Here is a 108,195-nt window from a genome sequence, read left to right on the forward strand (position 1 = left end):
GGGCGCCTTTGCAGCATCAGTGATCGCGCCGCTTTGACAGGTAGTCCTCGGTCGTGCGCACGCGGGGGCGTTCCTTGGTTGCGAACGGGTTGTCCGTGGCCTGAAACTGCGCGTTCACGCGGCAATCATCGCACATCTGGATGGTCCGTATTTTGTCGCTGCCCGCAAACATCGCATGGTCCTGCAGCTTTTCGGTGATCCGGTCGATGGTGGATTTCACCCCGAACAAGGAACCGCATTCGATGCAGGCAAAGGGTTCTTCCTCGTTCAGGATCTGCTGGGTCAGCGCGGTCTCTGTCAGGTCCAGCCGGGGCGCAAGGCTTAGCGCGTCCTCGGGGCACACGGTGACGCAGAGGCCGCATTGCAGGCAGGCATCCTCCTGAAACCGCAGCTGCGGCAGATCCGGGTTGTCGCCAAGCGCACCTGAAGGGCAGAGCGATACGCAGGACAGGCAAAGCGTGCAGGCATCCGTATCCACAACGACAGCACCGTAAGGCGCGCCCTCTGGCAGGGGGAGCGTCTCTGCGTCCGGATGCAAGGCGCGCGCGGCCTGCCGGGTGATCTGGCGGCGCGTACCCAGCGGGCGCACAGGCTGGGCAATCGGTTCAGGGGCGCTTTCGGCATATAGCGCATCTGACAATGCGTCGGGATCGGTCAGGTCCAGAATGCGGATGCGATCCTCGCCTGCAATGACCGCTGCGAGCGTGATCTGGGCATTCAATGCTTCCAGTTCCGCGCCGGGTCCGGGCAGCAGGCTGACCGAGGCGAAACCGGCAGCAAGGGCCGCGACCGCTTCGGCATGGCCAAAGGCGCCGATGGCGGACACTTCCATCGGAACCACATCGGCAGGCAAGCCACGCCCATAGCGGGCGGCGAGGCGGATCATCTCGGCCCCGTGGGCGTCATGCACCAGCAACCGGGGGGCTGCGCCCCCTGCGGCCAGATAGGCCTGCGCCAGCGTCTGCACCCGGCGGAATGCCTCTGCCACGGGTGGCGCATCATAGCTGATCGCGCCGGACGGGCAGACCGCCGAACAGGCCCCACACCCGGCGCAGATCATCGGATCAACGCTCACATGGTCCCCATCCGGCGCAATCGCGCCCGTCGGGCAAATGTCGAGACACCGCGTGCAGCCGGTCTGTTCGGCCCGCGAATGCGCGCAAAGCAAGGGCTCTGTCTGGACGTAAAGCGGCTTTTCAAACGTCCCCACCAGATGCGACGCCGCAAGGACAGCCGCAGCGACGGAAGGGGGGTGGTCCGGATCGGCGCGAAGATACCCTTCGCGCTTTTCATGGGCCGGAAAGAGCGCAGGCCCGCCCGATAGATCCAGGATCACATCGCATCGCGACACCCCGCCATCGCGCGGCTCGGTCAGGGTCAACTCGCCGCGCCCGCCGGGTTCCACCTGTTGCAGCGCGTCGATCACCACCTCGAACTGGCCCAGGGCACCCTTCGCGCGCCGCAGCTGTCCGGCAATCACGTCATAGGCGCGCGTGTCCGGTACTTCGCGGGCTTCCTGCAGCAGAACCGTTACACCCAGAAGCGGGCTGAGTTGCTCTGCCGCTTGCAGGGCCGCTTCGGCGGGGCCCACGATCAGGCAAAGCCCTTCGGAAATCACGTCCATCGTCTTTTCGGGGACGGCTGGCAGCATGGCCTCGGCCACAAGCGCGGACAATTTGGGTAGCGTGGAGGCGGCATCAGCCGTCCATCCTGCCCGGTCCCGCAGGTCCAGAAGGGCGGGCGGTTCCACACCCAGCTCTGCTGCCAGAGCCTCGAAAACACGCGACTCCTGGGTGCAGCAAAAAATCACATCTGGTTCGTTCAGGGCAGCTGCGGCACGGTCGATCTGGCGCGTGCACAGGGCCGTACAGGGTGCGCGCACGGCTTGCCCCGTGGCGTCGGCCAAAGCCTTGTGGTCGATGGTCTGACTTCCCAGACAATCGCAGGTTATCAATGTCTTGGCCAAGTTGGAGCCTCCCCGTCAGGGCCTGTTCGGACACCGTGTCCCACCCTTTTCGCGCCCGAAGCCTAGACTTGTTTTGCGCCGCCCGACAACCGGAAACGCACGTCGATGCACCTTTGCGATGGCACATGTCATACCCGCGATCCACCATTGAGTCGGACGCGCGCGGCGCTCTGCAAAATCAGAGAAAAACAATCAGATTAGACAATTCGACCGCCGATTCACTGACTGGCCCTCAAAGCGGTTCATTTTGACCAAGCAGAGGGCAATCTTGATCAAATTTCGAAAAAACCGGTTTGCACAACCAGAGTGCTGGCGCATGCTGCTGGCAAGGGGAGGCGTGTACGCTTGATCTACAATTCGAAGATGTATCGGGCCATGCCGATCGGGGTCGTGCTGCGCAAGGCGCCAGGCGTTACGCGCTGGGCGGATTGGTGTTGGCGTGCGAGCGCGGTGCTGCCCGGCGCGGGGCCTGCCGACTGGCGCGAGTTGCGTCGCGAAGGCGAGGCCGTCGAATATCATGCCGCCACCGTCACGCTGGAGTTGCACGGCGCCGAGACCGAAGCCTATTTGCACGGGCTTGGTTCGGCCGTCCCCAGCGTTTACGTGATCATGCGCGAGGGCGAAGGCGACGCCCCGCTGGACGTGGCATTGGTCACGGCTTCCCCCTACGAGGCGCAGGATTATACCGACAGTGCCGAAGAAATCGTCGAGAAGGTGCCGATGCCGCCCGGGCTGGTCGCCTGGGTGCATGATTTCGTGGACGAGTTCCATCAGGACGAAGAGTTCGTCAAGCGCAAGCGCGGCAAGACACGGGTTGATCTGGTGCAGGACGGGATCGGAGATCCGCGTATCGGCAAGCCCTCCGATATCTACGCCTCACCGGCACTGAAACGCAGGCGGATGCTATGAGCGATTTCTGGACCCGTCGCAAAGCTGCCGTTCAGGCAGAGGAACGTGCCGAACAGGCCGCGCATGCCGAGGCTGCTGTCAAGGCGCGCGAGGCCGAGCTTGCCGAGCGCCCTGACGAAGACCTTTTGGCCGAGGCGGGTCTGCCCGACCCTGACACGGTTATCGACAGCGCGCAGGTGCGGGAGTTCTTGCAAAGCAGCCTGCCGGACCGGTTGAAAAACCGTGCGCTGCGGCGCCTGTGGCGGATGGACCCGGTCCTGGCCAATGTCGACGGGCTGGTTGATTACGGCGAGGATTATACCGACGCCGCCATGGCCGTGGCCAACGTCAAGACCGCCTACAGGGTGGGCAGCGGCTTTGCCAAGGTTGTCGAGACCGGGGCCGAGATCATCGCGAAGATCGAGGATGAGCCGGACGCCGCCGACGGTGCCGGGCTGGTGGCAGAGGAAAGCTCTGACACGCAGGTCGATGCCGGGCCTGCCCTAACAGATCTTACCGATCCCGCCGAAACGACTGAAACCGTTCTGCAGGAAAGCCAGCAGGTCGCGCCGACCGGCCGCCGCATGGCCTTTTCCTTCGACGCAGGTTCATCATGACCGAGGACGCAATGACGGCAACGCCAGACACCATAGCCATCGCTGACGAAGACCGCCTGCGCGCGGATCTTTACAACTACCTTGGCCTTATCCTTGCACGTCCGCCGGATGCCGGGCTGCTCGCGCAGACTGCTGGATTGTCCGGCGACGAAAGCGATCTTGGTCAGGCGATCACGACGCTGGCAAAACTGGCGAAGCTGACCCGCGCCACGACGGTTGAAAGCGAATATAACCGCCTGTTCATCGGCCTGGGCCGGGGAGAGCTGTTGCCTTACGCCAGCTATTACCTGACCGGGTTCCTGAACGAAAAGCCGCTCGCGCTCTTGCGGCAGGACATGGCCGCCCGCGGGCTGGCCCGCGCTGACAACGTGTTCGAGCCCGAGGACAACATCTCCAGCCTGATGGAGATGATGGGCGCGATGATTGTTGGGCGCTTCGGCCCTCCTGCTGATCTTGCCGCGCAGAAAAGCTTTTTCAACAAGCATATCGCGCCTTGGGCGGGGCATTTCTTTGCGGATCTGGAAGGGGCGAAGAACTCTGTCTTCTATGCGCCGGTCGGCTCCGTGGGGCGGATATTCGTCTCGATCGAGGCCGATGCCTTTCGGATGAGCGGGACCTGATCCCGCACAGATCTACACCTCTGCGAGGATATCGCGGAACAAGAGTGGCGGGCGACCGCCAGAACCAGTGAGAAGGAGCTCACGATGAAGAGGAAACCAGAGGAGGCAACCAGCCGCCGCGATTTCCTGAAGCTGGCCGGGACCACGGCGCCGATTGCGGCGGTGGCGGTTGCGACCGGTGCGACGCAGGCCGAGGCCGCCGAGCCCGACCTTGCATCGGAAAAGATGCAGGATACCGCGCATACGCGTGCCTATTACGCTTCGGCGAAGTTCTGAAAACTGGCCGCCGCCCGCTGATGCCGGGCGGAGGTAGAGATGACCCGAAGCGACTGGTTGCGTGACGCCCGACTGCCGAAGGTCAAATTGGAGTGCCAAGCAAGCAAGGCCGAAGGCCACGCACGCAAGGGAGAGAAACATGCTTAGGAAAAAGACCAACGGGGTTGCGCGACGCCCCCAGCGGACAAGTATCCTGTCTGACATCGCGGAGAAATCCGTGGATCGCCGTGCATTTCTGCGCGGCTCCGGTCTGGCGATCGGGGGGCTGACGGCCATCGCGGCCACCGGCGGGACGGTCACACAGGCCAATGCGCAATCCGCCGTTCGCGGCGCGGTTGACCTGCGCAAATCCGTTTGCACGCATTGTTCGGTCGGCTGTACCGTCATTGCCGAAGTGTCGGACGGCGTCTGGATCGGGCAGGAGCCCGGCTGGGACAGCCCGTTCAACCTTGGGGCCCATTGTGCCAAGGGCGCATCGGTCCGCGAGCACGCGCATGGCGAGCGCCGCCTGAAATACCCGATGAAAAAAGAGGGTGGGGAGTGGAAGCGCATCAGCTGGGAACAGGCGATCAACGAGATCGGCGACCAGATGCTGAGCATTCGCGATGAATCCGGCCCTGACAGTGTCTACTGGCTGGGCAGCGCGAAACATTCGAACGAACAGGCTTATCTCTTCCGCAAGTTCGCGGCCTATTGGGGCACGAACAACGTCGATCACCAGGCGCGGATCTGTCACTCCACCACTGTTGCGGGTGTTGCGAATACATGGGGCTACGGCGCCATGACCAACAGCTACAACGACATTCACAAATCCAAGGCGATCTTCATTATCGGCGGCAACCCTGCCGAGGCGCATCCCGTCTCGCTGCTGCATGTGCTGAAGGCCAAGGAAGAGAACAACGCGCCCCTGATCGTGTGCGACCCTCGCTTCACCCGGACAGCGGCCCATGCGGATGAATATGTCCGTTTCCGCCCCGGCAGCGACGTGGCCCTCGTCTGGGGCCTTTTGTGGCACATCTTCGAGAACGGTTGGGAGGACAAAGAGTTCATCCGCACCCGTGTCTGGGGCATGGACCAGATCCGCGAAGAGGTGGCCAAGTGGACGCCAGAAGAGGTCGAGCGCGTCACCGGTGCGCCCGGCAGCCAATTGCGCCGCGTGGCGCAGACCCTTGCGAACAACCGTCCCGGCACCGTGATCTGGTGCATGGGGGGCACGCAGCACACCAACGGCAACAACAACACCCGTGCATATTGCATCCTGCAGCTGGCCTTGGGGAACATGGGGACCGCCGGGGGCGGCACCAACATCTTCCGCGGCCACGACAATGTGCAGGGCGCGACCGACCTTGGTGTTCTGGCTGATACGCTGCCGGGGTATTACGGCCTTTCGGCCGGGTCCTGGGCCCATTGGGCGCGCGTCTGGGAGGAAGATCTGGACTGGCTCAAAGACCGTTTTGCCATGATGAAAGGCAAGGACGGCAAGGACAAGGCCATGATGAACCTAACGGGGATTCCGGTCAGCCGCTGGATCGACGGGGTGCTGGAGGACAAGGAGAATATCGACCAGCCCGACAACACCCGCGCGATGGTGCTTTGGGGGCATGCGCCGAATTCGCAGACCCGCATGACCGAGATGAAGACGGCGATGGAAAAGCTCGACCTGCTGGTCGTGGTGGACCCTTACCCGACCGTCTCTGCCGTGCTGCATGACCGGACGGATGGCACCTATCTTCTGCCGGCTGCGACCCAGTTCGAAACGCGTGGCTCTGTCACCGCATCGAACCGGTCGCTGCAATGGCGCGAAAAGATCATGGAGCCGCTGTTCGAAAGCCTGCCGGACCATGTGATCCTTACGAAGTTCGCGAAGAAGTTCGGCTTTGCCGATCGCATGCTTCGCAACATTTCCATGGATGGCGAGGACGAACCCAATGTCGAGGACCTGACACGGGAATTCAATCGCGGCATGTGGACCGTTGGCTATACCGGCCAGTCGCCAGAGCGGCTCAAGCTGCATATGGCCAACCAGCACACGTTCGACCGGACAACTCTTCGGGCGGTTGGTGGACCGGCAGATGGGGATTATTACGGGTTGCCATGGCCCTGCTGGGGCACGCCCGAGATGAACCATCCGGGCACGGCCAACCTTTACGACATGTCGCTGCCGGTGGCCGAGGGTGGCCTGACCTTCCGCGCGCGTTTCGGCGTCGAGCGGGATGGCGACAACCTGCTGGCGGACGGGGTCTACAGCGTCGGATCGGAAATTCAGGATGGCTATCCCGAATTCACCATGAAGATGCTGACGGATCTTGGCTGGGATGGCGATCTGACGGCAGAGGAGCGTGCGGTGATCGAATCCGTCGCAGGCTATCAGCCGGTCGAGACGGCCGATGACGGCGAGCAGGAGGTTGGCGAGACATCGCAGACCGGCGAGCGGCCTTCGGACTATACCGAGAAGGTCGGCGGCGTGAACTGGAAGACCGACCTGTCGGGCGGGATCCAGCGCGTGGCGATCGCCCATGGCTGCGCACCCTTTGGCAATGCCAAGGCGCGTGCCGTGGTCTGGACCTTCCCCGATCCGGTCCCCGTTCATCGCGAGCCGCTTTACACCAACCGGCGCGATCTGGTGGCGGATTATCCGACCTATGAGGACCGTCATTTCTGGCGGGTGCCGACGCTTTACGCGTCCATCCAGAAGAACGACTTCAGCCAGGATTACCCGATCATCCTCACCTCCGGCCGGTTGGTCGAGTATGAGGGCGGCGGGGACGAAACCCGATCCAACCCATGGCTGGCCGAGCTGCAGCAGGACATGTTCATCGAGATCAACCCCCGTGACGCCAACAATCTGGGCGTACGCGACGGGGCTCAGGTCTGGGTCGAAGGTCCCGAAGGCGGCAAGGTCAAGGTGATGGCAATGGTAACCCAGCGGGTGGGCGAAGGCGTGGCCTTCATGCCCTTCCACTTCGGCGGCCATTTCCAGGGCGAGGACCAGCGGTCGAAATACCCCGATGGGGCCGATCCGATCGTGCTGGGTGAATCGACCAATACCGCCCAGACCTATGGCTATGACAGCGTCACGCAGATGCAGGAGACCAAAGCGACTCTCTGCAAGATCATGCCGGCGTAAGGAGGAAAAAGTATGGCTAGAGCAAAGTTTCTCTGCGATGCCGAGCGATGCATCGAATGCAACGCCTGCGTCACCGCGTGTAAGAACGAACACGAGGTGCCCTGGGGGATCAACCGCCGACGCGTGGTGACGATCCAGGACGGCCAGCCCGGCGAGCGGTCGATCTCGGTCGCATGCATGCACTGTTCGGATGCACCCTGCATGGCGGTCTGCCCGGTGGATTGTTTCTACCAGAACGACGAAGGCGTCGTCCTGCATTCCAAGGATCTGTGCATCGGCTGCGGCTATTGCTTCTACGCGTGCCCGTTTGGTGCGCCGCAATACCCGCAGGCGGGCAATTTCGGATCCCGTGGCAAGATGGACAAATGCACCTTCTGTGCAGGTGGTCCGGAGGAAAACAACTCCACCGCCGAGTTCGCCAAATACGGGCGCAACCGGATCGCCGAAGGCAAGCTGCCGATCTGCGCCGAGATGTGTTCCACCAAGGCCCTTCTGGCGGGGGATGGCGACATTGTGTCGGCGATCTACCGCGAGCGGGTCGTGGCGCGCGGCTTTGGTTCCGGCGCCTGGGGTTGGGGCACCGCCTACGATCAGAAAGGCGGCTGAAGCCGTCCGGGTCCGGCGGGGTGATCCTTTGCCGGGCCAACCTGCAGGGATATTGGTCGCTTGACTTTTGGTCCATGTGGGACAGGTGAAGAAGACGGGAGCGAGGGGTCAGCCCCTCGTCTTCCCACGCGCATTTTTGAAAAATGAAGAAGGGCGGGGCCGATGATCTGGCGACCGCCCGAGTGGTTGCGAGCCCGGAAAGGTGAACCATGTTGCGTCGCTTGATGACCGTTCTGATGCTGGTTTTGCTGGCGGCCCCCGTCGGGGTGGCCGCGCAAGAGTCAGACACGCCCCAGATTGATCGCTCTGCCACCGGCGGGGCGCAGACGCTGGAGGATATCCTGCGTCGCCAGAAGGGCGAGAAGGTGGATGACACGTTCCGCCGCGAAGCGATTGGCGGGGATGCCGTGTCGGCGCCGGGGCTTGGCCCTCTTGGGGGTGCGTCCGATCCCGAGTTGTGGCGCGCGCTGCGCTACAACGAAGTCGATGTCACAACCTCGACCCGTGGCGAATTGGGCAAGGTGCTTGTTCAGGATGGCGGGATGCGCTGGTACGAATTCCGGCAAGGCCCGCTGGTGACCTATGGTGGCTGGCTGCTGCTCGGGACAATTGCCGTGCTCGCGGTGTTCTATCTGCTGCGCGGGCGCGTCCGCATCGATGGCGAGAAAGCCGGCCGCACCGTCACGCGCTTTCAGGCGTTCGAACGGTTTTCGCACTGGCTCCTCGCGGGCTCTTTTGTTCTGCTGGGGATCACCGGGCTTCTGACATTGATGGGGCGGATGTTCATCGCGCCCTATCTGGGGCGGGAGGCGAACGCGGCCCTGCTGACGGTGTCCAAGCTGATCCACAACAATGTCTCATGGGCGTTCATGCTGGGGCTGATCCTCGTCTTCGTGCTGTGGGTCTGGCACAATATCCCGAACCGGACCGATCTTGTCTGGCTGTCTCAGGCGGGCGGCATCATCGGGAAAAAGCACCCGCCCGCGAAAAAGTTCAACGCCGGGCAGAAGCTGATCTTCTGGTCGGTGATCGTTCTGGGGGCGTCGCTGTCTGTTTCCGGGCTTTCGCTGCTCTTCCCGTTCGAGATGCCGCTATTTGCAAAGACCTTTGGCTTTCTCAATGATCTGGGCGCACCGGGCTGGGTCGGGTTTGATCCTTTGCCCACCGCACTGGCCCCGCAGGAAGAGATGCAGCTGGCGCAGCTTTGGCATGCGATCATTGCTTTCGTCATGATGGCGATCATCCTCGGGCATATCTATATCGGCACGCTGGGGATGGAGGGCGCGTTCGATGCCATGGGATCGGGCGAGGTTGACGAGGCCTGGGCGCATCAGCACCACTCCATCTGGCTGGAAGAGGTCAAAGCGAAAGAGCAGACCGCCACGCCGAAAGATGGCATGCCGGCGGAGTAGCCAAATGGGGCGCGCGTTGATCCTTGCCGCCTGCCTTGCCGCAGCCCCGGCATCGGCGCAGGACTTCACCACGCTGAAGGGCCATGGCGGGCCTGTCATGGGCATCGCCGTTGACACGGGCGGCCGGGTTGCGACTGCCAGCTTTGACAATTCGATCGGCATCTGGGAGGGCGCCTCGCCTGCCTGGCTGGAAGGGCATGACGCGGCAGTGAACGTGGTGAAGTTCCGTAGCGACGGGTTTCTGGTGTCTGGCGGCGATGATTTCACCGTACGCGTTTGGCCCGCAGGTAGCGTGAACCGCGTGCTGGGCGAACATCGGGGCAAGGTCACGGATATTTCCATTTCAACTGAGGCCGGGCTTGTGGCCAGTGCCTCATGGGACGGCACTATCGGGCTGTTGCCATTGGATGCGAATTGGGCGTGGGCCCTTTATCCGCCGCTCGACGAACCTGACCCACGCTTTCTGAAAGCGTCCGGTGCGGTGAATGCAGTGGGATTTCACGGGCCGGATGTGCTTTACGCCGCTACGGCTACCGGCGAGGTGGTGAGATACGACCTTGCGCGTGACGCCGCTCTGCCCGTCGCCCGGCATGGGTTCGGGGTCAACGAGCTGATCGTGACCGATGACTGGATCGCCTACGGCGCGGTGGATGGAGGAACCCGGATCATCGACCATCAGGGTGCAGAGATCGCTGATTTCACGCTCGACCGGCGCCCGATCCTGTCGATGGCCTACCATGGCGACACGCATCAGCTCGCCGTTGGTGACGGGCATGGCTACATCATGATGGTAGACACCGCCGATTGGCGGATCGTCCGAGATTTTCGGGCGACGCGCGAAGGACCCGTTTGGGCACTGGCGTTTTCTTCTGACGGGACGACGATCTATGCCGGGGGGCTGGATGACGTGGCTTTTGGCTGGCCGGTCGATACTCTGGATGCCTATGATCCGGGTATTTCCGGCCAGCGCAGTTTCCTTCGCGCGCCCGAAGAGATGAGCAATGGCGAGAGGCAGTTCATGCGCAAATGCTCGATCTGCCACGCGCTGGAGGGCAGCGCCTCGCGCAAGGCCGGGCCGAGCCTGCATGGGCTTTTCGGGCGTCCGGCAGGAACCGTGCCGGGCTATCGCTATTCGGACACGCTCCGCATGTCTGATATCGTCTGGGATGAAACCACGGTGGATGCGCTGTTCGATCAGGGGCCAGACCACTATATTCCCGGCAGCAAGATGCCGATGCAGGTCATTGCAGGCAAGGATGACCGGGCCGATCTGATCGGCTTTCTGAAACAGGCGACGCGGGAAAACCACGAAAATGAGGAGTAGGGCAAAATGAAATCCATGCTGGCAGCCTTTATGGCCATCGCCCTGATCGGGGTGGGCGCCCATTTTTCATTGCATGCATTGGAGTTTTCCGCGCAGGAGGTCTATTCCGGGCCTGCCGTCCGGGTTGACTGACGGCATCGGAAAACGGCGGGCAGAATGACAACATCCGACGAGTATGGCGGGCCTCTATCGGGCGCATCGATCCTTGTGATCGATGATGAACCGGGGATGCGCAATTTCCTGAAGAAGATCCTTGAACCGCGCGTGAAACGGGTGGAGCAAGCGGCCTCTTCGGCGGAGGCGACGCAAAAACTGGACGAAGCGCATTTCGATCTGGTGATTGTCGACAACATCATGCCAGGCATGACCGGGCTGGAATGGGTGACGGAACAGCAGCGGCTGGGATTCTTCGCCGATACGATCCTGATGACGGCCTATGCCGACCTTGAAACCGCAATTGCGGCGCTGCGGGCAGGGGTCAGTGACTTCGTGCTCAAACCCTTTCGAGCCAATCAGATCCTTGGCGCCGTGGCGCGCACGCTGGATCGCAAATATCTGCGGCGGGACAACACGCTCTTGCGGCGGGAATTGCTGTCAGATGCGGGGCACGGTCAGCTGTTGGGCAAGTCCGAAGCGTTGAGCGCGGTGCGCGCGCTTCTGCACAAGCTGGCGCCCTTGCCGACGCCGGTGCTGTTCACGGGGGCCAGCGGCACGGGCAAGGAGCTGGCGGCGCGGCATTTGCACAAGCTGTCGGACCGCGCGGAAAAGCCGTTTGTGGCGGTGAATTGCGCGGCAATCGCCCCTGACCGGATCGCGGCAGAGCTGTTCGGCGTGGTCGAGGAAAACGACCGGCTGCGCCCGGGCCTGCTATTGCTGGCCGATGGCGGCACCCTGTTCCTTGACGAGGTGGCGCAGATGCCCGAGCAGTTGCAAGCTGCGCTACTTCGCGTGCTGGAGGATCAGCGCGTTCGCCCAGTGGGCGCCGAACGAGAGCTGATGCTGAACCTGCGCTTTCTGTTCGCCACGAATGCCGATCTGGAACAGGCGGTGGCCGACGGCCGGTTCCGCGCCGATCTCTATCACCGGATCAACGTGCTGGAGGTCGCCTTGCCGCCCTTGCGCGACCGGTCCGAGGACATCGTGGAGCTTGCGGCGCTGTTTCTGGATCAGTTCGCGGTCACGCTGGGGATGTCGGGGCTCGAGCTCAACGACGAAACCCTGCTGAAAATGCGGCGCTATGACTGGCCGGGCAATGTGCGCGAGCTCAAGAACCTGATCGAACGGTCGGTGATCCTTGGCGCGTTCCCCGAGGAATTTGCGGGCGGCGGGTCGATCACCGGGGCGCAGGCGATCGAGAATCTGGAACTGGTCACCCAGCGCCACATCCTGCATGTGCTGGACCTGTGCAAGGGCAACCGGGCAGAGGCCGCGCGCCGTCTTGGCGTGTCGCGCAAGACCGTTGACCGCAAGGTCGCGTCCTGGGGTGGCTGAGCTTAAAGGGTGTAGTAATCGCGATACCAGCGCGCGAACCGGTCCAGCCCTTCGCGGAACCCGGTTTGCGGACGGTAGCCTGTCAGCGTGTGCAGCAGCGATGCATCTGCCCAAGTCGCGGGCACATCGCCCTTCTGCATTTCCATGTAGTTGCGCTTTGCCTTGACGCCCAGGCTGTCCTCCAGCGCCTCGATGAAATCCAGCAGGCGGACCTTGTCGGAATTGCCGATATTGACGACTCGGTAGGGTGCGACCGGCGACAGGCTGTCGCCTTCGGGCACCACACCATCCTCGGGCAGCTCGGGCACTGCGTCGATCAGCAGGCGAATGGCACGGACCAGATCCTCGACATAGGTGAAGTCGCGATACATGTCGCCCTGGTTGTAGATGTCGATGGCGTCGCCCTTCAGCATCGCATTGGCGAATTTGAAATAGGCCATGTCGGGCCGCCCCCACGGGCCGTAGACGGTGAAGAACCGGAACATCGTCGTGGGCAGGTTCCACAGATGCGCATAGGAATGGCCCATCGCCTCTGTTGCCTTCTTGGTGGCGGCGTAGATCGTCATCGGCGTGTCGGCCTTGTCCGTCTCGCGGAAGGGCATTTCGGTATTGGCCCCATAGACCGAACTGGTGGAGGCCATCAGTAGGTGGTCGACCTCGTGGCGACGCGCGGCCTCCATCACGTTGAACGTGCCGGTCACGTTGGCATCGACATAGGCGCGCGGGTTTTCAAGGCTGTAGCGCACCCCCGCCTGCGCGGCCAGATGCACGATCACATCGGGGCGGAAGTCATCAGCAGCCTTGTCGAAGGCGGCCACGTCTTCCAGCATCGCCTCGGTCATCGAAAACCTGTCCGATTGCAGCAGCATGGCGTTTCGGCGTTGCTTCAGCCCGATGTCGTAATAGTCGGTCATCCCGTCATAGCCGTGCACCGTGAAGCCTTCGGCCAGCAGAAGCTGCGCGAGGTGAAAGCCGATGAACCCTGCGGTTCCGGTGATCAGGATGCGGCGCATGTCAGGTCTCCACGGTCTGTTACGTCCGGCCTGTCAGTGGGCCGGGCCTTTCCGCGTGTCTGCCAGAGGATGGGCGCGGTGTCGACGCCAGACTGCCAGAGCGCGCGCAGTTTCCTGTGCCGACCGATCTGATGCAGCACCCTTTTCACCCGTTCGGCGGCGCGATAGGCTTTGGCGTCGTTGCCCTTGCCAAAGGATCCCCCGGATGAAACCGATCCGCTCTTTTCTGTTTGTTCCGGCCAACAAGGAACGCATGATCGACAAGGCCGCCGATGCCGGGGCCGATGCGATCATTCTGGATCTTGAAGACAGCGTTCCACCCGACGAAAAGGCCGAGGCGCGCGCGCTGGTGGCGGGCAAGATCGAAGCTCTGGCCGCAAAGGGGCAGCGGGTCTGGGTCAGGGTGAACAAGTCCGCGCATCTTTACGACTATGATGATCTGATGGCCGTGGTGCGGCCGGGGCTGGAGGGCATCGTTGTGTCCAAGCCCTGGGGGCCGGAGGATGTGCATACTGCCGCCTGCATGGTGGCCGAGGCAGAAGCCCGCAACAATCTGGAGGTCGGGTCAGTGCGCCTGATCCCGATCCTTGAAACCGCGCGGTCGATGCAGCTGTGTTTCGAGATAGCCGAACATCCGCGCGTGGCAGGCATTGTTGGCTGCACGGCAAAGAATGCCGATGTGGCCCGCGCGCTTGGGTTCATCTGGACGCCGCAGGGGCGCGAGACGGACTACCTGAAATCCCGCGTGGTGATGGCGGCGCGCGCTGCCGGCAAGCTGCCCATCGGCGGGCTGTGGCAGCAGGTCAAGGATCTGGAGGGGCTGGACAGCTTCACCCGGTACGACCGTCAGCTCGGCATGGCGGGCGATCTGATCCTGCACCCGTCCAATGTGGAGATCGTGAACCGCGTCTTTACCCCCACGGCTGACGAGGTCGCCTATTACCGTGGCATGGTCGAGGCGCTGGATGCCGCGCAGGCGGCGGGGCGCGCCTCTGTCATGTATGACGGCGAACATATCGACATCGCCCATGTAAAGACGGCCCGTGACATCATCGCCCTTGCCGAAGGCTTCTCGTCGGGCGGGTAACTCAGGCCGAGGCTGCCGGGGATTTCAGCTGCAAGCCGGAGCGTTTGCACTGCGCCACCAGAACCTCGTTCTGATTGTAGGCGCGGTGGATGAAGGTCACGATGCCCGCATTGGGCCGCGATTTGCTTTCGCGCAGCTCTGCCACTTCGGTCTCGATCCGCAGCGTGTCACCATGAAAGACCGGCGCGGGAAAGCGCACCTCGTCCCAGCCAAGATTGGCAATGGCGGTTCCAAGCGTGGTGTCGCCGACAGAAACGCCCACCATCAGGCCAAGCGTGAACCCGCTATTGACGAGCCGCTGGCCGAATTCCGTCTCTTCGCGGCAGTATTCTTCGTCCAGATGCAGGCGCGCGGGGTTATGCGTCATGGCGCAGAACATCACGTTGTCGGTTTCGGTGATGGTCCGGCGCAGCTCGTGTTTGAACACCTGCCCGACCTCCAGCTCGTCGAAAAATAGCCCTGCCATCTCACTCCTCCTCGCGTGCCATGCTGCCCTGATCGGCTTTGCATGGCCATTTGTAGGCAGCAACCCGAGTGTCTTTCAACACAAAGCGTTTGGCCGTGGCACGGGCGCAGCCGAACTGGACGCGACTGACTTTCAGCTGCATTTGCAAGACGATCGTTCAGACGGCCAGCGGCCGCGAGCCAGTGCGGGCCGGAAAGGTTCAGGCCCGCACTCCCCGGAACACACTTGTCACCAGGAAAATCAGGGCCGCAAAGCAGACAATCGAAGGCCCGGCTGGCGTGTCCAGAACATAGGCGGCGCGCAAACCGGCGACGGCCGACCCGCTGCCGATCAGCGCCGCGATCAAGGCCATCTCCTCGGGTGTGCGCGACAGTGGCCGCGCGGCGGCGGCCGGAATGATCAGCATCGCCGCGATCAACAGCACCCCGACAACCTTGATCGCCACGGCAACCGTGACGGCGAGCGCGAGGGTCAGGACAAGCTGCTCGCGACGGGGGTCCATACCGCCCGCATAGGCAAGCTCTTCGCTAAGCGTGGAGGTCAGAAGTGCCGACCAGCGCCACGCGATCAGCCCGATGACCAGCGCTGCCCCTCCCCAGATCACGGCCAGATCCCCGCGCGACACGGCCAGAATGTCACCAAAGAGATAGGCCATCAGGTCAATCCGGATGCCCGACAGGAAAGAGACAGCCACCAGCCCGAATGCAAGGGCGGAATGGGCCAGAACGCCCAGCAGCGTATCCATCGCGTATCCGCGGCCTGTCAGCAGTGTGACGGTCAGCGCCATGGCCAGCGCAACTGCCACCGCCCCGGCAAAGATTGAGACGTTCAACGCCAGGGACAGGGCGATCCCAAGGATGGCGGCATGGGCGGTTGCGTCCCCGAAATAGGCCATGCGCCGCCAGACGACGAAGCTGCCCAGGGGCGCGGCTGCACAGGCCACGCCGACCCCGGCCAGCGTTGCGCGGATCATGAAATCGTCCAGCATCATTCAGCGGCCTCGGTCTTGGTCGGGTGCGGGTGGTCATGCCCATGGTCGTGCCCGTGATCATGGCCGCAGCTTTCATCATGCGCGTGATCATGGTCGTGGCGGTAAAGCGCAAGCGCACCGCCCGTGCCGGACCCGAAGAGCGCGCGGTATTCCGGCGCAGTCGAAACGATTTCGGGCGTGCCTTCACAGCAGACATGCCCGTTAAGGCATATCACCCGGTCAGACGCGCTCATCACCACGTGCAATTCGTGGCTGATCATCAGGATGGCACATCCGGTTTCTTTGCGCACATCTTCGATCTGGCGATAGAAGGCTGCGGAACCGGGTTGATCAAGCCCTTGGGTCGCCTCGTCCAGAAGCAGAATTTCCGGCTCATTGACCAGCGCACGCGCCAGCAGGACGCGTTGCATCTGGCCACCTGACAACCCGGACATCTGGCGGCCCGACAAATCCGGCACACCTGCCCGTGTCAGCGCGCGCGCGCAGGCGCTGCGGGATTTGCCGCCCGGCAGGCGCAGGAACCGTGCCACCGTGATCGGAAGGGTCGGATCGATATGGAGTTTTTGCGGCACGTAACCGATGCGCAGACCCGGCTTGTGGATGACCCGCCCGGAGGTGGGCCGCACCGCGCCGATCAACGAACGCAGCAGCGTGGTCTTGCCAGAGCCGTTCGGGCCAACAATGGTCACGATTTCTCCGGGCTCGACTGTCAGCGACACATGCGCCAGCACCGTGTCAGCGCCATAAGCGACGCTGATGTCTTCAACTGTGACCAGGCTCATGAAGGGGTCTGCCCTGCGCAGGACGGGCACAGGCCGACCGCCTCGACCATGGTTCGTTCAATCTGAAACCCGGCAGCGCGGGCTGCATCCCCGAGTGTGCCGCGCGCGGGGGCCGATTGGGTTTCCGCGACCGAATCGCAGGCCCTGCAGATCATGAAGGCGGGCGAATGGGTGGCGCCGGGATGGGCGCAGGCCACGAAGGCGTTCAGCCGTTCGATCTTGTGCGCGAACCCGTTGGCGACAAGGAATTCCAGCGCACGATAGGCAACAGGCGGTTGCGATCCAAAACCGGCGTCGCGCAGCAGGTCAAGCATCTCGTAGGCGCCAAGTGCGCGATGTTCCTGCAGCAGGATTTCCAATGCCTTGCGCCGGACCGGCGTGAAACGAAGCCCGTTGCTTGCACAATGCGCCTCGGCTGCGGCCACGGCGCTATTGATGCACCCCGCATGGTCATGCTCATCAAACCCGACCGTATCAGGCTGCTGATCATGCCCTGTCTCGGACCTACTTGTCATGTTATTACATTTCCTGTATCCGGCATGTAACGTTATAAGATCACATGGAGTCGGAAATGTCCAGAAATCTCGCGCCCTTGTCACTCGCAGCCTCGCTGCTGGCCGGGATGGCCGTGGCGGACGCCCCGAATGTGGCCGTCGACATCGCTCCGGTGCATTCGCTTGTCACGCGCGTCATGGGGGATCTGGGAGAGCCGTCGCTGATCGTGGCGCCCGGTGCCAGCCCGCATGAATATAGTCTGCGCCCGTCAGAAGCCGCAGCCCTTCAGAACGCGGATCTGGTATTTTGGGTCGGCCACGATCTGACCCCTTGGCTGGAGGATGCCGTCGACACGCTGGCCAGCGATGCAACGGTTGTGGAGCTGATCGAGGCTGACGGCACCACGGAGCTGCCCGTACGTGAAGGCGCGCTGTTTGATGCGCACGAACATGGCGACGCGGAGCGTGATGGTGAGAGCCACGCGGGCCATGATGAAGACCACGACTCCGCTCACGAAGAAGACGAACATGCAGGGCATGACCACGGTGGCCACGACCCGCATGCCTGGCTGTCTGTGGAAAACGGGGCGGCCTGGCTGAACGCCATCGCTGCCGCACTTTCGGCCGATGATCCCGACAATGCCGGCACCTATTATGCAAATGCCGCAGCGGGGCGCGAGGAGTTGGCCGCACTGCGCTCCGAGATCAACGGAATTCTGGATCCGGTGCGCGGGCGCAAATTCGTGGTCTTTCATGACGCCTATCAATATTTCGAGCTGGATTTCGACTTTCCCGCATCCGGCGCGATATCGGTCTCGGACGCCACCGATCCCAGCCCGGCCCGCATCGCCGAAATCCAGCACCGTATCGCGGATCAGGGCGTGACCTGCATCATGTCAGAGCCGCAATTCAATCCGGGGATCGTGGCTGCGGTCATGGATGGCTCCGACGCGCGGACCGGGGTGATGGATCCGCTGGGATCTGATCTTGAACCGGGGGCGGCTCTGTACCCGCAGCTGCTGCGCAACCTCGCCACGTCGCTGGCGGACTGCCTTTAACAGCCTGCCTGTCCCCGCTGCCGATTGCGGCGGGGATGGTGGGACCTGCACGGGTAGCTGAACGTGATGTAATAACATAAGCGCACGTCTCCTGCATCCCCCACAACACCCGCCCGCTTTGCACATTGTCGCGCAATTGCGGCCAACCAAGCCTTCGAAACACAGGACTCCAGCACATGACGAAACTCACCCTCAGGGCGGCCTTGGCCCTGACCTGCCTTTCGATGCCGATGCTTGCACAAGCGGATGAGACGCTAGATGTCGTTGCGCAATTCGAGATCCAAGCGCCAGAACCGTCAACGAGCGGGTATATTTTTACACGCATGGGCGTGGCCGAGACGTTGGTGAACGCGCATTCCGATGGAACGCTGACCCCCGGTCTGGCCACGTCGTGGGAGGTGTCGGAAGACGGGCTTACATGGGCTTTTGCCTTGCGCGACGGTGTGCTTTTCCACGACGGTACCAAGATGACGGCCGATACGGTCGTCAATGCGCTTGAAATCGCGCGCGCCAAACCGGGACCCTTGCAAACGCTACCGATCACCGGCATCGCGGCAAGTGAGGGCACGGTGACCGTCACCCTGTCCGAACCGTTTGCAGCGCTTCCCGCCTTTCTTGCGGAGTTCCGGTCTCAGATACTGTCGCCGGGTTCTTTTGCGCCGGATGGCACGGGGGTGAAGATCATAGGCACCGGCCCTTACCGGATCACCGCGATAGAGCCACCGCTCAGCCTTGATGCGTCGGCATTCGCAGATTACTGGGGCGCGGCGCCGCATATCGCCGATGTCAGCTATACCGGTGTCAGCCGGGTCGAAACGCGGGCGCTCATGGCGGAATCCGGCGAAGCAGAATTTGTCTTCGGGCTTGACCCCGCCAGCGTGTCGCGCCTGAACATGCTGGACACGGTCGAGGTGCTGTCGGTCGCCATCCCGCGCACGTTGTTGATCAAGGTGAACGCAGGTCACCCGTTTCTGAACGAACGCGATGCGCGCCGCGCCCTGAGCCTCGCCATCGACCGGACGGGCATTGCCAAGGCGGTGCTGCGCTATCCCGAAGGCGCTGGCCAGCTTTTCCCGCCCTCGGTTGCGGGCTGGCATGACGATACGCTTGCGCCTTTGGGCCAAGATGTCGAAGCGGCCAAGACCCTGCTTCGCAATCTGGGATGGGCCGCGGGCAGCGACGGTATCCTCAGGCGCGATGGCGCACGTTTCGAACTGACGCTGACGACCTACCCGGACCGGCCGGAGCTGCCGCTTGTGGCCGCCGTTTTGGAGCAGCAGTTCCGCGCCATTGGCGTCGATTTGGCGATCAACACCACCAATTCCTCCGAAATTCCCGCCGGACACCAGAATGGCACGCTTGAACTGGGCCTGATCGCCCGCAACTTCTCGCTCATCCCCGACCCGATTGGCACTGTCCTGTCCGACTATGTCGGCAATGGCGACTGGGGCGCGATGAACTGGCAGAACGAGGGGTTCACGGCGCTGGTGCGTGGCCTTGCTCGTGGCGAAGGTGGCGATGCTGAACGCGCCCAGGCGGCAGGTATCCTGCAAGCCGAGCTGCCGATCATTCCGATCGCCTGGTATCAGCAAACGCTGGCCGTTTCCGACAAGGTCACAGGCGCCACGATCGACCCGTTCGAAAGAAGCTTTGGCCTTCAGACGATGCGGTGGGCGGAATGAGCGCAATCGTCTCGCGACTGGTGCAGGCGCTCATGGTGGCGATCCTGATCGGGACCGCGACATTCGTCATGATGCGCAGCCTGCCCGGTGATGCGGCCTGGAGGATCGCCGCCGGGCGCTATGGCTATGACAATGTCGATGCCGCCGCCGCCGATGCGGTGCGCGCAGAGCTTGGCCTTGATGGTCCCGCGCACATGGCACTGCTGCAGTGGCTGGGCGATCTGGTCCGGTTGGATTTCGGTAATTCTCTGGTGACCGGCCAGCCGGTTGTGGACGAAATCGCCCACCAGCTTGGCGCCTCGGCGTCGTTGGCGCTGGTGGCCGTCCTTCTGTCTTTGGTGATCGGGCCTCCCTTGGGCATCCTCGCAGGGCTCCGACCCGGCGGAAGACTTGACCGCGCCCTGCTGGTTACATCGACCGGGATCAAGGCCGTGCCGCAATTCCTCGTGGCGCTTGTGCTGATCGTCATCCTTGCGGTGCAACTCCGCTGGTTGCCAGCTGCGGGTCACGGCGCGGCGCGTCATTTCATCCTTCCCTCCCTTACACTTGCGCTTGGACTTGCAGCGGTGAACGCGCGCATTGCCAGGGATGCGATGGCGCGGATCGCCGACATGCCGTTCTGGCGGTTCGCCCAATGGAAGGGGCTGTCAGAGCGGCAAACCTTGTTGCGCCACGGGTTGCGCAACGTTTCGGTGCCGCTCATCACCTATCTGGGCCTGCAATTCGTGACGCTTGTCGAAGGGGTCATCATTGTTGAATCGGTTTTTGGCTGGCCCGGCATCGGGCATGCGCTGGTGCATGCCATCTTTTCAAGGGACGTGCCGATGGTGCAGGGCACCGCGCTGGTGCTTGGTCTTGGATTTGTCCTCGTCAATGCGGCGATCGACCTTGCAATCCGGCATCTGGACCCGAGAACGGCGGCATGAGCGTCCTTGATCTTTCGGCTGCACCGCAACCGCCGCTGTCAGCCACCCGCAGGGTCGGCGTGGTCCTGATCGCGCTGGTCGCTGCCCTGTCCCTGCTTGGCCCGCTGATCGTGCAGGGCGATCCTTACGCGCAATCCCTGATGAAGGCCCTGGCCGGGCCCGATGCTGCTGCGCCTTTGGGCTATGACCATCTTGGGCGGTCGGTGTTTCACCGGCTGGCCTACGCGTTGCGCCTGTCACCCGTGATTGCCCTTGCCGCAGTGATGACAGCTGGCGCGGCGGGGCTGGCCTTGGGCACGCTTTCGGCCGCCAAGGGTGGCTGGATCGACAGGTGCCTTGTGATGTTGGCGGATGCGCTGCTCGCCCTGCCGGGCCTGCTACTTATCCTCATGGTGCTGGCGATGGTGCCGGGAACGGCACTCGGCTTCTGGGCGGGGCTGTCGCTGGTGCTTTGGGTCGAGTTCTTTCGATTGACCCGTGCCGCCACGCGCGAAACGCTGGCCTCGCCGGCGGTGCAGGCGTCACGGCTTCTGGGGTTCGGCGCGGCCTATGTCTTTCGGGTCCACATCTGGCCCGAGATCGCGCCGATGATGCTGACCGCCGCCGCCTTCGGAACAGCCACGGCGATCATGGCCATCGCCGCGCTTGGCTTCGTGCATGTGGGCATGCGTGCGCCGACGCCCGAACTGGGGCTGATGATGGTGGAACTGCTGCCCTATTGGCGCGAGGCTCCGCTGGCGCTTCTGGCGCCCGTTCTTGCCACGTTTGCCCTGCTGCTGGGCCTTACCCTTCTGGCCGGGAGCCGCAAGACATGAGCCTGCTGCAAGCCGATGACATCACAGTTCGCGATGGAACCACGACCCTGCTGGCGCCGGTATCGCTGCGTCTTGACCCCGGGGAGCCGTTGGTCGTTCTGGGCGAAACCGGGTCAGGCAAGAGCCTTCTGGCGCAGGCGCTGATGGGCACGTTGCCACTGGGACTTGAGGCAAAGGGACAAGTCACCATCGGCGCGCAAGTCCTGAATAGCGGTGCGCCGGATCAGTTCCGGGGGCTGTGGGGGCGCGAAATCAGCGTGCTGCCGCAAGAGCCGTGGTTGTCGCTTGATCCGTTGATGCGGGCGCAGGCGCAGATCGCCGAGGGGCATTGTCTGGTGCGTGGCCTTCCGCCGCGCGAGGCGCGCATCCGCGCCGCATCCGATCTGTCAGAGCTTGGACTTGCCGATGCCGCGGCGCGGTATCCGCATGAGCTGTCGGGCGGAATGGCGCAGCGCGTGGCCATTGCTGCCGCGCGGGCCGGCGGTGCACGCATCGTGATCGCGGACGAGCCGACCAAGGGGCTGGATGCCGCGCGACGGGACGAGGTCGCCAATCTGTTGCTGAACGAGATGGGGCAATCCGGCGGATTGCTGATCATCACCCATGACCTTGCGCTGGCAGAGCGGATCGGCGGTCAGCTGATCGTTCTGCGCGCGGGCGAGGTTGTCGAACGCGGTGCTACCCGGGCGGTCTTTGCCGCGCCCGGCCAGAGCTACACGCGGGACCTTCTCGCGGCCAACCCTGAGAACTGGACCGGCAAGGCGGCTGCGGCACCGGCCGGAACTGCGGTGATCAGCTCCCGCAACCTTTCGCTTGCAAGGGGCCGTCGTACCCTGTTCCGGGACGTGTCTCTGGATATCGCGGCGGGGCAGGTCTTTGGCGTCACGGGCCCGTCCGGATGCGGCAAATCCTCGCTTGGCGATACGCTCCTCGGGGTGATCCCGCCTTTGCAGGGGCAGGTCCAGCGCCAACCCGGCTTGCATCCGTTCGCGTTCCAAAAGCTCTACCAAGACCCTGTCGCGGCCTTTCCCCCCAGACGCACCATTGGCGAAACGCTGATGGATGTCGTGAAGATGACGCGCAGCGATCCGCGCGATGTCGACAGGTTGTTGGACGGTCTCGGCCTGCAACCCGATCTGCTGGCGCGCAGGCCCGGTGCCGTGTCGGGCGGCGAATTGCAGCGGCTGTCATTGCTGCGGGTCCTGCTGCGCAGACCGGCCTTCATCTTCGCTGATGAGCCAACGTCGCGTCTGGACCCCATCACGCAGGCCAGGGTGATCAAGCTGCTGACCAACGCTACCGAAAGCGATGGCATCGCCCTGATGCTGGTCAGCCACGATCAGGCGTTGATCCGCAACACCGCGGACGCGGTCCTGCCGTTGACGCCGCCATGCGACCCGGCCCGCGCCGCAGCGAAAAAACGTGTCGCAATCGCGTTGCAGTAACCACCTAAACCACGATCAAATGAAGCCGAAAGGAATCACCATGAGAATTTCCAACCTCGCACTGTTGGCCACGGTCGCAGCGACTCCGCTGCTTGCGCAGGAAACCCGTGAAATGGACGCCCACGTTCACGGCGTCAGCACGTTGGAGCTGGCGGTCGAGGGCGGGACCCTTGAAGTGAACCTGACATCCCCCGGCATGGATATCGTGGGGTTTGAATATCAGGCGAGCACCGATGCCGACAAGGCCGCGGTCGAGGCGGCCCTCCGCAAGATGCTGGTGCCAGAGAATATCGTCGCGCTGCCCGAAGCAGCAGAGTGTCGCCTGACCGAAGTGCTCGCCCATCTTCATGGTGGCGACCACGACGAAGGGCACATGGACGATCATGCAGACCACGACGCGCATGCCGACGACGAGGATCATGACCATGACGAGCATGCCGAAGGCGAGGTTCACGATCACGAAGACCACGCCGACGGCGAAGACGACGATCACGCAGCAGAACACAGCGAGTTTCACGCGCGCTATATCTTTGCCTGCGAACATGCAGACGAGCTGAGCAAGATTGGCTTGCCCTTCTTTTCACAGTTCGGGAACGCGCAGGAGATTGAAGCCCAGTTCGTCACCGATGCGGGTGCTGGCGCGGCAGAGATCGGCCGCGACACCGCTGAGCTGAGCCTGAACTGAACATGACGGACCCCGCGCTGGCGCTGACCGATGTCACCTTTGCCTGGCCAGGGCAGGACGGGTTTTCCCTGTCTTGTCCGAATTTTCGGATGGCCGTCGGCGAAAGCGTCCTATTGCTGGGTGCCAGCGGATCGGGAAAGTCGACCCTTCTGTCGCTGGTTTGCGGGATAGCAACAGCAACATCCGGGCGCGTCAGTATCGGGGCCACGGATATTGGCACGCTGGGGGCAGGGGCGCGGGATCGGTTTCGGGCCGAACAGATCGGCGTGATCTTTCAGCAGTTCAACCTGCTGCCCTATGCCCGCGTCCTTGACAATATATTGCTGCCCTTGCGCTTTGCCCCGAAGCGCAAAGCCCGCATCGGCGCGCCCGCGCAGGAGGCTGCACGGCTCTGCGCGGCGCTTGGCCTGCCGGACGGGGTACTGACAAAACAGGCCGGGCGGCTAAGCGTCGGCCAACAGCAACGCGTGGCGGTCGCCCGCGCACTGATTGGTGCGCCACCGCTTATTGTGGCGGATGAACCCACCTCGGCCCTTGATGCCGCAACGCAGGACAGCTTTCTGCGGTTGCTTTTTGAGCAGGCCGAACAGGCGCGATCATCGCTCTTGATGGTCAGCCATGACGAACGGCTTGGCCAGCGCTTTGACCGGGTGATCCGGCTGGAAGAGATCGTGACAACACGAAGGGCGGCGGCATGATCCTGCGTCTGGCGATGCAATCCCTTATGGCGCGGGCGCTGACGGTCGGCATGACCGTGCTGGCCATCGCATTGTCGGTCGCGCTTTTCCTCGGGGTCGAGAAGATACGCACCAGCGCGCGGGCAAGCTTTGCCGACACGATTTCGGGCACTGACCTGATCGTGGGGGCGCGGTCCGGCTCGGTCCAGCTTTTGCTGTATTCGGTGTTCCGCATCGGCAATGCGACCAACAATGTCACATGGGAAAGCTACCGCGATATCGCAGCCCGGCCCGAAGTGGATTGGATCGTGCCGATTTCGCTGGGCGACAGCCACCGGCAATTCCGCGTCATGGGGACCACGCCTGCATTCTTCGAGCATTACAAATTCCGGGGCGGGCGATCGCTGGAAATTTCTGCAGGTCACGGGCTGGACGATCTTTACGATACTGTCATCGGTGCGGATGTGGCCGCAACGCTTGGCTATTCCGTAGGTGATCCGATTGTCGTGTTGCACGGGCTGGCATCCTTCACGGCGCATGACGATCAACCCTTCCGCGTCGCGGGCATCGTGGCCAAGACGGGGACGCCGGTTGACCGGACCGTCATCGTCAGCCTCGAGGCTATCGAGGCCATCCATGTGGATTGGCAAAGCGGGGCGAAATCCGGCCAGACCACCCCGGTGGAGGTCATCCGGTCCATGGAACTGGAGCCAACCGCGATCACCGCAGCCCTTGTCGGCGTGCAGTCACGATTGCAGATCTTTGGCCTGCAACGCTGGATCAACGAATATCCCGAAGAACCGCTGCTTGCGGTCCTGCCGGGGGTCGCATTGCAGGAGCTCTGGCAGATTGTCGGCGTGGCCGAAACCGCGCTGATCGGCGTTTCGGCGATGGTGGTGGTGACCGCGCTGGTCGGCATGATGGCGATGATCTTTTCAAGCCTCAACGAACGGCGCCGCGAGATGGCAATCTGGCGTGCGATGGGCGCGCGCCCGTCCACCATCCTGGGCCTTCTGGTGATCGAAGCGATGCTGATGGCGGCAGTGGGGTCCGTGCTTGGGCTTGCGTTGCTGTATCTGGGGCTTGCCATAGGCCAGCCCTGGGTCGATGCGGCCTTCGGGATCTGGCTGCCAATCGATCCGCCCACGGTGCGCGAGCTTTGGGTTCTCGCAATCGTGATCGGCGCTGCGGCGCTGGCAAGCCTTCTGCCGGCAATTCGGGCCTATCGGCTGTCGCTGGCCGATGGCATGATGGTGAGGATATGATGAACCACCTTACACTGACCCGCCGCCGTTTCGGCCTTCTTGCTGCTTCCGGGCTGGTTGCGCCTGCGCCCGCCCTTGCCAGCAGCGTCCGCGAGATCACCTGGGATGACCTGATCCCGCCGGGTGTGCCTTACTCCGAGATCGTCGGCGAAGGCGATGTGGACGAGGTCAACGATTCCTGGAACCCGATCTTTGACGAAAACGGATCGAAGCTGAATCTCGATCTGGACGGCAAGGCCATCAAGATGCCCGGCTATATCATCCCGCTTGAAAGCGGGTCGGCCGGTGTGACCGAGTTCGTGCTTGTGCCCTATGTCGGTGCCTGCATCCATGTGCCGCCGCCGCCGCCGAACCAACTCGTTTTCGTCACATCGTCGGTGCCCTGGCCAAGTGACCAGCTTTGGGATGCCATCTGGGTCACGGGGACCTTGTCGGCAAAAATGCAGTCCACATCTCTGGGCGAGATCGGTTACGAACTGGCGGCAAGCGCCATCGAGATCTACGAGTGGTAAAAATGGATAACACACGTCGAAACCTGTGTTTTGGTTTGGCAGGTCTGGTCGGGCTGAGCGCGACAGGGCTTCGCGCCGAAGAGATCGTCGATCTGGAGTGGCGAGACCTAGTCCCCAAGGACGAGCCGCATGTTCCCCCGGTTATTCAGGGCCTGCTGCCGCATGACGAAAGCACGATGGCCAGCAGCCAGCCGCCATCGGCAGGGGTCAGGACGGACTGGAACGGCCGCACCGTGCGCCTGTCCGGCTATATAATACCACTGGATTTCAAGGGTACGGGCGTGACGGCATTCATGCTGGTGCCTTATGTCGGCGCCTGCGTTCACGTCCCGCCACCACCTGCAAACCAACTCGTGATGGTAACGACGGAACGGCCCTTCGAATCGGATGGCCTGTTCACGGCGGTCACTGTCACGGGCATGTTCGGGACTGCGTCCACATCGACCCAGCTGGCCGATATCGGATACGCCCTGTCCGCCGATAAGGTCGTGCCCTACGGCGCCTGACTGAGGTCAGGCGCTTTGGTCAGGCGGTGGCTTTGGCGAATTTCGCGCGGACCTGACGGAATGTCAGCAAGCGCCGTGTCTCTTCATCCCACAGATGCATACGTGCGTTCGACAGGCTTTCGCGGATCGTCATGCGGTTGCCCTCTGCCAGCTCTGCATGGTCGCGAAGAACCTCGGGGAGGCGGTAGAACGGGATGCGGCTGTAAAGGTGGTGCACATGGTGGATGCCGATATTGGCGCTCAGCCATTGCAGCGCGGTCGGCAGCACGTAGTGAGAGCTTCCATGCAGCGCGGCATCATGCAGCTGCCAATCCTCGTCATTGTCCCAATGCGCAGTTTCGAACTGATGCTGAACATAGAACAGCCAGACGCCCGCCGTGGCGGCCAGAAGGGTCGAGGGCAGAAAGATCAGCAGGATCGGCATCAGGCCACCGAAATACCCGATCAGCCCCAAGCCCAGAAGGATGCCCGCATTGTTGCCCATGGCGCTGAGCCAGAAGCGGGCGCGGCCCATCAGGCCAAGCGGCACGCGGTTCTGCACGAGGAACAGATAGCCCGGCCCCAATCCGAACAGCACGACGGGATGGCGGTAAAGACGGTACATCAGCCGGTGAAACGGCGTCAGCGCGCTGTATTCCGCAACGGTCATCGTGTGGATGTCGCCCATCCCGCGCCGACCCAGATTGCCGGAGGTGCTGTGGTGAACCGAATGGGTATGCCGCCAGACGCCGTAAGGGGTCAGGGTCAGCACGCCGATCACACGGCCCAACCAATCGCTCATCGACCGGTTCTTGAAAAACGCGCCATGGCCGCAATCATGCTGAATGGCGAAGAGACGCAGCAAAAAGCCCGCATTGATGACAGAGATCGCGAGCGTCAGCCAATAGCTGATCCCAAGCGACCACCAGGCCAGCGCCCATAGCAGAAGGAAGGGGCCGAGTGTGACAGCGAGCTCGAACAGGCTGCGCGTTGTGTCAGGCTCCCGGTAGCCCGAGAGGATCTTGACCCATTCGCGGGCAGGCCGCTCTGCGGATTGCTGCCGGGTCTCTTCTGTTTTGTCGAACATGCGCCTGTTTTTCTTATGGTTGTCGAGTGCTGTCATAGACGAATAGCGCGTAAACGCAAATGACGCTTTCGGGACAGGGCAAACAAATCCGGTGCGGCCTGGCCGTTTGCCCGGATTTCCGTGGGTCAGCTTTCGGCGCGCCGGGCCCGTTTGCGGGGAGGTCCCGCGCCTACGCGCCGGATTTCGGGCCGCTTCAGCCTTTCAGCACGGACAGGAACCTGTCGATCTCTTCTTCGGGCAGGGACCAGTCACAGACCAGCCGTGCAGTCAGCACCTCTGCGGGGTTGTCACCATGCTCTGCCCCGTCCCAAAGGTGGTAGACAGCGCCAGCCGCGCGAAGCCGCTCATGCGCGGCGCGGCTGAACCGTGCAAAGACCATGTTGGCTGCGGGCTCGTAGGCGAAACCTGCACCACAATCCCGCAAACCGTCCACAAGCCGTGCCGCGCGGTCGTTCGCAGCCTTCGCAAGCTTCAGCCAGAGGTCATCGCGAAGATAGGCTGCCATCTGGGCCGACAGGTAGCGATGCTTGGAAAAGAGGTGCCCGCCGCGTTTGCGCCGATACTCGAATTCCTGTGCGCGGGCGGGATCGAACAGCACCACGGCCTCGGCCCCCATCAGCCCGTTCTTCGTACCGCCGAAGGACAGAACATCGACGCCTGCCTTCCACGACATCTCGGCAGGGGAGCATCCGAGGGTGCCCACCGCATTGGCAAAGCGCGCACCATCCAGATGCACCGGCAGGCCAAAGCCTTTCGCGATGCCGCACAGCTCCTGAAGCGAGGGCAGATCATAGATCGTGCCGCATTCGGTGACCGAGGTCAGCGACAGGCAGCCCCGTTGCGGCCCGTGGACGCCGCGCGTCTCTTCCGCCTCAATGGCCTTGCGCAGTGCACCCGCAGTGATCCGGTCACCATCGCCCACCAGTGTCAGCTTGGCGCCACCGGTGTAGAATTCCGGCGCATTGCACTCGTCCTGATGGATATGCGCCAACGGCCCGCAAAAGATCGTCTGCCAAGGCTGTGTTACCGTCGCCAGCCCCAGCACATTCGCGGCCGTGCCCGTCGCGACAAGATAGACAGCGGCCTGCGGTGCCTCGAACAGGTCGCGGATGCGCTGCTCGACCTCGGTGGTCAGCGGGTCGGCGCCATAGCCCATGGCATAGCCCGCATTGGCCTCGGCCAGGGCATCCAGAATCTCTTGCGGCACGGGGCCGGAATTGTCTGATGCGAAATACATCCCCTAGATCGGCTCCTCGATGATGTGATCTTCCCAGTCGTCCTCGTCGATCTCGAATTCCGGGACCGTCCGGTTCTGCATCGACACGCCTGCATCATGGACGGTCTGCGGATCGCCCGAGATCAGCGGGTGCCAGTCGTAAAGCGGCTTGCCCTCCCACAGCAGCCTGTAGGCGCAGGTTCGCGGCATCCAGTAAGCGTGGCTGTCGATATTGTCGGGGCGCAGCACGATGCATTCGGGCACGAATTGATGGCGGATGGGGTAGTTGCTGCACCGGCAGGTGCCGTCGTCGAACAGGCGGCAAGCCACATTCGTCAGCTCGACCTCGCCGGTGTCTTCATCCTCAAGCTTGTTGAGGCAGCATTTGCCGCAACCGTCGCACAGTGCTTCCCATTCCGCGGTGGTAAACTGCCGCAAGGGTTTGTCTTCCCAGAACCGGGGTGCAAAGCCGGTGCGCTCTATGGGGTCCTTCGTCTTCGTCATGCCTCTGCCAGGATTTCGCGTGCGCGTTTGCAATCGCGGTCCATCTGCGCGATCAGCGCATCAAGGCTTTCGAATTTCTCTTCGCCGCGCAGATAGTCGACCAGACCGATGGACAGTGTCGCGCCATAGAGATCGCCGGAGAAATCAAAGATGAAGGTCTCGAGATTCGGCTTTTCGCCGTTGAACATCGGGCGCACCCCGATAGAGGCGGCGCCGTGATACAGCCCCGCATGAGGGCCATCCACAATATCGACCAAAACGGCATAGACGCCAAATTTCGGCGGATGCAGCCCGTCGATGGACATGTTGGCCGTGGGGTAGCCCAGGACCCGGCCGCGCTGTTCGCCACCAATCACCTGCCCCTCGATCCGGTGCCAGTGGCCCAGCTGGGCGGCGGCATCGCGGGGGCGGCCTTCGGAAAGCGCCTGACGGATCGCGGTAGAGGACACCTGTCCGCCCGTCCCTTCGAGAAGTTTCGCAACTGTCACGCCGAACCCCATCTCGCGCCCGAAGCGCTGCAAATCCTCGACATTTCCGGACCGTCCCTTGCCAAAACAGAAATCGGACCCCACGACCACGTGCTGAAGGCCCAGACCGTCACGGATGACCCGTGACGCGAATTCCTCGGGCGACAGCGATGCGAGCGCCGCGTTGAAATTCAGCTCGTAGAGCCGCTCCACCCCCAGCTTTTCCAGCCGAGAGGTCCGGGCGGTCCGCCGCATCAGCCGAAAGGGGGGGCTTTGGGGCGCGAAATACTCGCGCGGATGTGGCTCGAATGTCAGCACGCCCAAAGGGGCATCGGGTGCCGCGTCCCGCGCCATGCGGATCACCGCCTGATGGCCCAGGTGCACGCCGTCGAAATTGCCGATTGCAACGCTGGCGCCGCGATCGTCAGGGGCAACATACTGATAGTCGCGGATGATCCTCATGCGCTTGGCCTACCCGGCCAGCGCGCGGGGTTCAAGCGCGAGATGCATGATTGCGGATCCTGTAGCAGTCTACGCCCCGGCCAACCGGTCCGGGGCGGGATGTTTTACCCGGTTCAGTCGAACTTGCGCGACGGGGCCAGCACGACGGCTTCGCCGATCAGAACCTTCTTGCCGTCAACCGCGCAATGGCAATCAAGGGTCACGCGGCGCTTGGCATGGTCGATACCGGCCACCTTCACCTCTGCATAGACCATGTCGCCGGGGCGCACGGGGGCCAGGAATTTCAGGGTCTGACCCATGTAGACGGTGCCGTGACCCGGCAGTTGCTCGCCAATGACGGCAGAGATCAGACCCGCCGTCAGCATGCCATGTGCGATGCGCCCCTCAAAGATCGTGTCCTGGGCATAGTCATCGTCGAGATGCACGGGGTTACGGTCGGTCGACACCTCGGCAAAAAGCTCGATATCGCGGTCGGTCACCTCTTTGCGCAGATGGCGGGTCATCCCCATCTCGATGTCTTCGATGCAGATGGTCCCGCGAGGCAAGTTGTCGAACATCCGACCCTCCATGGCAAATGGCCTTGTAATTTTCGGACGAATGTTCGCCCTGTTCTGCAACTTTATTACTTCGCGGCTGCAGAAAATCAAGCCCTTTTAAGGTCAGCGTAGCTGCCCTATCGCATAGGTCGGAGAGACCATTTCCTTTTGTAGATAGGCCTTTAGGGCAGATTCATCGGGTTGATGGGACGTTTTGGTTTCTTGCGCGGCCAACCCGCCCGTAATGAAGAGCGAATCGATATCCTCGCCCATTGCGCCCTGAATATCCGTCAGAACGCCATCACCGACGGCCAGAATGCGATTGTCAGCAACACCCCGGCCAATCTCGGCCAGCCTGAGCCGCGCAAGGTCGTAGATCGGAGGGTAGGGTTTGCCGAAGTAAAGGCTTTCGCCACCCATTTCCGTGTAAAGTTTGGCCAGAGCCCCCGCGCACCATTCACGCTGGTCGCCACGGTCGACGATGATATCGGGGTTGGCGCACAGCAGGGGCAGGCCGCGGACCTTCGCCTTCAGGAAATACGGGCGCATGACCTCGGGGTCGGCATGCGGGTCGAAGGGGCCGCAGCAGATGATGCCCTCGGCCTCGTCCAGTTCTACCTGCGTGATATCGACCGGATCCTCGACCAGGTGAAGCGGCTCAAAGAAAGTCAGGTCATGGGGCTGGCCGACGAACCAGACCTTGTTGCCGACAGCCCCGCGAAACATCGCCGCCCGCGCGGAATCGCCCGAGGTTGCGATGGTGTCATAGGCATCTTTCGGCACGCCGAATTTCTCCAGCTGCTTGGCAACCTCGTCGCGCGCACGCGGCGCATTGGTCAAAAGTACAACGGCACCGCCGCGCTGCCGGTAGCCTTGCAACGCCGCAACGGCCGCTGGCATCGCCTTGACGCCATCATGGACGCAGCCCCAAAGGTCCACGAACATCGCGTCATAGGTGTCGGAAATCTCGGAAAGTGCGGATATCAGGTTTGTCATCGACGGGACCTTTCGGTGAACACGGAATTTCCTTCGATCTATGCCGTAGCAGAGCAGGATTGGCTACACCGTTGCGGCGCAAGCCACCGATCAGGGCGCTTGCCCAAGCGGCGGCGCAGCTTTCAGGTTAAGACATGCCGCCGCCCCGACACCGGGACCGGGGGCAGCGCATACGCCACGCAAAAGGGCGCCCGAAGGCGCCCCTTGTAAGCCTGTGTCAGCCTGTGAAGTCTCAGACCTTGAGGTTGGGGATGATCTGCTTCTTGCGGCTCATCACGCCGGGGAGAACGACCATGTCACCGTCAACCGACGCGTCAAAGCTCTTCTCGGCCACGGTCTTGACCAGATCGTTGGGAACCAGCAGCGTTGCTTCCTCGTTCAGGATGTCCACAACGAACAGCAGCACTTGGTCAACGCCATCTTCCTTGGCAACATCCGTCATCGTGGCCATCAGGCTGTCCTTGCGAGACAAGACTTGCCCAGGCGCTGTGGTTTCCAGAACCGAAACGCGGAACTTGGTGTCGCCAACGCCGTATTCCTTGGAATCCATCCGCAGAAGCTCTGCATCCGAGAACGCGCTGACGTCGGATTTTGCGGCGAACATTTCGGCGGCGTAGTCGGGAATGCTGACGCCCAGCTGCTCTGCCAGTGTCTCGGCCACGGCGCGGTCATGGTCGGTCGTGGTGGGCGAGCGGAATTCCAGCGTGTCGGACAGGATGCAGCTTAGCGCCGCGCCCTTGATGGCGTCGGGCATCTTCGCCGCGTCCCTGCCCATCAGGTCGACCATGATCGTGGCGGTGCAGGCCAGCGGGCGCACGGTGATGTCGATCGGACCCTTGGTTTCCAGCCCGCCAACCAGCTTGTGGTGGTCGATGATGCCAACGATATCGGCAGCGTTGATGCCTGCGGGCAGTTCGGCCGGGTTGTTGGTGTCCACGATCACGACAGGCGTGTCTTCGGCAACGTCCGAGATGATCTCGGGCTTGTCGAGGTTCCAGCGCTCCAGCATGAAGGCGGCCTCGGTGTTGGGTTCACCCAGCAGCTTGGGGGCCGCAGCTTCGCCCTTCACCTCGTTCAGGTACCAGGCCCAGATGATGGGCGATCCGGTTGAGTCGGTATCGGGAGACTTGTGGCCGAAAACCAGCGTGGTCATGTGATGTGTCCTCTTGATGTCCGAAGGCAATTTGCGCGCCTTATAGGCAAGGGGGCACCGCTTGTCACCCATCCGCAGAGGGGTGCGACATTGCAAAGCGGCACGGGCCCGCCCGCGCGCGACGGGCGGCGAGGGGGCAGCCCCTCGCGCTCTGTGGTGTATTCAGGCCTGCACGAACCGGGCCGGGGTCAAAGCGTCTGGTCGTATTCGCCCACATCCGGTTCGGTGCGGATGACCGCATCGATATCCCTGAAGATCGCGCGCAGATCGTCCTCGCTCTCGGTGCTTTCGCAGACCACGACAAGGTTGGGCGTGTTGGAACTGGCCCGCACGAGCGCCCAGTTTCCGCCTTCCAGCAGGACGCGCGCGCCGTTGACCGTGACCATGCCGGTAATCTTGTGGCCGCCAAGCGTCGCACCTGCCTGCTCCATCTCCTCAAGTCGCGCGACGATGCGGGCGAGGATATCCCGTTTCTGGGTGTCGGACGCGTAGGGGGACATCGTGGGCGACGTCCATGTCCGGGGCAGGGCGCGGCGCAGGTCCGAAAGCGAGTTTTCGGGATGGCGATCCATCAGCTTGCAGATTTCCACCGCCACGCGCAGGCCGCAGTCATAGCCGCGGCCCAAAGGCTCTGCCAGAAAGTAGTGGCCCGATTTTTCAAACCCCGCGAGCGCGCCCAGCTCTTTCACACGGCGTTTCATGTGGCTGTGGCCGGTCTTCCAATATTCCGCGCGCGCGCCGTTTGCCGTCAGAACCGGGTCCGATGCGAAAAGACCGGTGGATTTCACATCCGCCACGAAGATCGCGCCGGGATGGATGGCCGACAGATCGCGCGCAAGGATCACACCCATCTTGTCAGCGAAGATCTCTTCGCCCTCATCATCGACGACGCCGCAGCGGTCACCATCCCCATCAAAGCCAAGCGCCAGATCGGCACCGCTTTCCTTGAGGCAGGCCGTCATGTCGTGGAGCATCTCCATCGATTCCGGGTTGGGGTTGTAATGGGGAAACGTGTAATCCAGCGGGCAGTGGCGCTCGACGACTTCGGCGCCGATGCGGCGCAGCAGATCGGGCGCGAAGGCCCCCGCCGTGCCGTTGCCGGTGGCGCAGACCACGCGCAGCGGGCGGCTAAGGCGAAAATCGCCCACCAGATCGTCAAGATAGGCCTCGCGCACGCCGTCGACCAATTCCCACGCGCCGCCGGGCGCAGGCTCGCCGCGGCCTTCCATCACGATGTCGCGCAGCTCTGCCATCTCGTCGGGTCCGTGGGTCAGGGGGCGTTCGAACCCCATTTTCACCCCGGTCCAGCCATTGGGATTGTGGGAGGCGGTCACCATCGCCACAGCAGGCGCGTCCAGATGGAACTGCGCGAAATAGGCCATGGGCGACACGGCGGGACCGATATCCTTGACGGTGATCCCGGCCTGCATCAGCCCGATCATCAGCGCGTTCTTCACGTCCAGCGAATAGGCGCGATAGTCGTTGCCCACCGCGATGACGGGCGGGATGCCCCGTTTGCGCATCTGCGTGCCAAGGCCCAGCCCCAGCGCGGTCATTCCCGGCAGGTTGATCTCTTCGGGATATTTCCAGCGCGCGTCATATTCGCGAAAGCCCGTCGGGGCGATCATCGGTTTCAGGAGAAAGTCCCAGGTGTTGGGGGTCACGTCGTGCAAAGGTTTCATCTAATCGCTTTCCGGGTGAATGCGGCCCGCGCACGGGCGGGCCGGTGGTTAGGCGGTGATCTGTTCGCGCAGGATAGAGGCGGTGAGCGCAATCATCAGGTAGAGCCCCCCGAACATCAGGAAGGCCAGCGCCGTGTTCTCGAACTTGCGGGGATAGCTTGGGTCCTCTGACGCGACGGGTTCGACACTGGTGGTCAGATAGCGCGCCTGACTGTTCGCATCGCGGCGCGAGGTTTCCAGCGTGACGAAGGCCGATTGCATCACCTCGTTGGCGGCGGCAAGATCGGCCTGGGCCAGCTGGATCTGCACGGCGAGCTCTGCCAGAGAATTCTCCCCCGAGACCGTTTGCGTCATCTGCGCATTCAGATCGCCCAGCAAGGCGTCAAGCCTGCGAATGTCGCTTTCCACCCCGTCTACCCGGCTTCGGTTGGGGCGGGCATTGTCCAGAAGGGCCTGTAGCTCCAGCCGTTTTTCCTGCAACTGCACCTCGACATTGTTGATCTGGCCGCGCAGTGCGGCGATCCGTCCTTCCGGATCAAGGACCTGTCCTTCGTTTTGCAGCCGGACAAGACGTTCCTGCGCCTCGCGCCGTTCGGTCTGCGCACTTTCAACGGCCTTCTCCGCCTCCTCAACAGCGTTGGAACGTTTGCGCAGGGAAAGGTTGTCCACCCGTTCTTCGGCATAGGCGATCAGCGCCTTGCTGAACCGCGCACTGACAACGGGATCGGCGGCGATCACCTCCATCCGGATGACGCCCTCGGTCGGGTCATACCCGATCTCGATATTGCGCTTGTAGACCTTGTAGGCCTGCTCGTTCGAGGGGTCTTCCTCCAGCCGTTGGATCGGGTCGATGCTTTCGTCGCTGAAATGGGACTTGAACCCTTCATCGCGGTCCAGCCGCAACATCGCATCCTTGGATTGCAGGTAGGATTGCACCGCGATCGCATCCTGATTGGTGGCAAATTGTGTCCCGCTGAAGAAGCTGGAGCCGCCGCCGCCACCATCGGATTTCAGGATCAGGAATTCGGATTTCGTCGAATACATGGGCGTGGCGATACTGTAGAAATAATATCCCACAAGGAGCGTCGGCAGCAGCACGAAAAAGGCAAGGCGCGTCAGCAGAAGGGCAGTGCGCCGCCGCCGCCGCTTGGCAAGGTCGCGCTGGATCTTGACGATCTCGCGGGCCCGCCGTTCGGCCGGGCTTACCTCTGTCGAAGGCAGGGTCGTGCGCTTGTCAGGCATAGTCTGCGGCAACTGCACGCGCGCTTCGGTTTCATCCTCGTCGGTTTGGGGAACAGCCACGCCGGTGCCTGTCTCCTCCTGCGACGTCTCGGGGCCTGCCATGACCAGCGCAAGCGTATTGACGCGCGAAAACGGATCGATCCCCTTGAGGCGCAGCATGCGCACCGCGTCAATATCGGTTTGCGGTGCCAGACCGTGTTTTTGCGCCAGTCGCCGCGCCATGCGAAGCTGCCTGCCAGTCAGGCCTTCCTGCTGGATTTCCTCCAGATCGGTCGGACCAAGAGGGTTTTCCGCCTGATCGGTCGCAACATCTGCCGCCGCGGCCTCCTCTGCAGCCGCCTGCGCCTCCGGGGCTTCGCCGTTGGAGGGAGCGCGCCGCTGGATGCGGTATTTTCTAGCCTTGGGTTTCGTAGTCATAAAGCTGCTTCGCCTCTTCCAAGGTTTCAAACATATGCAACTGACCGTCCATCAGAACGGCGGCCTTGCGGGCGAATTTCTCCAGCACTCTGGGCTGGTGAGAAACGATGATGATGGTCGTTGTGCGCAACCGCTCTTGCAGCAGGTCACCTGCCTTGCGGTTGAACTCTGCATCGGTGGAATTCGGCATTCCTTCGTCGATCAGGTAGATGTCGAAATCCAGCGCCAGCATCAGTGCGAAGGTGAACCGGGCCCGCATGCCCGACGAATAGGTGCCAAGCGGTTGGTCGAAATATTCGTCCAGCCCGCAAAGCCAGCGGCAGAAGGATTCCACATAATCGGGGTCCAGCCCGTAAAGCCGCGCAATATAGCGCGAATTCTCCATCGCGGAATGCTTGCCCACGACACCGCCCATGAAGCCAAGCGGAAAGGACACCCGGCAATTGCGATGTATTTCGCCCTCGTCCGGTTTCTCCAGCCCTGCCATCATCTTGATCAGGGTCGTCTTGCCGGTTCCGTTGGGCGCAAGAATACCAAGGCTTTCGCCCAGCGGAACCTGGAACGAAACCCTGTCGAGGATCACCTTGCGTTGCGTGCCCGTCCAGAAGGACTTGCTCACATTGTTGAATTCCAGCATCGCGTGCTCCAGCGCTGTTGCGCTTTGCCAGTCCGGCGTCAGCCCATATAGCACGACTCTCGTCTTTGCACCGGCGGGATTATGACAACTTGGTTGATCAATTGGCAACTATTTGCCCGGTTGGTTCAAGCAAGGAAACAGCAAAACCGGCGCGGATGGCGCCGGTTTCGGGTTTTTCCCCACAAAACGGGGATTTTGACACCGTGTTCAGGCCCATGATGGGCCTTGCCGGTGCGAAGTGGGCAATGCCTGCGCGGCTCAGACGTCGATGACGACCTTGCCGATGGCCTTGCCGCTGGCAAGCCGCGCATAGGCGTCACCAACCTCTTCAAGACCGAATTTCGGCTCGTCGAGGATGGGCTTCAGCTTGCCTGCGTCCACCAAACCGGCCAGCTCTGCCAAGATAGCGCCGTGCACGTCGCGGTTATGGTTGTGCAGCATGGGGATCAGCATGAAGATCACATGCAGCGACGCGCCCTTGAAATGCGCGGGCGACATGTCAATCTCCAGCAGCGAAACGGTGGTCGAGATCTGACCGTTCAGCGCCACCGCTTCGAAGGAGTTTGTCAGGTTCGCACCGCCGACCGCGTCAAAGATCGCGTCGAACCCTTTGCCACCTGTATGCGCGTCAACGTAATCCGCAACTTTCTCGGCCATGAAATCAATCGGTGTGGCGCCAAGATCTTTGATCAGCGTCAACTGCGCGTCGCCCGTCCCGGTCGCATAGACATCTGCGCCAAGCGCCTTGGCCAGTTGGATCGCAACGTGACCGACACCGCCCGCACCGCCGTGGACCAGCAATTTCTGACCGGCCCCCACCTGCGCACGTTGCAGGCCCTCATGGGCCGTAATCCCCACCAGCGGGAGCGCCGCCGCCTCGCGCATGGAGATCGAGGCAGGCTTCTTCGCGATCAGCCGCGCATCCGCCAGCATGTATTCGGCCAAAGCGCCCTGAAGATCGGCAAGCCCGCCTGCGCAGCCATAGACCTCGTCACCGACGGCATAGTCGGTCACACCTTCGCCAACCTCTTCGATGACACCGGCGAAATCCATGCCCAGAACGGCAGGCAGGGCGGGCGACAGCGGCAGGTCCGATCCGATATTCTTGATCATCGTGTCGATCGTGTTCACGCTGGTCGCGGCGATACGGATAACCACATGGCCGGGGGTGACGGCGGGCCGGGCAGTGTCTGCGACGGTGAATTCGGCCTCGGGTCCGTAAGCGGTGAGGGTCATGGCTTTCATGGCAAGCTCCTGTTGCGAAATCTGATATCGCCTTAAGTAACTTACTTTCGGATCGCGTAAATCGGTGCATATCGAAGTACAGTATACGCGTTTTGCATATAATCTGCCCACAGCCTGAAAGACGAGCGGATGGTGGTCCCGCAGAACCTGCGGCGATCAATTCCCGGTGCCTTCGGGATGACAAGGGTCCGTTCCAGCAGCAGAAAGACACGCGTATTTTCGCAGCAAGCGCGGGCCGTCAGCAATGTCGGCGCGTTCAGGGCAAAACCGGTTCAAATCCACCCGGCTTCGCGTCTACCCTGACCGGATGAAGGAATCAGCAAAACGCTTTCCAAACCCGCCGCTCGCAGGGCCGGCAGGAGCGGGTCAGGCATGACAGCCCGAAGTGATCCTTCCTTGGGCGACCGCATTCGCGCCTGCAGGATTTGTGCCGAACGGTTTGCTGCCACGCCCACCCGGCACAAGCCCCGCCCGATCGTCTGGTTCCAGCCCGGCGTGCGTATCCTTGTGGCGGGGCAGGCACCGGGCAAACGTGTGTACGAGGACGGCCGTCCGTTCTTTGACAGGTCAGGCGACAGGCTGCGCGACTGGATGGGCATCGACCCGCCCACCTTCTACGACACCGACCGGATCGGCGTCTTGCCCACGGCCTTCTGCTGGCCGGGATATGACGCCAAGGGCGCGGACCTGCCGCCGCCGTCCATCTGCTGGGAGACGTGGCACGCACAGGTGTTGGAAGAGATCGGACCCGTCAGGCTGACATTGGTCATCGGTGGCCACGCGATCAGGCGGCATCTGGGCGCAAAAGCCCCCATGACAGAGGTCGTCCAGGGCTGGCGCGCGCATGCGCCTGCGGTCTTTCCGCTGCCCCACCCGTCATGGCGCAACAATGCGTGGCTCCGGCGCAATCCGTGGTTCGAAACCGAGCTGTTGCCGGATCTGAAAGCGGCCGTCTCTCAGGCGCTCAGCTGATACGCCCCCGCCGCGCCGCGCGACCATATGCCGACGCCGCCTGACTTGCCGCCAGCCGTTCCGCGCCATATTGCATGTCAGACTGCGATGGCGGGCGGTGCAATCCCACGCGTCGCGCCCCGGACGGATGAGGATTTCGATGACCGACGCCACAAGGCTGGACACGGCCCATGACGCAATGCAGGCCGCGCCGGAGGATGATACGCTCCGGCTGCGCTTCTTCGAGGAACTGGCCTCGACAGAGTTGTTCCTGCTGTTGACGGAAGAGGCGCGGGAAGACTCTGTCTCACCCGAGGTCTTTGAAATTTCGGACAATTCCTTCGTGCTCGTCTTTGACAGAGAGGATCGTCTGGCAGGGTTTGTCGGCAAGCCCGCGCCCTATGCCGCCCTGCCGGGGCGCGCCATAGCAGGTCTGCTGGCGGGACAGAATATCGGGCTTGGGCTCAATCTCGAAACCGGGCCATCCTCCATGCTGCTGCCACCCGAAGCGGTCGATTGGCTGGCGCAAACGCTGGCACATGCGCCGCAAGAGGCCATGGCCACTCCGCGCGGGTTCCATGCCCCCACCGGGGTGCCGGGGCCGCTGCTGTCCGCGCTGGAGGCAAAGCTGACAGCCTCCGCAGGGCTTGCCGATGCCGCCTTTCTGGCCGGGGTCACCTATGACGATGGCCGCAAGACCCACCTTCTGGCCTTCTCTGCCGCCCGGCCCGGGGCAGAGGACGCGCTGGCCGGTGCCATTAATCAGGCCCTGACCTTTTCGGGGATCGAGGCTGGCGCGCTTGACGTGGTGTTTCTTGCTCCTGACGACCCGGCGCTTGACCGGATCAGGGCCGTCGCGCACCGGTTCGAGATCCCGCAGCCAAGCCAGCCTGCACGCAGGGCACCGGCCGCACCCGGCTCTGACCCGGCGAAACCCCCGATCCTGCGCTGACCCGGCGCCAAATATGTGATTGCCACGAAAAAGGCCGCCAAAACCGATCGGCGGCCTTACACGGATCTTCACCCGTCAAATCTGGCAGGGCACAGGTTCAGACCTCTGCAAGCTCCTGCTCCAGATCGCGCATTTCGGCACCCCCGGCCATCAGGCGGCGGATCTCGTCATGCGCCAGGCTTTCTTTCGTGCCCGCGCCGATGACCTGCCCCAAGGCAAGAAACGTGTACCGGTCGGCCACAAGCTGCGAATGAATTTCGTTATGGGTGATGAAGATGACCGCGATGTCGCCGCGCTTGCGCACACGTTTGATCGTCTTCAGGACGCCCATCTGCTGCTTTTGCCCCAATGCGGATGTGGGCTCGTCCAGAATCAGAACGCGTGCGCCGAAATAGATCGCACGGGCAATCGCCAACGTCTGGCGCTGCCCGCCCGACATGGTGCCCACGGTCTGGGTCGGGTCCGAAAAATCGATGCCGATCTTCAGCATCTCGTCATGCGCGATCTGGTTCATCTCGTTCATGCGCAGGCGCCCGAAACTGGATTTCAGCTCGCGGCCCATGAAGAAATTGCGCGTCACGCTCATAAGCTGGTTCAGCGCCAGATCCTGATACACCGTGCCGATGCCAGCGGCCGATGCGTCACGCGGGGACCGGAAGGTAACCGGGTTGCCCTCGATATAAATCTGACCGCTCGTGGGTTGGTGCACACCCGCCAGTGTCTTGATCAGCGTGGATTTGCCCGCGCCATTGTCCCCAAGAAGCGCGTGGACCTCGCCGGGATAGACCTCCAGATCCACACCCCCAAGCGCGGTGAAGGGGCCGAATTTCTTAACAAGCTTCTCGACGCACAGATACGGTGTCGCCATGGCCTAGATCCCCCCCGTGATGCGCTTGCGGATACGTTCATTGGCAAAGACCGCCGCCAGCAGGATCGCCCCCAGGAAGACGCGGAACCACGCGCCGTCGATGGACGGGATGAAAAAGACCGCATTGGCGACCAGCCCCACCGTGATCGCCCCGAAGGCCACCCCGATGATAGAGCCGAAACCGCCCGTCATCAGCGTGCCGCCGACAACCGCAATCGCGATGGCAAACAGCTCCATCAGGTTGCCCTTGGCCGCGTCAGAGGTGTTGGTGTCAAAAACCTGGCAGGCGGCAAACATCGTGGCGCAGAAGGCCGTGAACATGAACAAGCCGACCTTCACCCGGTCAATCGGAACACCATTTGCGCGCGCGGCTTCCTTGTCGTCGCCCGTGGCGTAGATCCAGTTTCCCAACTGCGTGCGCCCCATGATGAACCACGCCACGCCGACGATGATCAGCCACCACATGAACCGCGCATCGAACCCGTCGACCCATTGTTCACCGCGCCGGTTCAGGTTGCCGCCAAGCGCGAACCAGATGTCATAGAACCAGCCAAAGACCCGGCCGCCAAGGATATCTGCGAACCAGCTCGTCTCTTTGAAATCCTGCAGGCCCGAAATCTGCGTCGACTTGTTGATGACGCGAAAGCTGACCTCTGTGACGCCGCGCATCAGGAACAGGAAGGCCAGCGTGACGATGAAGCTCGACAGGCCAGAGCGTACAACGATCGTTCCGATCAGCCAGCCGATGCCCAGGGTCATGATCAGGGTCAGGAAAAAGGCCGACATCGGGGTTGCTTCGCCCAGGCCGAAAGGCAGGCCCCATTTCAGCATCATCGCCATGGACATGCCCGCAAAGCCGATCATGGACCCGATGGACAGGTCGAATTCGCCCGCGATCATCAGCGCTGCCGCGCCGGTCGCGATGATCCCGTATTGCGCGATGATCGCGATGTTGTTCTTCAGGCCAAGCGCGTTGAACGCCTTGAAGTCCGACGCGAATGCCAATGCCACGATGATGACGATCATCACGATGAAAGAACCGATTTCAGGTCGGCGGATCAGCCGTTCAAATCGGCTCTCCTTCACGAGTCGGTCGGATTCACTTCGGTCTGACATATGCGCCCCTGCCCTGTGATGTCATGAGTGTCGTACGAAATGGTCCAAGCGAAGGGATCTTCGCCTGGACCAGATGTTGAGCCGGGTGGGCGACCTAGCGGTCGATGCCCGCCAGTTCTTTCACGGCTGCTGCGTTCGAAGCATCCACAAAGCCCGGACCGGACGGGATGTTCGCACCCGGCAGAAGGCCGGCACTGTTGTTGTACAGGTGCAGAACGATGACCGGCATATAGCCTTGCAGACGCTGCTGCTGATCGATCGTGAAGGATGCCTGACCGGCATCGATCATGTCCATGACCCCGGGGCTGAGGTCAAAGCAGGCAAGGTGAACATCGGCGCCGACTTCCTCGACGGCGGCGTTGGCAGCTTCGCAGACATGCGGACCTACGGCGAGCAGGCCGTCAATCTCCGGATCGGCCTGCAATGCGGCAGCCGTCCGTGTCTTGATCTGGGCCACGTCATTGGACACGTCGATCTGGTTCAACTCGGCACCCATCGCGTCGAAATAGCCGGTGCAGCGGTCGACAAGCGCGGTGTTGAACGCCTCCTGGTTCAGGCAAAGACCCTTGGTCACGCCTTCGGCCTTGGCGCGGGTGCCTGCGGCAACGCCGGCGTCACGCTCGGGCTGGCCGACATGCATCAGCGCGCCAAGTTCCTTCGAGGATTCGAGGCCGGAGTTGATCGTGACCACGGGAATGCCATCGGCAACGGCGGCCTTGATCGCCGGTCCCAGTGCCGCGGCATCGGGCAGCGATACGATGATGCCATCGGGCTGCGATGCGGCGGCCGCTTCGATCAGCTTGGCCATTGCCGCCATGTCGCCGGAGACGTCGAAATTGTATTCCAGCGTGGCACCCACGTCTTCGGCGGCGTCGCGCCCGCCTTTTTCGACGACCGGCCAGAACGGATCTGTGCCTTGGGTGTGGGTGATCATGACATAGCGTTCTTGTGCCACAGCAGTCGACGCCATCATTGCGAGCCCGAGGCCCGCAAGTACGAGTTTCTTCATTAGAGTCCTCCCTGGACAAACAGCTGCCGCCCCATCCCGATTTTTATCTTGCCGGAACATGAGCGACGCCCAAAGCGAGCCTTCCACACAAAACCTTTCAACTCAACCCGGATGTTTGCGCTAATATCAGGCAAAATCGCGGGTGATTTGCCCAGATCACATGGTGGTTTGGGTTTCGCAGACATGGTGACGTTGCGGCACCTTGTGTTGCGATTTGAACCGCCGCGCCGCTGAGATGAGGCCGCGATTCGGTATGCCGGTTCGGGTCTTTTCCAAGACAACACGCCGCCGTCGGGACGTTCGGGATACACCGCCGACGTGCCTTGGCCGGGTCGGGGCGCGGGATGATTTCTCGTTTGCGCAGGTCTGGCCCGGCACCGGCTCCGGTCCGGGATCAGGTGCTGTAGCAGGGCAGCGCGTCGCCGTCCCGGGGCGTCGCGGCAAAGACCCCCCGCGCGATCGCCCGGGCGAGGCAAAGCGCTGCGGCGTGACCGATCTGCGCAAGCTCTCCCACCGGGTCCCCAAGCGGTCTGGCCCCTGTGGCTGCGGCAAAAATCAGGTCGCCGTCTACCGGGGAATGCGCCGGAAGGATGGCGCGTCCGATCCCGTCATGGGCCGCGACGGCCATCCGCTTTGCCTGTGCCTTGGACAGGGCCGCATCGGTGGCGACAACGGCAATGGTGGTATTGGCGCCCGCAACCCCGCCGATCAGCGCGCTCTTGCGGCTTGCGGTCATTGCGCCCAACCCGCCGCGCGGATCGGGGCCAAGCCCGCCGAACTCTGCGCCGATTTCGTAGGGGGCGGCCCAGAAATGGCGCTCTCCAGGGGTTGTGACAGAGCCCATCGGATTGACCGCCACCAGGGCGCCAACCGTCAGCCCGCTTTCCAGCACCAGCGAGGCAGACCCCAGCCCGCCTTTCTGCATCGCGGTCAGCGCGCCCGTGCCTGCGCCGTGGCTGCCGATCTCGAACCCGACATCCGCCGCCGCATAGGCGCGATGCCCCAGCGCAGGGTAGGGGTTCTCGGCCCAGTCCTTCGCGCCGCCATTCACCAGATCAAAGATGATCGCGGCAGGGACCAGCGGCACGCGCGCGGGCCCCACGGCAAAGCCGCGGCCTTCTGCCCGCAGTGCGGCCATGGCGCCATCGGCGGCTGCAAGGCCAAAGGCAGAGCCCCCCGACAGCACCAGCGCATCGACGGCAGGCGCGGTCTTGTCAGGGTCCAGAAGGTCGGTCTCTCGGCTGCCCGGCGCGCCGCCCATCACGGCGCAGGAGGTCACAAATGGCGCGTCGGCGGTCAGGACCGTGGTGCCGGATTTCAGGGTTTCGTCTTGGTCATTGCCGACCCGCAGGCCCGCAATATCGGTGATCAGGTTGCGCGGTCCGGGGGTCATGTCGTCATGCTCCGTCATGTAGGGGTGCGGGCCAGCCAAAAGGCACCTCGTCAAGCGAGGTGCGGGGATACGCCGGTGTCAGATGCAGCGCCCGCCATCGACTTCCATGCAGACCCCGGTGATGAGGCTTGCCTCGTCCGAGCACAGGAAAGCCGCGGCGTTGCCCATGTCCTCGGGGGTGGAAAACCGCCCCATCGGGATGGTCGACAGGAACTTCGCGCGCATCTCGGGCGTGTCCTCGCCCATGAAGCTGGCCAGAAGCGGCGTCTCGCCTGCCACCGGGTTCAGCGCATTGACCCGGATGCCCCTGGGCGCCAGCTCTACCGCCATCGCCTTGGTTGCCGTGTTCACCCAGCCCTTTGATGCGTTGTACCAGTTCAGGCGCGGGCGCGGCGACAGCCCGGCTGTGGACGAGATATTCAGGATGGTGCCCGCGCCCAAAGCCTTCATCAGCGGAACGACAGCGCGTGCGGCCAGATAGATCGCCTTGCAGTTCACCGCAAAGACCCGGTCGAAATCCTCTTCCGAGACGTCCTCCATATCGGCGGGCAGGTGGGTGACGCCGGCATTGTTCACAAGGATGTCGATCCTGCCAAAGCCGTCCTGTGCCGCGGCAATCATCGCGTCTACGCTCGGGCCGCTGGTCACATCGGCCGTTTGCGCCAGACCGTCGATCTCTGCCGCGATCTCTGCCGCCGCCGCCGCGTTGATGTCGGCCACCATGACGCGGGCGCCTTCGGCGGCAAATTTTCGCGCGATGCCCGCCCCGAACCCGGAACCCGCGCCGGTGACGATGGCGGTTTTTCCTTGCAGACGCATGATATTCTCCTCCGGTCAGATCAGGCGCAGGACGGCCCAGCCGATCACCGCTACGATGTTCCAGACAAGGGCAAGGTTCAAGAGCGTGGCAAAGGGTTGCTTGCGTGTCTTGTGCCGGAACAATGCCTGCGCGGCTTTGCCCCCGACGGCCCCACCCACCGCGGCAAAGGTCAGCAGGCGCCTTTCAGGTTGGCGCCATCCGCCCTGCCGCGCCTGCCATTTGTCGATACCGAAGAGCGCGAAGCAAAGCACGTTCATCGCCAACAGCGCGGCCATCACTTCCAGCGCAGGGATCGCGCGGATCAGGTCCAGAAGCTCAGCCATGATAGGCCGCCACGGTTTTCAGCGCGGTAAAGCCGTACAGCGCCTCGAACCCCTTTTCGCGTCCGTGGCCGGACTTGCCGACACCCCCGAAGGGCAGCTCTACCCCACCGCCCGCGCCGTAATTATTGATGAACACCTGACCAGAGCGCAGCCGTTTGGCCAGCCGCATCTGGCGCGCGCCATCGCGGGTCCAGATACTGGCGACAAGGCCGTAATCGGTGCCATTGGCGATGGCGATGGCCTCTTCCTCGCTGTCAAACGGGATAAGCGCCTGCACAGGGCCAAACACTTCGTCACAGGCAAGGCGGTGGTCAGGCGGCACATCGGCCAGCAACACAGGCGCGACGTAATGGCCGGACGGGGGCGCGCTGTCGGCGATACTGCCGCGCGCGGCCACCTCCAGACCTTTGGCGGCGTCCAGATACCCCTCCACGCGCGCCTTCTGCCGGGCAGAGATCAGCGGACCGAGGTCGCGATCCTCCAGCGCGGGGCCGGCCACAAGGGCGCGGTAGCGCGCGGCCATACGGTCCAGCACCTGGGCATAGACGGCGCGTTCCACAAGGATGCGCGACGAGGCAGAGCAGGTCTGCCCGGCATTCTGAATGCCCGCGTTCACAAGGAAAGGGAGCGCCGCGTCGATATCGGCATCGGCAAAGACGAGCTGCGGGGATTTTCCGCCCAGCTCCAGTGTGACCGGAATGACATTGCGCCCCGCGGCCTGCTGCACGTCGGCCCCTGTGGCGACAGACCCGGTAAAGGACATATGTTGGATGTCGGGATTGGCGGAAAGGGCAGCGCCCGCCTCTGCCCCCAATCCCGGCACGACATTCAGCGCACCGTCCGGCAGGCCCGCGTGGCGCGCCAGATCGGCGAAGGCCAGCGCGGTCAGGCAGGCATCCTCGGCCGGTTTCAGCACGCAGGCATTGCCCGTGGCCAGTGCCGCCCCGACGGATCGCCCGATGATCTGCATCGGGTAGTTCCACGGCACGATATGGCCCGTCACCCCGTGCGGTTCGCGCATCGTGTAGACGGTATAGCCGTCGAGATAGGGGATGGTCTGGCCGGTCAGCTTGTCGGCAGCGCCCCCGTAGAACTCCATGTACCGCGCCAGTGCCAGCGCATCCGCGCGCGCCTGTGTCAACGGTTTGCCGACATCCAGCGCCTCCAGCAGGGCAAGGTGGCCTGCCTGCTCTGTCACCAGCTGACCCAGCCGTGTCAGGACGCGCCCGCGCTCTGCCGCCGTGAACCGCCCCCAATCGCCGTCGCGGGCGGCTTGTGCGGCGGCGACCGCGGCGTTGATCTCTGCCGCCCCGCCCCGCGCGATCTCGCCCAGCGCGCTGCCATCAGACGGGTTGGTCAGCGGCAAGGTGCCCGCCTCGGCAGGGCGCCACGTGCCGCCGATCAGCACATGCGCGGGATCAAATGGCAGGTCAGGCAGGGGCATGGGGGCTCTCCGGTGTGATCTCTGGCAGGCGCGGGGCCGCGTCCAGCAATTGCCTTGTGTAGGGGTGCTGCGGGTCGGTGTAGACCTGTTCTGTCGGGCCGTCCTCCACGATCCTGCCATGGCGCATGACCAGCACCCGGTCGGTGATCGTGCGCACGACGGACAGGTCATGGCTGATGAACAGGTAGCTGAGGCGATATTGCCGCGACAGATCGGCCATCAGGTCAAGGATCTGTGCCCGCACCCGGACATCCAGCGCCGAGACAGCCTCGTCAAAGACGATCAGTTCGGGCCGGATGATCAGCGCGCGGGCGATGGCGATCCGCTGCCGCTGCCCGCCGGAAAAGGCGTGGATATATCTATCCGCATCCCCGGGCGAGAGGCCCACGGCCGTCAGGGCCTCGGCGATGCGATCTTGCCGCTCGGACGCGCCGGGCTGGGCGGGCAACAGATGAAAGGGCTCGGTGATCAGCTTGCCGACCCGGTGACGCGGGTTGAAGCTGCCGTAAGGGTCCTGAAACACCACCTGCATCTTGCGCCGGACCTCCAGATTGGGGTGCCCGTGCGCAAAGACCGGCGCCCCGTCCAGCAGGATGCGGCCTTCCTGCACCGGCTCCAGCCCCAGAATGGCGCGGGTCAGGGTGGATTTGCCGCAGCCGCTTTCGCCCACCAGCCCGACCCGGTCCCCCTGCATCAGGGCAAAGCTGACGTCATTCACGGCGCGGAAATTCTGGCGCGGCATGAAAGGCAACCGGCGCGGCAAAGGATAGTCGCGCGACACCGACTGCACCTCCAGCAAAGGCCGATCGGCGGGCGGGTGCGGCGGCAGGCTTACCCGGTGGCCCGACGCTTCGAACAGCTGCCGGGTATAGGGGTGGGCCATCCGCGCAAAAAGCTGCCGGGTCGGCCCGGTTTCAACCACCTTGCCGCGCTGCATCACCGCGATGTCATCGGCCATGTCGCTGACCACGGCCAGATCATGGGTGATCATCAGCAGGGCCATGCCCTCTTCGCGCACGAGGCTTTGCAACAGGTCAAGGATCTGCGCCTGCGTGGTCACGTCCAGCGCGGTCGTCGGCTCATCCGCGATCAGCAGCTTGGGGCGCAGGGCAATAGCCATGGCAATGACAACGCGCTGGCGCTGCCCGCCGGACAGCTCGTGCGGATAGCGCGTCAGCGGAAAGCGGTCCTGCGGCAGGCCCACCCTGCCCAGAACCTGAGCCGCGCGGATACGGGCCGCCTGCCGGTCGGCGGCACCGTGGATCAGGATCGTCTCGGCCACCTGATCGCCGATGGTCTGCACCGGGTTCAGCGCTGTCATCGGCTCCTGAAAGATCATGCCGATGTCATTGCCGCGCAGATCGCACATCTGGGCTTCGGTCCTGGTCAGAAGATCGGTGCCACCCAAACGAATGGCGCCCGTGGCCCTGGCCCGGCCCGGCAGCAACCCCATGACGGCCAGCGCTGTCATCGACTTGCCCGATCCGCTTTCGCCGGTCAGCGCAAGGATCTTCCCCGCGGCCAGCGTCAGGGAAACGTCATCAAGGATCGTCTTGCCGTTTATGGCAACGCTCAACCCCTCGACGCTCAGCAGCGTGTCGCCCGTCATGTCCGCACCACCCGGATGCGCGGGTCCAGCAGGTCGCGCAGCCCGTCGCCCATCAAGTTGAGCCCCAGCACCGTCAGCATGATGGCAAGACCGGGAACCAGCGCAAGATGCGGGGCAAAGCTGACCATGGTCTGCGCCTCCGCCAGCATCCGGCCCCAGCTGGGCGTGGGCGGCTGCGCGCCAAGGCCGACATAGCTGAGGCCCGCTTCGGCGAGGATGCCAAGGCTGAACTGGATGGTGCCCTGCACGATCAGCAGGTTCATCAGGTTGGGCAGGATATGTTCCATGCTGATGCGGGTGCGGGATTTGCCGCAGACGCGCGCGGCAAGGATGAATTCCCGCTCCCACAGGCTCAGCGCCGCGCCGCGTGTCAGCCGGGCAAAGACGGGGATGTTGAAGATCCCGATGGCGATGATCGCGTTGATGGCACCGGGCCCCGCGATGGCGGTGATCAGGATGGCGATGACGAGGCTGGGAAAGGCAAAGATGAGGTCATTGCCGCGCATGATGACCTCGTCCAGCCAACCGCCCTTGCGCGCTGCCGCCGTCAGGCCCAGCGGCACGCCCGCGCCCATGCCGATGCCGACAGCCACCAGCGCCACGGCGATGGAGGTGCGCGCACCGACCATGATCATCGACAGGATGTCCCGCCCGAAATGATCCGTCCCAAGCAGGTAGTCACCCCCCGGCGCCTTGAGTTTCGCCGCGATGTTCAGCTTCTCGACGTCATAAGGCGTCCAGACAAAGGAGATCAGCGCCAGCGCGACGAAAAGCAGGCTGAGCCCGCCGCCAAGCAGCAGATTGCGGCTGCGCCAAAGGCTCATCTGCGCGACCTCAGCCGGGGGTCGACGACAGCATAGGCCAGATCGACGGCGAAATTCACCACGATCACGGCAAAAACCAGCAGCATGACGACGGATTCTACCACGATCAGGTCGCGCTGGGTGATCGCCTGAAAGACCAGCCGCCCAAGGCCGGGCAGAAAGAACACCTGTTCGATGATAATGGCGCCTGCCAGAAGAAAGGAGAATTGCAGCCCGATGATGGTCAGCACCGGGATCAGCGCGTTACGCAGCCCGTGGCGCCAGATTGCCTGTCGTGCGCTCAGCCCCTTGGCGCGGGCGGTGCGCATGAAATCCTCGCCCAATATGTCCAGCAGGGCAGAGCGCATGACCCGCGTCAGGATCGCCGCCTGCGGCAGCGCCAGCGCGATGGCGGGCAGGGTCAGCGCCTTGAGTGCCAGCAGCGGATCCTCCCAGCCCGGAAAACCACCGGCAGAGAACCAGCGCAAGTTGATCGCAAAGACCAGCACCAGCATCATCGCGAACCAGAAATTGGGGATGGCAACGCCCAGCTGCGTGGCCCCCATCACCCCCATATCGCCCGCGCTGCCCCGCCGCGCAGCCGCGAACAGCCCGGCAGGAAAGGCGATCAGCGTCGACAGCGCCAGCGCCATCAGCGCCAGCGGAAGCGACACCCACAACCTGTCCGAGATCATCTGCGCCACCGGCGTGCGGTAAGTATAGGACATGCCGAAATCACCCGACACCATGCCCGACAGCCAGCCAAGGTAGCGGGCGTGTTTCGGCATATCCAGCCCCAGCTCGCTGCGCAGTGCGGCCACCGTGTCAGGCTGGGCGTTCAGCCCCAGCATGAAGGAGGCCGGATCGCCCGGCGCCACCTCCACGACCAGAAAGATCACAAGGCTCGCCACCAACAGGCTGATGACCAGAGAGGTCAGCCGTTTGAGCAGATAGGTCAGCATCCGGCCGCCGGCAGATACGCAAACGACCCCGCTGCCACCGCGCTTTCGGGCAGGGACAGTGACGCTTTGCACGCCCGCCCGCCCGCAAAGCCGGACGACCGGCCCACGCTGTCAAAGAGCACGGGCAGGCTCATTCCGTCCAGCGCACCCCGGTCAGATCGGTGGCCTGCGTCGGCTGGTTCTGCCACAGCCCTTCGATCCTGGCATTGGCAACCGTCGGGAAGGCGAGCTGGAAGAGATAGCCGTTGACGTGATCCTCGGCGATCATGCGTTGGGCATCCTTCAACAAGGCAGACCGCGCTTCGGGATCGGTTTCAGCGTTCAGCTTGTCCATGATCGCCACGAATTCCGGCTTGCCATATTGGAAATAGTAATCGGGCCGGGCGTAGATGCCGATATCCATCGGCTCGGTATGGCTGACGATGGTCAGGCCGAAATTCTTGCCGCGAAAGACTTCCTCCAGCCATTGCGCCCATTCAAGGTTGCTGATCTCGGTCTGGATGCCAACCTCGCGAAGCTGTGCGGCGATGATCTCGCCACCCCGACGGGCATAGGAGGGCGGCGGCAGCTTCAGCGTGGTGGTGAACCCCTCGGCCAGACCCGCCTCTTCCAGCAATTCGCGGGATCGATCCGGGTCAAAGCCGGACAGGTCGACCAGATCGACGTAATCCGGGTTATGCGGCGCGAAATGCGTGCCAATCGGCGTGCCAAGGCCGAACATCGCGCCGTCAATGATGGCCTGCCGGTCAATCGCATGGGCCACGGCCTCGCGCACCAACGGGTTGTCGAAGGGCGGCTGCTTGTTGTTCATCGCCAGAATGGTCTCGCCCTCGGTCGACCCCACGATGACCTGAAAGCGCGGGTCCGCCTCGAATTGCGGCAGGTTTTCCGGCGCGGGGAAGCCCACGAACGCATCGACATCCTCTGCCATCACGCTGGCAAAGGCCGCCGTGGGATCAGAGATGAACCGGAAAGTGGCCGTTTCCAGCGCCGGGGCCTCGCCCCAGTACTCGGCATTGCGCTCCAGCTCGATCCGGTCCCCCTGCACCCAGTTGGCGAATTTGAACGCGCCGGTGCCGACGGGGCTGGACTTGATGCCCTCGATGCTTTCGGGCGCGACGATAACCGCATCGCCCCAGGCCAGATTGAACAGCAAGGCGCCATTCGGCTGGCCCAGCGTGATGCGCACGGTTGCGGGATCGACCGCCTCGACCGTGTCAATCGCCTCGAACAGGGCCTTCTGCGCATTGGTGCTGTCCTCTGCGCGGGCACGGTCGAGGCTGAATTTCACGTCCTCCGCGTCAAAGCTGCTGCCATCATGGAACGTTACCCCCTCTTGCAGGGTGAACGTATAAGTCAGCCCGTCTTCGGAGATGTCCCAGCTTTTGGCCAGACCCGGCACAACCGACCCATCGGCGGCAAAACGGGTCAGCCCCTCAAAGACATTGGCATAGAGCACGGAATCAATCGCACCGGCGGCGGCGCTGGTGGGGTCCAGATGCGGTGGCTCCAGCTGCATGGCCACGGTTATGCCCGTCTCGGCCGCATGGGCCGCCACGCCTGCGCCGATGGCGATGGCCGCAAGGGCCCCGAGTTTCAGTCGCTTCATCGTCCTATGCTCCGCTGCTTCGGGCCATCCGGGACCCAGTCCGTCAGAGTTTTGACGCGAATCGCAGCGTGTTCAAGCGGATGCTGCAAAATGTGCGGTGGCAAGACGGCGCGGTTTTTGCTATTTCGCCATCGCAGCATCGGAGGTGGAGGAAACAACGATGAGTGCTACAGCAGCCAAGAAACGGCCCTTGCCCGTTGATATCCGCGCCCGCAAGGGCGGCACGCCGCTGGTCAGCCTGACCGCCTATACCACGCCGATGGCCCAGATGATGGACGCCCATTGCGACTTTGTTCTTGTGGGCGACAGCGTTGGCATGGTGCTGCACGGGCTGCCCTCGACGCTGGGCGTCACGATGGAGATGATGATCTTGCACGGGCAGGCGGTGGCACGCGGGCTGGATACCGCGATGATGGTCATCGACATGCCGTTCGGATCCTACGAGGAAGGCCCGGAGCAGGCTTTCCGCAACGCAGCACGGCTGATGGCCGAAACCGGCGCAGGTGCGGTAAAGCTGGAAGGCGGCGTTGCGATGGCCGAAACCATCGGCTTTCTGGTCACGCGCGGCATTCCGGTGATGGCGCATATCGGGCTGACCCCGCAATCGGTGAACACGCTTGGCGGCTACCGCGTTCAGGGCCGCGATGCAGAGGGCGAGGCCGTGATGGCCGATGCCCGCGCCGTGTCGGATGCCGGGGCCTTTGCCGTCGTGCTGGAAAAGGTGCCGCAGGGCCTGGCTGACCGGATCACCGGCGACATCCCCATCCCCACGATCGGGATCGGTGCCTCTGCGGGCTGCGACGGGCAGATCCTCGTGGTGGACGACATGCTGGGGCTATTCACCGCCTTCAAGGCCAAGTTCGTCAAACGCTACGCGCATCTGGGGCAGGACGGCGAGGCCGCCATTGCCGCCTATGCCGAAGAGGTGCGCGCCCGCACCTTCCCCGGCCCGGAACATGTCTTTGCCGATACCGCCCCTGCGAAGGCAGCCAAGACGTGAGCGGCGTCCCCATCCTGCGCAGCCGCGCAGAGCTTCGCGGCGCGGTTCGCCGCTGGAAAGCCGCCGGAGAGGTCATCGGCGTGGTGCCCACGATGGGCGCGCTGCATCAGGGGCATCTCAGCCTCGTGCGGGCCGCGAAAAAGCATTGCGACCGGGTGGTCGTGACGCTTTTCGTCAACCCCAAGCAGTTCAACAATCCCGAAGATCTGGAAAACTACCCGCGCACCGAAGTCGAGGACGCGGCCAAGCTGGTGCCCTTCGCGGTCGATGCGCTTTACGTGCCCGATGGCGAACAGATGTATCCCGCCGGATTTGCCACGACCGTATCGGTGGAGGGGCTGACCGATGTGCTTTGCGGCGCGCACCGGCCCGGCCATTTCGACGGGGTGGCGACCGTGGTGACCAAGCTTTTCCTGCAAACCGGGGCCGACAAGGCGTTTTTCGGAGAGAAGGATTTCCAGCAATTGCAGGTGGTCACGCGCATGGCGCGCGATCTTGATATCCCGACAGAGGTGGTAGGCTGCCCGACGATCCGCGAAGAGGACGGTCTTGCCATGTCCTCGCGCAACCTTCTGCTGTCGGACAGGGCGCGCATTCCCGCGCCGGTCCTGCACGAGGCGATGCAGGATGTCGCGGACGGGTTGGCGCGCGGCGAGGCGTTCGATGCGCTCAAAACCGCAGCAGAGGCCCGCATTCTGGCCGCAGGCTTCACAGAGGTCGAATATTTCGATCTGCGCGCCTGCGACGACCTCAGCCTGCTGGATGCGCCCGACCGGCCCGCGCGCCTTCTGGCAGCCGCATGGCTGGCAGGGGTCCGGCTGATCGACAATATCGGGGTGCCTGCGCGCGGCTGACCCCGCAATCCCCGCCCTTGGCGTCACGTAATCCCGATTGGGGTGTGGATATAAGGCGCGCGTGGATTTAGCCTGTTGCCCATGTATCGCAAAGCAATAAGAGTTCTTTTCTTTGAAAGATATTCGGGTTAATTGCCCGGCCGATCTTTTGACTTGCGCAAAAATGCCCCGCAATATGCCTGTAATTCATTTGAAACCGGAGATTTTTAATGACGACCTATAATCTGGACGCCATTTTTGCACGCTACGATGCCAACGACGAATTGGTGGAGGCCGGGATGCGCACTGTGTCCTTCGTGATGGCGCCGGGGGCTGACACCTTCACCTATACCGTGCTCGAATCCTACAGTGGCGACGGGGCCGAAATAGAATTCACCGGTCTCGATATTCAAACCCTGTATCTGGACGGGGTCGTAGTGACCAACCAGGTAGACGCCTTTCTTACCTCCGTGAGTTTCGGCAACGGAGACACCACGCAATATGTTGCGCTACAGGAGGCGGATCAATTCGAGGAAGTCTATATCGTCCGACTGGGCGGTGACCCGTTTCCGACAGTCAATTCGGTGGCCCAGTTCGAGGCGGTGGGCGACTCCATCACCAGTTACGCGGTAGTCACGACCGGCCCCCTGGCACCGGATCGGCCCATTCAAATCAATTCTCTGCCGGGTGTCACCTCCACGCAGAATGACCGGATCGTCGGAACCGTATTCAACGATGAACTCGATGGCGGCATCGGGAACGACACGATCTTCGGTCTGGAAGGTCACGACACTCTCTTTGGCGGCGATGGCAATGACACGCTGCGCGGGGGCGACGGCAGTGACGACCTGACCGGTGGCGATGGCACCGATTACATCAATCCCGGATCGAATTTTTACGGCACTGATTACATCGAGGCCGGGCGGGGCAATGACACGATCGATTACAGCGACAACGAATATACTGGCTGGCAGGTTCTCAGCTATCGCTGGGGCGACTTCACCTCGGGCATTACTGCCAATTTCGACCTTGCGCAGAATACCGCGACTGTCTCCAAGCCGGGTCGTGAAACGGACACGATCCGCAACGTCACAAAGGCGACCGGCGGCGATGGGCTGCGGCTTGAGGGGACTGAAAACTCCGACACGTTCAATGTCCGCTCTGCGGAGGACCAGTATATCGACATTCGGGGCATCCAGGGTGACGACATCTACAACCTGACGCTGGATGGTGGCACGATTGCCGTGGACCTGCGCCTTGGAGGGCAGGCGATCTCTTTCGATGGCCAGAATGATCGGATCTGGAATGATGGTTACGGCGACACCGATATCTTGAACATCACCCGGGTGGATGGGACGGACGGTGTGCTCCAGATCTGGGCTGGCGATGGCAATGACAGCCTGATCGGCACCGATGGCAGAGACCGTTTCATCACCGAACGCGGCAATGACACTGTGGATGGCGGCGCCGGGTGGGATGTGATCCGCTATAATCTCAACGATGTCGGCGCTGTATCCGTAGACCTGACCGAAGGGAAGGCCACTGGCACGTGGGACGGACAGTCTTTCACGCACACGCTCAGCAACCTCGAAGAAGTGATCGGCTCCCGGTATGGGGATGACACGTTAATTGGCGATTGGCGGGACAACTCGCTTTTTGACTTTGACGGCAACAACTTGCTGGAGGGGCGCGGCGGTGCGGACGACCTGTTCGGCGGCGACGGCAATGATACGCTGCGTGGCGGCAGCGGGGATGATTATCTGTACGGCCATGACGGCGATGACCACCTGATCGGCGGGACAGGCTACAACATTCTGTCCGGCGGCGATGGAAACGATCTGATTGATGCATCCAAAGCGGATTTTGTTGCCGGACAAGATCATAACGACTTCGTCACGCCGGGGCTGGGTCAGGACACGATCATCGGCAGTCAGACAGCCTGGGACAATGGCAGCGGCATCATCCTGTCCTATTTCAATGTCTCAGGCGTCGGTGGCCTGACAATCAGCGCCGCCAGCGGTCGAGTGACGAGCGGCACCGGGGCCGTCGATGACACTTTCACCTATGCCAACTCTTTTTCTGGCTCGCAGGATGCAGACCGTATCATCGGATCGGCGCAGGATTTGGAAAGGTTCCAGGGGTTTGCGGGCGATGACACGATCAATGGCCGCGAAGGCATTGATCAGGTCAGCTATCTGGGGGCTGTGCTCGACGGCTACCCCGGCGGCATCGTCGCTGATATGCAGACCGGGCGGGTCACGGACCCCTACGGCGACACGGACCGCCTGTTCAATATCGAACGGATTCTCGGGACGGACGCCGGTGATACAATGGTTGCAGCCGATGCCGGGGGCATGACCTTTTACGGTATGGGCGGCAACGACACCTTGCAGAGCGGTGACGGCAATGACGTGTTGCGCGGCGGTGATGGAGCGGACAAGCTGATCGGCGGTACGGGCCGGGACGACCTCTCTGGTGGCGATGGAACCGACACACTGATTGGCGGAGATGGCGACGACTTTATCTTTGGGGGCGATACCGAAGCCGACCTGCGCGATGTCGTTTATGCCGGCGAAGGAAATGACAGCATTGACGGCGGCTGGGGCAACGACTCGCTGCGCGGCGATGGTGGCAATGACACGATCGCGGGTGGGTTCGGCGCCGATACCGTGCTGGGCGGCGATGGCGATGACGTCATGACCGGCTCGGCCTTCTCGGACCGCTTGTCCGGTGGCAATGGCGACGACTTCATCAATGGGGGCTTCGGCTTTGACCGGGTCGGTGGCGACGCAGGTGCGGACAAGTTCTTTCATGTCGGCGTCAAGGGCCACGGTTCGGACTGGGTCCGCGACTATGACGCCGCCGAGGGTGACCTGTTGGTAAGCGGTATCCGTGGCTCTACCGCTGCCGACTACCGCGTCAATTTCGCGGGATCGGGGGCTGGTGATGCAAACGTGGCCGAGGCTTTCGTGCGCTACATTCCCACCGGCCAGACCCTGTGGGTGCTGATCGATGGCGGCGCGCAGACAGAGATCAACCTGCAGATCGGCGGCGTCACCTACGACCTGCTGGCCTGAAGGCGGGCATGCAAAGGGGCGTGGGGCTTGCGCCTCACCCCCGCCCCTGGTCAGAACGGCTCTTACAGATACGCGGCCGCCCCTTTGTTTTTTGCCAGCGATACAGGGCTTCCCAGACCGCGGCTTTCTGACTAGTCAGGACTCAAATGCCAAAGAGGGTCCAGATGTCACAACTGCCAGCAGATGCAGATGCCCGCCGCGCGGTGGCGCCCGTGATCTGCTATCCGGTCGAAACCCTGCCACAGCCCGACATGGCGCTTTACCGGCGGGCCCGCGAAGGGGCGACCAAGGTTGCGCAATGGCGTGTCGCCCCTCGGGATGCTGCAAGCTTTCGCGTGGATGCGGGCCAGTTTTTCCGCATCACCAGCATCGAAGGCCCGCAGGTCGGTGACCTGAACCTCTGGAATGCCAATGACCTGTCCGAAAGGTTTTACTCTGGAAAGACGCGCGCGCTGCACGGCACGCACCTGACCGAAGGGCAGCGGATGTGGACCTCTTTCCCGGCGCTGCGTCCGATGGCGACGGTGATGTCTGACAGCCTGTCCTGGTACGGCGCGGACGAGTTTGGCGGGCGGGTGCATGATGTGATCGGCACGCGTTGCGACCCCTATACCGGCAACCTGCTGTCAGGGACGCAATACCACCATTGCTGCCATTCCAACCTGACGCGGGCGCTGGCCGATGCCACGGGCATGTCTCTGGCCGAAGCGGAACCCCATGTCCACGACGTGCTCAACGTCTTCATGTGCACGGGGTTCACGCGCGACACCGGCCAGTATTTCATGAAGGCAAGCCCGGTGCGCCCCGGCGACCACCTGGAATTCTTTGCCGAGATCGATCTTCTGGGCGCGCTCAGCGCCTGCCCCGGTGGCGATTGCGGCCAAGTGCATTCCAGCGACACCGCCGCCTGTTACCCGATGCTGATCGAGGCTTTTGCACCCGCACCGGGCGCGCTTGAGGGGTGGGAACCGCCCGTGCGCAACGGATATGACCGCAGCCACGGGCGATAGGCAAGGTCAGGCGAAAGCGGATTCCAGCGCGATCTCGACCATGTCGCCAAAGGATTTCTCGCGATCCTCCGAAGGCAGCGCCTCCCCGGTCAGCAGATGGTCGCTGACCGTCAGCACGGCCAAAGCCCGCACGCCATGGCGCGCCGCGACATTATATAGCTCTGCCGCTTCCATCTCGACGCCCAGAATGCCGTGGCGGGTCATCTGTTCGTTCAGATCAGGCCGTTCGTCATAAAAGACATCCGCAGAATAAATGCCGCCGACATGGGTCGTCACACCCTTTGCCTCGGCAGCCGTCACAGCCGCGCGAAGCAATGACCAATCCGCGCAGGGCGCAAAGTTCAATTCCCGGAATATTCCGCGCGACGGGGTCGATACGGAACTTGCCGTCATTGCGACAATCACATCGCGAATGCCGACGCTATTCTGCATTCCACCGCAAGAGCCGATGCGGATCAGCGTCTTTGCACCATAATCGCGGATCAATTCATTGGCATAGATCGACAGCGAGGGCATTCCCATTCCCGAGCCGTGAATCGTAACCTCGTTTCCGCGCCACGTGCCGGTGAATCCCAGCATGCCACGGACTTCATTTACAAGGCGCGGGGCGGTCAGAAACGTTTCTGCCGCCCATTTCGCGCGATAGGGATCGCCCGGCATCAACACGGTCTGTGCGATATCGCCGGGCTTTGCACCAATGTGGATTGTCATTTGCGATCCTTCACAGAACCGTCAGAGTTCAAGATCTTCCAATGGCTTGCCATTGTCGAGATGCTCGATCACCCATTTCGGCTTGCGGCCGCGACCGGTCCAGGTCTGCGAGGGATCTTCGGGGTTCACGAATTTCGCAACACCCTTGGTCTTCTTTCCACCGGTCGTGGAGGCATTCAGCTCTGTCAGCGAAAAACCGAACTCTCTCGCGGCATCCTCTGCGGCTTTCAGGGCTTCGGCACGACGACGGGTTTCAACCGTATCAAGCGCCTTTTCGACATTCTTTTTCAGGGCCGTCAGCTCTTCGCGGGACATGCCGGACAGGTCAATCATGGGTTAACTCCTTTGCAGTTTTTAGGAAATAAAGGGAAAGGAGTAATAAATGGCAAGCGTCAATTTGTGTCAATTAACGCCATATCGCGTCCAAATCACATAAAAAGCAAGTGCCCACACACCAAAAAGGATATGTGGGCACTCATTTCAACAATTATCGGCAGAGTTTTGCCGATATTGGCTATTCGGCGGCGACTGCGGCGGGGTCTACCAGCGTGACGATATCCTGCATGATGGTATTCAGCTCGAAATCCTTTGGCGTGTAGACCCGCGTCACGCCCATTTCCAGCAGGCGCCGCGCGTCATCGGCGGGGATGATGCCGCCCACGATCACCGGAATGTCGCCCAGCCCGGCGGCGCGCATCCGTTCCATCAGGTCCTCGACCAGCGGGATGTGACTGCCCGACAGGATCGACAGCCCAACCACATGCGCGCCATCCTGCGCGGCCTCGACGATCTGTTCCGGGGTCAGGCGGATGCCTTCATAGTCGATCTCCATGCCGCAATCGCGCGCACGGAAGGCGATCTGTTCGGCGCCGTTGGAATGCCCGTCCAGCCCCGGCTTGCCCACAAGGAACCGCAACCGCCGCCCCAGCCGGTCGCTGACCGCATCCACGGCGGCGCGCAGATCATCCAGCCCTTCGATCCGGTTGCTGACCGACCGCGACACGCCGGTCGGCCCGCGATATTCGCCATGCACGGCGCGCATCTGCTGCGCCCATTCGCCGGTCGTCACGCCCGCCTTTGCGGCGGCAATCGACGGCTCCATGATATTGCGCCCCTCGCGGGCGGCACTGCGCAGATCGGCCAGCGCCTTTTCCACGGCCTCCGCATCGCGCTCGGCACGCCAAAGGTTCAAACGGTCGATCTGTTCCTGTTCGACCGCAGGGTCGACAACCATGATCCCGCCATCCTCGTCCATCAGCGGGCTTGGCTCGCTCTCGGTCCAGCGGTTCACGCCGACGACGATGGTCTCATTCCGTTCGATCCGGTTCACACGTTCGGCGTTGGATTCAACCAGCCGCGACTTCATGTAATCGATCGCACCAATCGCGCCGCCCATGCTGTCGATATTGGCAAGCTCTGCCCGCGCGCCTTCCTTCAGCGCCTCGACCTTGGCATCCACCGCCGGGTTGCCATCGAACAGATCCTCGTATTCCAGCAGGTCGGTCTCATAGGCCATGATCTGCTGCATCCGCATCGACCATTGCTGATCCCAGGGGCGCGGCAGGCCAAGCGCCTCGTTCCAGGCGGGCAATTGCACGGCCCGCGCGCGCGCCCTTTTGGACAGGGTCACCGCCAGCATCTCGATCAGGATACGGTAGACGTTGTTTTCCGGCTGCTGCTCTGTCAGGCCCAGTGAGTTCACCTGAACGCCGTAACGGAAGCGGCGGAACTTCGGGTTCTCGACGCCGTAGCGGTCTTGCAGGATCTCGTCCCACAGATCGACAAAGGCGCGCATCTTGCACATCTCGGTCACAAACCGGATGCCCGCATTCACAAAGAACGAAATCCGCCCGCACAGCGCCGGGAAATCCTCGGTCGGGACGCGGGTTTTCAGCTCGTCCAGAACGGCAACGGCAGTGGCCAGCGCAAAGGACAGTTCCTGCTCCGGCGTCGCACCCGCCTCTTGGAGGTGGTAGGAACACACGTTCATCGGGTTCCATTTCGGCACATTGCGATAGCAGTATTCCGCGACATCCCCGATCATCTTCAGCGATGGTTTCGGCGGACATATATATGTGCCGCGCGACAGGTATTCCTTGATCAGGTCGTTCTGCACCGTGCCTTGCAGCTTGGATACATCCGCGCCCTGCTTTTCAGCCACCGCGATATACAGCGCCAGCAGCCACGGCGCCGTCGCGTTGATCGTCATGGAGGTGTTCATCTGTTCCAGCGGGATCTGGTCGAACAGCGCTTCCATGTCGCCCAGATGGCTGACGGGCACGCCCACCTTGCCGACTTCGCCCCGGCTCAGCACGTGATCGCTGTCATATCCGGTCTGGGTCGGCAGATCGAAGGCCACCGAAAGCCCGGTCTGTCCGCGCGACAGGTTGGATCGGTACAGCTCGTTCGAGGCCTTGGCGGTAGAGTGGCCGGCATAGGTGCGGATCAGCCAGGGTCTGTCCTTCGGGCGATCATTCGGCGTGTCGGTCATGGTCGGTCCTCGCGGTTCGGGCGCTCATATCTAGCGAAACATTATTTCGTCAGGACGTGGATATGCGAAACTTTATGGCATTGTCAATTCGCCGCGCTGCGGCATCCGATGAAAAGAGGGCTTTTGTACATTTAGACGGTACAAAAGGCACAAAAGGCCTCAAACTCGCGCGCAATCTGCAGGCTTGCCCAATGGCGCGCGGGCTGCGATTCTGCCCGAATGACAAGCACTGTCGAGCTGCCGCTCTGGCTGTTTCTGCTGATCCTTCTTTTCGCCGCTGTCACCGCGGCGAGCCATTTGCTGTTCCCGTCGGTTCGCTGGTTTCTGCGGCGCCGGATGGAAAGGGCAGTTTCCAAGCTGAATCAAAGGCTTGCCCGTCCAATCGAGCCGTTCAAGCTGCTGCGCCGCCACGATGCGATCCAACGGCTGGTCTATGATCCCGAAGTGTCGAAGGCGATTGTCGAACACTCCCGCGAAACCGGCGAGCGCGAGGATGTCGCCTTTGATCGTGCAAAGCGCTATGCCCGTGAAATCGTTCCCTCTTTTTCCGCTTTCACCTATTTCAGCATCGGGATTCGCGCCGCCAGATGGCTGTCGAAGGCGCTTTATAACGTCCGGGTGGGCCAGTTTGACGAAGAGGAATTCCGCAGCATCGACCGCGAGTCGACGCTTGTTTTCGTGATAAACCACCGCTCCAACATGGATTACGTGCTGGTCACCTATCTCGCGGCCAAGCAATCCGCGCTCAGCTACGCGGTTGGGGAATGGGCGCGGATCTGGCCTTTATCGTGGCTTATCAAGAGCATGGGCGCGTATTTCGTGCGTCGCCGGTCGCGCAATGCGCTCTATCGCAAGGTCATGGAACGCTATGTGCAGATGGCCACGCAGGCGGGGGTTGCGCAGGCGATCTTCCCCGAGGGCGGGCTAAGCCTCAACGGTGCGCCCGCCGCGCCAAAGCTGGGATTGCTGCAATATATATCAAAGGCTTACGATCCGGATGGCCGTGATATCGTCTTTGTTCCGGTCGCATTGAACTATGACCGGGTGCTCGAAGACACCATCCTCGTCGCCGCAGATCGCTCCGGCGAACGCCGGTTCCGCGCCAGACTGTGGGAGATTGCAGGCTTTCTGGGCCGCCAGGTCTGGCGCAAGCTGCGCGGACGGCTCAAACCCTTCGGGAACGCGGTTGTGAATTTCGGCAAGCCCCTGTCATTGCGGGATTTTCAGGCGCAAGGCGGCGCGATTGATGCGGAAGGTCTGGCGCATATCCTGATGGGCCGCATTGCCCAGGCCGTGCCCATCCTGCCCATCCCGGCCATCGCCACCTGTCTTTTGCATCGTCCGTATAGCCGCGACGAACTGATCTCGGCGATTGGTCTGCTTCTCAAATCCGAACCCGGCGCCGACATCGGGTTCACGCCCGAAACCCTGCCTGCAGAGATTGATGGCGCGCTCGAACAACTGCTCGGCCGCGACCTCATCCTGCAGCAGACTGAAAGCTACGCCCCCAATCCCGAACGCATCGATATCCTTCGCTTTTACGCGAACTCCATCCAGCATTTGCTGCCGGGTGACGCTGCGCCTGCATCCTGATTGCTGCATTGGCTCGGTCATAAAATTACAAAATACGCACTAATGTTGTTGCAAAGTTTCGCGTAGGTGGATATTTCCGTGGAAACGCCGCGATTCTGCGTTGCGGCACGGACATGAGCAGCGAAGGAGGCCACCATGGCTCTGGATACGCAAACCGGCATTGCAGCCTACGATGCCCCGGAAAAAGACCTCTATGAGATCGGCGAAATGCCCCCGATGGGCTACGTCCCCAAAAAGATGTACGCGTGGAACATCCGCCGCGAACGTCATGGCGAGCCGGACAAGTCCTTCCAGCAGGAAGTCGTGGACACGTGGGAAATCGACAGCCACGAAGTGCTGGTCTTGGTCATGGCCGCGGGCGTGAACTATAATGGCGTCTGGGCCGGACTGGGTCAGCCAATCTCGCCCTTCGATGTGCACAAGCAGGACTATCACATCGCAGGGTCCGACGCCTCGGGCATCGTCTGGGCGGTCGGCGACAAGGTGAAGACCTGGAAAGTCGGCGACGAGGTCGTGATCCACTGCAACCAGGATGACGGTGACGACGAAGAGTGCAACGGCGGCGATCCGATGTTCTCTCCTACCCAGCGGATCTGGGGTTACGAGACGGGCGATGGCTCTTTCGCGCAGTTCACCCGCGTGCAGGCACAGCAGTTGATGCCGCGCCCCAAGCACCTGACCTGGGAAGAAAGCGCCTGTTATACGCTGACGCTGGCCACGGCCTACCGGATGCTGTTCGGTCACCACCCGCATGAGCTCAAGCCCGGTCAGAACGTGTTGGTCTGGGGTGCGTCGGGCGGTCTGGGGTCCTACGCGATCCAGCTTGCGAACACCGCCGGTGCCAACGCCATTGGCGTCATCTCGGATGAAAGCAAGCGTCAGTTCGTCATGGATCAGGGCGCCAAGGGTGTCATCAACCGCAAGGACTTCAATTGCTGGGGCCAACTGCCCACGGTGAACAGCCCTGAATATAATGAATGGCTGAAAGAGGCCCGCAAATTCGGCAAGGCGATCTGGGACATCACCGGTAAGGGCGTCAGCGTCGATATGGTGTTCGAACATCCCGGCGAGGCGACATTCCCTGTCTCGACCCTCGTGGTCAAGAAAGGTGGCATCGTGGTGATCTGCGCGGGCACGTCCGGATTTAACTGCACGTTCGACGTGCGTTACATGTGGATGCACCAGAAACGCCTTCAGGGCTCGCACTTTGCCAATCTCAAGCAGGCCGCATCGGCAAACAGACTGATGATCGAGCGCCGCCTTGATCCGTGTATGTCAGAGGTGTTCCCGTGGGAGGAGATCCCCGGCGCGCATATGAAGATGCTGCGCAACGAGCACAAGCCCGGCAACATGGCCGTTCTGGTGCAAGCGCCGCGCACCGGTCTGCGCACGCTAGAGGACGCTCTCGAAGCCAGAAGCTGATCTATCGGTCTTTGGACCGGCCCCTATCGCCCGCGAATCGGCTGCCGCCGTCGCGGGCGATTCGCGTTTCTGGAGCGGATCGTTTTGGTTCAGGGGGTTAAAATTACAGTTCTCCCTATTTTTGGGGAGTTGGTTTTCGCGAATTTATTAACGCAGACGCTACATGTTATAGTTGAGTTAACCTTTCATTAACTGGCGTAAAAGAGAGTCTCTGATGAACCACGACTGGATACTCGACGTACTTGCAGACCTGACAACATTCGCCCAGTCCAACGGACTGGATGGGCTGGCTCAACAACTGGACGACACCCAGAAGTTTGCGTTGGCGGATCTGGCGTCACGCGCGAAAGGGCAACCCATTGGGCTACGCGGCAATGACGCAACGGCTGGACACGATCCTGCACGGATTGGAGCAAGCCGATCAGCATGAAGCGCTACAGCGCGCAATCGAGGCGCTGAGCGCTTTTTATGGTGTCGACCACATGGTCTATCACTGGGTCAGCAGCAGCGGTGAACAATACGGATGCGGGACCTATGATGATGTCTGGGTGGAACGCTATCTGGAGAAACAATACCTGCGCGTAGATCCTGTAATTACCGGGTGTTATCAACGGTTTCACCCTGTCGACTGGAAACGTCTGGACTGGTCGAGCAAGGCGGCCAGAGCGTTCCAGAAAGACGCGATTGAACACGGGGTGGGCAATCAGGGGTTCTCTATCCCGATCAGGGGACCAAACGGGCAGTTCGCGCTGTTCAGCCTTAGCCACAATTGCACCGATGACGAATGGGATGCCTTTACCGAAACCAACCGCCGCGACCTGATCCTGGTCGCGCATTACTTCAACAAGAAGGCGCTCGATCTGGAGCCTGGGCGCACGCCCGAACCCTCGCAACCCCTGTCGCCCAGAGAGATCGATGCGATGACGCTTCTGGCTGTGGGATACAACCGCGCGCAGGTGGCCGAGACACTGTCGATTTCAGAGCACACGCTGCGGGTTTATATCGAGAGCGCGAGGTTCAAACTGGGTGCAATGAACACCACACATGCCGTCGCGCGGGCTCTTGCAAGGGGCTTGATCGTGGTCTGAAACGTTAACGCAACGCCCAGAGATGAAAGGCGAGTTTTAACTTTTTGCGGCCAACGCTGATCCTGCTCAGACAGGAGAAGCCGCCATGATCCGTTATATCTATGCCAATGACCTGAAACACGAACCTCAGCTTCGTGACAGCATGTTCCGGGACCGCGCCGACCAGTTCAAGGCGCGGCTGGGTTGGGAAGTGAATGTCGATGCCGATGGCTACGAGCGCGACGAATATGACGCGCTCAACCCGCTTTACGTCATATGGCAGAAACCTTGCGGGTCACATGGTGGATCTATGCGGTTGCTGCCCACGACCGGGCGTACCATGGTCAATGACCATTTCAAGGACATCACCGGTGGGGTGCATATTGAAAGCCCGCTGATCTGGGAATGCACAAGGTTCTGCCTGTCGCGGGATGCTGCACCCGGCGCGGCAGCTGCGCTGATGCTTGCAGGCGGAGAGGTCATGAACGGCTTTGGCCTGCGCCACTATGTCGGCGTGTTCGATGCGCGCATGGTCCGTATTTACCGGATGATCGGCGCGGAACCCGATGTTCTTGGCACAACGGGGAAAGGCCGCGATGCGATCAGCGTCGGGTTGTGGGAATTCACGCCTGAATCGCAGGCGAAAGTGGCCGAGCGGGCGGGGCTTTCGCCCAGCGTTTCGCGCGACTGGTTCGAGGCCGCCTTTGGTGCCGCCACGCCCCAAGCGCAACACCGCGCCGCTTGACGCTGGCGCCCGTCATGCGGGGGCTGTAGTGTCCGCCGCATGACTGTGCCATCACTGCAATTTTCCGACGATCAAGCCGAAGCATATGACCGCGTGGCAGAGATGCTGCGCGCTTCGGGGATCGACCTGTCCGACGGCCTGGTCCTGCCTGCCCGCGATGCGTCCGACACGGTGATGGGGCTGATGGGCAAGGCAGGGTCGGGCAAGACACTCTTGCTGGCAGAGCTTTACAAGGCGCTGGAGGCGGCCGGGGTTGAGGTCGTCTCGGGTGACTATGAAAGCCGCCGCCGTAAGGACCGCCGGACGCTTGCGATCCTGGCACCGACCAACAAGGCTGCGAGCGTTCTGCGCATGCGCGGTGTGCCGGCGACAACCATTCACCGCATCCTCTATACCCCGGTCTATGATCCGGAATATGAACGCATCGCCGAATGGCTGATGGGAAATGGCGACCGGCCCGATATTGAGTCGCTGACTGACGAGGCGCTGGATCGTGCGGCCGCGTCCTTTGCCGGGCACAAATCCGTCCCGGCCGCACTTGCCGCGGCGGGGCTGCGCGGATCGGATTTCATCACCGGATGGAAACGGCGCGAAGAGCCGTTGGACGTGGGTTTCGTCGACGAATCCTCGATGCTGGACGACCGGCAATTCGACGACCTGAAAGAGATCTTTCCTACGCTTGTGCTGTTCGGCGACCCTGCACAATTGGCACCTGTGAACCAATCCGGCACCATGGTGTTCGACAAGCTGAAGACAACCCAGAAGATGGAGCTGCACCGCGTTCATAGGCAGGACGCAGGCAATCCCATCCTTGACCTCGCCCATGCGCTGTCCGACCCGGCGCTGGAATTCCACGATTTCGAACGGATGATCGAAGAGAAGGCCGCGCAGGATGATCGCGTCGTCTGGGGCCAGCGGGTGGAGGTTGACCTGATGGCGCGCAGCCCGGTTCTGGTCTGGCGCAACGCGACCCGCATTCGGCTGATCAACGCGTTTCGTGCCGTCCACGGCGCACCCGAGACCGAGCTTCTGGAAGGTGAGCCGCTGATCTGCGACGGCATCGAATTGCCGCTCAAGCATCGCAAGAAACGTCTGGACCTGGAGGCGCGTGGTCTGATCAAAGGGGCGCAGGTGGTCTATCTCGGGCCGGGGCGAAAGCCGGGGTTTTCACGCTTGCATGTTATTGGCGCAGAGGACCCTCAGGTCAGTGCCGCCTCTATCGTGAAGATCGAGAAGCCGGACGAGGAAGAGCCGTTCATCCCCTTTGCCGCCCGCATGGGGGCGACCTTTCTGCATGGCGCGGCGGTTACGATCCACAAGGCGCAGGGCTCGCAATGGGAAAACGTGCAGGTCTTCGCGCCTGATCTGGCTGTTGCCGCCCGTATGGGGCGGGTCGAGGCGGGGCAACCGCTGTGGAAACGGCTCGCCTATGTTGCCATCACCCGCGCGCAGGAGCGGCTGATCTGGGTGGTTCGCAACCGCCTGTCGCGCCCCACCGGCCCGCTCAGCGTTGCCGATTTGCGCGCGCCGGCCGTGCCGTTGGAATTGCAGGTGGAAACCGATCCGGGCGCAGATATCGAAAGCCCAAGTTAAAGGTTGTGCAGCACGCCTGCTTTTCCGCAAGATGCCCTTCAGTACTGCACGAATGGCAAGGGAGGGCCGGACATGCTTGGACAGATGATGATGCGTCCGCTATCGATCATTGAGATCTTGCGATACGCTTCGGATTGTCACCCCGGAGGCGAGATTGTCTCTGTCCGCACAGAGGGCGACACCCACCGCGAAGCGTATTCCGAGGCCTACGCGCGGGCCGCGCAATTGGCGCATGGGCTTGCCCGGTTGGGCATTCAGAAGGGCGACCGCGTCGCCACGCTGGCCTGGAACGGATACCGCCATTTCGAGCTTTACTACGCCGTTTCGGGCATGGGGGCGGTGTGCCACACGATCAACCCGCGCCTTTCGGGCGAGCAGATGGGCTATATCATCAACCATGCCGCCGACAGCGTGCTTTGTGTCGATCTGACCTTTGTGCCGATCATCGAGGCATTGCATCCGCACCTGCCCAAAGGGCTGAAGCTGGTCGTCATGACCGACCGCGCGCATATGCCGGACAGCGATCTTGATCTGATCTGTTTCGAAGAATTGCTGTCGGGCGAGGCGACCAACTACGACTGGCCAGAGCTGCCGGAAGAGACCGCCGCCGCGCTCTGTTATACGTCTGGAACGACCGGCCATCCGAAGGGGGCGCTGTTTTCACATCGCTCGACCGTGCTTCATGCGCTGACCGTGTCCATCGCGCTGAAGGACGGGTTGAAGGAAGGCGCGCGCATCCTGCCGGTGGTGCCCATGTTCCATGTCAACGCCTGGGGGCTGCCCTATGCGGCGCCGCTTGTTGGTGCGTCGCTTGTCATGCCGGGCGCGAAGCTGGACGGTGCCTCCCTGTTTGATTTGATGGAGGACGAACGCGTGACCTCGGCTTGGGGGGTGCCGACGATCTGGCAGGGCTTGCAGGTCGAGATCAAGAAACGCGGGCGCAATCCTGCAGGCTTTGAACAGGTGGTGGTGGGCGGTTCCGCAGCGCCTGCCAGCATGATCGAGGCCTTCGAGAAAAGCGGCGCAAGCGTTTGCCATGCATGGGGCATGACGGAAATGAGCCCGATTGGCACGCAGGGCCTTCTCTCGGAACCGATGAGAGCCCTGCCGCAGGACGAACAGCTGCGTCTCAAGGCGAAACAGGGCAGGCGGGTCTTTGGCGTAGACCTGAAAATCGTGGACCCTGACGGCAATGTGCTGCCCCATGACGGGCTGTCATCGGGGGAATTGTTCGTGCGGGGCAACAACGTCGTGTCCGGGTATTTCCGCAATGACGACGCCACTGCCGCTGCGTTGGACAAGGATGGCTGGTTCGGCACCGGCGACATGGCCACGATCGACGAACATGGATTTGTGACGATCCAGGATCGCGCCAAGGATCTTATCAAGTCCGGCGGAGAGTGGATCAGCTCTATCGATCTGGAAAATATCGTCATCGCCAGCCCAAAGGTGGCAAACTGCGCGGTGATCGCCGTCCCGCACCCGAAATGGGGCGAGCGGCCGCTGCTGGTGGTGGTGCCGGAAGAAGGCGAGACGCCAGCTCTGGAAGAGCTGCACGAGATGCTGCTGGAACATGTCGCCAAATGGCAGCTGCCCGACGACATGGTTTTTGTGGATGCGCTGCCACTGACCGCGACGGGCAAGGTTTCAAAACTGACGCTGCGAGATCAGCTTCGCGATCACAAGCTGCCCGATGCAGGCTAGGATCCCACTGGCAGATCTGCGTGCCATGGCGGGGCAAGAACTGGGCGTGTCCGACTGGCAATTGCTGGATCAGGCCCGCGTCACCGCCTTTGCCGAGGCCACGGGCGATCACGCAGACATTCACACCCGCCCCGACAGTGCGGCCGCTCAGGCCCTTGGCGGGACAATCGCCCATGGGTTCCTGACGCTTTCGCTGTTGTCGTCGATGCTGCAGCAGTTCCTGCCGGGGGTTGAGGGGTATAACGGGCTGAATTCCGGGTTCGACCGCGTACGCTTTACCGCCCCGGTGCCTGTTGGGTCGCGCGTGCGCGGCCGGTTCGCGCTTGACCGGCTGGAGGATGCACCAAGCGGCGGTTTGGCCCTGCGCTGGTCCGCAAAGGTCGAGATAGACGGTCAGGACCGGCCCGCGCTTGTCGCCATCTGGCTCAACCGGTTCATTCCAATCACAGGCAGCTGAATGCGGCGCCAGAGGAGGCACATATGGATCTAGGCATCACCGAAAAGGTTCGCCCGTTGATCGCGCAGGTGCGCGAGATGGTCGAAACGGATATCGCGCCGCTGGATGCGGAATTTCACGCCGAGGTCGGCAAGCATCCTTCGGGCGACCGGTTCAAACACACTGACCGCCAGCTGGAAATTCTGGACGGCCTGAAAGCGCTGGCGAGAGAACGCGGATTATGGAATTTCTGGCTGACGGGAAGTGATCGCGGCTACGGTCTCAGCACCGTGGAATATGCCTATCTGGCCGAGGAAATGGGCAAGGTCGGCATCGCCGCCGAGGTGTTCAACTGTTCGGCACCCGATACCGGCAATATGGAAGTGCTGGAACGTTATGGCACGCAGGCGCACAAGGATCGCTGGCTGGGGAGGCTGCTCGCGGGCGAGATCCGCTCTTCCTATGTCATGACAGAACCCGACACCGCGTCGTCGGATGCGGCGCAATTGCGGTTCGAAGCGCGGCGCGAGGGCGGTGGCTGGGTTCTGAACGGCGAGAAATGGTGGATCAGCGGCGCGGGTGATCCGCGGTGCGGGCTCTATATCGTCATGGCCTGCTCGGACCCGGATGCACCGAAGCACCAGCGCCATACGATGTTCGCGCTGGACCCCGACACGCCGGGGATCGAAGTGTTGCGCCCGATGCAGGTCTTCGGTCAGGACGACGCGCCGCACGGGCATATGCATCTGCGCTTTACCGATGTGCGCATCGGCGCGGATGCGGTCGTGCTGGGCGAAGGACGCGGGTTCGAGGTTGCGCAGGGGCGTCTGGGACCGGGTCGTATTCACCATTGCATGCGCGCCATCGGGCAGGCGGAAAAGGCGCTTTCGATGATGTGCATGCGCGGGTTGGACCGCGAAGCCTTTGGCAAGCCGCTGGTCGAATTGGGCGCAAATTACGATATCATCGCCAACGCCCGGATGGAGATAGAGATGGCGCGGCTGCTATGCCTCAAGGCCGCGTGGATGATGGACACGGCGGGGGTACGTGCCGCGCAGCCGTGGATTTCCAAGATCAAGGTCGTGGCCCCGCTGATGGCAGGGCGCGTGATCGACGAGGCAATCCAGATGCACGGCGCCGCCGGTATCAGCCAGGAGTATGACCTTGCGCATATGTGGACGCATGTGCGCACCTTGCGGTTTGCCGATGGTCCAGATGCTGTCCACCGGCGACAAGTCGCCCGGGCCGAACTGCGCAAATATGCGGACGGGTAGCCATGGACGGTGCTGAATGCGATGCCGTGGCGCGCTGGATGGCGGATCACGTCGAGGGGTTTCGTGGCCCTCTGACCGCCCGCAAATTCGACGTCGGCCAATCGAACCCGACCTATTTGCTGAAGGCAGCGTCGGGAGCCTATGTTCTGCGCCGCAAACCGCCGGGCGTTCTGCTGAAATCGGCGCATGCGGTTGACCGGGAATTCCGGGTGCAGCGCGCGCTGGCAGGCAGCGCCGTGCCAGTGCCCGAAATGCTGGCGCTGTGCGAGGATGAGAGCGTCATCGGCGCGATGTTCTTCGTGATGGAGCATGTCGCGGGGCGCAGTTTTCTGGACCCTACCTTGCCCGGTTTGACCGTGCCCGAGCGCGCCGCAGTTCTGGACGAGATGAACCGGGTTCTGGCCGCCATCCACGATGTGGATATAGGGGCGGCTGGGCTGTCGGATTTCGGGCCAGAGGGGAACTACTATGCCCGCCAGCTGTCGCGCTGGACCAAGCAGTACCGCGCTTCGGAAACCGACACCGTGCCCCACATGGATAAGCTGATCGCATGGCTGGAGGCGCATCTGCCCCCGGATGACGGGCTGCGAACGCTGGTTCACGGCGATTACCGGATCGACAATCTGCTGTTCGCGCAGGACGGCACCGACATGCGGGCCGTTTTGGACTGGGAGCTTTCGACAATCGGGCATCCCTTCGCCGATCTGGCGGGCGTTCTGATGCAATGGCAACTGCCCCCCGGCGCCGAGGGGCGGGGGCTGGCAGGCGTGGACCGCGCAGCACTTGGCCTGCCGACAGATGCCGAATTCGTCGCGGCCTATTGCCAGCGCCGAGGCATCGACGAAATCTCCAATCTTGGCTTTTACGTCGCCTTTGCGTTCTTCCGCATGGCGGCGATCCTTCAGGGTGTGAAAAAGCGCGCGCTTGACGGCAATGCCTCCAATCCCGACAAGGCGTTGAGGCTGGGCGGCTACGTCCCGCGCTTTGCCGAATTGGGGCTGGAGGCCGCTGAAACATGACCGAGGATGATCCGCTGTTGGGCGAGGCACCCTACGCGTTCACGCGCCATCTTGGCATGGAGCTGGCCGACTGGTCCGACGGTTACGCGCGCATGAAATTGCCGCTGGAGGCGTTCCTGCTCAACCGTCATGGCGCGGTTCACGGCGGCGTACATGCCAGCATGCTGGACACAGCCATGGGCTATGCCGGGTGCTGGACGGGCGATGCGAAACACCCGCAGATGTGCCTGACTCTGTCGCTGAACGTGCAATACCTGTCGCGGCCGACTGGCACGTTACTGATTGCCGAGGCGCGCAAGACCGGCGGTGGCAACAGCACATTTTTCGCAGAAGCCGACATTCAGGACGACACCGGAGAGCTGATCGCCAAGGGCACGGGCGTCTTTCGCTATCGCAAACGCACGGCGTAGATCCGAGAAGCGGAGATCAGCCGTTGCGCATCATCCGAAAGGCCGTAGACGCACCCCAGCCCGCCAAGATCGCGATGGTCAGCGAAAGAAGCCCATAGATCATGGGGTTGCTGCGGGACAGACTGAACAGCCAGCGTTCCAGACCGACCTTGCGAACGTCGATCACCGTGTCGAATTTGTTGATGACGCGCCCCTCGCGGGTCAGAAAAATGCGGGTCTGATAGGCACCCTCCACCAGATTGGCGGGCATCTTGATCGAGGTGCGGAACAGCGTTTGTTGATCGACCGCAACGGTGTTTTCCAAAAGCTGATACAGCCCGTTATCCTCGCGGATGCGAATGATCGCGTCGGAAAACGCCTGTGCGTTCTCTACGGTCATGGGGGCGCCCACCGAACGGATCGCGCGCGGGATCGAGATTTTGTGGCGCAGGTCCTCGACCTCGGTGATGGCTTCGCTCCACGGGGCGCTGGTGGCGACGGCGTAGAAACTTGGCGCGGCATCAACCTCGACCGAGTCGGTGTTTACCCAGATGCCAAAGCGGCGATCCTTCCGGCGCACGGTTTCCGGTTTTGACGGCCCCGAAAGGGACACGATAACCTGAAGTGGCGGGCCTTCGGGGATCGCGGTCTCGCGCTTGATCGCGCCAAAGATCAGGATCTCTGAGCCGTCGAAATTGGCGGTGATCGACACCCGATCATGGCTAAGCCCCAGCACGACCTCTTCTGCGGCTTTCGCGGGCAGCGCCAGAAAAAGCAGGGCGAAAAGCCAGCGCATCATGCCCCCCCGACCCCGGCAATGGAATATAGCTCGTCAGGTTGCAGCAGAAGTTCCAGCCCCAGTTTCGCGCCGACAAGCATGACCAGAAGTGCCAGCAGAATGCGCAGCTGTTCGGCCTTCATTCGCAATCCGATGACGGTGCCGATCTGGGCACCGACAACGCCGCCCAGAAGAAGAAGCACCGCCAGCGGCATGTCGACGGTCTGGTTGGTGACGGCGTGCAGCATCGTGGTAAAGGCGGCCACGAAGATGATCTGGAACAGTGACGTGCCGATCACGACTTTCGTGGGCATGCCCAGAAGGTAGATCATCGCGGGCACCATGATAAAACCGCCGCCAACGCCCATTACCGCTGCCAGAACTCCGACGGCAAGGCCGACCAGAATTGGAGGGATGACAGAGATATAAAGGCCCGAGGTGCGAAAGCGCATCTTCAGCGGCAACCCATGCACCCAGTTATGTTTGTGGCGTTTGGAGGTGCGTCCGGTGCGGCTCTTACGGATGGCGTTGATGCTTTCGATCAACATCAGCGTGCCGATGATGCCCAAAAAGATGACGTAGCACAGGCGCACCAGCAGATCGACCTGGCCAAGGCTGCGCAGGTAGTTGAACAGCATCACACCAAGCGCCGCGCCGACTAGCCCGCCGATCAGCAGGACGGTGCCCATCTGCAAATCAACCGTCTTGCGCCTGAGATGCGCCAGCAGGCCCGAGAAGGACGAGGCTACGATCTGGTTGGCGCCGGTCGCCACGGCCACCGCCGGCGAGATGCCCATGAAGAACAGCAAAGGCGTGATCAGAAAGCCTCCGCCCACGCCAAACATGCCTGACAGAATGCCGACAAGCGTGCCTGCCCCCAGCAGCAGGAACAGGTTGACCGACACCTCGGCGATAGGGAGGAAGATTTGCATGGGCATACTTAGCGGCAGTGCGCGGGGTGATGCAATATGCAGGTGCGGCAAACTGACGTTTCTTGTGGCCCCGCGATTTGAAGCGCGAGGCCGGGGTGCATTAGCGCTCTTTCACGTAAGGCTCGCCGCCCGCGCGCGGGGGGATCGCCTTGCCGACGAAACCCGCAAGGATCACGACCGTCAGGATATAGGGCAGCGCGTCCATGAACTGCACCGGAATCACCAGCCCGCCCAGTTCGATATTCTGGTAGCGCAGGGCAACCGCCTGAAGCAGACCGAACAGCAGGCAGGAATAGAGTGCATACCACGGCCGCCACTTGGCAAAGATCAGTGCGGCCAGCGCGATATACCCGCGCCCCGCTGTCATATCCTTGACAAAGCCCGCCTGCAGCCCGGTTGCCAGATAGGCCCCCGCGATACCGCAAAGCACGCCGCAGATTGCGACGGCGGCGAAGCGCAGGCCGATCACCGACACGCCCGCCGTGTCCACGGCTGCGGGGTTCTCGCCTACCGCGCGCAGGCGCAGGCCAAAGCGGGTGCGGAACAGGATCCACCAGCTGAGCGGCACCGTCAGGAAAGCGACGTAGACAAGGATGGAATGGCCCGAGATGAGTTCGTAATAGATCGGGCCCAAGACAGGCACGTCGCGGAGCGTTTCCGCCAGTGGCAGGGTGATCCCCTCGAAACGTCCGCCCCCCATAAGGGACGGCGTGCGGCCGCCCTGGCTGAACCAATCCTGGGCGACAAGGACAGTCATGCCCGCCGCCAGAAAGTTGATCGCCACCCCGGAAATCAGCTGGTTTCCACGGAAGGTGATCGAGGCGAGCCCGTGTATTCCCGACAGCACCAAAGACGCCGCCATGCCCGCCAGAAGGCCCATCCAGACAGAGCCGGTCAGGGAGGCCACGGCGGCCGAGAAGAAGGCCGCCGCCAGCATTTTGCCTTCGAGCCCAATGTCGAAAATGCCCGCGCGTTCGGAAAACAGCCCGGCCAGACAGGCCAGAAGCAGGGGGGTTGCCAGTCTCACGGTCGAATCGAGGACCTGGAGGATTGTCATCAGGTCCATCAGCTGTTCCCCCGCCGGAAGGCCAGAAAGATCCGTTCAAGCGGTATACGCACCATGTTGTCCAGCGCGCCGGTGAACAGGATGACAAGGGCTTGAATGACGACGATCAACTCTCGGGGGATGTTGGTCCAGAGCGCCAGTTCGGCCCCGCCCTGATAAAGAAACCCGAACAGCATCGCAGCCAGCAGCACACCCAACGGGTGATTGCGGCCCATCAGCGCCACGGCAATTCCAATGAAGCCCGCCCCCTCGATGGAGTTCAGGATCAGCCGTTCAGCCTCGCCCTGCGTGGTGTTGACGGACATCAGCCCTGCCAATCCGCCCGAGATGAGCATTGCGATGATCACGGTACGCACCGGGTTGATGCCCGCATAGCGTGCCGCAGGTTCGGAATGGCCGAGGGCGCGGATCTCGTATCCAAGCCGCGTGCGCCAGATCAGCAGCCAGACCAGAAGGCAGGCCAGAAGCGCAAGAAAGAAGGTCACATTTGCCGGCGCTCCGCGAAACATCGGTGATGCCGCGGTCGAGAACATGTCCTGGAAGGTCGGCAGATGCGTGGCCTCGGGAAACTTGGCCGTGGCCGGATCCATCGCACCCACGGGCCGCAGAAGATTGACCAGCACGTAGTTCAGAAAGGCGGCGGCGATGAAGTTGAACATGATCGTCGTGATCACGATATGGCTGCCGCGTCTGGCTTGCAGATAGGCCGGGATCAGTGCCCATGCGGCCCCGAAAATCGCCGCGCCGAGGCAGGAGCCCAGAAGCGCCAGCGACCAATGCGGCCAGGGGATGTAGAGGCAGACCAGCGCCACGCCAAGCCCGCCGATCATTGCCTGCCCCTCGCCGCCGATGTTGAACATCCTTGCGTGAAAGGCCACGGCGACGGCGAGCCCGGTGAAGATGAAATTGGTCGCGTAATAAAGTGTATACCCCCACCCGGAAGAGCGCATCAGCGCGCCGTCGACCATCAGCTTGAAGGCATCGATCGGGTTTTCACCAATGGCGATGATCACAAGCGCCGACAGAAAGGCCGCAAGCAGAAGCGAGATCAGGGGGACGAGGACCGCGTCGGCCCATGCTGGCATCCTATCCATGCGTGCCTCCGCTTTGTCGGGCGCGGGGTGTCATACGTTCAGCCATTTTTCTTGGCCTCCCGAGCCTCTTTTGCGTGTAGCTGTTCGTCGACCGCCTCTATCAGCGGCTTGTCGGGGTCGCCTTCGATGCCCGCCATCAGCAGGCCAAGCTCTTTCTGGTCGGTCTCGTCCGGAAGACGCTCGCCCATGATCTTTCCGTCGAACATCACCGCGATGCGGTCAGACAGCGACAGGATCTCGTCGAGCTCGACCGAGACAAGCAAGATGGCCTTGCCTTCGTCCCGCAGCGCCACGATCTGCTGGTGGATGAATTCGATGGCGCCAATGTCGACGCCCCGCGTTGGCTGCCCCACCAGCAACAGGTCCGGGTCACGCTCGATCTCGCGCGCGACGACGATCTTCTGCTGATTGCCGCCAGAGAAATTCTTAGCGGTAAGGTAGGGGTTTGGCGGGCGCACGTCGAATTTCTTGATCTTGCGTTCAGTGTCTTCGATCATCGCGCGGTTGTTGGTCAGGATGCCGGACCGGAACCTGGGATCGCGGTGATAGCCAAAGGCCGCGTTTTCCCACGCGAAGTAGTCCATGATCAGGCCTTCGCGCTGACGGTCCTCCGGAACATGCGCGATGCCACGGGCGCGGCGCGACTGGCCGTCCGAATGTTTGCCGGTCAGGTCGAGGGACTCGCCATTCATGATGATCTCGCCGGTGCCATCGGCATAGCCACCCAGAACTTCAAGAAGCTCAGACTGCCCGTTGCCCGACACGCCCGCGATGCCGACAATCTCTCCGGCGCGCACGGTCAGGTCGATACCCTTCAACCGCTCCACGCCTTTGTCGTCCACGACCCGCAGATTGCGCACTTCGAGCACGTTCTTGCCCGGTGTGGCGGGTTTCTTGTCGACACGCAGCAGCACCTTTCGGCCCACCATCAGCTCTGCCAGATGGGGCGGGTCGGTCTCTGATGTCTTGACGGTCGCCGTCATCTCGCCGCGCCGCATAACGCTGACCGTGTCGGTGATTTCCATGATCTCGCGCAGCTTGTGGGTGATCAGGATGATCGTCTTGCCCTCGCGCCGCAGGTTGTCGAGGATGCGGAACAGGTGGTCGGCCTCTGCCGGGGTCAGAACGCCCGTGGGCTCGTCCAGAATAAGAATGTCGGCCTGCCGGTACAGGGATTTGAGGATCTCGACGCGTTGCTGGTGCCCGACGCTGAGGTTCTGGATCAGGGCATCCGGATCGACGTTTAGCTCATATTCTGCGGCCAGTTGTTTCAGCACGCCGCGCGCCTTGGCCAGGCTGGGGCGCAGCAACGGACCGTCCTCGGCGCCAAGGATGACGTTTTCGAGGACCGTGAAGTTTTCGACCAGCTTGAAGTGCTGGAACACCATCCCGATCCCGGCAGCAATCGCCGCTTGGCTGTCAGGGATTTCTGTCTTCTTGCCGTGAATGAAGATCTCGCCCGCGTCGGCCTTGTAAAAGCCGTACAGGATCGACATCAGCGTCGATTTCCCGGCGCCGTTTTCGCCGATGATGCCGTGGATCGTGCCCGGCATGACGCGGATGGAGATATCCTTGTTGGCCTGCACCGGGCCGAAGGCTTTGGAGATGCCCTTCAGCTCGATTGCCGGTGCGACGGGGGCGGCCTGATCCGGCCGCCCCCCGTTTGTCAGTCCCGACACCTGGGTCACTCGACCGGGCAGGCGTTGTCCGACATGTAGTCGTGAACCGTCAGCTCTCCCGAGGAGATCTTGGCGGCGGCTTCATCCGCGGCGGCTTTCATCTCTTCCGAGATAAGTTCCGCGTTGTAATCATCCATCGCGTAGCCGATGCCGCCATTGGCGACGCCCATCACGTTGATGCCTGTTTCCAGATCTGTGCCCGCGGTCATTGCGTCATAAACGGCGTTGTCCACACGCTTGAGCATCGAGGTCAGAACCTTGCCGGGGTGCAGGTAGTTCTGGTTGCTGTCAACGCCGACGGACAGGATGCCCTCATCCGCTGCTGTCTGAAGCACGCCAACGCCCGTGCCGCCAGCCGCTGCATAAACAACGTCCGCGCCCTGGCTGATCTGCGATTTGGTCAGCTCGGACCCTTTGACCGGGTCATTCCATGCCGCCGGGGTGGTGCCGGTCATGTTCTGGATCACGGTCGCGTCCGGGTTGACCGCTTTGACGCCCTGCACGTAGCCGCAGGCGAATTTGCGGATCAGCGGGATGTCCATGCCGCCGATGAAACCGACAGTGCCCGACTCGGACGCCATCGCCGCCATCATGCCGACAAGGTAGCTGCCCTCATGTTCGTTGAAGACGACCGAACGGACATTGGGCGCGTCCACGACCATGTCGATGATGGCGAACTTCGTATCGGGATAATCGGGCGCAACCTCGCCCAGCACGTTGCCGAAGGCAAAGCCGGTCATCACGATCGGGTTGTTGCCGTTCTCGGCAAAGCGGCGCAGCGCCTGTTCACGCTGTGCCTCGGACTGAAGCTCGATCTCGCGGAAGGTTTCGCCGGTTTCGTCTGCCCAGCGTTTCGCACCGGCAAAGGCGGCCTCGTTGAAGGATTTGTCGAATTTACCGCCAAGGTCGAAGATCAGCGCGGGTTCTGCCACGGCGGCTCCGGCGCACAGCGTCGCTGCGGCGGCCGAGGCAAGGAATTTCTGCATAAGGGTCATGGATCGCTCCCAGGTGTTGGACGTGCGGGGGCCGACAAGGGGCCACACCGTCATTTCTCGGATCGTGTCCGATCAGGGGCAATTAAGGATGGGCGGGAAGGGAGGGTCAACTCATTTTTCGCATTGATGCCGCCACGTTGGGCCTGCCGGTCACTTAACCGAACGTCAGAGACTTCTTCATCAGCAGCGCATCCACGGCCGGGCCATCCTTTTGCCGGTAGTATCCACCGCGTTTCCCTGCCATTTCATAGCCCATCGTGGCATAGAACGCGCGGGCCGGGCCATTGGTTTCGGCCACTTCAAGAAAACAGGTCTCGGCCCCGCGTGTATGGGCGTCATGTTCGAGTTTGACCAGCAAAGCGCGGGCGATACCCTGGCGCTGGCAATCGGGATCAACGGCAAGGGCCAGAAGCTCGGCCTCATCCGCGACGACGCGGGCAAGCGCGAAGCCGTTTGGCGCTGTCACCAAGAGCGCAAGCGGCGAAGACATCATCTCTGTCAGGGCCAGCGCTGACCAAGGCGGCATATGGGTATAGGCGCGTGCCTGCAGTGCGGCCATCTCGTCGGCCGTCATGGGTCCTGCCGTCATGGCAGGATGACCGGTGGCGCGTCTCGCGGGGGCGCGGCATCCGCACTGCGTACATAAAGCGGCGTGGGCGCGGGGGCCTCGCCTCCGGCCTGTAACCTGTTCAGCGCCGCACGGGTCAGGGCGTCGGGTAAAGAGGTTATCCCGGTCGGATTCGCGATATGTCCAGCGCCGGGAAGACGGCTGGCGATCTGCTCTGCATTGGCACCGATAACGTGGCAGCTATCCGGGACTGTCAGGTCAGGCGGGGGCGCGGCCGGGTCGATCTGCCGGGGCGCCTCAGCCGGGCGCCCGTCGCGGAAGAACTGGGTATAGGCTTCGCCGCGCGGGGCAGGGAGGCAGAAAAGCTGCACAGGGGCAGGGGCCACCTCGGCCGCGAGCATTTCAAAACTGGAAATGCCGATCGCCGGGATGCCGAGCGCCAGTGCCAGCCCTCGCGCTGCGGATACTGAAATCCTGATGCCGGTGAAATTTCCCGGCCCGACCCCAACGGCAAGCGCGTCGAGATCCGTCCAGCCCATCGCTTCGGCGTTCAGCATCTCTTCGAGCAGGGGCATCAGGCGCTCTGCCTGACCGCGCCCCATTTCCTCAGACCGGGAAAGGAGCAAACGGTCGCCAGAGCGCAAAGCGGCCGCGCAATGCGCGGCCGATGTGTCAAAGCCGAGGATCAAGGGGGCGTCCATCCTGCCGGGGCCGGTAACGATCAGACCGCGACCGGCCGCACCTCGGTGACTTCGGGGATGTAGTGGCGCAGAAGGTTTTCGATCCCCATCTTGAGCGTCAAAGTCGACGAAGGACAGCCCGCGCAGGCACCTTGCATGTGCAGGTAAACCACACCGCGGTCGAACCCGTGAAAGGTGATGTCGCCACCATCCTGAGCCACGGCGGGCCGCACACGGCTATCCAGCAATTCCTTGATCTGACCCACGATTTCCGAATCCTCGCCGCTGTGTTCGGCATGACCGGATGACGCTTGCGCATCACCTGCCATGACCGGTTGGCCGGATTGGAAATGCTCCATTATCGCGCCCAGAATGGAGGGTTTGATGTGATCCCACTGGGTTTCGTCACCCTTGGTGACGGTCACGAAATCGGTGCCGAAAAACACGCCGACCACACCGTTCACCGCGAAGATGCGCTGTGCCAGCGGCGAGGCGCTGGCGCCATCGGCACTGGGAAAATCCGCGGTGCCAACTTCCAGCACGGTCTGGCCGGGCAGGAATTTCAGCGTTGCGGGGTTCGGAGTGGATTCGGTCTGAATAAACATGGGGCATGCACCTTTTCATGGCTTGCATTTGATATGCGCCCGCAGCCGGTCGAAGTCAAGGTTTGGAACCATTCTAAACAGGGGCCCTAACCCGGATTTGGCGACCGTACACAGAGCGCGGCCTTCGGAAACCAACCGTGTCCGACCTGAATTTGCAGCGTGCGGACCAGAGCGATGCGAACCGAATTTGGGATGGGCCGAGCGTGGTGACGAATACGGACGTCGGCGGTCCATTGCCCCGTCGACGAAATGGCCCAACGGCTCCGCTGGATGGAGATACGGACCCACGCGGGAGGGGCGGGGTCAGTCTTCTGCGGTCAGGATGGTGACATGGCTGTCACCATAGGCCCGGGTTTCGAGCAGTTCATACCCTTCGGGCGGTGCCTGGGGCGCGCTCTCTTCCCAGACGATCAGCGCGCCGGGGGCGATCCAGCCCTGTATTTGCGCCGAGGCAAGGGCGGCCGCGCCAAGGGATTTGCCATAGGGCGGATCAAGAAAAATCAGATCGGCAGGGTGCGGCGCGGGCGGCAGGCGACGGGCATCGCGGGGGATAAGCGTGGTTTGCGCTCCGGCTCGAAGCAGATCGATATTCTGACGGATGAGTGTCTGCGCCTTGCGGCCACTATCGGCAAAGGTGACATGCGCAGCACCCCGCGACAGCGCCTCCAGCCCCAGCGCGCCGGTGCCGGCAAAAAGGTCGAGCACATGGGCATCAGTGACCGGATCGCCAAAGCGGCCACCGGTCAGCATGCCGAACAGGCTTTCGCGAACGCGGTCCGTGGTGGGGCGCAAATGCGCGCCCGCGTCGCCTTTGCCCACGCTTGTCAGCGCGCGGCCACGATGGATGCCTGCGACGATCCTCACGCTTTCAGCAATGCCTTGAGGTCGGTTGCGGGGTCCGCGACTGCGGCGCTGTCGGGGGACTTGCCCGCCTCTATCAGGCGCTTGCCGACCATATAGGCGCGGGCATCACTCATCGCGTCAATCGCAAGCAGCGTATCGCCCGCGTAGTACCAGAAGGACACGGCCCCGCCTTCGCCCTGTCGCGTCACGATCCGGTCATACCCGCCGTTCAGCCCTGCAATCTGTAGCTTGCAGTCATATTGATCGGACCAGAACCACGGCTTTGCATCATAGCTGCGATCCGCACCCATGATGTTATCCGCGACACATTCGGCCTGATCGATGGCGTTACCGACGCTTTCCAGCCGGATGCGCGTGCCCTTGTAGGGAAACGAGGCACAATCACCAGCAGCCCAGATCGCCGGATCCGAGGTCCGACCCTGCGCATCGGTGCGGATGCCATTGTCTATCTCAAGCCCGGCCGCCTCTGCCAAACCGGTCGCGGGGGTGATGCCCACGCCGACGATCACGAAATCCACCTCGAGATGGCTGCCATCGGTCAGCTCTGCCCCCGTCACATGGCCCTCGCCGGTCAACCGTGTCAGGCCAACGCCTTCGCGAATATCGACGCCGTGGCTGCGATGCAAATCGCGGAAAAATGCCGAGGTTTCGGGCGCTGCGACGCGTTGCAGGATACGGTCAGCCATTTCCACAAGCGTCACGGTCAGGCCCAGCTTGGCGGCGACGGCGGCCGCCTCCAGCCCGATATAGCCGCCGCCCACGATCAGCACGCGCGCTTGGGGCCGAAATCGCGGCTCCATCGCGTCGACATCGGCCTTGGTGCGGACCACGCAGACGCCATCCAGATCGCCGCCAATCGCGGCAGGCAGGCGGCGTGGGTCGGACCCGGTGCAAAGCACAAGGTGGTCATAGGCAAGGTCCCCATCGCCAAGATGCACGGTGCGGTTGGCCGCGTCGATGCCGGTAACCCTGGCGCCGGTGCGCAGCTCGATCCCGTTTTCAGCGTAATACGACTCGGGGCGCAGCAGCAGGCGGTCGGGCTCCATTTCGCCCAGCAGATAGGCCTTGGACAGCGGCGGGCGCTGATAGGGGGGCAGGGGCTCTTCGCCCAAAAGGGTGATCTGGCCGTCGAACCCCTTTGCGCGCAACCGTGCGACCAGAGAAGATCCGGCCTGGCCCGCTCCGATGACAACCACATGCGACATGGAACGCCCTTTCAGAATGTGTTTGCTGCGTCAGGGCCTGACCCTATAACGACGCCTACATACAACGCAATTGATGGAGACTCTCGACATGGCGATTTCTCAAGGTGACAGCCTTCCTGACGCGACTTTGCTGCGGCTTGGCGGTGAAGGGCCGGAACAGGTGGCGCTGGCGGAGCTTCTGAAAGGCCGCAAGGTGGTGCTGTTCGCGGTGCCCGGAGCCTACACACCGACCTGCCATTCCGCGCATGTGCCCAGCTTCACCCGCAACGCCGACGCGTTGAAGGCCAAGGGCGTGGACGAGATCATTTGCGTCAGCGTCAACGATCCTTTCGTGATGAAAGCCTGGGGCGAGGCGACGGGCGCTGCAGAGGCGGGCCTGACCCTGCTGGCGGATTCCGAAAGCGCTTTCACCAAGGCGATCGGCATGGATTTCGACGCGCCCCCCGCCGGGCTGATCGCACGCAGCCAGCGCTATGCGATGCTGGTCGAGGATGGCGTGGTAAAAGTGCTGCATGTCGAGGAATCGCCGGGTGTTTGCGAAGTCTCGGGCGGTGAGGCGATGCTTGCTGCGCTCTGAAAGGCCGCTGTTGTCACGCATGCGGCCCGGATGGTTTTCCGGGCCGTATCGGCTTTGTTGATGGCTTCAACACTCACCACAATGGCACGTTGCGATGCCGTCGGGAGGGGCATCCACGCCATTAACAGAGCCGCGTCGAAATGAAGCTCGGCAAGAGGCCGCAACCTCTTTTGCGCATGAGCCTGTTACCCCTGCTTGAAGCGAATTATCTCGCAAACCCTTACCGGTGCGCGATGAGTGGTGATTAGGGCATCTTGATCGATACCAGTGAAGCCGGGGAGGTACTGGCACTGCACCTCTTCACTCCGAAGATCAATTTCAATTGGGGCAACTTGGCAAAGGGAAAATACACGCCAGCGCCGTTTACGCAGGTCTTGGTGGCGTGAGGCGGATAGACGTGGTGTCGATGAAGCCAGGAAGACTTTCGACAGTTTTTTTCGCGGCGTGCGCCAACCATTTGTGCGTTTTTCAGCTTGTTGAGGCACCGCTCGACGAGATTGCGGAAGAAATACTGCGAATGATCCGCGCCGACGCGCATCTTGCGTGATTTGCGCCTGGGAATTTAGGTAAGCACGTCGCGCGCCTCCATCATTTTCCGAATGTGATCGGCACCATAGCCTCTTTTTGCCAACAGGCGCTTGGCCCTGGCAGATTGTCGGCCATGACCAGATCGAACCCCAGGTAATCAGAGGTCTGGCCGACGTGATCCGGGTTCTCGTGGGCAGGCCGACTGCATTGACGCGGAGGTGGATCTTGATCGTGAAATGGGTGGTTTTCCAGAAGTCGACCCAGTGGTCCGCCTTTTTGCAGGCCGCTCTTGAGCGCCAAAAAAACCTTGTCTCGGATTTCCCCATTTGCGCCCTCTGCCAGATGATAAGCGTGCACCACCTCGTCGTCGAAAGTTAACCAAGCGCTCAAGGTGCCGTTTGACGAAAAAAATACTTGGGTCAGGCATTTTTTAGACCTTCCAGAAAAAAGGTGATTTTCGCCTTGTTTCCTCGGGAAACCCTCTCTAAACGGGTCGGCGGAGACGTGGCCGAGTGGTCGAAGGCGCTCCCCTGCTAAGGGAGTAGGCCCGGAAGGGTCTCGAGGGTTCGAATCCCTTCGTCTCCGCCACCACACATATTGCCCCCTAACTTATTGATTTTAAGAGATTAAGGGGCTGTGGATTTCGACCATACCACACATGTTTACCACACATGTTTGCCATCGAGGTTGGACTGCAAGTTAAGAGTTAGGATCAACGACCTGACTGTTCCGGTCTAACCCCGGTGAACAAAGAACAGAATCTAATAACTGAGGTGGAAAGCCCAATGCGTTGTCAACTTCAGGCTTACAGATGTTGCATGGGGCTCTTCACCTACTTGAGCGATCAGACAGCGCAGATCACACGATGTGGCGCTAGCCTTAAAAGCGTGTGGGTAGACCCTGAAATTTGTGTTCAGTAGGCGCACTACTAGTTTGACTTGGTTTGTAAAACACAACTAATGTTTCCGTTGCGTAAATTGGCGCGACTATTGGCGACAAATTGATTTGGAGAAAAAGTTGTGAAACCCTTATTTGTCTTGGCAGTAACTATACTGGCATTTTTCCCGGCGTTAGCGTCCTCCGAGGGAGACATGCATAGCGGGGGGATCGACTACCAAATAGCCCAAAGCTATTCTTGCGGACGCACTTGTGGAAAGGTGAGAAGCTGTAAAGAGGCTGTGTACCAGTGGTGCGTATGTGGCTATCGCCGTGCAGATGGTGACAATGACGGCGTACCTTGCGAAAAGGTCTGTGGACAAAGTACCAACAGAAACCTTTCCCGAGTGAAAACGTTCAAACAAGAGCTAGGATGCCGGTAGCGGTGTGAACGGGGATATTTAGATCTATTTATCTTAGGTGGCACACATCACGCTCGCCTCTTAAAACTAATTTATCCTTTTGGGTTGCAGTGTCTTGTTCAAGTTGCGATACAAAAACCCCACACCTCAGGAGATCATTAATGAGATTTTTTCTATCTTTGGCAATGGCTTCCGCCATGCTCGTGGCAGCCTGCGCAAAGCAGCCCGAAAACATTGCGGCGGTAGAGATTGGTCAAAACGAATACCGTGGGTATTCTTGCAAACAGTTGTCTGATACCAAGCTAGCGCAAGCCCAGAACCTAGAAAATCTGAGCGCAGCGCAGAAGAGTGCAGCAAGTGGGGACGCTGTTGGAGTCTTCCTCCTGGGGCTTCCTGTTTCGAGCATGTCTGGGAACGACAAAGAAACTGCGATTGCTGTGGCTAAGGGCCATATTCAGTCAATCGAGCGAGAACAAGCCCGCAAAAATTGTAAGTAGCGTGAAGTCTCGAACGAGAAAAGAATTAGGCCCCGCCACTTGGTGGGGTTTTTCATTTCATCAAGGTTGATGGGGAGCAAAAGGCTCTCTTCAACTCCCCCAATCCCCGATAGCGAGATTGCTAATGTTGGCTGGTACATATCCGATGTACGGACCTTTCGGAGATTCCCAACTCACGGGCCACATCTCGCTTGCTCTGTCCCTCAGATATAAGAGCCAGAACTTGTTCGCTCTTGAGCCGTGCCGTGGGCTTCCGGCCTTTGTACTTGCCCTCAGCCTTGGCCTTAGCGATGCCTTCCTTCTGTCGTTCCAGCATCATCTCCCGTTCGAACTGAGCGACAGAACCAAGGACATTGAGCATCAGCTTGCCCGTGGCGGTGGTGGTGTCCAGACCAAGGCTAAGGACCCTCAGTCCTACTCCCTGTCCCTCCAGTGCTTCGATGATCTCTCCGAGGTGCCGAACAGATCTAGCTAGCCTGTCCAGCTTGGTGACGACGAACACATCACCTTCCCGACAGAATGACATTGCCTCAGCCAGCTTGTCACGCTTGGAGACGGAACTCGTCTGTTCGCTCCAGACCTTTTCACAGCCTGTTGCTTCAAGTTCTTTCTGCTGTGCCTCCAGCCCTGCCAGTTGCTCTAGGGTTGAGGTTCTTGCGTAACCGATCAGCATGTTCGGTCTCCTTCTCTGCCAATGATGTCTAAGGGTTTGCGGCAGGGTGTCTGCCAAAAGCCGAAAACGACTTCATTGTCCCTCTAACGCGATACATTCGAGGGCTGACACACGGGCAAGGTCTATTGGCAGATGGATAAGGTGTTGCTTGGGCTGAAATTTTTTGGTGAGTGGAAAGGGGGTAGGGGTGTTTCGGAAGTGACTTCAAAAAAGAGCGGGCTTTACTGTTCTTATTATTTCGATTTTATTGACGGGTTCGCATCGAGTGCTGTAATCAAAACAAATTCTGAAAAAGCTCCCAGGCATGATGCCGTAGCTCAAGCTGCTGTTTAGAATAGGTTAGTCAACCTTCGAAAGGTTGTAGATAGGGATCTCGATAGTACGAGCGGCCTATGTCAGTCTTTCGGCGTGAGTATTCATATGGAGGCGCAGCTTAAACAAAGCGGACATTCCCAGGTGTTTTAGAGTGCGCTAAAAGGTTTTCGAATATTCATTGCTGGAACATCACAGATCATGATTGATTTGCGAGAAATTGGCGAGGTTTGCGTCTGGCCGGACTACTTGAAACCTGAGGGCTATGGCGACTTCAACGTTGAGGATTTCAATAATTGGTGGGAACGAAACGGGGAGAAACTCAATCACTTACCAGAAGCTCTAGCTGAGCAATGGATATACCGGCATTGGTGCGAATCCGTAGCCTCGTTTCTCTTAATCGAAGATCTGACATGTCGCGAAGATACTTGGCCTCCTGATGACTTCATCACAAAAGTTGGAACCGTGAGAGGCAAAGAGGCCCTGAACCCAAAACATGATTTCGAGGTGTTTAGCGGGCAAGAAACTGGCGAGAAACTTCCTACGGCAAGGGCGCTGGATTCAGGACAGTGGGACTTTCCGTTAGTAGTGTTGGAAACTCCAGATGGTTTCATCGACTGCATAGGAGACCACATTGAGACAGAGTATTTCTTGGTCGAGGGTCACAAGCGCCGCCGCTATTTGAATGCACTTCTGCATCGCGGGGTTTCATTGGCGCACCAAAGAGTCTACGTCCTAAGCTCGACAAGCCAATTTTGAACTAAGCGGTTAGGCAGCCTAGAGCTGGCTTTGGTGAGAGGATCCAGCGCTGCGGTGCGGCTCAACAGACCGGCTATTGATGCATCATACAGCATCTCCTTCAGACGCGACGGCCATTTCCAAAGTCAAGACTAAAGATATTTTCGTCAATTTCGGTCAGCAGTGACGCCGCATCTCTCCTCATCCAACGCATTGCGGGCTGGCGTAACCAGATCCAATAGCTCATCGTGGATAGACCGCCACTCACCACTCAAATCGACAGTTGCCACCAGGACGGGGATGCCGAGTAGGCGATATCTTAGGCGTAATTCATGCTTAATAGCTGGATAGATAAGGAGCCCGGATAGGTCCTGATGAGGCTCTTTCAAACGGCAATGTGCGAGGTAAGTCGAGAGCTGATATAAGTGTGCAGATCGAACCTTCGGGTCATAACGACCACCTGCAAGTGCCTCCCTATAGTACTTGGCATCGGCAACGATCGTGCGATTGCCAGATCTAAGGGTAATGTCAGTTTGCATGATTGGAAGAAATAATAGATCCGCTTCATGTGCGGCTTCTGCTCGCCATGACATAATTTCAGACGCCGCGGAATACCCTGGAAGTTCAGCACGATAGAAGTTTCTTAGAAAGTCCTCGAACAGCGCGGACATCCGTACCTGGTCTTCTAAGATACTCTGGAACTTCGAATTTTTACCCTGCTCGTCCGGGAGGAGCGAATGAAAAACAAGCTCACAGACTCGCATTAAGAACCCGTACTGAGAGGTGTTTCGATGCAATTGAACGCGGCGAAATACGTCGCCGGACAACCGAGCAGGCGTAACTCCAACCATCCGGCGTGCCGTCTCCCGAAGCTCGTGCCGCAGGGATTTCTCCACGTCTCCACAATTCGCAAGCGAAATCAAGCTGCCTTTCAGGATCTGGTTGTGCAGCACATCCGGCGTCAGCTCGTCTAGGTCACAGACAGCAAAGCCGCGGAGCATCGTTTGTTGCTTAGCCATAACTTCAATCCGAAGCTTGCCTCGCGGTGATCGTGTTTCTTCTGTAATTTCGACGTAACCGCGATCTAGACCACGCCTCAAGAGAGGGTGCGTCCCTTCGATTAGCGCTTTGCCGAGTAAATTGGGCAAATCGTGGCTTTCGTCCGCCCCAATCGCTCTTACTGACCCGCTCTCAAAATGCCCCCACGCGTAAAGGAGTAGGTAGTAGATATTGCGGACTGGGATGGTCACTTGATCACCTCAGGAGCCTGTCGCGCCACTGATCAGCCGTCTCCGGCGCATCAAACCAGTATTCTTCAAGCAACGGATGAATCTCTGTTTCCACGATGCGGCGATACCAAGCTTCTGAATCGTCCACGCATTTTGTCGGCGTGAAGAAGCTATGCCCTATCCTGAAGCCGGGTCCGAGGTTTGTCCGATCACTTTCGATGGCTTGGTTGAGCTCAGCCATACGATTGATAACTCGAGTGATAAACTCTTCTGAGACACTGCGCTCTTCCAAGTATGCCCGAAACTTCGGTGCTCCATAGAGCGGTTCCATACCCACAAACGCAAATCGCCTGCGGAGCGCATAATCAACCAGTGACAACGAGCGGTCGGCAGTATTCATCATTCCGAGTACGAAAAGGTTTTCCGGAATGTAGAAGTCGGGATCTTCGTCGGACGCGTAGGCCAGTCGCGTCTTCCAGTCAGGACCTCGTTTATCTGGTTCGATCAAGAGCATCAGCTCGCCGAAAATCTTTGAAAGATTGCCGCGGTTGATCTCATCGATGATAAATACGTAGGTTCCCCCTGGATCGCGCCCTGCGCGATCACGAAACTCGTAGAAGGTTCCGTTTTTCCGCTCGAAGCCTTGGCTGCCGTTCGGGCGATAGCCCTGAACGAAATCCTCATAGCTGTAGGACTGGTGAAACTGGACAGTTTGAAGCTTGGTGTCATCCCGAAAGCCAATGAGAGCATAGGCAAGACGGCGTGCGACAAAAGACTTTCCGACGCCCGGTGCACCCTGGAGTATCATGTTTTTCTTGTATGCCCAGATGTCGAGAAACCGCTCCACGTCGTCGCGCTCAAGGAACAGCTCATCAATTGCATCATCGATACCGTATGGCACTGCTGCTATGGCATCTGTGACTTTCACTGAGCCTTCCGCATCGATCGGCTGCTTCTCTGGAGGCGTTTCTATTACTCTTTGGTATGCACTCAGAAGGCCGTCTAACAACTCTTCGATCTTGGCATCATCAGGCAGGTCGTCATTCGGCAGAAGGATGTGTGCAATCGTACCAATTTTGTAGTTTTTTGCTGCAGCCGTTCCCGACTTTAGGTCGATGTCGTTATCTAAGAGAAAGCCAGTTTTCTTGAGTTCCTGGATGGACGGGCGAACGGATTCTGCAACGCGAACCATTTCCTCAGCAGCGCCCCTATCCTTTAAACGGTTACGCAGCTCCGTCATTCCCTGGTTAAGAGTGAGGTAGGTCACTGAAAGATCTTCAGCAATCAGGAAAACAATATAGGTTCCTTCTTGAGTAGTTGTAGTTTCTCGTTTGTCCATGAGTGCAATCCAAGGAGTTTTAGTCCAAACTCCTTTTCCTACAGAAATTTCAACTTTAATGTCTGGCCTTTTCGATACTGGCGAAGATTCTGAAATCCAATCCTGTAGGTCTGTAATGGCGCTTCGAATTTCTTTGCTTAGTTTAAAAGGATTTGACCTTTCCTGCCCGTAAATTCGCAAAAAATCTGTAAGTCGTTTCGAAAATTCAAAAGTTTTTTTAGTCTGAGAGCTTGGAAGCTGGCTATTTTGAAGGCGGCTTCTTGCGGCATCCACAACCTCATCCCGAAATCGCTCAGGATGGCGAACCACAATCGCTTCGTAGCTTGAGCTTTGATCGATTTGCCCAAATCCTGAAGACCCTTGGAGTACGCGCGCCTCAATAACCGAGACTGCTCCCTTCTTTCGGATATCACGCGGTTCGTAACCCATCGAACGAGGGAGGCCCTGGCTAGCTTTTTCATCCTGCCACTTAAGGAGCGCAGCTCCTAGCTCCCGCTCAAGGGCGTCTCCGCTAGCCTGAAGCTCCTTGATTACTTCCGATGCCATAGATCTGTTCCCTGAGAAAAATTAGTTTCATCGCAGTTTGGTGGGCTAAATCAGAAGCTGCAAGCGGATCGTTCCTTCAGCACAGTGATTGTTTGCCTACGTTCGGTCCCCAGCGTTCCCACGGGCAGTCCATTTTGGTATTTCAGCGAGTTTCGTCATCCATCAACTGGAAAAGTTTCCGAGACATGTGTGGCTCAGCAGCCTTTCACGGCAATCCAACAAATCAGCGTATTTGGGCTCATTGCCTCTGTTGGTCGTCACCTTTCAAAATCCGTGCGTTGAAAGGCCGCTTTGTCGAAATCGTACCGAACAGTTTGCTATCGCAGAGAATGGCCGCAATGCGCCCGTCTTGTAGGTAGCAAAACCTAAATCCTAAGGACTCTTCCAAGGGCTGAGTGCTTGCGAGTGCAGGTCGTAGCGGGCATCCTAGAACATCCTCCCAACGTCACCCAGCCCCTGGTAAATCGCTTCTAAAGCGCCATCAAAGCCTGCCTTACCTGCTCATAATCCTCTGCCAGTGGCTCTGCCCCCTTCACATTCTGCTTTTCCCTCAGCACCTGTAACACCCCACGACACTCCCGATGGTAGGACACAGGGTCCCACTTGTCTCGGTTGCTTTTCCTGACAGCGATCACCCATTGGTCAGGCCAGAGTTGGACCCTGACCCTTCCGCGTCGGGCGAGGATGCCTTCTGCGTCCTCAAGGCCATGCCATTCGGTAGTCCATTTTCTTGCAGGCTGAGTAGGGGCTTTGGTCGTTCTAGGGTGGTGGGTCGTCAGATGCTGAAATGGCTCTGTGCCCTCGTTGTATTGGCTCTGTGGGCTGATTTGGTTCATGTTGCTGTCCTTTCAAAATGCGAAAGACCGGAGAGAAAACTCCCCGGCCTGCTTGTGGTTATGGTATTGGCTTGATTGGTGATGTTTTGAGTGGGCGTATGGAAAAACGGCTGGGCGAGAAGCCAGAGCCATATTCCTAGCGTACAAGGTAATGCCCTAGGGTTGGTTTAGTATACCTTGTGGCTATCTTAGGTATTACTCATATTAGTAGATGATTGATCACCCCATCATATCTGTATGCCCTAAGATTTACTTTAGCTTCCCTGAGGGATATCTGATTGGATGGTCTCTATTGACTATTCTCCTGCTTGGTTAGTTAGTCCCTCCTTTCTGTGGCATAGAAATTAGTTGGCCTTCCTGCCTATTTTTCTTGGATGTTAGGAACGATCCCGCATTCTAAGAAGAACCTATGCTTCAACACATTCTCCGCCACTTCCTTATTCTCCTGCGGAACAATAAGGCTGTCATGAACGGGCAATGTCGGTACGTCATATTCATCTCTTAGTTCACGCATGGCAGCGAATAGAACCTCAGACTCGATGAACTGTATCTTGGACCAGTCCAAAGCAGCCTTCGTAAGCTCTGCAAGGCACGGGTGATATTTCAGAACGATCTGGCTAGCCTGCTTTCCCGTCAATTTGGGAAATGGCTTGCCGGTTTCTGCGAGGTATTCCGCCTTGGTTCCTCTCGGCCACTTGTCCAATGGCTGGCCCTTGCTGATCATGGCGTTGACGATCTTCTTGGCGAGGGGCCTGTCCAACTCTGGCGTCTGGTAGGGGTCTTTCCTGACATCAAAGGGCGCACCCAGAAGACCGTAAACAATTGTCAAGTGACTGGCCCTTACGTCTAGCTCCACCGTAGGCTGTCCGTTGAGCGTGATCTTGCTTCTCTCGACAGCCTTAAGGCTCTGATAGTTGCCGGGTCCTATGGCGTAGAGACGTCCACCTTTGTTCCAGTCAAAATCGGTATCATCCCCGTTGTTGAAAACTCGCCTCAGTGTTGGCTGTGGTATCCCCCCGATGTCTTGATCTTCAAGGTAGGCGTTATATTCACGAACATCCTGAGCCAGCATTTGAACCTTCAATGTGTTTGAGAAGGCGACAATCTTGCCCGTCTCATGCTTTCCGCGACCTGTTTTTCTTGCTCTGAGCCTTATCGGGTTGAACCTTTCCTGATCGGTGCAGAAGTGCTGCTTTAGGCTCTCCGGAAAGATGCCGTAAGTTGCAGCGAGGTGCAGAAGCGTGTCAGTCGCTCGGTATCTGTTGGCCCAGCGCTTCATTTTGATCTCTGCCCCTTCGAACGTCCCTATTTGTTGGTAGCCTTTGCGCACCTCATGCAGCCCAAGTTCTGCCCACGTCTCGGTGATGCTCCGAAACCCCCGATCAGTCATGCAGGTGCCTTTGAGGTTATCCTGACCGCTGAGGCAGTAGAGATAGCCACGCGATTCTTGGTTCGTGCTATGGCGGATCAAGGCAGGAGCCCAAGTGGCAAGGCATCGCTTAAAGGTTTCAATCTGGGCCTTGTTCCTGGGCCTCACTCGTTTGCCTGTGGCGAGTTCATATTGTTCCGTTATCTGGAAGAGTTTCTGCACGAACTCTTTGGCCCCTTTTGATGTCGCGACCCAAGACAGATGGGCTCCACCCGCTTTCCGAAGGGCTTTGCCTAAATCGGTGTTGTCTTGGGTGCCTTGGTCGAATGGCATGTCTTTCTTTCTCCTTGTACGAAAACAGAAAAAGACAGCCCCCGGTGCGAAGACTGCCTCACTTTGATCTGGTGATTTGATGGGTTCCGGGCCTCAGTGCCCGCTCTGGTGGTTTGAAGGTTTTAGGTTTGGCTGAGTGCCGTCGATGTCCGTCCGGCAGGGTGAGGTCGTCAAAATCTTAGACCCCACCTCAGCCCTCGTTATATTGGCTCTCAGGACGTTTTCCCGAGGTGTATTCACCTAAAAGCGATGTCAGGCTAAACGCATAAATCATTGCGAGCCCAGTCAGTACGCCAACAGCTGAACTGAAGCGTAAAAGCGAAAAACTGTTCCCTTCATTCTATAGGGTACAGAGTTAGTCCCAAATTTCGGAAAACGGGTACTCCCCAGCCCTACGTGCGTCTGTTTTCGGAGGGCAGTGAAACATCGTTGCCCCCTTTCAAAGCCGGTTAAGCAGGGAAGTAACTGTTTGAGCGAACGGGAAATTCGTCTAGTGAGTTAGTGCTCCGGCACAGCAACGGTAATCTGTTCCCTTACCCTATGGAGTACAAGGTTGGTCAGCGAGAAGTGCTGCTACACGGGGTATGACAGCTTTATGATCGTATCCCGCTTGTTTTCGAAACTGGCACCGCCGGAGTAAAGCCCGTAGGTCATGGTTTTCTTCTCATGGCCGACAATATCAGCAACTACGTTCTCAGGAGCGCCTGCTCTTTCAAGTTCTGTGATCACTGTCTTTCGGATGCTGTGAAATACAAGCTGTGAGCCATATCCTAGCGACTTCTTCAGCCTTCCAAATCGTTTGCCAATAGCATCGGATCGGGTGCCATATTTGTTGTCCGGCAATCCAGACAGCAGAAATCCATCAGCGCTTTCATTTGCCAGACGCTGAAATGTCTCCTTAAGCTTTGGGTGGATCGGAATTTCACGCCAACCTGCGTTCGTCTTGCCGTCTACAATCCGAAATTTGTCTTCTTCCACCTGTGCCAACTTAAGAGAGCAGATCTCTTCGATCCGACACCCTGTCCACATAGCACACCATATCAGATCACCTAGTTGAGCATCTCCTTTGGCGTGGGCTGCTTTCCAGAGTTTTACGACTTGTGCAGGTGTGAACGGTTCTCTTTTGGTTCGAGCCGACGCTCTTAGAACCTTCTTCTTGCTTGGGCTCAACCCTGAGAAGGGGTCTTGCTCGTCTGTGACCAACTGGAGATGCTGTAGATATTGCCAGTAGCCACGACAGGCAGAGACGATACGTCGAACTGTTGCAGACGACAGGTTTTCCTCTTGTAGGAGATGGTCGATCCATCCCCGAAGATCTTTCCTGCTTACATCGCTGGTATAGGGGAAGCGTTCAGCAAACCGTAGGATATCTGACCGCTTCATGTCCAAAGTCTTCTGCTTCTGCTCGGACAAGGTTGAAATCCACGCGTCTAGTTTCTCAGTGGTTCGGATCGTTTCTCCGTAGAGAACCTCTACAAAGCGCTGTTCCGCTTTTTCATTTGGTAGCCTTTGGGCAGCCACAACGTCTTCAAGCACAAATTCTAAGTTCTCCCGTTCATCTTCCGACGCTGACGACAGTTCCTCTCGCCATTTTTCAGCGAGACGAAACTGGTTCGAAGAAGGATCATTTGAGGCTTTCCGGGCCTGTTCGATCTGGCGCTTCCATTGGGCGACAATCGGGCCAACACGCTGCTCTGCCAGAGTTTGACTTTCGGTTCTTAAAGATTGAACAAACCTAGGCTTCTTATCAAAAAATTCTCTTACGTCCTTAGGAATGTCCAACGCTGCGTACCAACGACGATAGCGTTGTTGAAGATAACGGGGGGTTTTAGTTCGAGCCATATTCCACACATGTTTTCCACACAGGTTTTGCGTAGTTAGGACGAAAATACATGCTTTTAAAGGGCAATTTACACTTTGTCGGAGGCTCCCTTCGTCTCCGCCATACGCTTTTGTTTTCATTGGAAAAAAGTAGTTTAGGCGTAGATTGCCCCACATCATACCCCACAAAGAAAAAGCGCCTGAGAATCACTCGGAAGTGGGCCTTCTTGTCGCGCCGTGCTGCATTCTCTGAATTGTGTATGCGTAAAATGTGCTGCCCACATCGGTCCCGTGACGAACGGTGGTGGAGATTTACCCCCCCCCCAGTGGCCGGTGCGGTAAACGGGCTATCATGCATGGCTTTCTTCAAAGTGAACCTGAGGGTCAAATTTATCGAATGACAGGTCGACTTGCGAACGAGCAGTTGCCATACGTCTCCATCGAGACGTAACCGCATTATTCTTAGCCGTCTCGGCAGACCTTGCGGTTCATCGGATTCATTTATATGCGCCAACCACAAGGCGATATGCAGACAACAGCAAGGGGTGCTCCAATAGTCCTATGCCAGAAGATGTTTCTCAAACTGACCTGCCTACTCTATATATATTTCTAGACGAGGGCGGTAACTTCGACTTTACGAAGAAAGGGTCGCGGTTTTTCACACTGACCTGTGTAAGCCAGTACCGACCATTCTCGCTTCATACAGATCTAGACACCTATAAGTACGACCTTATCGAACATCGGCTGAAACAACGCATCGACATTGAGTATTTTCATTGCGCTGATGACAACAGGCACGTTCGGAGCAGAGTATTTAAGATGCTTGCAGAGTCGGTACCGGTCGGATCGGTTGACTCGGTGATTGTTGAGAAGCGCAAGACCGGCCCTGCACTGCGACCCGCAGATAAGTTCTATCCGAAAATGCTGGGTTACCTGCTGAGATATGCAGTCGAGAAGGCATCGCAAGGTGTCGGAGAGGTGACGGTTATTACAGATACACTGCCAGTTGCGAAAAAAAGGAAAGCGGTAGAAAAGGCGGTAAAGACTGTTCTTGCAGACATGCTACCGTCAGGCACGCCATACAGAGTTATGCATCACTCTTCACGCGCTCACTACGGGCTACAGGTCGCAGATTATTTCAACTGGGCCATATACCGCAAATGGGAGCACGGTGATGCGTCAGCACTCGATACGCTCGACTCACAGGTTAGAAGTCAGTTCGACATTTTCCGAAAAGGAAAGCGATTTTACTACTGAAAAAAATGACCCCTCCGACTACCTAAGCGGAGAACCCCTTGGGCTCTTGTCATCGGAGGGGAACCTTTGGTGACAACATAGTCAGAAAACTGTGGATTTCAACTTGGAAAATTACTCATGTGACGGAAGGTTAGGCTCAAAATGGCTTGGCTGTAGCCCTTCGACACGTAAACTCGGCCACAATACTGAGTTAGTCATGGCTATGTTTCGTCATCAAGTGATAGCGGAATAACAATATTTTTGTGGTGCGCAGCACCGCGACACTATCGCTCAAGGAACATCCGCAAGTCGCCCGCGCTGAGAAGGTGGCGATGCTTCCAGACGAATGCGCGGTCGGCCTCACACTCGCACCACTCGATTTCAAAGCAGCGCTGGGCATAAGTTTGATGTCAAATGCCATAGATCCGCTATCAGCTAGTTTTGTCACAACAGCCATAGCAAAAGCGGCAAGAGCATTGCTGCCCACCCCAAGACAAGCATCAGGTAATCAATTGCCTTGGTCTTGAATTGGGGCGGCAGATTAAAGTTTTTCATTGGTTTTCAGTTGATAAGTTTAGTGGGCATGCTCGTTTGCCATGGCTATGGTGCTAAAGAAGCACAAAAAAAGTGTTAACGGGTGGGACATCATGGAACTATCCTCGTGGAAAATGACCCTCTGCATTATGCTGTGTCTGCTGCCAGGCGCTGCTCATGCCCAAACCCGCGTCGTTGATGGTGATACACTTGAGATTGACGGCACTGTTTATCGTCTGAATGGTATCGACGCTCCCGAAGCTGGGCAGCAGTGCAAAAAACCGTCCGGTGCCTCGTGGCACTGCGGTCAGGCTTCAATTGACGCGATGGCCGCACTTTCTGCGGGGAAGACCGTGCGATGCGAGGGGACAACAAGCGATGGTTATGGTCGGACAATCGGCACTTGCTTTGTGGACGGTGTAGACCTCGGCGCGGCAATGGTTCGCACCGGCAATGCGTGGGCGTTCGTGAAGTACTCCCAAGTTTACGTTAAGCAAGAAAGGCAGGCCAGAGAGGAACGGCTGGGTGTTTGGCAAGGTCCGGCAGTGGCTCCTTGGGATTATCGAGCAAGGCTTTGGGAATCAGCGACCGAAGAAGCTCCGAAGGGATGCCCGATAAAGGGGAATATTTCTCGAAACGGCAGGATCTATCACCCTCCTTGGTCTCCTTGGTATAAACGAACCAAGATAAACACCGCGAAAGGCGAGCGATGGTTCTGTTCAGAGGCTGAGGCGATAGAAGCAGGCTGGAGGGCGCCAAGATGGCGGTAGTGTGAGCGCATGGTGATGAATGCGTCGACCTACGTTATTAGTTCGTAGGGTCGTGGATTGCAGTCAAATGGCTCGCGCTTTAAGCGCGCACAAAAGGCTAATCCTCAAGGAACATCCGCAAGTCGCCCGCGCTGAGAAGGTGGCGATGCTTCCAGACGAATGCGCGGTCGGCCTCACACTCGCACCACTCGATTTCAAAGCAGCGCTGGGCATAAGTGCGGTTCCACATTCCCTTCGGTTTGAAGGCGATGATATTTGCAGTGCCGGGATTTCCGCCCAACGCCATGCGCAGCTTGTTTGCGCGCCTCAACATGCGGTTGTAGCGGGCCTCTGACTGGCAGGTATAGGCAACGTCGTAGCAGTGGCGGCAGAGGAAGTAGCGCCCGCCTGCGAACAGTTTGCCGACACGACGATTACAGGCACGACCCGAGGCAACGCCGGGGCAGATGAAGTAGGGGCGTGTCCCGCCAAAATGGCAATCTGCGTGGGTGATGCAAACTGTTTCAGTAATCGACTCCCATTCGCCACCGTACTGGCTGATCCGGTAATCTAGGACCACTTGGTTTTGCTTTGCGCTGTATCCGATGCGCGCGACTTCTTCGCCGTCCTGCGACCAGACCCAATTGCCGCGCCTGCCGGGTTGCAAGCAGCCTTCGCGGTACATCCTGTTCACATCCAGTGACCGGCAAGCCTCTGCCTTTTGTCGTCTGGGGCGACGACCTGATCCATATCCCCCCATTAGACGGCCCCCGGATATTTTCCGAAATCATAAGGCAACTTCAACATTCTCGGCCCTTTCCCAAGCTGCGCCATCGGTTCTTTAACTCTGGTCATGTCTGCCCTTTTTCAGCTGTGACTTTGCGATGATGTAGCCCAGCGCGCCGAAGCACAGGTCAGCCATGCTATCGGCCATCACGGGCCACGCGCTGCTGCCGCCGGTCTTCGGCCGGAGTCGAAGTCCAACGCATACAGACGACGGCGTTTGCGTTGTCGGAACAACACCATACACTTGGGTACGTCTGAAAAGGTAATGTTGCTCGTTTAATTGAAATATTCCTTTTTATTTTTTTTTCGTTGTCGCGATGCGGTAGTTCGGGTCTTCTTGTAATCGTTCTTGGGTGCTTGCAGGTCTCGAGTTTTGCGAATTTCGCTGTTTTTCTGATTTTCCTTATCATTAATAATGTAAAGGTGTATTATTATGAGACCACTCTTTCTTATTTTGTGGCTGATTGCGTCAATTTTTGCGGCGAACCTCGCCGTCGCCGCGACCTATAAGATTTCTGTGAAGACGTCCTTGGAACAGTTTTCGCTCAACCTAATTCGCTACGATGAAGAAGACTATCCTTATAGGGTTCGTTATGACGTTCGTTCGAGCGATGATCCTGTGTTGGAGAACTATCCTTACCAACATTATATAGACGCAGCCTTTTCTGGATATGGAAGTATGCAGCTTTCTGATCGGATTGGTGCAAGTGGGTCAACATATTGGACTGCATCAAATTGCACGGGTGTGTTTGTAAAAGGGTTCTGCCAGAGCAACTATTTTTTGGGACAAGTTACAGGGAGCTCAATTAACTTGCTTGACGGTGGTTACTATCATCATTCTCTCTCCACTGAGAGTGGTATCATCAAAACGGCTACTGACTCAAGTTATGACTGGAGTAATTCACTCGGCAATTTTACCGTCCTGTTCGGCGAAAATATCGTCAACCGTATTGATGCCATTAGTATTTCTCAGGTGCCTGTGCCTGCATCGGGTCTGTTGTTATTGATGGCGGTTTTTGGAACTTGCTGCGCTCGAGTGACAGCCAAAAAAAAGAACGAATGCCTTCGATCCTAGCAAGGGTGACTTTGGCTAAGGTTTTATACTTTGAAAATGCATTTCAGCAGGTAAACACTTTTGCCATGTGCTGAGAAAGGCCACCTAGCCATTTCTCGATACACCGTCGCAGTTCTTCGATGTTAAGGAAATCTTTTAGATCTCCAGATAGGTTCACGGTCGGCCACGCGGCGCCGCCGCCGGGTATGTCGCCCAGCAGTTCCTTGGCGGTCCACCCGACGAAAAGGACGGTCACTAGCAGCGTTGGGGCGTAGAACAGTGCTAGGCTTGCTCCGATAAGCATATGCGCCATCTGCACCGACACCATGGCGTGTCATGCGGATGCTGGGCCGGGGGCAAGGTCGGATCTGGCAAGTTCTGCCAGACCTTTCCACGCGGATTGCACCAATTCGGCCATCACGTTTCGCCTTCGGGTTTGTAGGTCGGAATCCGCGCGTCATAAGTAACTATAGACCCTCCCCCTGCCTTCCCCCCGCACCACTCTAGAGCGGAGTAGTGGGATTTCAGCTTCGGACAGGCTCGCTGGCATCCGGGTCAGCACAAAGGTTTGCTTTTTCGATCCCGCGCGATGCTTGCTTGCCAACCGTAAGAGGCCGACATCCTCCAGCAGGCGGCGAGCGGCGCGCAGTCGGGGCACTGAAAGGTTCAACAGGCCAGCCGACCGCATGGCAGCGAAATCCAAGGGGAAGCGTTTTCCGGGGGAATGCCCGTGTTGGTCCTCCAGCGTCACCAGCAAGGCGATAGCGTCTGCCCCGTTGGGTTTGTCCCGTAGCGCATCCAGTGACCGCCTCTGCATGGGGAAGGCGCTGTCACGGCCCTTATAAACGCTGTTGTTCAGCCGACACTTCCAAGCCCATCCGGCGATATCCCGCAATTCGCTGTCGGGCATTGTGGCGGGATCTGCGCACCACTCGTCGCGGATGCCCGCAAGGTTAGCTTCCAGTTCTTTATCATCGCTGACAAATTCCACCATGCGCATGGCCTCTTTCACAAGTTCAACATGGCGCTGCCCGGTTGGGATCGGGGCCGATACCGGCTTTGAAGGCGCGTGCAGGGTTGGCAGGTCATCTTTCCCCAGCAAACCTTTCACTGGCTCATAGAACCCGCCATCAGGACGGCAAGACAGCGGTCCCACCACATAGCTGCGCGCCCCCGTCTTGCTATCGACGGGCAAGCCTTCACCGCGCAGGTTTGGCATGGCCCCGGCGGCGCGATAATAGAGATGCCGACCGCGCGGCGTCTTGACGTGAACCGGGCTGCAACCAAAGCGCGCTTCCATCTGTGCCACAAGGTCCGGGTCGTCACAGTCGCAGTCAATTACTGCCAGCCCATCCAGCCGCACTCCATAGGCCTGTGAGCCTGTCCGGTGCATGGGGGCCAGGATCTGCGACAGGGTTAAGCCGGGGCTAGCCCACGACCGCAAAAGCGGTGCTTTGCCATCCGCACCACCGCCCAAAGGTAAGAGGGGGTGGCCCGCCCCTTTCAGGCGAGCCATTTCGTTGCGGAGTGCATCGGGCAGATGTGAAGCCCGAAGCGCGGTCATGACTTGCCCTCCCCATAGGCAAGGGCGGCTATGGACTGTGCCACGGATCGGGAGACACCCAGTTCGCGGCACAGGCGGGCGGTGCGCAGGGCCATCATGCGCGGCCCTCCACATGCTCAATCGTGACAGTGCTTTTCAGACGATAGACGCCATGTTCGCCGGGGAAGGCACCGCCATGCGGCTGCATTTCAGTATCAATGACAAAGCCTTTCCCACGCAGGGAAAACACGTAGTGAGACACTCGCGGCGCGGGGTTGTGCAGTGGGGTTATCCCGGTTTCACCGGCCTTGACCAGTTCCAGCAATGTCCAAGCCAGTCGGCCTTTCAGGTGCATCACAATGGGCGTGTCGCCCGTTTCGATCTTCGCTTTGATTTTCATGTGTTCGGTTTCCGTTGTTGAAAACGGAACGGGCCGGGGATATCGTTGCGTTTGTCAGAACTACACCGAAAAGAGCCGCTGCCCGTCCAATGGGTGGCGGTTTTTCGTTAAGCAGCTTCGGCTTTGGCAGCTTCCCAAGCTTCGATATCCGACAGCTTCCAGCGCGTGCAGCCGGGTGTCAGACGAATGGGCTTGGGAAAGGTCGGGTCAGTCTTAAGCCAGCGGCGCGGGGTCAGGTGATGGACCCCGTAACGCAGGCCGATTTGACGGTCTGACAGGTAAGTTTGTGACATCTCTCAGATCCCACTCTGCTTACAGTTTTTCAGCCATTCCGCAACTTCAGTTTCTCGCCATGCCACAAGGCGCGATCCAAGCTTCACAGGTTTAGGAAATTGCCCTCGCTTCATCCAATCATAAAGTGTTGAAGGAGAAAGCCCGGTGCGCGCTTGGACATCTGGGCGACGAAGTAGTTTTTCAGCCATGTCGGTTCCTCTTGGTTCCAATTGAACATGGTTAAAATACTTCCGTAATATCGCCTCTCCGGATAGTGAGCCAAAACACGGGCTTTTCGTTCACCACTTCCTCGCGTTTCATATATTCGCCCTCAGCTTCTTCGGGAAAGGCTATGAAAAACCCCCCGAACTCCTTAGGAGTTTCATCGAGATAAGTGATGCCCAAAGCGTCACGCACAGAAAATTCTATTATTTCGAACGTGGAATCTGGTATAGATTTAAAGAGTCTTTCCAGTGTGGAAAATGTAGCTTGCAGCTCTGTGCCGCGGAGACATTTTTCAGCAAGTTCAACCGCGTCTTGTATGCTGGTGCCTAGAGGCGCGCGACCGTGTTTTTCGAAGTAGTCTTTTACTTCATTTGGCAGCAGCATGAATGACATAAGATCAGTAATTTCTGCGCCTTGTCGTTGCGCATTTCGAATCCCAAAGATTACTTCGCGTTGTAGTTCGTGTTTCAGAGCAAGGCGTGCGCGCGCTAAAGGATTATTTGACCTACCTGTCTTACCCGGAGCGCCTTTCAAGATTGTATCAGTGATGAATTTATCTATTCCATCCAAAGCCCAAACCGGCGGCGTAATTACTTCTTCACGGCAGATATGCAGCGCCTCCAGAAGGGCAATTAGATTTCCTCCTTGATATCTGACGTATGCAGAGCGAAGCCGGTCGAGGAACAAAGGAAAGTCTCGGGTATCAAGAGGTTGCTCTCTTGATGTACCATCCGGCAGGCCTTTGGCTGCGCAGTGTTGTGACCAAAGGTGCACCAACCAAGCGTTTTCGCTACCCGAAATCAGCGTTGCCAATAATACATCGTCTAGATGCGGTTGCGGTTCATCGTCCATGTCAAGCAAGCCTCAGTACTTCTGCACATGCCCAGTTCTTACCGGTCAGGTAACCTGCCCAGTTGCCCATCATCTTGCGGCGTTTTTCGATCATGTCTCCGCGCCGATAGGATGCCTCCACGCTGTTGCTAATCCGGTGTGCCAAAGCGACTTCGGCCATGTCGCCGGGATAGGTAGTGCGCTCTGCAACCCAATCACGGAACGTACTGCGCAGCCCGTGTGGCACGGCAGGGCGCTTGTTCTGACGGTCAACAAAGCCTGCGCCCCCTGCCTCGATATCCGCTTTGTGCATCCGCTTCATCGCCGCCGATAGTGTCATGTCCGACAATTGCCCACCGCGCGCTGCAGGGAATACCAGCGGGTTACCTTCCAGACGGGGCAAAGATTTTAACAGCGTCACAGCCTCTGCCGACAGCGGGACGCGATGTTCTTTTTTCATCTTCATCCGTGCCGCCGGGATGATCCACATCGCATTGTCAAAGTCGATTTCTTCCCAAAGCGCGCCGCGTACCTCTTGCGACCGCAGCGCAGTCAGGGCCACAAACTCCAAAGCCCGCGCGCCAAAGCATTCACGCGCCCGCAGCGCGGCAAACCAGCGGGGGGCGTCCTCGATCTGCACAGCCGGTTGATGTACTTCCTTCGCGACCTTGGAAGGCGCTGGCAGCAGTTCTTTCAGGTTGCCCGCCCAGCGCGCCGGGTTGTCGCCCGTGCGATGCCCTGCCACCGTCGCCCACGACAGTACCGCTTCGATCCGACCCCGAACGCGGGAGGCGGTTTCGGTCTTCTCCCGCCATATCGGTTCCAGCACGCGCAGCACATCTTGCACTGTGATATCCTGCACCAGCATCTTACCAAGTTCCGGCTTGGCGTAGGTCGCCAAGGTGTTCTGCCATTGCTGCCGGTGTTTGGCGTTCTTGAAGGCGTCCAATTTGGCGGCAAGGTATTTGTCAGTCGCATCTGCAAAGGTCAGGCCACGGCTTTGCGCCGCCGCGAGCGCGGCCTTTGCGGCTTTGCGTTCTTCTACCGGGTCAATCCCTTGGCTGATTTTCTCACGCGCTTCACGGGCCTTTTCGCGGGCCTGTGCCAAGGTGACAGCCGGATAGCCGCCAAGGCCAATGTCGCGTCGCACTGCGCCAACCTTCGCGCGCAGCACCCACGAGCGGCCCCGCTTCGGCGTCAATTGCAAGTGAAGGCCAGGAACACCGCCGACAGACCGCAGAACATTTCGATTCCCACCGGGATGGACAAGGCGCTTCACATCCAGCGCGGTTAACTCGTCAGTGACCTTCGGCATAGCATTATCCCACATCCTACCCAACATAAATACTGTAATTGGATGCGTGGGATTGCACAAGATAGCATGGCGCGGCAGGGCAGAAAATGCGGAATTATATATTATTATAGATGGTTACGGTGCGGATCGCGTCGGATTGCTAACACTTCATGGCGGGCTTCGTCTCCGCCATTATCCCCATTGCGAACCAGTGACACCGCCCTGACGGGTACGGATTTTTCGGTGTTATCAAAGAGGTTTGCGTGAACCGACCGAACCTCATAGGCGCGCTGCTAGGCCGAGGCTGGGCTCAGAATGGCCCTCAGTCTCAGTTTGGGCGAACCTCGCCCATTTCGGTTCGGTCCCGTTTTCCTTTTATCTTTCAATGGCCTGCTTCCAAACCCCGCCAAAACCCAAATCGGCGATCCGAAAGACAGCGATGGCAACGTAGACAGAACGCGCGGTAGGCGCGTTGCTCGGGATGCCAGCGTAAATCGGCGGATCTCTTGGGTAGGTTTGCATCCCAATCCCCCAACCGAAACCGCTGATGACAAATGATTTTCTCGCGTCTAGCCTGGCCGCATGTCGAACGGGCCTTGGACAGATGCAGAGAATGACCTGATCGTCGCGGATTACTTCGCGATGCTGTCTGCGGACTTTGCTGGCAAGTCCTACAACAAAGCCGCTCACAATCGTGATCTTCAGACCCAGATCGACCGCAACCGCAGTTCGATCGAGTTCAAGCACCAGAACATCAGCGCGGTTCTCAGGGTTCTCGGAGAGGACTGGATCCCTGGTTACAAGCCCGCGCAAAACTACCAGGGCACACTAGAAGATGCGGTGGCGCGTTGGTTGGAACTCAACCCCGGCTGGCTGTCCCGCATTCCGGACCGGCCCGCGATGGGCCTCCGTGAGGCAGCTCAGCTTTGGATTGGGCCGCCCCCGACGCTCAGCAACCAGCCGCCCCCTCCTGAGCTTGAGCAAACCATCGCCACCGCCCGCAAGTTTGACGTCGCCGAACGCGATGAGCGCAACCGTGCGCTTGGCCGGGCCGGAGAAGAACGCGCGCTGGCGCATGAGAAAGCGGTGCTGGCTGGCTCCGGGCGCTCTGATCTTGCGTCAAAGGTGCGATGGGTCTCGGAGGAGGATGGCGATGGCGCGGGGTATGATATCGCCAGTTACGCGCCGGATGGTCGGCCCCGTCTGATCGAAGTGAAGACGACCAACGGCTGGGAACGCACACCATTCCATATTTCGCGGAACGAGCTGGCTGTTGCCGACGAACGGCGGGCGGACTGGTGCCTCATGCGGCTCTATCACTTTTCACGGGAACCGAAGGCGTTCGAACTGCGCCCGCCGCTGGACGCCCACGTCTCGCTGACCGCCACGAGCTTTCAGGCCAGCTTTCACTAACCCTCAGTCAAACACCCGCTCCGGCTGCTCGTCCCACGGCAGTTCTGCCACGCCGCAGAGGTCAAAGATCGACAGTACCGTAGGCTCGCGCCGTAGGACGAGCCGTTCCAGCACCGATGGCGCGAGCCATGCCAGGCGGATCACGCGGCTGACATAGCGGTCGGAGATGCCTTCCTCTCTGGCGAGATCGGCAATGGTGGTGACGTCGCCGCGCTCCAGCCTGCGCCGCCAGTCCCACGCACGGCCGATGGCGCGCAGGAGGCGAGCATTCTGGCCGCGATCCATGGCCACCTCTATCTCCTTCGGTGGCAGGATGCGCGGGCGGCCGCCGCGATTGCGCAGGGTGAGTGGGATGTGGACTCGGAGGGTCTCGGGCTCTGCCATCACGCCACCTCCGGCTTGGACGAGGCCATCAGCGCGGCAATCGCGCCCAAGCCCTCATGGCGCAGATCGACAGCCAGCCCGGCCTCACTGGCGGTGACCCGCGCCACCAGAAGCCGGACCACGCGTGCCTGTTCGGCCGGAATCAGCGCGTTCCACATGTCATCGAACTGGGTAAGCGAGGCGCTGATGTCCGCCTCGCCAAGGTCTGGCCGATCCTTGCGCAGGGTCCGTGACACCCGCGCGGCGACCTCGGGGGTGCGCAGCAGGCGCCGAATTTCGCCGACCACGGCATCCTCGACCATGCCGCCCGGCAACCGCTGCGGCCCGCGCAGTTCGGCCTTCGGCCGTTTCTTGATCACGTCCATCGAAACGTAATACCGATAGCGGCGCGTGCCTTTTTGGGTGTGATGCGGAGTCATAGCCACGCCGGTCTCGGTGAAGATCAGCCCGCGCAGAAGCGCCGGTGAGGGTTCCTGAGCCGCAGCCTTCCTAAGATACCGGTTGTTCGCGATCACCTTATGCACCTCGTCCCATAGTGGCTCGTCGATGATCGCGTCGTGCTCGCCGGGATAGGCGCTGCCCTTGTGGACCGCGAGGCCACGATAGACCTTGTTATGCAGGGTCTTGAGCAGCGACGTCTTGTCGTAGGGCCTGCCGGTCTTGGTCAGGATAGCACGCGCGTCCAATTCGCGGATCACCTGCGCCGTTGAACTGGACCGCGCGTAGAGGGTGAAGATCGTCCGCACCGTTTCGGCCTCGGTCGGATCCACGATCAGCTTGCGGTCCTTCACGTTGTAGCCCAGCGGCACGGGCCCGCCCATCCAGATGCCCTTCTTGCGCGACGCAGCGACCTTGTCGCGGATCCGCTCGCCGATCACTTCGCGCTCGAACTGGGCGAAGCTGAGCAGGATGTTCAGCGTCAGCCGCCCCATGGAGGTGGTCGTGTTGAAGGACTGGGTGACGGACACGAAGGTGACGCCGTGCTTGTCGAAGATCTCGACCAGCTTCGAAAAATCCATCAGCGCGCGCGACAAACGGTCGATCTTGTAGACCACGACGATGTCGATCAGCCCGTCCTCGATGTCGGCGATCAGGTCCTTCAGCGCAGGGCGTTCCAGCGTGCCGCCGGAGAAGCCACCGTCATCATACCGGTCGCGCAGACAGACCCAGCCCTCGGCCTTCTGGCTGGCGATATAGGCCTCGCAGGCCTCCCTCTGCGCGTCGAGGCTGTTGAACTCCATGTCGAGCCCTTCCTCGCTCGACTTGCAGGTGTAGATAGCGCAGCGCAGACGGCGGGGCGGTTGCGGCTGTGATTGGCGCGTCATTTGCTGATCCTCGGGCGTGGGGTGAAGCCGAAGAACTTCCAGCTGTTCCAGTTCGCGCCGGTGATTGCCCGCGCTGCGCCAGAGAGCGATTTGAACCGGCGACCCTGCCACTCAAATCCCTTCGCCAAGACGGTGACGGTATGCTCGACGCCGTTCCACTCGCGAACCAGCTTGGTGCCCGGCATCGGGCGTCGCGGATCAGACACCATCTGTCCGGGTTCCCCGGAGGCCACCTCGGCCGCAAGCGCATCCAGCGTCCGCCGTGTGTCGCGACCAATGCCGCCAAGGGCCAGTTCCTGGATCCGGTAGCCGAGCCGCAGCTCGAGATTCTGGCGGCTTGTATTTGGCGCGGGCGCGTCAAAGATCGCTGCCCATTTCTCGCGCAGCTCCGGCACGGTCATGGCCTTCAGCGAGACAAGCTCCGCCAGGTCAGCGTGGCCCTGCGCAGGGCCAACGCCTGTTCTCTTTCCTACTGATTTCGTTTTGGTTTTCGTCATTCGTCCACTCCAACTCGGGTTCGCAACTGGTGACCACGAAGGCGAACAAGGGCGAGGATGTCCAGCGAACTGAACCGCCCCGGGTTTACCGGAGAGTAAAACTCTCAAAAGGTGAGCCTCATGACAAACAAGAAACATACCCCGAGCTACACGGCCGAGTTCCGCACGCGCGGCGTTCGGCTTTTCCGCGAACATCGTTCTGATTACAGCAGCGACAGTGCTGCCTACCGGGCGATTGCCTCGAAGCTGGGCTGTTCGTCTTTCAGCCTGCGGGACTGGTGTCGGCGCGCCGCGCGTGATGCAGGCGAACTGTCTGGACCGACGAGCGAGGAGAAAGCACGGATCAAGGCCCTGGAGCGTGAGAACCGTGAACTCAGGCAAGCCAACGAGATCCTGAAGAAGGCCAGCGCATATTTCGCTGCGGCGGAGCTCGACCGCCCATTCCGCAAATGATTGCGTTTATTGATGATCACCGTTGTGTCCATGGTGTCGGGCCGATCTGCCGGGTTTTG

The 108,195-nt window shown here is 60.6% G+C and carries 104 protein-coding genes, 1 tRNA gene, 3 pseudogenes and 1 other annotated feature (1 of these 109 only partly in view); of the genes and pseudogenes, 49 read left to right on the top strand and 59 right to left on the bottom strand.

All coding sequences use genetic code 11. From position 1 onward, the window contains the following. Positions 1-23, top strand: the 3' portion of a protein-coding gene (locus EDD52_RS05710) for a hypothetical protein (protein ID WP_132242726.1). The gene continues 721 nt to the left of window position 1, outside the view; 23 of the gene's 744 nt are visible here — the last part of the coding sequence; the start codon falls outside the window, past its left edge; the stop codon is at positions 21-23. On the opposite strand, the gene EDD52_RS05715 is transcribed toward EDD52_RS05710, so the two are convergent. Next, positions 17-1,966, bottom strand: a complete 1,950-nt coding sequence (locus tag EDD52_RS05715) for a 4Fe-4S binding protein (protein WP_132242728.1) — start codon at positions 1,964-1,966, stop codon at positions 17-19. The two genes, EDD52_RS05710 and EDD52_RS05715, sit on opposite strands and share 7 nt — an antisense overlap. 375 nt (positions 1,967-2,341) lie before the next feature. Between EDD52_RS05715 and EDD52_RS05720 the strand changes: the two genes are divergently transcribed. The 10 genes from EDD52_RS05720 to EDD52_RS05760 all read left to right on the top strand — a co-directional run bounded on the left by EDD52_RS05720 (position 2,342) and on the right by EDD52_RS05760 (position 12,327). Continuing rightward, positions 2,342-2,875: a DUF3305 domain-containing protein gene (locus EDD52_RS05720; protein ID WP_132242979.1), complete on the top strand. Its 534-nt coding sequence runs from the start codon at positions 2,342-2,344 to the stop codon at positions 2,873-2,875. Beyond that, on the top strand, positions 2,872-3,471 hold the full coding sequence (locus tag EDD52_RS05725) for a DUF3306 domain-containing protein (protein WP_132242730.1): 600 nt from the start codon (positions 2,872-2,874) through the stop codon (positions 3,469-3,471). Before EDD52_RS05720 ends, EDD52_RS05725 begins: the two co-directional genes overlap by 4 nt. Continuing rightward, a complete protein-coding gene (locus EDD52_RS05730) occupies positions 3,468-4,091 on the top strand; it encodes a TorD/DmsD family molecular chaperone (RefSeq protein WP_132242732.1) in 624 nt (207 codons plus the stop codon). Before EDD52_RS05725 ends, EDD52_RS05730 begins: the two co-directional genes overlap by 4 nt. Before the next feature lie 84 nt (positions 4,092-4,175). Next, on the top strand, positions 4,176-4,367 hold the full coding sequence (locus EDD52_RS05735; RefSeq protein WP_132242734.1) for a twin-arginine translocation pathway signal protein: 192 nt from the start codon (positions 4,176-4,178) through the stop codon (positions 4,365-4,367). 139 nt (positions 4,368-4,506) lie between these two features. Next, on the top strand, positions 4,507-7,494 hold the full coding sequence (locus EDD52_RS05740) for a formate dehydrogenase subunit alpha (RefSeq protein ID WP_132242736.1): 2,988 nt from the start codon (positions 4,507-4,509) through the stop codon (positions 7,492-7,494). A gap of 12 nt (positions 7,495-7,506) precedes the next feature. Then, on the top strand, positions 7,507-8,100 hold the full coding sequence (fdh3B, locus tag EDD52_RS05745; protein ID WP_132242737.1) for a formate dehydrogenase FDH3 subunit beta: 594 nt from the start codon (positions 7,507-7,509) through the stop codon (positions 8,098-8,100). Positions 8,101-8,309: 209 nt separating this feature from the next. Then, a complete protein-coding gene (locus tag EDD52_RS05750) occupies positions 8,310-9,512 on the top strand; it encodes a formate dehydrogenase subunit gamma (protein ID WP_132242738.1) in 1,203 nt (400 codons plus the stop codon). Between the two features lie 4 nt (positions 9,513-9,516). Further along, complete coding sequence (locus EDD52_RS05755; protein ID WP_132242740.1) at positions 9,517-10,836, top strand: c-type cytochrome; 1,320 nt, start codon at positions 9,517-9,519, stop codon at positions 10,834-10,836. A 6-nt stretch (positions 10,837-10,842) separates the two neighbouring features. Continuing rightward, on the top strand, positions 10,843-10,968 hold the full coding sequence (locus EDD52_RS24250; protein ID WP_279389250.1) for a hypothetical protein: 126 nt from the start codon (positions 10,843-10,845) through the stop codon (positions 10,966-10,968). A 24-nt stretch (positions 10,969-10,992) separates the two neighbouring features. Next, the gene (locus tag EDD52_RS05760; RefSeq protein WP_132242742.1) at positions 10,993-12,327 is read left to right on the top strand and encodes a sigma-54-dependent transcriptional regulator; all 1,335 of its coding nucleotides are present in this window, start codon (positions 10,993-10,995) and stop codon (positions 12,325-12,327) included. A 2-nt stretch (positions 12,328-12,329) separates the two neighbouring features. Here the strand turns inward: EDD52_RS05760 and EDD52_RS05765 are convergent, their stop codons facing one another. Beyond that, on the bottom strand, positions 12,330-13,340 hold the full coding sequence (locus tag EDD52_RS05765; protein ID WP_132242744.1) for an NAD-dependent epimerase/dehydratase family protein: 1,011 nt from the start codon (positions 13,338-13,340) through the stop codon (positions 12,330-12,332). Positions 13,341-13,545: 205 nt separating this feature from the next. On the opposite strand from EDD52_RS05765, the gene EDD52_RS05770 reads away from it, so the two are divergent. Next, positions 13,546-14,427 (top strand): HpcH/HpaI aldolase/citrate lyase family protein, encoded by an 882-nt coding sequence (locus EDD52_RS05770; protein WP_132242746.1) that lies wholly within the window; start codon positions 13,546-13,548, stop codon positions 14,425-14,427. Position 14,428: 1 nt separating this feature from the next. Here the strand turns inward: EDD52_RS05770 and EDD52_RS05775 are convergent, their stop codons facing one another. The 4 genes from EDD52_RS05775 to EDD52_RS05790 form a co-directional block, all read right to left on the bottom strand. Beyond that, positions 14,429-14,893, bottom strand: a complete 465-nt coding sequence (locus EDD52_RS05775; protein WP_132242748.1) for a MaoC family dehydratase — start codon at positions 14,891-14,893, stop codon at positions 14,429-14,431. A gap of 199 nt (positions 14,894-15,092) precedes the next feature. Next, positions 15,093-15,881 (bottom strand): metal ABC transporter permease, encoded by a 789-nt coding sequence (locus EDD52_RS05780; RefSeq protein WP_132242750.1) that lies wholly within the window; start codon positions 15,879-15,881, stop codon positions 15,093-15,095. Beyond that, entirely contained in the window at positions 15,881-16,666 is a 786-nt protein-coding gene (locus tag EDD52_RS05785; protein WP_132242752.1) for an ATP-binding cassette domain-containing protein, read from the bottom strand. Before EDD52_RS05785 ends, EDD52_RS05780 begins: the two co-directional genes overlap by 1 nt. Next, on the bottom strand, positions 16,663-17,181 hold the full coding sequence (locus EDD52_RS05790) for a helix-turn-helix domain-containing protein (RefSeq protein ID WP_132242754.1): 519 nt from the start codon (positions 17,179-17,181) through the stop codon (positions 16,663-16,665). The genes EDD52_RS05785 and EDD52_RS05790 overlap by 4 nt, the downstream gene beginning before the upstream one ends. Before the next feature lie 56 nt (positions 17,182-17,237). On the opposite strand from EDD52_RS05790, the gene EDD52_RS05795 reads away from it, so the two are divergent. From EDD52_RS05795 to EDD52_RS05840, 10 genes are all read left to right on the top strand, one after another. Beyond that, positions 17,238-18,218 carry a zinc ABC transporter substrate-binding protein gene (locus EDD52_RS05795; RefSeq protein ID WP_132242756.1) on the top strand — a complete coding sequence of 327 codons (981 nt, stop codon included), beginning with the start codon at positions 17,238-17,240 and terminating at the stop codon, positions 18,216-18,218. A 176-nt stretch (positions 18,219-18,394) separates the two neighbouring features. Beyond that, the gene (locus EDD52_RS05800) at positions 18,395-19,900 is read left to right on the top strand and encodes an ABC transporter substrate-binding protein (RefSeq protein WP_132242758.1); all 1,506 of its coding nucleotides are present in this window, start codon (positions 18,395-18,397) and stop codon (positions 19,898-19,900) included. Further along, positions 19,897-20,826, top strand: coding sequence for an ABC transporter permease (locus EDD52_RS05805; protein ID WP_132242760.1), 930 nt, complete (start codon positions 19,897-19,899; stop codon positions 20,824-20,826). The genes EDD52_RS05800 and EDD52_RS05805 overlap by 4 nt, the downstream gene beginning before the upstream one ends. After that, complete coding sequence (locus tag EDD52_RS05810) at positions 20,823-21,641, top strand: ABC transporter permease (RefSeq protein WP_132242762.1); 819 nt, start codon at positions 20,823-20,825, stop codon at positions 21,639-21,641. Before EDD52_RS05805 ends, EDD52_RS05810 begins: the two co-directional genes overlap by 4 nt. Further along, a complete protein-coding gene (locus EDD52_RS05815) occupies positions 21,638-23,086 on the top strand; it encodes an ABC transporter ATP-binding protein (protein ID WP_132242764.1) in 1,449 nt (482 codons plus the stop codon). The genes EDD52_RS05810 and EDD52_RS05815 overlap by 4 nt, the downstream gene beginning before the upstream one ends. A 40-nt stretch (positions 23,087-23,126) precedes the next feature. Then, positions 23,127-23,771 (top strand): zinc uptake protein ZrgA, encoded by a 645-nt coding sequence (gene zrgA, locus EDD52_RS05820; protein ID WP_132242766.1) that lies wholly within the window; start codon positions 23,127-23,129, stop codon positions 23,769-23,771. 2 nt (positions 23,772-23,773) lie between these two features. Next, on the top strand, positions 23,774-24,469 hold the full coding sequence (locus tag EDD52_RS05825) for an ABC transporter ATP-binding protein (RefSeq protein WP_132242768.1): 696 nt from the start codon (positions 23,774-23,776) through the stop codon (positions 24,467-24,469). After that, positions 24,466-25,713, top strand: a complete 1,248-nt coding sequence (locus EDD52_RS05830; RefSeq protein WP_132242770.1) for an ABC transporter permease — start codon at positions 24,466-24,468, stop codon at positions 25,711-25,713. Before EDD52_RS05825 ends, EDD52_RS05830 begins: the two co-directional genes overlap by 4 nt. Continuing rightward, entirely contained in the window at positions 25,710-26,225 is a 516-nt protein-coding gene (locus EDD52_RS05835) for a DUF3299 domain-containing protein (protein WP_132242772.1), read from the top strand. The genes EDD52_RS05830 and EDD52_RS05835 overlap by 4 nt, the downstream gene beginning before the upstream one ends. Positions 26,226-26,227: 2 nt before the next feature. Then, complete coding sequence (locus EDD52_RS05840) at positions 26,228-26,731, top strand: DUF3299 domain-containing protein (protein ID WP_132242774.1); 504 nt, start codon at positions 26,228-26,230, stop codon at positions 26,729-26,731. A 19-nt stretch (positions 26,732-26,750) separates the two neighbouring features. On the opposite strand, the gene EDD52_RS05845 is transcribed toward EDD52_RS05840, so the two are convergent. The 11 genes from EDD52_RS05845 to EDD52_RS05895 all read right to left on the bottom strand — a co-directional run bounded on the left by EDD52_RS05845 (position 26,751) and on the right by EDD52_RS05895 (position 38,354). After that, entirely contained in the window at positions 26,751-27,797 is a 1,047-nt protein-coding gene (locus tag EDD52_RS05845; protein WP_132242776.1) for a fatty acid desaturase, read from the bottom strand. A 193-nt stretch (positions 27,798-27,990) separates the two neighbouring features. Next, positions 27,991-29,034: a threonine aldolase family protein gene (locus EDD52_RS05850; RefSeq protein WP_132242778.1), complete on the bottom strand. Its 1,044-nt coding sequence runs from the start codon at positions 29,032-29,034 to the stop codon at positions 27,991-27,993. A 3-nt stretch (positions 29,035-29,037) separates the two neighbouring features. Further along, entirely contained in the window at positions 29,038-29,517 is a 480-nt protein-coding gene (locus tag EDD52_RS05855; protein WP_132242780.1) for a YcgN family cysteine cluster protein, read from the bottom strand. Further along, entirely contained in the window at positions 29,514-30,446 is a 933-nt protein-coding gene (locus tag EDD52_RS05860; protein WP_132242782.1) for a bifunctional riboflavin kinase/FAD synthetase, read from the bottom strand. The genes EDD52_RS05855 and EDD52_RS05860 overlap by 4 nt, the downstream gene beginning before the upstream one ends. A 113-nt stretch (positions 30,447-30,559) precedes the next feature. Beyond that, positions 30,560-31,003, bottom strand: coding sequence for a MaoC family dehydratase (locus tag EDD52_RS05865; protein WP_132242784.1), 444 nt, complete (start codon positions 31,001-31,003; stop codon positions 30,560-30,562). Positions 31,004-31,105: 102 nt separating this feature from the next. Further along, positions 31,106-31,978, bottom strand: coding sequence for a TIGR01459 family HAD-type hydrolase (locus EDD52_RS05870; RefSeq protein ID WP_132242786.1), 873 nt, complete (start codon positions 31,976-31,978; stop codon positions 31,106-31,108). Positions 31,979-32,210: 232 nt separating this feature from the next. Continuing rightward, positions 32,211-33,131, bottom strand: a complete 921-nt coding sequence (locus tag EDD52_RS05875) for a manganese-dependent inorganic pyrophosphatase (protein ID WP_132242788.1) — start codon at positions 33,129-33,131, stop codon at positions 32,211-32,213. Positions 33,132-33,319: 188 nt separating this feature from the next. Beyond that, positions 33,320-34,813: a phosphomannomutase/phosphoglucomutase gene (locus EDD52_RS05880; RefSeq protein ID WP_132242790.1), complete on the bottom strand. Its 1,494-nt coding sequence runs from the start codon at positions 34,811-34,813 to the stop codon at positions 33,320-33,322. Between the two features lie 48 nt (positions 34,814-34,861). Then, the gene (locus tag EDD52_RS05885) at positions 34,862-36,472 is read right to left on the bottom strand and encodes a KpsE/RkpR family capsule polysaccharide export protein (protein ID WP_132242792.1); all 1,611 of its coding nucleotides are present in this window, start codon (positions 36,470-36,472) and stop codon (positions 34,862-34,864) included. Beyond that, on the bottom strand, positions 36,450-37,109 hold the full coding sequence (locus EDD52_RS05890; RefSeq protein ID WP_132242981.1) for an ABC transporter ATP-binding protein: 660 nt from the start codon (positions 37,107-37,109) through the stop codon (positions 36,450-36,452). Before EDD52_RS05890 ends, EDD52_RS05885 begins: the two co-directional genes overlap by 23 nt. A gap of 258 nt (positions 37,110-37,367) precedes the next feature. Then, positions 37,368-38,354 (bottom strand): zinc-dependent alcohol dehydrogenase family protein, encoded by a 987-nt coding sequence (locus EDD52_RS05895; protein WP_132242794.1) that lies wholly within the window; start codon positions 38,352-38,354, stop codon positions 37,368-37,370. 372 nt (positions 38,355-38,726) lie between these two features. Here EDD52_RS05895 and EDD52_RS05900 point away from each other — a divergent pair, with 372 nt between their 5' ends. Further along, a complete protein-coding gene (locus EDD52_RS05900) occupies positions 38,727-39,326 on the top strand; it encodes a uracil-DNA glycosylase family protein (RefSeq protein ID WP_132242796.1) in 600 nt (199 codons plus the stop codon). A 139-nt stretch (positions 39,327-39,465) separates the two neighbouring features. Then, positions 39,466-40,257: an SseB family protein gene (locus tag EDD52_RS05905; protein WP_132242798.1), complete on the top strand. Its 792-nt coding sequence runs from the start codon at positions 39,466-39,468 to the stop codon at positions 40,255-40,257. Positions 40,258-40,354: 97 nt separating this feature from the next. Here EDD52_RS05905 and EDD52_RS05910 read toward each other — a convergent pair whose 3' ends face one another. The 11 genes from EDD52_RS05910 to EDD52_RS05960 form a co-directional block, all read right to left on the bottom strand. Next, positions 40,355-41,125, bottom strand: coding sequence for an ATP-binding cassette domain-containing protein (locus EDD52_RS05910; RefSeq protein WP_132242800.1), 771 nt, complete (start codon positions 41,123-41,125; stop codon positions 40,355-40,357). Positions 41,126-41,128: 3 nt separating this feature from the next. Further along, complete coding sequence (locus EDD52_RS05915; protein WP_132242802.1) at positions 41,129-42,241, bottom strand: ABC transporter permease; 1,113 nt, start codon at positions 42,239-42,241, stop codon at positions 41,129-41,131. A gap of 94 nt (positions 42,242-42,335) precedes the next feature. Beyond that, a complete protein-coding gene (locus tag EDD52_RS05920) occupies positions 42,336-43,250 on the bottom strand; it encodes a sugar ABC transporter substrate-binding protein (protein WP_132242804.1) in 915 nt (304 codons plus the stop codon). A gap of 394 nt (positions 43,251-43,644) precedes the next feature. Further along, entirely contained in the window at positions 43,645-44,643 is a 999-nt protein-coding gene (locus EDD52_RS05925) for a P1 family peptidase (RefSeq protein WP_132242806.1), read from the bottom strand. Between the two features lie 78 nt (positions 44,644-44,721). Further along, entirely contained in the window at positions 44,722-45,462 is a 741-nt protein-coding gene (locus tag EDD52_RS05930; protein ID WP_132242808.1) for a glucose 1-dehydrogenase, read from the bottom strand. A gap of 15 nt (positions 45,463-45,477) precedes the next feature. Next, positions 45,478-45,786, bottom strand: coding sequence for a DUF1294 domain-containing protein (locus EDD52_RS05935; RefSeq protein ID WP_132242810.1), 309 nt, complete (start codon positions 45,784-45,786; stop codon positions 45,478-45,480). Then, the gene (locus tag EDD52_RS05940) at positions 45,779-47,230 is read right to left on the bottom strand and encodes an aldehyde dehydrogenase family protein (RefSeq protein WP_132242812.1); all 1,452 of its coding nucleotides are present in this window, start codon (positions 47,228-47,230) and stop codon (positions 45,779-45,781) included. The genes EDD52_RS05935 and EDD52_RS05940 overlap by 8 nt, the downstream gene beginning before the upstream one ends. Beyond that, a complete protein-coding gene (locus EDD52_RS05945) occupies positions 47,217-48,839 on the bottom strand; it encodes an ABC transporter ATP-binding protein (protein ID WP_132242814.1) in 1,623 nt (540 codons plus the stop codon). Before EDD52_RS05945 ends, EDD52_RS05940 begins: the two co-directional genes overlap by 14 nt. After that, positions 48,836-49,663 (bottom strand): ABC transporter permease, encoded by an 828-nt coding sequence (locus EDD52_RS05950; RefSeq protein WP_132242816.1) that lies wholly within the window; start codon positions 49,661-49,663, stop codon positions 48,836-48,838. The genes EDD52_RS05945 and EDD52_RS05950 overlap by 4 nt, the downstream gene beginning before the upstream one ends. Next, the gene (locus tag EDD52_RS05955; protein WP_132242818.1) at positions 49,660-50,604 is read right to left on the bottom strand and encodes an ABC transporter permease; all 945 of its coding nucleotides are present in this window, start codon (positions 50,602-50,604) and stop codon (positions 49,660-49,662) included. Before EDD52_RS05955 ends, EDD52_RS05950 begins: the two co-directional genes overlap by 4 nt. Before the next feature lie 130 nt (positions 50,605-50,734). Then, positions 50,735-52,213, bottom strand: a complete 1,479-nt coding sequence (locus tag EDD52_RS05960) for an ABC transporter substrate-binding protein (protein ID WP_132242820.1) — start codon at positions 52,211-52,213, stop codon at positions 50,735-50,737. A 160-nt stretch (positions 52,214-52,373) separates the two neighbouring features. On the opposite strand from EDD52_RS05960, the gene panB reads away from it, so the two are divergent. From panB to EDD52_RS05980, 4 genes are all read left to right on the top strand, one after another. Continuing rightward, on the top strand, positions 52,374-53,213 hold the full coding sequence (gene panB, locus EDD52_RS05965) for a 3-methyl-2-oxobutanoate hydroxymethyltransferase (protein WP_132242822.1): 840 nt from the start codon (positions 52,374-52,376) through the stop codon (positions 53,211-53,213). Further along, positions 53,210-54,067 carry a pantoate--beta-alanine ligase gene (gene panC / locus EDD52_RS05970; RefSeq protein ID WP_132242824.1) on the top strand — a complete coding sequence of 286 codons (858 nt, stop codon included), beginning with the start codon at positions 53,210-53,212 and terminating at the stop codon, positions 54,065-54,067. Before panB ends, panC begins: the two co-directional genes overlap by 4 nt. A gap of 209 nt (positions 54,068-54,276) precedes the next feature. Then, positions 54,277-57,123, top strand: coding sequence for a calcium-binding protein (locus EDD52_RS24255; RefSeq protein WP_132242826.1), 2,847 nt, complete (start codon positions 54,277-54,279; stop codon positions 57,121-57,123). A gap of 164 nt (positions 57,124-57,287) precedes the next feature. Further along, entirely contained in the window at positions 57,288-58,133 is an 846-nt protein-coding gene (locus tag EDD52_RS05980) for an urea carboxylase-associated family protein (protein ID WP_132242828.1), read from the top strand. 6 nt (positions 58,134-58,139) lie between these two features. Here the strand turns inward: EDD52_RS05980 and deoD are convergent, their stop codons facing one another. The 3 genes from deoD to EDD52_RS05995 all read right to left on the bottom strand — a co-directional run bounded on the left by deoD (position 58,140) and on the right by EDD52_RS05995 (position 61,335). Then, the gene (gene deoD, locus EDD52_RS05985) at positions 58,140-58,844 is read right to left on the bottom strand and encodes a purine-nucleoside phosphorylase (RefSeq protein WP_132242830.1); all 705 of its coding nucleotides are present in this window, start codon (positions 58,842-58,844) and stop codon (positions 58,140-58,142) included. Between the two features lie 21 nt (positions 58,845-58,865). Beyond that, a complete protein-coding gene (locus EDD52_RS05990) occupies positions 58,866-59,177 on the bottom strand; it encodes an H-NS histone family protein (protein WP_132242832.1) in 312 nt (103 codons plus the stop codon). A 181-nt stretch (positions 59,178-59,358) separates the two neighbouring features. Continuing rightward, the gene (locus EDD52_RS05995) at positions 59,359-61,335 is read right to left on the bottom strand and encodes a protein meaA (protein WP_132242834.1); all 1,977 of its coding nucleotides are present in this window, start codon (positions 61,333-61,335) and stop codon (positions 59,359-59,361) included. 219 nt (positions 61,336-61,554) lie between these two features. Between EDD52_RS05995 and EDD52_RS06000 the strand changes: the two genes are divergently transcribed. From EDD52_RS06000 to EDD52_RS06050, 10 genes are all read left to right on the top strand, one after another. Continuing rightward, positions 61,555-62,928: a 1-acyl-sn-glycerol-3-phosphate acyltransferase gene (locus EDD52_RS06000; protein WP_132242836.1), complete on the top strand. Its 1,374-nt coding sequence runs from the start codon at positions 61,555-61,557 to the stop codon at positions 62,926-62,928. Positions 62,929-63,063: 135 nt separating this feature from the next. Beyond that, on the top strand, positions 63,064-64,350 hold the full coding sequence (ccrA, locus tag EDD52_RS06005) for a crotonyl-CoA carboxylase/reductase (protein ID WP_132242838.1): 1,287 nt from the start codon (positions 63,064-63,066) through the stop codon (positions 64,348-64,350). 374 nt (positions 64,351-64,724) lie between these two features. Continuing rightward, positions 64,725-65,438: a helix-turn-helix transcriptional regulator gene (locus EDD52_RS06015; protein WP_132242842.1), complete on the top strand. Its 714-nt coding sequence runs from the start codon at positions 64,725-64,727 to the stop codon at positions 65,436-65,438. A gap of 85 nt (positions 65,439-65,523) precedes the next feature. Continuing rightward, positions 65,524-66,162 (top strand): acyl-homoserine-lactone synthase, encoded by a 639-nt coding sequence (locus tag EDD52_RS06020; protein ID WP_132242844.1) that lies wholly within the window; start codon positions 65,524-65,526, stop codon positions 66,160-66,162. A 39-nt stretch (positions 66,163-66,201) separates the two neighbouring features. Further along, a complete protein-coding gene (locus tag EDD52_RS06025; RefSeq protein WP_132242846.1) occupies positions 66,202-67,755 on the top strand; it encodes an ATP-dependent DNA helicase in 1,554 nt (517 codons plus the stop codon). Between the two features lie 72 nt (positions 67,756-67,827). Further along, positions 67,828-69,459 carry a long-chain-fatty-acid--CoA ligase gene (locus EDD52_RS06030; protein WP_132242848.1) on the top strand — a complete coding sequence of 544 codons (1,632 nt, stop codon included), beginning with the start codon at positions 67,828-67,830 and terminating at the stop codon, positions 69,457-69,459. Continuing rightward, entirely contained in the window at positions 69,449-69,916 is a 468-nt protein-coding gene (locus EDD52_RS06035) for a MaoC family dehydratase (RefSeq protein ID WP_132242850.1), read from the top strand. Before EDD52_RS06030 ends, EDD52_RS06035 begins: the two co-directional genes overlap by 11 nt. Positions 69,917-69,939: 23 nt before the next feature. Continuing rightward, a complete protein-coding gene (locus EDD52_RS06040; protein ID WP_132242852.1) occupies positions 69,940-71,169 on the top strand; it encodes an acyl-CoA dehydrogenase family protein in 1,230 nt (409 codons plus the stop codon). A 2-nt stretch (positions 71,170-71,171) separates the two neighbouring features. Beyond that, complete coding sequence (locus EDD52_RS06045; protein ID WP_132242854.1) at positions 71,172-72,188, top strand: phosphotransferase family protein; 1,017 nt, start codon at positions 71,172-71,174, stop codon at positions 72,186-72,188. After that, positions 72,185-72,598 (top strand): PaaI family thioesterase, encoded by a 414-nt coding sequence (locus tag EDD52_RS06050; protein WP_132242856.1) that lies wholly within the window; start codon positions 72,185-72,187, stop codon positions 72,596-72,598. Before EDD52_RS06045 ends, EDD52_RS06050 begins: the two co-directional genes overlap by 4 nt. A gap of 16 nt (positions 72,599-72,614) precedes the next feature. Here EDD52_RS06050 and EDD52_RS06055 read toward each other — a convergent pair whose 3' ends face one another. The 11 genes from EDD52_RS06055 to EDD52_RS06105 all read right to left on the bottom strand — a co-directional run bounded on the left by EDD52_RS06055 (position 72,615) and on the right by EDD52_RS06105 (position 83,043). Further along, on the bottom strand, positions 72,615-73,376 hold the full coding sequence (locus EDD52_RS06055) for a TIGR02186 family protein (protein ID WP_132242858.1): 762 nt from the start codon (positions 73,374-73,376) through the stop codon (positions 72,615-72,617). Next, complete coding sequence (locus tag EDD52_RS06060; protein WP_132242860.1) at positions 73,373-74,287, bottom strand: sulfite exporter TauE/SafE family protein; 915 nt, start codon at positions 74,285-74,287, stop codon at positions 73,373-73,375. The genes EDD52_RS06055 and EDD52_RS06060 overlap by 4 nt, the downstream gene beginning before the upstream one ends. A gap of 100 nt (positions 74,288-74,387) precedes the next feature. Then, positions 74,388-75,353, bottom strand: coding sequence for an ABC transporter permease (locus tag EDD52_RS06065; protein WP_132242862.1), 966 nt, complete (start codon positions 75,351-75,353; stop codon positions 74,388-74,390). After that, positions 75,353-76,447 (bottom strand): ABC transporter permease, encoded by a 1,095-nt coding sequence (locus EDD52_RS06070; protein WP_132242864.1) that lies wholly within the window; start codon positions 76,445-76,447, stop codon positions 75,353-75,355. Before EDD52_RS06070 ends, EDD52_RS06065 begins: the two co-directional genes overlap by 1 nt. Before the next feature lie 38 nt (positions 76,448-76,485). Next, positions 76,486-78,126, bottom strand: coding sequence for an ABC transporter ATP-binding protein (locus EDD52_RS06075; RefSeq protein WP_243651848.1), 1,641 nt, complete (start codon positions 78,124-78,126; stop codon positions 76,486-76,488). A 5-nt stretch (positions 78,127-78,131) separates the two neighbouring features. After that, positions 78,132-79,121 (bottom strand): BMP family lipoprotein, encoded by a 990-nt coding sequence (locus EDD52_RS06080; protein WP_132242866.1) that lies wholly within the window; start codon positions 79,119-79,121, stop codon positions 78,132-78,134. A 154-nt stretch (positions 79,122-79,275) separates the two neighbouring features. Next, complete coding sequence (gene rimI, locus EDD52_RS06085; RefSeq protein ID WP_243651849.1) at positions 79,276-79,710, bottom strand: ribosomal protein S18-alanine N-acetyltransferase; 435 nt, start codon at positions 79,708-79,710, stop codon at positions 79,276-79,278. Continuing rightward, positions 79,707-80,390, bottom strand: coding sequence for a tRNA (adenosine(37)-N6)-threonylcarbamoyltransferase complex dimerization subunit type 1 TsaB (gene tsaB / locus EDD52_RS06090; RefSeq protein WP_132242868.1), 684 nt, complete (start codon positions 80,388-80,390; stop codon positions 79,707-79,709). The genes rimI and tsaB overlap by 4 nt, the downstream gene beginning before the upstream one ends. 20 nt (positions 80,391-80,410) lie before the next feature. Further along, positions 80,411-80,974 (bottom strand): NifU family protein, encoded by a 564-nt coding sequence (locus EDD52_RS06095; RefSeq protein ID WP_132242870.1) that lies wholly within the window; start codon positions 80,972-80,974, stop codon positions 80,411-80,413. 303 nt (positions 80,975-81,277) lie between these two features. Next, positions 81,278-81,838, bottom strand: a complete 561-nt coding sequence (rsmD, locus tag EDD52_RS06100) for a 16S rRNA (guanine(966)-N(2))-methyltransferase RsmD (protein WP_132242872.1) — start codon at positions 81,836-81,838, stop codon at positions 81,278-81,280. Further along, entirely contained in the window at positions 81,835-83,043 is a 1,209-nt protein-coding gene (locus tag EDD52_RS06105; RefSeq protein ID WP_132242874.1) for an NAD(P)/FAD-dependent oxidoreductase, read from the bottom strand. Before EDD52_RS06105 ends, rsmD begins: the two co-directional genes overlap by 4 nt. 88 nt (positions 83,044-83,131) lie before the next feature. Here EDD52_RS06105 and EDD52_RS06110 point away from each other — a divergent pair, with 88 nt between their 5' ends. Next, a complete protein-coding gene (locus tag EDD52_RS06110) occupies positions 83,132-83,620 on the top strand; it encodes a peroxiredoxin (RefSeq protein WP_132242876.1) in 489 nt (162 codons plus the stop codon). A 363-nt stretch (positions 83,621-83,983) separates the two neighbouring features. Here the strand turns inward: EDD52_RS06110 and EDD52_RS23925 are convergent. Beyond that, a pseudogene (locus EDD52_RS23925) lies at positions 83,984-84,517 on the bottom strand (transposase family protein); the annotation flags it as partial. 129 nt (positions 84,518-84,646) lie between these two features. On the opposite strand from EDD52_RS23925, the gene EDD52_RS06120 reads away from it, so the two are divergent. After that, positions 84,647-84,736 (top strand) — tRNA-Ser (locus tag EDD52_RS06120). An 871-nt stretch (positions 84,737-85,607) separates the two neighbouring features. Next, positions 85,608-85,943, top strand: a complete 336-nt coding sequence (locus EDD52_RS06130) for a hypothetical protein (protein WP_132242880.1) — start codon at positions 85,608-85,610, stop codon at positions 85,941-85,943. Between the two features lie 121 nt (positions 85,944-86,064). Here the strand turns inward: EDD52_RS06130 and EDD52_RS06135 are convergent, their stop codons facing one another. Then, the gene (locus EDD52_RS06135) at positions 86,065-86,616 is read right to left on the bottom strand and encodes a recombinase family protein (protein WP_132242882.1); all 552 of its coding nucleotides are present in this window, start codon (positions 86,614-86,616) and stop codon (positions 86,065-86,067) included. A gap of 513 nt (positions 86,617-87,129) precedes the next feature. Here EDD52_RS06135 and EDD52_RS06140 point away from each other — a divergent pair. Beyond that, positions 87,130-87,687 carry a hypothetical protein gene (locus EDD52_RS06140; RefSeq protein ID WP_132242884.1) on the top strand — a complete coding sequence of 186 codons (558 nt, stop codon included), beginning with the start codon at positions 87,130-87,132 and terminating at the stop codon, positions 87,685-87,687. Positions 87,688-87,833: 146 nt separating this feature from the next. Here the strand turns inward: EDD52_RS06140 and EDD52_RS06145 are convergent, their stop codons facing one another. The 4 genes from EDD52_RS06145 to EDD52_RS06160 all read right to left on the bottom strand — a co-directional run bounded on the left by EDD52_RS06145 (position 87,834) and on the right by EDD52_RS06160 (position 95,160). Further along, positions 87,834-88,916, bottom strand: coding sequence for a 5-methylcytosine restriction system specificity protein McrC (locus EDD52_RS06145; protein WP_132242886.1), 1,083 nt, complete (start codon positions 88,914-88,916; stop codon positions 87,834-87,836). Between the two features lie 4 nt (positions 88,917-88,920). Continuing rightward, complete coding sequence (locus EDD52_RS06150) at positions 88,921-90,780, bottom strand: MrcB family domain-containing protein (RefSeq protein ID WP_132242888.1); 1,860 nt, start codon at positions 90,778-90,780, stop codon at positions 88,921-88,923. Between the two features lie 1,197 nt (positions 90,781-91,977). Continuing rightward, complete coding sequence (locus tag EDD52_RS06155) at positions 91,978-93,318, bottom strand: hypothetical protein (RefSeq protein WP_132242890.1); 1,341 nt, start codon at positions 93,316-93,318, stop codon at positions 91,978-91,980. A gap of 573 nt (positions 93,319-93,891) precedes the next feature. Next, on the bottom strand, positions 93,892-95,160 hold the full coding sequence (locus EDD52_RS06160) for a tyrosine-type recombinase/integrase (protein ID WP_165907465.1): 1,269 nt from the start codon (positions 95,158-95,160) through the stop codon (positions 93,892-93,894). Between the two features lie 540 nt (positions 95,161-95,700). On the opposite strand from EDD52_RS06160, the gene EDD52_RS06165 reads away from it, so the two are divergent. The 4 genes and pseudogenes from EDD52_RS06165 (at position 95,701) to EDD52_RS24470 (ending at position 97,679) form a co-directional block, all read left to right on the top strand. After that, a complete protein-coding gene (locus EDD52_RS06165) occupies positions 95,701-96,396 on the top strand; it encodes a DUF3800 domain-containing protein (RefSeq protein WP_132242894.1) in 696 nt (231 codons plus the stop codon). Between the two features lie 311 nt (positions 96,397-96,707). Continuing rightward, complete coding sequence (locus EDD52_RS06170; RefSeq protein ID WP_132242896.1) at positions 96,708-96,902, top strand: hypothetical protein; 195 nt, start codon at positions 96,708-96,710, stop codon at positions 96,900-96,902. Positions 96,903-97,058: 156 nt separating this feature from the next. Then, a pseudogene (locus tag EDD52_RS24465) lies at positions 97,059-97,433 on the top strand (thermonuclease family protein); the annotation flags it as partial. A 21-nt stretch (positions 97,434-97,454) separates the two neighbouring features. Beyond that, the gene (locus EDD52_RS24470) at positions 97,455-97,679 is read left to right on the top strand and encodes a sunset domain-containing protein (protein WP_481374237.1); all 225 of its coding nucleotides are present in this window, start codon (positions 97,455-97,457) and stop codon (positions 97,677-97,679) included. A 97-nt stretch (positions 97,680-97,776) separates the two neighbouring features. Here EDD52_RS24470 and EDD52_RS06180 read toward each other — a convergent pair whose 3' ends face one another. Beyond that, complete coding sequence (locus tag EDD52_RS06180) at positions 97,777-98,343, bottom strand: hypothetical protein (RefSeq protein ID WP_243651851.1); 567 nt, start codon at positions 98,341-98,343, stop codon at positions 97,777-97,779. Between the two features lie 534 nt (positions 98,344-98,877). Here EDD52_RS06180 and EDD52_RS06185 point away from each other — a divergent pair. After that, complete coding sequence (locus EDD52_RS06185) at positions 98,878-99,519, top strand: hypothetical protein (RefSeq protein WP_132242900.1); 642 nt, start codon at positions 98,878-98,880, stop codon at positions 99,517-99,519. A gap of 43 nt (positions 99,520-99,562) precedes the next feature. On the opposite strand, the gene EDD52_RS06190 is transcribed toward EDD52_RS06185, so the two are convergent. From EDD52_RS06190 to EDD52_RS06220, 7 genes are all read right to left on the bottom strand, one after another. Continuing rightward, complete coding sequence (locus tag EDD52_RS06190) at positions 99,563-99,811, bottom strand: hypothetical protein (RefSeq protein WP_165907466.1); 249 nt, start codon at positions 99,809-99,811, stop codon at positions 99,563-99,565. A 144-nt stretch (positions 99,812-99,955) separates the two neighbouring features. Then, a complete protein-coding gene (locus EDD52_RS06195) occupies positions 99,956-101,062 on the bottom strand; it encodes a bifunctional DNA primase/polymerase (protein ID WP_165907467.1) in 1,107 nt (368 codons plus the stop codon). 94 nt (positions 101,063-101,156) lie between these two features. Then, positions 101,157-101,441, bottom strand: coding sequence for a winged helix domain-containing protein (locus EDD52_RS06200; protein WP_132242906.1), 285 nt, complete (start codon positions 101,439-101,441; stop codon positions 101,157-101,159). A 107-nt stretch (positions 101,442-101,548) separates the two neighbouring features. Continuing rightward, on the bottom strand, positions 101,549-101,734 hold the full coding sequence (locus EDD52_RS06205; protein WP_132242908.1) for a helix-turn-helix transcriptional regulator: 186 nt from the start codon (positions 101,732-101,734) through the stop codon (positions 101,549-101,551). 3 nt (positions 101,735-101,737) lie between these two features. Then, entirely contained in the window at positions 101,738-101,923 is a 186-nt protein-coding gene (locus tag EDD52_RS06210) for a helix-turn-helix transcriptional regulator (RefSeq protein ID WP_132242910.1), read from the bottom strand. A gap of 31 nt (positions 101,924-101,954) precedes the next feature. Next, complete coding sequence (locus EDD52_RS06215) at positions 101,955-102,791, bottom strand: hypothetical protein (protein WP_132242912.1); 837 nt, start codon at positions 102,789-102,791, stop codon at positions 101,955-101,957. Between the two features lies 1 nt (position 102,792). Next, entirely contained in the window at positions 102,793-104,085 is a 1,293-nt protein-coding gene (locus EDD52_RS06220) for a tyrosine-type recombinase/integrase (RefSeq protein WP_132242914.1), read from the bottom strand. Between the two features lie 561 nt (positions 104,086-104,646). Here EDD52_RS06220 and EDD52_RS06225 point away from each other — a divergent pair. After that, a complete protein-coding gene (locus tag EDD52_RS06225; protein WP_132242916.1) occupies positions 104,647-105,477 on the top strand; it encodes a protein NO VEIN domain-containing protein in 831 nt (276 codons plus the stop codon). Positions 105,478-105,480: 3 nt separating this feature from the next. On the opposite strand, the gene EDD52_RS06230 is transcribed toward EDD52_RS06225, so the two are convergent. From EDD52_RS06230 to EDD52_RS06240, 3 genes are read right to left on the bottom strand one after another with little or no spacing between them, the layout of a single operon-like run. Further along, positions 105,481-105,861, bottom strand: a complete 381-nt coding sequence (locus EDD52_RS06230) for a hypothetical protein (RefSeq protein WP_132242918.1) — start codon at positions 105,859-105,861, stop codon at positions 105,481-105,483. Beyond that, positions 105,861-107,186: a recombinase family protein gene (locus EDD52_RS06235; protein ID WP_132242920.1), complete on the bottom strand. Its 1,326-nt coding sequence runs from the start codon at positions 107,184-107,186 to the stop codon at positions 105,861-105,863. The genes EDD52_RS06230 and EDD52_RS06235 overlap by 1 nt, the downstream gene beginning before the upstream one ends. Beyond that, the gene (locus EDD52_RS06240) at positions 107,183-107,683 is read right to left on the bottom strand and encodes a DUF2924 domain-containing protein (RefSeq protein ID WP_132242922.1); all 501 of its coding nucleotides are present in this window, start codon (positions 107,681-107,683) and stop codon (positions 107,183-107,185) included. Before EDD52_RS06240 ends, EDD52_RS06235 begins: the two co-directional genes overlap by 4 nt. A 120-nt stretch (positions 107,684-107,803) precedes the next feature. Between EDD52_RS06240 and EDD52_RS06245 the strand changes: the two are divergent. Then, positions 107,804-108,195, top strand: a pseudogene (locus tag EDD52_RS06245) (transposase); the annotation flags it as partial. Further along, positions 108,091-108,195: a sequence feature (AL1L pseudoknot), on the top strand. This feature is flagged as partial in the annotation. (Overlaps the previous pseudogene by 105 nt.)

The organism is Primorskyibacter sedentarius (assembly GCF_004342065.1).
Taxonomy (GTDB): Bacteria; Pseudomonadota; Alphaproteobacteria; order Rhodobacterales; family Rhodobacteraceae; genus Primorskyibacter; species Primorskyibacter sedentarius.

Bases quoted from the DNA above. Each gene is read 5' to 3' on its own strand.
- EDD52_RS05720 (WP_132242979.1), top strand. From the start codon at position 2,342: ATGCCGATCGGGGTCGTGCTGCGCAAGGCGCCAGGCGTTACGCGCTGG.
- EDD52_RS05725 (WP_132242730.1), top strand. From the start codon at position 2,872: ATGAGCGATTTCTGGACCCGTCGCAAAGCTGCCGTTCAGGCAGAGGAA.
- EDD52_RS05730 (WP_132242732.1), top strand. From the start codon at position 3,468: ATGACCGAGGACGCAATGACGGCAACGCCAGACACCATAGCCATCGCT.
- EDD52_RS05735 (WP_132242734.1), top strand. From the start codon at position 4,176: ATGAAGAGGAAACCAGAGGAGGCAACCAGCCGCCGCGATTTCCTGAAG.
- EDD52_RS05740 (WP_132242736.1), top strand. From the start codon at position 4,507: ATGCTTAGGAAAAAGACCAACGGGGTTGCGCGACGCCCCCAGCGGACA.
- fdh3B (WP_132242737.1), top strand. From the start codon at position 7,507: ATGGCTAGAGCAAAGTTTCTCTGCGATGCCGAGCGATGCATCGAATGC.
- EDD52_RS05750 (WP_132242738.1), top strand. From the start codon at position 8,310: ATGTTGCGTCGCTTGATGACCGTTCTGATGCTGGTTTTGCTGGCGGCC.
- EDD52_RS05755 (WP_132242740.1), top strand. From the start codon at position 9,517: ATGGGGCGCGCGTTGATCCTTGCCGCCTGCCTTGCCGCAGCCCCGGCA.
- EDD52_RS24250 (WP_279389250.1), top strand. From the start codon at position 10,843: ATGAAATCCATGCTGGCAGCCTTTATGGCCATCGCCCTGATCGGGGTG.
- EDD52_RS05760 (WP_132242742.1), top strand. From the start codon at position 10,993: ATGACAACATCCGACGAGTATGGCGGGCCTCTATCGGGCGCATCGATC.
- EDD52_RS05765 (WP_132242744.1), bottom strand. From the start codon at position 13,340: ATGCGCCGCATCCTGATCACCGGAACCGCAGGGTTCATCGGCTTTCAC.
- EDD52_RS05770 (WP_132242746.1), top strand. From the start codon at position 13,546: ATGAAACCGATCCGCTCTTTTCTGTTTGTTCCGGCCAACAAGGAACGC.
- EDD52_RS05775 (WP_132242748.1), bottom strand. From the start codon at position 14,893: ATGGCAGGGCTATTTTTCGACGAGCTGGAGGTCGGGCAGGTGTTCAAA.
- EDD52_RS05780 (WP_132242750.1), bottom strand. From the start codon at position 15,881: ATGCTGGACGATTTCATGATCCGCGCAACGCTGGCCGGGGTCGGCGTG.
- EDD52_RS05785 (WP_132242752.1), bottom strand. From the start codon at position 16,666: ATGAGCCTGGTCACAGTTGAAGACATCAGCGTCGCTTATGGCGCTGAC.
- EDD52_RS05790 (WP_132242754.1), bottom strand. From the start codon at position 17,181: ATGACAAGTAGGTCCGAGACAGGGCATGATCAGCAGCCTGATACGGTC.
- EDD52_RS05795 (WP_132242756.1), top strand. From the start codon at position 17,238: ATGTCCAGAAATCTCGCGCCCTTGTCACTCGCAGCCTCGCTGCTGGCC.
- EDD52_RS05800 (WP_132242758.1), top strand. From the start codon at position 18,395: ATGACGAAACTCACCCTCAGGGCGGCCTTGGCCCTGACCTGCCTTTCG.
- EDD52_RS05805 (WP_132242760.1), top strand. From the start codon at position 19,897: ATGAGCGCAATCGTCTCGCGACTGGTGCAGGCGCTCATGGTGGCGATC.
- EDD52_RS05810 (WP_132242762.1), top strand. From the start codon at position 20,823: ATGAGCGTCCTTGATCTTTCGGCTGCACCGCAACCGCCGCTGTCAGCC.
- EDD52_RS05815 (WP_132242764.1), top strand. From the start codon at position 21,638: ATGAGCCTGCTGCAAGCCGATGACATCACAGTTCGCGATGGAACCACG.
- zrgA (WP_132242766.1), top strand. From the start codon at position 23,127: ATGAGAATTTCCAACCTCGCACTGTTGGCCACGGTCGCAGCGACTCCG.
- EDD52_RS05825 (WP_132242768.1), top strand. From the start codon at position 23,774: ATGACGGACCCCGCGCTGGCGCTGACCGATGTCACCTTTGCCTGGCCA.
- EDD52_RS05830 (WP_132242770.1), top strand. From the start codon at position 24,466: ATGATCCTGCGTCTGGCGATGCAATCCCTTATGGCGCGGGCGCTGACG.
- EDD52_RS05835 (WP_132242772.1), top strand. From the start codon at position 25,710: ATGATGAACCACCTTACACTGACCCGCCGCCGTTTCGGCCTTCTTGCT.
- EDD52_RS05840 (WP_132242774.1), top strand. From the start codon at position 26,228: ATGGATAACACACGTCGAAACCTGTGTTTTGGTTTGGCAGGTCTGGTC.
- EDD52_RS05845 (WP_132242776.1), bottom strand. From the start codon at position 27,797: ATGTTCGACAAAACAGAAGAGACCCGGCAGCAATCCGCAGAGCGGCCT.
- EDD52_RS05850 (WP_132242778.1), bottom strand. From the start codon at position 29,034: ATGTATTTCGCATCAGACAATTCCGGCCCCGTGCCGCAAGAGATTCTG.
- EDD52_RS05855 (WP_132242780.1), bottom strand. From the start codon at position 29,517: ATGACGAAGACGAAGGACCCCATAGAGCGCACCGGCTTTGCACCCCGG.
- EDD52_RS05860 (WP_132242782.1), bottom strand. From the start codon at position 30,446: ATGAGGATCATCCGCGACTATCAGTATGTTGCCCCTGACGATCGCGGC.
- EDD52_RS05865 (WP_132242784.1), bottom strand. From the start codon at position 31,003: ATGTTCGACAACTTGCCTCGCGGGACCATCTGCATCGAAGACATCGAG.
- EDD52_RS05870 (WP_132242786.1), bottom strand. From the start codon at position 31,978: ATGACAAACCTGATATCCGCACTTTCCGAGATTTCCGACACCTATGAC.
- EDD52_RS05875 (WP_132242788.1), bottom strand. From the start codon at position 33,131: ATGACCACGCTGGTTTTCGGCCACAAGTCTCCCGATACCGACTCAACC.
- EDD52_RS05880 (WP_132242790.1), bottom strand. From the start codon at position 34,813: ATGAAACCTTTGCACGACGTGACCCCCAACACCTGGGACTTTCTCCTG.
- EDD52_RS05885 (WP_132242792.1), bottom strand. From the start codon at position 36,472: ATGACTACGAAACCCAAGGCTAGAAAATACCGCATCCAGCGGCGCGCT.
- EDD52_RS05890 (WP_132242981.1), bottom strand. From the start codon at position 37,109: ATGCTGGAATTCAACAATGTGAGCAAGTCCTTCTGGACGGGCACGCAA.
- EDD52_RS05895 (WP_132242794.1), bottom strand. From the start codon at position 38,354: ATGAAAGCCATGACCCTCACCGCTTACGGACCCGAGGCCGAATTCACC.
- EDD52_RS05900 (WP_132242796.1), top strand. From the start codon at position 38,727: ATGACAGCCCGAAGTGATCCTTCCTTGGGCGACCGCATTCGCGCCTGC.
- EDD52_RS05905 (WP_132242798.1), top strand. From the start codon at position 39,466: ATGACCGACGCCACAAGGCTGGACACGGCCCATGACGCAATGCAGGCC.
- EDD52_RS05910 (WP_132242800.1), bottom strand. From the start codon at position 41,125: ATGGCGACACCGTATCTGTGCGTCGAGAAGCTTGTTAAGAAATTCGGC.
- EDD52_RS05915 (WP_132242802.1), bottom strand. From the start codon at position 42,241: ATGTCAGACCGAAGTGAATCCGACCGACTCGTGAAGGAGAGCCGATTT.
- EDD52_RS05920 (WP_132242804.1), bottom strand. From the start codon at position 43,250: ATGAAGAAACTCGTACTTGCGGGCCTCGGGCTCGCAATGATGGCGTCG.
- EDD52_RS05925 (WP_132242806.1), bottom strand. From the start codon at position 44,643: ATGACCCCCGGACCGCGCAACCTGATCACCGATATTGCGGGCCTGCGG.
- EDD52_RS05930 (WP_132242808.1), bottom strand. From the start codon at position 45,462: ATGCGTCTGCAAGGAAAAACCGCCATCGTCACCGGCGCGGGTTCCGGG.
- EDD52_RS05935 (WP_132242810.1), bottom strand. From the start codon at position 45,786: ATGGCTGAGCTTCTGGACCTGATCCGCGCGATCCCTGCGCTGGAAGTG.
- EDD52_RS05940 (WP_132242812.1), bottom strand. From the start codon at position 47,230: ATGCCCCTGCCTGACCTGCCATTTGATCCCGCGCATGTGCTGATCGGC.
- EDD52_RS05945 (WP_132242814.1), bottom strand. From the start codon at position 48,839: ATGACGGGCGACACGCTGCTGAGCGTCGAGGGGTTGAGCGTTGCCATA.
- EDD52_RS05950 (WP_132242816.1), bottom strand. From the start codon at position 49,663: ATGAGCCTTTGGCGCAGCCGCAATCTGCTGCTTGGCGGCGGGCTCAGC.
- EDD52_RS05955 (WP_132242818.1), bottom strand. From the start codon at position 50,604: ATGCTGACCTATCTGCTCAAACGGCTGACCTCTCTGGTCATCAGCCTG.
- EDD52_RS05960 (WP_132242820.1), bottom strand. From the start codon at position 52,213: ATGAAGCGACTGAAACTCGGGGCCCTTGCGGCCATCGCCATCGGCGCA.
- panB (WP_132242822.1), top strand. From the start codon at position 52,374: ATGAGTGCTACAGCAGCCAAGAAACGGCCCTTGCCCGTTGATATCCGC.
- EDD52_RS24255 (WP_132242826.1), top strand. From the start codon at position 54,277: ATGACGACCTATAATCTGGACGCCATTTTTGCACGCTACGATGCCAAC.
- EDD52_RS05980 (WP_132242828.1), top strand. From the start codon at position 57,288: ATGTCACAACTGCCAGCAGATGCAGATGCCCGCCGCGCGGTGGCGCCC.
- deoD (WP_132242830.1), bottom strand. From the start codon at position 58,844: ATGACAATCCACATTGGTGCAAAGCCCGGCGATATCGCACAGACCGTG.
- EDD52_RS05990 (WP_132242832.1), bottom strand. From the start codon at position 59,177: ATGATTGACCTGTCCGGCATGTCCCGCGAAGAGCTGACGGCCCTGAAA.
- EDD52_RS05995 (WP_132242834.1), bottom strand. From the start codon at position 61,335: ATGACCGACACGCCGAATGATCGCCCGAAGGACAGACCCTGGCTGATC.
- EDD52_RS06000 (WP_132242836.1), top strand. From the start codon at position 61,555: ATGACAAGCACTGTCGAGCTGCCGCTCTGGCTGTTTCTGCTGATCCTT.
- ccrA (WP_132242838.1), top strand. From the start codon at position 63,064: ATGGCTCTGGATACGCAAACCGGCATTGCAGCCTACGATGCCCCGGAA.
- EDD52_RS06015 (WP_132242842.1), top strand. From the start codon at position 64,725: ATGACGCAACGGCTGGACACGATCCTGCACGGATTGGAGCAAGCCGAT.
- EDD52_RS06020 (WP_132242844.1), top strand. From the start codon at position 65,524: ATGATCCGTTATATCTATGCCAATGACCTGAAACACGAACCTCAGCTT.
- EDD52_RS06025 (WP_132242846.1), top strand. From the start codon at position 66,202: ATGACTGTGCCATCACTGCAATTTTCCGACGATCAAGCCGAAGCATAT.
- EDD52_RS06030 (WP_132242848.1), top strand. From the start codon at position 67,828: ATGCTTGGACAGATGATGATGCGTCCGCTATCGATCATTGAGATCTTG.
- EDD52_RS06035 (WP_132242850.1), top strand. From the start codon at position 69,449: ATGCAGGCTAGGATCCCACTGGCAGATCTGCGTGCCATGGCGGGGCAA.
- EDD52_RS06040 (WP_132242852.1), top strand. From the start codon at position 69,940: ATGGATCTAGGCATCACCGAAAAGGTTCGCCCGTTGATCGCGCAGGTG.
- EDD52_RS06045 (WP_132242854.1), top strand. From the start codon at position 71,172: ATGGACGGTGCTGAATGCGATGCCGTGGCGCGCTGGATGGCGGATCAC.
- EDD52_RS06050 (WP_132242856.1), top strand. From the start codon at position 72,185: ATGACCGAGGATGATCCGCTGTTGGGCGAGGCACCCTACGCGTTCACG.
- EDD52_RS06055 (WP_132242858.1), bottom strand. From the start codon at position 73,376: ATGATGCGCTGGCTTTTCGCCCTGCTTTTTCTGGCGCTGCCCGCGAAA.
- EDD52_RS06060 (WP_132242860.1), bottom strand. From the start codon at position 74,287: ATGCAAATCTTCCTCCCTATCGCCGAGGTGTCGGTCAACCTGTTCCTG.
- EDD52_RS06065 (WP_132242862.1), bottom strand. From the start codon at position 75,353: ATGGACCTGATGACAATCCTCCAGGTCCTCGATTCGACCGTGAGACTG.
- EDD52_RS06070 (WP_132242864.1), bottom strand. From the start codon at position 76,447: ATGGATAGGATGCCAGCATGGGCCGACGCGGTCCTCGTCCCCCTGATC.
- EDD52_RS06080 (WP_132242866.1), bottom strand. From the start codon at position 79,121: ATGACCCTTATGCAGAAATTCCTTGCCTCGGCCGCCGCAGCGACGCTG.
- rimI (WP_243651849.1), bottom strand. From the start codon at position 79,710: ATGACGGCAGGACCCATGACGGCCGACGAGATGGCCGCACTGCAGGCA.
- tsaB (WP_132242868.1), bottom strand. From the start codon at position 80,390: ATGGACGCCCCCTTGATCCTCGGCTTTGACACATCGGCCGCGCATTGC.
- EDD52_RS06095 (WP_132242870.1), bottom strand. From the start codon at position 80,974: ATGTTTATTCAGACCGAATCCACTCCGAACCCCGCAACGCTGAAATTC.
- EDD52_RS06105 (WP_132242874.1), bottom strand. From the start codon at position 83,043: ATGTCGCATGTGGTTGTCATCGGAGCGGGCCAGGCCGGATCTTCTCTG.
- EDD52_RS06110 (WP_132242876.1), top strand. From the start codon at position 83,132: ATGGCGATTTCTCAAGGTGACAGCCTTCCTGACGCGACTTTGCTGCGG.
- EDD52_RS06130 (WP_132242880.1), top strand. From the start codon at position 85,608: ATGAGATTTTTTCTATCTTTGGCAATGGCTTCCGCCATGCTCGTGGCA.
- EDD52_RS06135 (WP_132242882.1), bottom strand. From the start codon at position 86,616: ATGCTGATCGGTTACGCAAGAACCTCAACCCTAGAGCAACTGGCAGGG.
- EDD52_RS06140 (WP_132242884.1), top strand. From the start codon at position 87,130: ATGATTGATTTGCGAGAAATTGGCGAGGTTTGCGTCTGGCCGGACTAC.
- EDD52_RS06150 (WP_132242888.1), bottom strand. From the start codon at position 90,780: ATGGCATCGGAAGTAATCAAGGAGCTTCAGGCTAGCGGAGACGCCCTT.
- EDD52_RS06155 (WP_132242890.1), bottom strand. From the start codon at position 93,318: ATGCCATTCGACCAAGGCACCCAAGACAACACCGATTTAGGCAAAGCC.
- EDD52_RS06160 (WP_165907465.1), bottom strand. From the start codon at position 95,160: ATGGCTCGAACTAAAACCCCCCGTTATCTTCAACAACGCTATCGTCGT.
- EDD52_RS06165 (WP_132242894.1), top strand. From the start codon at position 95,701: ATGCCAGAAGATGTTTCTCAAACTGACCTGCCTACTCTATATATATTT.
- EDD52_RS06170 (WP_132242896.1), top strand. From the start codon at position 96,708: ATGCTTCCAGACGAATGCGCGGTCGGCCTCACACTCGCACCACTCGAT.
- EDD52_RS06180 (WP_243651851.1), bottom strand. From the start codon at position 98,343: ATGTACCGCGAAGGCTGCTTGCAACCCGGCAGGCGCGGCAATTGGGTC.
- EDD52_RS06185 (WP_132242900.1), top strand. From the start codon at position 98,878: ATGAGACCACTCTTTCTTATTTTGTGGCTGATTGCGTCAATTTTTGCG.
- EDD52_RS06190 (WP_165907466.1), bottom strand. From the start codon at position 99,811: ATGGCGCATATGCTTATCGGAGCAAGCCTAGCACTGTTCTACGCCCCA.
- EDD52_RS06195 (WP_165907467.1), bottom strand. From the start codon at position 101,062: ATGACCGCGCTTCGGGCTTCACATCTGCCCGATGCACTCCGCAACGAA.
- EDD52_RS06200 (WP_132242906.1), bottom strand. From the start codon at position 101,441: ATGAAAATCAAAGCGAAGATCGAAACGGGCGACACGCCCATTGTGATG.
- EDD52_RS06205 (WP_132242908.1), bottom strand. From the start codon at position 101,734: ATGTCACAAACTTACCTGTCAGACCGTCAAATCGGCCTGCGTTACGGG.
- EDD52_RS06210 (WP_132242910.1), bottom strand. From the start codon at position 101,923: ATGGCTGAAAAACTACTTCGTCGCCCAGATGTCCAAGCGCGCACCGGG.
- EDD52_RS06215 (WP_132242912.1), bottom strand. From the start codon at position 102,791: ATGGACGATGAACCGCAACCGCATCTAGACGATGTATTATTGGCAACG.
- EDD52_RS06220 (WP_132242914.1), bottom strand. From the start codon at position 104,085: ATGCCGAAGGTCACTGACGAGTTAACCGCGCTGGATGTGAAGCGCCTT.
- EDD52_RS06225 (WP_132242916.1), top strand. From the start codon at position 104,647: ATGTCGAACGGGCCTTGGACAGATGCAGAGAATGACCTGATCGTCGCG.
- EDD52_RS06230 (WP_132242918.1), bottom strand. From the start codon at position 105,861: ATGGCAGAGCCCGAGACCCTCCGAGTCCACATCCCACTCACCCTGCGC.
- EDD52_RS06235 (WP_132242920.1), bottom strand. From the start codon at position 107,186: ATGACGCGCCAATCACAGCCGCAACCGCCCCGCCGTCTGCGCTGCGCT.
- EDD52_RS06240 (WP_132242922.1), bottom strand. From the start codon at position 107,683: ATGACGAAAACCAAAACGAAATCAGTAGGAAAGAGAACAGGCGTTGGC.